Source organism: Nocardia transvalensis NBRC 15921 (assembly GCF_000308875.1).
GTDB classification, from domain to species: Bacteria; Actinomycetota; Actinomycetes; order Mycobacteriales; family Mycobacteriaceae; genus Nocardia; species Nocardia transvalensis.
Genome location: NZ_BAGL01000013.1, coordinates 1 through 115,343, shown reverse-complemented (window position 1 = coordinate 115,343; position 115,343 = coordinate 1). Strand labels below are relative to the sequence as shown.

Below are 115,343 nucleotides of genomic sequence, written 5' to 3'. Positions count from 1 at the left end.
AGGAAGGTCTTACCTGTCAGGCCCGGATGCTTCGCGGCGACGGCGTCGATCTTGCCGTGCACGTCGGCGACGACCTTCTCGGCCTCGGGCTCCTTGTGCAGGGCCTTGCCGAGCGCGGTGGTCTGGTCCTCCCAGGGATCGATCTGCGCGCTGGTCAGCGGCCCGATCGTGGGCGCGAGCTTGGACAGCTTGTCGTACATCGCCTTGTCCATCATGTAGCCGGGGGCCACGATGAGATCCGGATTCAGCGCCGCGATCTGCTCGGCGAGGTCGCCGCCCGCCGTCAGCGCTTTCGACTGCTGCGCCAGCGACTGCGGCAGCCACGGCACGGTCTGACCGGGAGCCGCGCCCGGGACCAGGTAGCCGACCGGCGTGACCCCCAGCGCCACAGCGGCATCCAGCCACTGCGGGCCGATCGCGACCACTCGTTGCGGCGTGCCCTCGATGGTGGCCTCGCCCATGGTGTGTTTGATGGTCACCGCGCCGGACGACGCGGAGTCGCCGTCACCGGATCCGCAGGCGGCCGCGCTCAGCACGAGCCCCAGGGCCAGTGCGGCCAGACCCATCCGACGCGTCGTGGCCCGCGCGCGGGTACCGAAGATCCGTCCCGCGAGTGTTCGACCAGGGTTCATTCCGTCAGCTCCTTCTCCACGATCCGCCGACTGCACGGATCCTCGGAATCGTAGCTTAGGCTAAGCTAATATTTCGTCGGAGGTTGGTCGGCCCACCCGGTGCGGTTCGGAATCGCCGAAGACGAGCCAGCCCTCCGGCGTCCATCGGGCCCGCTCGCCGGTCCGGCACAGCGCGCTCCCGATACCTTCCAGCGGGAAGGGGTCCGGGATGAATCGGCTCCAATCGGCCTGTGCCCCATCGGGTTCGATCAGCGCGGCGCCACCGGCGTAGACGGCGCCGATCGTGCCGGGCGGCACGGCCCGCCCGTATTCGTCGAGCACCAGGACGCGGGCGCCGGGAATCGGGCGGACCCGTCCCGTGCCGTCCAGCGGTCCGCGGGCGACGGCGCCGGCGTAGTCCGCCAACCCGTATCCGAAACTCGCGACAGCGCCCGGTGATACGGCACGCAGCCGCTCGGCGAGGCCGGGCGGGCAGGTGGTGCCGATGACGTCCCAGCGATGCACCGTCGGCAGTCCCGTCTCGGGGAGACCCGCCAGCGCGCCGGGCGGCGCGACGACATGAGTGACCGATCGCGTGGCGATCAACTCCGCCAGCGCGTTCGGATCGCCGCGCTCGGCGGGTGTGGGGACGATCAGGGCCGCGCCGTCCGCGAGCGCGGCGAGCAGTTCGACCAGCAGGTACGGGCTGCCCCAGGGAGCGACGACGAGCCGGACGTCGGCCGAGCCGAGTGCGGGATCGACCGGGCCGCAGCGACGTTCGGCCGCGACCGCGCGCCGGTCGGCCACCGCCGCGGCCACCGCGGCAGCGCTCATCCGCCGCCCCGCGCCCAGCCGGACCGGGCCGCCGTCACAGGCGACGAGGGCGGCCAGCAGTCGCACGCAGGAGCCGATGATTCCCGGGCCGGCCGCGGCGCCAGGCGTGTCCACCTTGGTGAACACTTCGCCGTAGTCGATGCTGTCCGTCCCGCAACGGACGGCCGTCCGGACGATCGGGATCCCGCGGCCGCGCCGGGCCAGCCCGGCGATTCCGATCACATCCGACAGTTCGACGCCGGTGGCCCATTCGCCGACCACGCGGTGCCGCGGCGATATCGTTGGCGCGAATTCCGCTCGCACACTGTCGATCTCGGGCATCAGGCTCGTCATCAGCCGACCTCCAGGGGTGTGTTGCGTGCCGCGGCCGCCTCCACGAGCGCGGCCAGGCCGGTCACCGTCGGGGTCTCGAACAGCACCCGGACCCCGATCTCGACGCCGAATTCGGCGCGGACGCGCGCCAGCAGCCGGGCCGCCAGCAGCGAGTGCCCACCGAGGTCGAAGAACGAATCGCCGGCCCCGACCCGGTCCCGGCCGAACAGCTCCCCGAACACCTCGGCGAGCCGGATCTCGGTGGCGGTCACCGGTTCCCGATACAGTTCGACGCTCACGGGTGCGGGCGGCGGCAGTGCGCGGCGGGCGAGTTTGCCGTGCTCGGTGAGCGGGATCTCGTCGATCACCGTGAAGGCCGCGGGCACCATATATTCCGGCAGGGTCATGGCCGCGTGGGCCCTGACCGCGTCGATGTCGACGGCGTCGCCCGCGGGCACGACGTAGGCCGCCAGCACCGTGCCGATCGCCTTGTCCGGCACCGCAGTAGCCACGCACTGCGCGACGGCGGGATGGCTCGCGACGGCCGCCTCCACCTCGCCGAGTTCGATCCGGTAGCCGCGCACCTTCACCTGTTCGTCCGCGCGGCCGAGGAATTCGAGTTCGCCGCGGATATTGCGCCGCGCCAGGTCGCCGGTGCGATACAGCCGCCGTTCCGGGCGGAACGGGTCGGCCACGAAACGCTTCGCGGTGGCGCCCGGCCGCCGGAGGTAGCCGCGCGCCAATTGCTCACCGCCCAGATAGATCTCGCCGACCACCCCGGCCGGGACGAGGTGCAGCCGCTCGTCGAGGAGGTAGACGTACACGTTGCGATTGGGGTGGCCGATCGGCACGATCCGGGTCCCCTGCGGCCCCTCCACGGTCAGGTGGGTGGCGGACACCACCGCCTCGGTGGGCCCGTAGTGGTTGCGCAGCTCGGCGTCGAAGACACCCGCGAATCGGTCCGCCACCTCGCCGTGCAGGGCCTCGCCGCCGACCGGGACGTGGCGCAGCGCCCGCCACTGCTTCACCTCCGGCAGCATCAGGAACGTGCGCAGCAGCGACGGCACCATGTGCAGCACGGTGACTCCGCAGCGGGAGATCAGATCGGCGACGTACGGGATGTCGCGGAAGGCGTCCGGCTTCGGAATCACCAGGCACGCACCGAGAGTCAGCGTGACGAACAGGTCGAGCAGGGAGGCGTCGAAGCTGATCGAGGACGATTGCAGGAGCCGGTCGCGGGCGGTCATCCCCCACTGCGCGCGGAAGCCCTCCACGTGTTCGGCGATGGCCGCGTGCGTGACCGGCACGCCCTTGGGGGTCCCCGTCGATCCCGAGGTGTAGATGACGTAGGCGAGATTGCCGGGCCGCAGCGGGCGGACCCGGTCGGCGTCGGTGGGTGCGTGGTCGGCGAGCGCACCCGCCTCCCGTTCCGCGGCGTCGAAGTCGGCCTCCCCGTCGCCCGCACCGCCGGTGCCCGAGCGGCGCAGCATCAGTACCGGCCGCGCGTCGGCGGCGAGCAGGTCGATGCGTTCGCCGGGGTAGGCCGGATCGATCGGCAGGTACGCGGCGCCGGCTTTCAGCACCGCCAGGACCGCCACCACGAACTCGACGGATGTCTCCAGCCGCAGCCCGACGACATCCTCCGTGCCGATGCCCCGCCGGATGAGCCAGTGCGCCAAGCGGTTCGCGCGCCGATCGAGGTGGTCGTAGTCGTATTCGCGGTCGCCCTCGGCCGCGGCGACGAGCGCCGTGGCGGTGGGCGTGGCCGCGACCCGGCGCTCGACCAACGCCACCAGCGTGGTGGGTTCGGTGGCGACCAGTTCCCCGTGCGATTGCTCCAGGATTCCGGCGCGGTCCTGGCCGCCGAACATGTCCAGGTCGCCGATCAGGCGGCCCGGCTCGGCCAGCGCGCTGTCCAGCAGCCGGACGTAGTTCGACAGCACCTGCTCGACGATCTCGCACTCGACCCGGTCGACCTGGTACTCGGCCTCCAGGCGGGCGACGGGAGAAGGCGGCATTCCCGCACTCGCCGAGGCGGATTCGGCGGAGGCATCCATGACGACCGTGAGTGACAGCGGGATTCGAGTACTAGGGCTGCCGAATTCGAGCAGGGTGGACTCGATGCCGTCGAGCGCGAATCGGGCCGCACCGGAACGTATTCCGAATTCGGTGCGCACCAGTTGTTCCAGCCCGTCCCGGCCGCCGTCCCGTTCCGGGTTGACCTCGCGCACGACGCGATCGATGCCGATGTCCCGATGCGCGAACGCGCCGGTGACGGCGTCGCGGACGGTGTCGGTGAATCCGGCGAAGGTGTCGCCGGGACGTACGGCTGCCCGCAGCAGCACCGAGTTGCCGAAGTATCCGATGCCCTCGGAATCCGTTTCGCGCACCGAGACGGGTACGGAGACAAGGAAATCCGTAGCCGCGGTGTAGCGATGGAGCAACACGTCGTAGGCGGCGAGCAGCACGGTGAACGGTGTCGTGCCCCGGTCGCGGGCGAACTCCTCGACGCGAGCCATCAGATCACCGGGAAGCTCGCGGACACGGCGCGCGGCCTGCGATGCCGACCCGGCGGGTACGGCGACGCGTCCCGGCAGCTCGAGTGGCTGCGGCAGCGGGCGCAGCGTACGACGCCAGTACTCGATCCCGGATTCGGTTGCCCCGCTCGCGTTTTGCGCCGCGGCGGCCGTGGGAAGGTCCGTGCCGTTGTATCGGTGGCTCACCTCGTCACAGAACACCGTCCAAGAACCCTCGTCCCAGCCGATGGCGTGTATAACCAGCGCGAAGATGTATTCCTCGACGTCCGTACGGATCAGCAGGCAGCGCAGGGGCGCTTCCGCCGTCGGATCGAACGGCCGCCCGGCGGCCCGGCGCACCAGCACCTCCAGCCGCCGCGCCCGGCTCGACCCGGTCAGTTCGGAGACGTCCAGTTCCTGCCACGACGGACCGATACCCTCGCGCACGACCCGAAAAGGTTCGCCTTCGTCATCGGAATCGTATGTACTGCGGAGGATTTCGTGCCGTTCCGCCACCCCGTCGACGGCCGCGCGCAACCGCCCGGCATCCACCGGACCGCGCAGCCGGTACACCGCGCAACTGTTGAGCGTGGTGTCCTCGGGATCGCGGGTCTGCAGGAACCAGATGCGGCGCTGCCCCGCCGATAAGGAAGTCATGCGGGTGAATCGGTCAGATACCCGCCGCGGGCGAAGAATTGGGCCCCGTCGTACTCGACGCCGTCGCTGGTACGCACCCGGGTGATCAGCAGGCCGCGGTTGCGCCCGCGATGGGCGTCGGGGCCGCAGACCACCACGCCGCCGCCCTCGACGACGACCACGCGGCCCGGGGTCCCGCCGTACCGGGCCTCCGACAGTGCCGACGCGAGGATTTCGACCTTCTCGCCGCGATAGTAGGAGAACGCCCGCGGATACGGCTCCGACAGCGCCCGCACGAAACGCTCGAGATCGACTGCGTCCCAGTGCCAATCGATCCGGCTGTCGCGCTCGGAACGCTTGTGGAAGTAGGTGCGCTCGGAGTTGCTCTGCGGGCGCCACTCGGCGGTGCCGGATTCGATCGCGCCCAGCGCCTCCTCGAGCACGCCCGGAATCAGCTCCAGCCCGGCCAGGACCAGTTCGGTGCCGGTCGCGTCCGGGCCGATCGGCAGCGAGTGCTGCACCAGGATGTCGCCGGCGTCCAGCCGCTCGTCCATGCGGTGCACGGTGAGCCCGAACTCGGACTCGCCGCTGATCAGGGCCCATAGCACCGGGGAGAAACCGGTGAACTTCGGCAGCAGCGAATCGTGCAGGTTCAGCGTGCCGTGCGGGGGCATGGCGTACAGCTCCCGCGGCATCCAGGTGTACCAGCTGTTCACCACGATGACGTCGGGCTCGGCCCGCTTCACCAGGTCGATGGTCTCGGCATCGGCCCGCTCGGTCAGATGGACCGGGATGCCGTGCTCGCGAGCCAGCTCCTCGACCGAATCGGACCAGATGCCCTTGTAGGCATGCTCGCTCGCGGGGTGGGTGACCGCGAGCACGACCTCGTGCTCCGACTCGATCAGAGCCTGCAGCGTTTTCCGGCCCCAGGTCTGAAAGCCGAACGACACGATACGCATGAACCGAACCTCATTCTCTACCACTAAGGGTAGCCTAGCCTACTCACACCCTCAGTGGGTCCGATCGTGCGCCCCCGAGACCCGTCCGGCGGTCGCCAGGGCCCGCCCCGGCGCACCGCCGAGCACCCGATCCGAAAGTTCGCCCAGGCAGCTGAGATTCGGGAAACCCGGCCCCTGGGCCAGGCCCGCGAGGTTGGGCAGATACAGCTTCGCGTCGAGCCCGTCGACCGCCAGATCGTGGCCGATGGACGCCTCCAGCCGCGCCTGCGTCACGGGACCGCCGACCGCCAGCTCGACCAGATCGGCGGCGTCGGCGTCGAACAGATCCAGGAACCACAGCGGCTGCCCGCCGGTCGCGTCGACCACCAGATCGAATCCGTGCACCTGATCCGGGCGTAACTCGTTGCGCAGCGTCAGCGCCACGCCCTCGCCCTGCTCGGCGACCCGCACCACGCGGCCTTGCAGGTGATGAACCCTGTTGTCGCCCAGTACGTTCTCCTGCACCCGGACGGAGAACACGCCGCGATCGGTGCGCCGGATGACGTCGCGGCGCTCCTGCAGGCTCAGCGCCCGCCACTTGGCCGGATCGCTGAACAGCGCGTTCTCGAAATAGCTTTCGCCGCGGGTGTAAAGGGTGGCCGCGGGCGAGATCACCGAGACGGTCAGCACGTCGTGGTGCACCAGTTCGTCCACCGCCGATCCGGCCGTCTCGCCGCCGCCGATGACCGCCGCCCGCGAGGAGGCGGGCAGCCGGCGCTTACCGGCGAGATCCCAGAAGTCCGCGATACTCAGGACTTTCGGGTGCTCGGCCAACGCCCGGCCGCTCTTACCCGGGCCGGTGATCATCAGCCGGTCGGTATCGATCTCGGTGATCGCGCCGTCGGCGTCGGCCACCGAGACCAGCCAGCCGTCGGCCGCGGCGCGGATCTGCCGCACGGTCCCGGAGACCAGCTCGACCTCGGCCTTGGCCGCGACCCACTGCAGGTATTTCGCCCAGACGTGATGCTGCGGGCTGGGCCGGCCGCGGTCGACCCATTCCGCGTAGGTGCCGTTCTCGACCAGGAACGAGGTCCAGCTGAAGCCGACCATCGCCTGATCGATCGCGCGGTTGTGCCCGCGCGCCCAGGTCGAGTGGTACGGGAACCCGACATCCTTCTCCGGGCCGGTGCCCAGCCGGTGCTGACCGTCGGTCCAGCCGCCGCTGGGCAGCCAATTGCCGCCGACCGTATGCGATTCCACCACCACGACGCGCGGAGCCGGCAGGCCCAGGTCCCGCAGCACCCGCGCCTTGGCCGCGACGGCCATCGCCTTCGGCCCGGCTCCGACCACCAGAAGCGTATCCACCTGGTTCTCCGTTCTGTGATGACAGCCACGCGGGGTTACAACGTTTGCATAGGCTTACCTTATATTGCACTGTGGTGCCAGTCCTTCCCACACGACTGCGACGGACGGCACGGACATCACGTGAACGATTGGATATGCCCCATGATCAACATCAAGTCCCGTGGCTTAGCGGCGTTCTCCCTGGCCGCCGCGGTCTTCGTCGGCGGTGTCGCGACCGCCACCCCGGCGCTGGCCACCCCGGTCGTCGCGCCGGTGCACGCCGCCGCCCCCGGCGTCGGTGAGCTGCAGAGCAAGCTGCAGCTGGTGCTCGATCCGGGCGCCTCGCGGTCGGCGCGGGCCAACGAGCTGGAGGCCGGCGAGGCCGGGCTGCCGCTGGTGGACAATGTCGGTGGCGTGATGGCCTCCGTGCCCGGCTTCCAGTGGCAGGCCGTGGGACCGGTCAACGTCAACGGCGACCAGCTGACCCACAACCTGCAGATCAACGTCCCCGGCTTCGACGCGATGTTCATCGAGCTGTCGTGGAAGGACATCGACGGCAACTGGAAGCTGACCCGCGAGTCCGAGTGCACCATCGCGTACTACGCCAACCAGCCCTGCACGGTCTGATTTCTCCCGACAAGGCCCTGGTTACCTGCGAAGATTGCGGGTAACCGGGGCCTTTCCGGCACCCCCGAAGCCTTCTCCGGCACCCCCGAAGCTTTCTCCGGCACCTTCGAAGCTTTCTCCGGCACCCCCCGATGCTCTTTTCCGGCACGCTTTTGGCCGGAATCAAGCACCTACCGACGGCGTTGACGTGGGTGACTTCCGCGACAATCCCCCGAGGAGATGTGCGATGACCTCCACGAACAACCGGCCGGTGGTAGACCCCGGCACCGAATTCGGCGCTCATGTCGCCGAGCGCCTGCGCGGCGAGACGATCGGCTGGCTGACGACGGTCGGCCCGAGCGGCACGCCGCAGCCCAACCCGGTGTGGTTCCTCTGGCGCGGCGGGGAGTTCCTCGTCTTCAGCCAGGCGAATCAGGCCAAGCTGCGCAATATCGCGCGCAATCCGCGAATCGCGCTGCACCTCAACAGCTCCGAGCAGGGTGGCGAGGTGGCCGTGCTGACCGGCACGGCCCGCATCGACGACGGCGGCCCCACCCCGGAGGAGATCGCCGACTACTCCGAGAAGTATGCCCAGGGCTTCGTGAGCATCGGCATGGCGCCGGAGAAGTTCTACGCCACGTATTCGACGCTGATCCGGATCACCCCGGACCGCCTGCGCGGTTTCTGAGCGGCCCCGCGGCGCGTCCCGGCGCGGTCGCTAGGGTCGATACGTGAGACGCAGGCAGAAGCCTCCCCTACCGAAGCGGCACGGACTGGATCCGGCGCGGCTTCGGCTGCCGGAGGAGGGCTCCTGGGCGACCATCCGCGACCATCTCGTGGAGCGGCTGCCGCGGGTGCCGGCCACGCGGATCGACGAACTGCTGGCCGAGGGCGGCATCGTCGACCTCGACGGACCGATCGCACCCGACGCGCCGTACGTGCCGGGCGGCGCGGTCTGGTTCCACCGGGATCTCCCACAGGAGACCGAGGTGCCCTTCGAGATCACGATCGTGCACCGCGACGACACCCTGCTGGTGGTCGACAAACCGCACTTCCTGTCCACGATCCCGCGCGGGCAGCACATCCTGCAGACCGCGCTGGTACGGCTACGGCGCGAACTGGACCTACCGGATCTGATCCCCGCGCACCGCCTGGACCGGGCGACCGCGGGCCTGGTGCTGTTCGTGGTCGACCCCGCCCGCCGCGGCGCCTACCAGACCCTCTTCCACAAGCGGCAGGTGCGCAAGCGGTACGAGGCGATCGCCCCGTACCGCCCGGAGCTGACCCTGCCCCGCACCGTGCGCAGCCGGATCATCAAGGAGCGCACCATACTTCGTGCTTTCGAGATGGAGGGCGAGCCCAATGCGGAGACCTTCGTGGAACTGCTGGAGCACCGCGACGGCCTGGGCCGCTACCGCCTGAGCCCGCACACCGGCCGCACCCATCAGCTGCGCCTGCACATGAACGGGCTCGGCGTCCCGATCCTCGGTGACGACTTCTATCCCGACCTCACCGATCGCCCCATCGACGATTTCACACGGCCGCTCCAATTACTCGCCACCACACTGGAATTCACCGATCCCCTCACTCACGAGCCGCGCCGGTTCGACACCACGCGGTCGCTGCTGGCGTGGTCCGATCTGGAGGGCTGGTCGGGCCGCGCGTAGTCGGCGCCGTGTCCGGGCCACCATGCTCGATGACCGATCAGCGCGGTGAGCGCCGGGGTGAAGAACATCGCCATCACGAATGCCGCGATCGCGATGCCGACCGAGATCGCGAAGCCCATCTCCGACAGAACGGTGTTGCCCGCCAACATCATCGAGGCGAAGGTGCCCGCCAGGATCACTCCGGCGGCGGCGACCGTCGGGCCCGTGTGCCGCACCGCCAGTGCGGCCGCCTGCCGCGGATCGTTGCCCTCCCGGGCCTCCTCGCGGAGCCGGGCCACCATCAGGATGTTGTAGTCGGTGCCGAGGGCGACCACGAACAAATACATGATCACCGGCAGTGTGAATATCAGCCCCGGCTCTCCCTGGATGTGCTGGAACACGAGCACCGAAGCGCCCAGTGTCGCAGCGAATCCCAGGAATACCGACGCCATCAGGTACCACGGCGCGACCAGGCTCCGCAGCAACAGCCCCAGCACGATCATGATCAGGATCGCCGCCACCGGGAACACGACGGTGTAGTCGTGGTTCATCGCATCCTTGAAATCGACGAACACCGCGGTCATCCCGCCCACGGCCGCGGTCGTCCCCGGCGGCGCGGCCGCGTGGGCGGTGTCGCGCAACGGTCCCCCGACGGTATCGGCGGCCGCGTCGGATTCGGGCGCGGAGGCGAGCGTGACCCGGAAGTCGGTCACTGTACCGTCCTGCGACACAACAGGTTCCGACACCTGACCGACGCCCGGCACGCCCGCCAGTGCGGTGCGGTACGACGCCAGCTGTTCGTCGCTCAGACCGCCCGGCGACCGCAGCAGGACATCCGAGGGCTGAGTCACGCCCGCGGGCATGCCCTTGAGCAACTCCTTGCTGTAGACGACGGATTCGGAGGCGTTCGAGGTCGATCCCGAGGTGAGGTCGAAGGTCGGATGGAATCCGATCGCGAAGACGCCCAGCACCACCAGCGCACCGCCCGACGCCACCGCGACCAGTCCCGGCCGCTGCCCGAGCCCGCGCCCGACCGCCGCGAACCGCGCACCCGTCGGCTCGGACCGCCACGCCTTCGACGGCCAGAACACCTTGGTGCCCAGCAGCGAGACGATCGCGGGCACGAGGGTCAGCCCGGCCAGCAGCGCCATGCCCACCGCGATCGCCAGCGCCGGTCCGAGCGACCGGAACATGCCCAGCGTCGACAGCGTGAGCGCCATGAAGGCGATGATCACCGCGGCGGCGGCCGAGGTGATCGCCTCGCCCACCCGGGTGACCGCGCTGACCATGGCGGTCTTCGGATCCTCACCCGCGCGCAGGCGTTCCCGATAGCGGAACATCAGGAACAGGATGTAGTCGGTGCCGACGCCGTAGAGCACGACGACCAGGATCGACGTCACCGAACTGTCGACCTTCAGGTCGAAACCCTTGCTCACCCAGGCGATCAGGCCGGTGACGACACCGGTGATCGCGCCGATGACCACGATCGGCAGCAGCGCGATGACCGGGCTGCGGAAGATGAGCAGCAGCAACAGCAGGATCAGCAGGACGGTGGCCACGCCGATGATGGTCAGGCCCTTCGTCGACGACTCCGTCGCGTCCAGGGCCTGCGCGGCCTGACCCGTGATGCCGCCCTTCAGGTCGGTGCCGTCGATCTTGGCCCGCAAGGCTTCTCGCAGATCCTTCACCGCGTCGTTCTGCCGCGTGTCGCTCGCGCCGGTGGGCTTGGTCATCTGCACCGCGGCGATCTGGACGAGCCGATTGTCCGACGGTGGCGCCGCCTGAATCCCGGTGACGTTCTCGATATTCGCCTCGCGCAGCTGCGTCGCGATCTTCTCGACCGCGGCCGAATCCGCCGGTGACAGCGCCGCCCCGTCGGAGCGCTCGAAGACGAGGATCGCGGCGGGCGCGGAGGCTTGGGGAAATGCCTTCTCCTGCAACTGCATCGCCTGGATGGATTCGTAATGCGAAGGCAGGAAGTCGGATTGGTCGGTCGTCGAGGCCAGTTTCGGCGCGGTGGCGACGACCGCGATCACGATCAGCACCCAGAGGCCGATCGTCTTCCACGGATGATGGACGACGAGCGCGCCCAGCCGTGCGAACATGTCAGGGGTCCTTTCCGGGAACGGGCCCGTCAGATGTCGAGGTCTTCGGCCCGCGGCTGCTCCACCGCGGCGACGACACGGCGGTACAGCTTGGGCGCGACCGCGGGCCGCAGGTCGTCGAGCGAATCGACGATCTCCACGGTGAAATCGCCCCAGTTCCGGTCGCCCGCGCCGCCGAGCAGGCCGCGCCAGTTCTTCCACTCGTTCTTCCAGTCGGCGGCGAGGGTGGCCATGGTCGAGAGATCGGACCAGTCCGACTGCTGACGCTGGATCACGAACTTGCCCTTGCGGCTGCGGTAGACCCTGGTCACCTCGAATCCGGTCTTCGCGACCTCGCGGGCCTCGGCCAGATAGCGGCCGGCGAAGCGCTTCACGCGCAGGCCACCGGGGCCGTCCTTCAGGCTGATCTCCTCCAGGCCGTCGTATTCGGCCACCGCTGCGCGGGTGTCCTCGTCGCTGTGCGGGTCGGTGGTCATGACGTCTCCGTTCATATGTGACTGCGCATGTGCGCATCAGTTGATCTTTGAGGCATTCGGGATCCATGCCCTCGGCGCACCGATCCGGCGTTGCCGACCGGGGAATCTCCGTCACCCCGAGTGAGACTATACGTAGACGTATACATACAGCACAAGACCCGATGTGCGGAACGTGTCCGGCGGAACAAGGCACGTCCGAACGGATGAACGTAGACTGGCGGAGATGTCTCGAAACGATAACGACGCCGCAGTGTTGCCCGCGCCCTCCGGTTCCGGCCGCCGGTTGCACGCCTATCTGGACGTCGCCGTCGTTGTCGTGGTGCTCGCCTGCACCAATCTCGTCGCCCACTTCACCTCGGCGTGGGCCAATATCGTCACCGTGCCGATAGCCGCGGTGGTGCTCGTCGTCATGATGCGGCGGCGCGGCCTCGGCTGGGCCGAACTCGGGCTGTCGCCGCGGCACTGGCGGCGGGGCACGCTCTACGCGGTCGGCGCGGTGGGAATCGTGTTGAGCGCGGTCGCCATCGGCGCACTGTTGCCCGTGACGCGGCCCTTCTTTCTCGCCGACCGCTACGCCACCATTTCCGGCGCGCTGATCGCCTCCATGATCGTGATCCCGCTGCAGACCGCCATTCCCGAGGAACTGGCATTCCGCGGCGTCCTGCACGGGGCGTTGGATCGCGCCTACGGCGTCCGCGGCGTATTCGCCGCCGGGTCACTGCTTTTCGGGCTGTGGCATATCGCCTCGTCGCTCGGGTTGACCAGTGGCAACCGGGGTTTGAGCGGCATCCTCGGCGGCGGGGCCGCGGGGCAGATCGCCGGTATCGCCCTCGCGGTACTGGCCACGGCCGCCGCGGGCGCGGTCTTCACCTGGCTGCGGCGGCGCAGCGGCAGCCTGCTCGCGCCGATCGCGCTGCACTGGTCGCTGAACGGGGCCGGCGCACTGACCGCCGCCATTCTCTGGCACACCGCCCTGCGCTGAGCGCGGCGCGCCGACCGGACACGCGAGCGAATTCCGTTCGAAAGGTGCGGGTAGACGCGCATATTCGCGAACTCGTACGAACAGATGTTCGGTGTTGCCATTGACCGCGAGTAGGTCACGGATTACTCTCACTGCGGTCACACATATGTTCGAGTAATCGGCTGTTGCGGATATTCGGCACCATACCTGCTTCATGGAAGGCTCGCGATGCGCGACGACCAGTCGGCCGGGAATGCAGAGATTTCAGCGGACACCAACCCCGAGATCGCCGCACTGGCGCAGCGCGTGGCGACGGCGCGCGGCAAGCTCCCGCTCCAGACGGATCCGGCCCTGTTCGACGAACTGTCCGAATCGGAGATCGCCGCCGAACGCGATCTCTCGGAATGGATTCGGGCGCAGCGTCGCGACCAGCGCCGCCGGGCGGTCGCCGCCGAACTGGCCGCCGAGAAGCGCGACCGGCGGGTCGCGCTGGCCCTCCGCCGCTCCGACGACGCCGACGCCCGCTGGCACCGCAAGGCCCTCGCCGCCCGCCGCCGGGTCTCGAATCCCGATGCGCGCCTTGCCCAGCTGTACCGCCGCGCCGAGTGGTCGTCGCGGGCGCTCATCGGCGTGGTCGTCCTCGGCATGGTGTGGGCCGGGGTGAACGTCCAGCACAACCTGGTGCCCAGCGGCGATATGTCCGACCCGCTGTACTGGCTCAGCTACGGCTTCGAGGCGATGATCTCCATCCCGATCATCACCATCATGGTCGTGGCGACCACCGCGGCCCGCTGGGGACGCGAGATCGCCCGCGGCAAGGTCGTTTTCCTGGAGGCGGCGCTGCTCGGCGTCACCATCGCGCTCAATGCCGGGCCGCACCTGGCCTCGGGCGCACCGGCCCGCGCCGCCGAAGCCGCCGTGGCGCCGGTCATGGTCGGCGTCGTGATCTGGCTGCACGCCTGGGTTTCCGCCCGCTACGCCCAGCTCATCGATGCCATCCCCGACCAGTCCTCCGGTTCGCACCGCACCGTCTCCCACCGCATCGTCGACGCCTTCGCGACGCCGGTGACGCCCCGGGCGGACGATGCGTCGCGCCTGCTGTCGGCGAGGTACGAATACAGCCACGCCTCGGATGAGGCTTACAGCAACGGCTATCCCACGCAGCAAGCACAGGACGAGATCCAGCCAGAGCCGCCTCGGCAAACTGTCAACGGCCAGTCCCACGAACGGAACGGAAGCCGTCCCGAGGCCACCCAGCAGACGGTCAACGGCCACTCCCACGAAGGAGGCGGCAACCGTCTCGAGCCGACCCAGCAAGCGATGAACAGCCACTCCCACCAACAGAATGGGAGCCACCTCGAGCCGACCCAGCAGACGGTGAACGGCCATTCCCACGAAGGGAACAGGGACGGCCTCGAGGCAACCCGGCGTGTGGTGAACGGGCACTCACACGGCAGGAACGGGAGTCGTCAGCCCGAGCCGCCGATGCACCCGGTGAACGGGCGCCTGCACCAAGAGGGCGGGGGTCCGGCCGAGCCGACAGTGAACGGGCACTCCCATGAGGTGCGCGGCGAATCCGGTTCAACGGCTAGGGATTCCACCGAAAGCAATGGTCATGCGCATACGCCTGGCTCCGCGTCCAGTATTGCGGGCCAGACCTACCCGCTGCCCGCAACCGGCCCGGCCGACAACGGTTTTCCGGCGCACCGCAATGGTCACGACGTGACGCGTCCGGCGGCGGGCGAGCACAACGGTGCCCGGGACGGCCGGATCAACGGCCACAGCCACCCACACGCGGGTCCACGACCCACGCACAACGGTGCTGATTCCGCGCATACCTCCTCCGGCACCGAGGTTCCCGCACAGCCGCCGCGGCCCGCCGACGACGGCACCGCGGCAGGTCCCGCCGAACCGCCCGCTACGGAGCCCGACAGTCCGGCCGAGCTGGCCCACAACGAAGAGACCACCCTTCGGCCCGAGGATCACGCCCCGGAGCCTCAGCGGCGCAACAAGACTCGACCTGAGCCGAAGGCGACGGCCGAGCACCCGTACACCCGCCGGCCCGCTTCTCCTCCGGCCGAGCCGGAGGTCTCCGAGCCCGAGCCGAAGCCCCGCGCACGGAAAGAAGAGCAGAGCGGCACTCAACTGGCCTTGGACGAACCGACCCCGGTCGACGTCTCCAAGTACCGGCGACCTTACGCGGTAACCACCCCGGAACCCGTTGTGGAGGAGCCCGATTCGTCCCCGTCCAAGACGACCCACTCCGACCTGGTCGCCGAGATCGACAATGTCGGCGTGTGGGCGGTGGCCCGCGAGATCTCCGAGCGCCGCCTGTCCAAGCTCCCCGTCGAGCAGCTCGCCGAAATCCTCACCCTGGCAGACGAATCCTGGACCCCCGCCGCCATCGGTGCCACCATCGGCCTCCCCGGCTCCCGCATCCTCGGCATCCTCGACGCCGCCCGCCGCATCCGCCGCCCCTACGTAGTCAGCGGGTAACACCGCCGCAGCCCGGGTTGAGGCTGAGGATGCCGACCCGGCTACAGCTTCCGTAGGCCGCGTTCCAGAACCGCTGAGGCGCCGACCGTTTCCATCTTTCGCGGCGAGGCGGTGGTCGGTTCGTCGTCATCCGGGGTGACTGTGGGGGTCGTGGATGTGGCGGCAGGCTTGTCCGACTCGCCCGTCGGCGGTTCCACGGTGCCGCTCTCCGCCTCCGCCACTTGGGCATTCGTCTCTTCGGTGGAGGCGAGGGGTGCGTCCGTTTCCGTGGCGGGAGTTTCAGCCTCTGCGGTCGTGGCGGCCAGCTCTTCCAGCGCCGCCAGGCGTAGGCGTTCGGTGACCTCGTTGAAAATGTAGAAGTTCGGGATGGATTCGACGGTGTCGAGGGAAACCCATTGCCCGTCGACCTTGATGCACACCAGGCCGTGCTGGGCCTCGATCCGTTGAATTCGCTCCCACGGATATGCCTTTCCGGCAAAGGTGAGGTGGTTCAGGTCGACGGAGATATCACCGAACGACACCGTCTCCTCGGTATCGATCGCGGCGACGACTCCCGGCAGTTGCGTTGCCGTCACGGCGGATTGGATGCCGGGCCCCCATTCCCGGGCGCCCTGGAACACCTTTTCGTCGAAGGTGGCGCTGCTGCCAGGACCGGTGAGGGTGAAGGAGTAGTCGGTCGACGCGGCGGCGGCATTGTGGAACGGGATGACCTCCTGCCGCACCTCCATGGTGTCCCAGCGGAAGGCGACGACATTCTCGCTGCTGCGGTACACGGTCATACCGTTGTCGAACAGATCGAGGCGGGCCCGGCGGCTGCCACGGTTACGGCGGCTCCGCACGAATGCGGCCGCGGCCGGCACCAAGGCCAGCCCGCCGAGGGCCCCACAGCCGATCATCGAGCCGACGGCCGCGCAGAGCCCGCCCACGGCGACGAGACCACCGGCGACCAGAACACAGCCACGCACCACGGCGTCACCGCTCAGCGGCGCCGGCAGGAATGTCTGCCGGTGGGTGCCCAGCTTGTCGTGCTCGGCGATCAGATAGATCAGCTGTGACAGGGGTACCGTTCGCCGGCCTCCGGTTCCCCCGCTCTCGCGCTCCAGCGTGCTCGGGGTGGTCACTGGTTCCTCCATCGGACGGGTTGTTCCGCGCGGATCGTATTCCACTCGACAGCATCCCGCTACCGCTCCACGCGGTTCGTCGAGCAAACAATGCGATGTCGTTCAGCGGGGCTGGAATGAACTTGGCACCCTGCCGGTCTGCTTGCGGAACATCGTCTTGAAAGCGGCAGCAGTATCGTACTCCAGCGCCGCGGCGACTCGTGTCACGGATTCCCCGGCCGAAAGTTCCCGCAGCGCAAACAGGACACAGGCGCGTTGTCGCCACCGCCGGAAACTGAGGCCCGTCTGTTCCAGAAAAGCCTGTTGAACCTGCGTGCGCCGACCCACACCGCATCGGCCCATTCTCGCGCAGCCGAGCCCATTGTCGGTGCGGATCGGAACTCTTTCGCACAAACTCCGTAGATCGGCCCGCGCGGGCGGCGGGAGGTCGAACGGCAATGGCGTCAGCGAGCGAATCTCGAAGAGTATGAGCCGGATCAGGCATCCGTCGCGGCCGTGGCCGTCGTATTCGGGCGGCAATTCCACTGCGGCGAGCAGGAGTTCACGCAGGAGCGGCGAGACGTCCACGACCCGGCAACGCTCCGGAAACCACGGGACGGCGGCGGGCTCGAGGTACAGGCTGCGGGTACTGACCTCGTCCATCCGCACCTCGTGGTCGGTCTCGGGCGGGATCAGGACGGCGCGGCGGTGCGGACGGTCCAGGTGCCGTCGGCCGTCTCGACGCGCATGAGGCCGGTCGCGCCGTAGCGGAATTGGGCGCGGCGGTGCCGGTGCGCGGGCAGGAGATGGTGGGCGGATAGTCGGTACCGATCGCGAGGACCTCGCGGTCGATCGCGTCGATGTCGTCCACCGGTATGTTGCGCACCGCCTCGCTCCGATCGGTCGTTGTCGCAAACTCGATAGTTTGTGGCGCACCGTCGATTGTGCGCCACCGGTTGGCAAATCTGCCGTGAATCGAGTGCTCATCGCTGTTTTCATCGCGATCGGTGCCGTGGCCGGCGCGATCTCGGCAGTCGACGTCCCGGATATCGTGCTGCACATACTGTTCGCGGTGTACCTAGCGGTCACGATCGCCGACACCGCCATGCGCAGCGGATTCTTCACCGGCCCGGACCACGACGCCGACCTGGAAAAACCACTGGGCCGCTTCACCTCTACGGTTGGAGGACTCGGAATCGGCGCTGTAGCAAGCTTCCTCGGCGGCGGCAGCAGCGTCATAACGGTCCCCCTCCTCCTCCGCCGCCACGGCCGCCCATGGCCGCCGCCACCGCCCTGGCAAACCCCCTCAGCATCCCGATAGCCATTGCGGCAACAACGATCTACGCCCTAGCCGCCCCACAACCACCATCCCCGGCCACATCGGCTACGTAGACCTCCCCGCCGCAGCCGCCCTACTCTGTGCCCGCCATCGCCCTGACCAAACGCCTGATAGTCCACGTCCCCGACCACCCACGCCATCACATATCTCAGCTTCCTGGCGGTCGTCCTGGTCGCGATGGTGACCACTGCCCTAACGACGTAATCGACTGTCGGCAGCGTCACCTAACAGCCATCCCCGGAGCTGCACGTCATCGCTGAGGCCGATGAGCTGAACGATTCCCCAGTTCTCTCGATGATTGGGCGCAACGCGTAGGCGGCTCTGCCAATCCTCGGCGTATTCGCGAAGTTCGTCGGCCATCTCGTCGACCGCCTCGTCGAAAGTGGCACCGGACGCGCCGGCCGGAAGACCGGGGAGGGCCACCGACCACCCGCCGTTCTCGCTCACCGCCTCGGCATTCGACGGGAACAGCCGGCTCAGCGCACAGCGCAGTCGGTCGGCATCCACAATCGCCAAGCGCTCGCCGTCACGACGAACCGTCGCAACCACGCCGTCCGTCGCCGCGTCCAAGAGATCTTTCAGATGGGACTGGGCCTCGGCGTAACCCTCGTATTGCACTGCAGACATCGGCAACCTTCCGTTCGCCCTCCACCGATCCAGCGAGTGCATCAAGTACCTCACATACCTGAGATGCTCGATTGGTCCCTCATATCCGTTCCCGGGACCAACCGGCTCGTGAAACCCGCTGCAACGAGTCTTGTGCATGCGTTCCAGACCTGAACGGGCACGTCTTGAACGATGGCCCATCCCTTGTGGCCGTATAGCCGAATCCGTTGCGTGTCACCGACCAGCATATCGATCACACGCCGTACGTCTCCGATGCTGTCGAGGTAGGCGTCCAGGGGCAGCGGCAGGGATCCGCAAACGAGGTCGACCTCGGGCCACCACTTCCGGCAGGTGGCATAGCTGCGACGCTGTTGGTACGGACGGGATATCAGCATCACCGACTTGATCGAGCCGAGACGGTCACACCTGTCGAGCAAGTCCCGGCTGAACTCGATGTTCTCCCGCGTATTGGTCGCCTCGGACTCGACCAGAATCGCCCTGTCCGGAACCCCCAGCCCAACCGCATGGTCCCGATAGTGCTGCGCTTCGCCGTTCGGAAACCGGTCCACAGTCGTCGGCGCATTGGCCCCGCTGAACACGATCAGCGGAGAGATGCCCTGGTGATAAAGCTCCGCGGCGTAGGTCGCCACGCCGAGGTCATGACTCCCCAACCCGATCACCACATCAACCCGCCGGACCGCATGATGCATCTGGTTGAACTCCCACAGCACCTCGACATCAGCACGAAGCCCATCCGGCAACGCCGTCGGCGGCATCAGAATCTCCTTTCGAACCTGCATGCGTAATCGACCGGCAAACCCACCCTGCCACGCATCATTGGACTTACGCTGATATCCATGGCGACTGCCGCCCGCGACCCACAACTCGGGCCAGTGATCAAGGCATACATGCAGGCCCGTGGCCTCACCACTCACGAACAGGTTGCGCGCGTCCTCGGCGTTGAACGCAGTCTGGTATCGAAGTATCTCAGCGGGGCTCGGACATGTCGGGATGTCGGGCAGCTGCGCCGTTTTGCCGAGGCCATGGGATTGCCGCCGGAATCGTTCGGGTTGCGCTCCGCGACAGACGTATTGGATCCGGTTGACGAGTTCGCCGAGTGGCGGCTGGTACGGCAGGCGTTGAATCAGAATCGGCATGCCCTGACGGCTGCGGCGGCCCGTCTGTACTGGGACCCCATTCGGATCGAGGGGACATCCTGTATCAGTCGGCCGGGTTGGCTCGCGTCGGCGCCGGTTGATCTCGACGCCGTTCGGCTCGAATTCACACCCGATGCGGAGCAACCAAACCTCACTGGTGGCGAGCCCGAATCCGAGTCGTGGCGGCCCAGACGATCGGATGGGTCGCGATTCGAAAGGTACAGCCAAGCAGTGCGGTCGATCGCGCGGCCGACACTGTTCGAGAACCGAACGTCCTACAGATTGCTCGACGTAGCCTTCGCGGGGTCGGCTGGGCGGATGGAGTTCGGGCTAACAACGTATTTCGACATGGTCGACGTGTGTGAAGTCTTGGCGCACGAGGCTGCCGCCGCTTGGCTTGCCCGTGATCCTGCCGTCGGGCTCGACCTCGGTCGGCTTCCGTTCAGAAACCGTGTCGGCGACCTTTTCGATACGTCTCGTAGGCCAGTTCTACCGAGTATCAACACGTTGACGATCCGTCGCGCTCGGGACGGCGACACATTCTTCCTCCACCGTCGAGGCGCACAGTCGGTCACGCTCGCGGCCGGGTTGACCCATGTGATCCCGGCTGGCGTATTCCAGCCCGCAGCGATCGGGCCATGGAATGTCGCTGCCGACTTCAGTCTGTGGCGCAACATGATTCGCGAGTTCTTCGAGGAGTTTCTCGATGCACCGGAGCACGACGGAAGCCGTGGGACGTCTATCGATTACAGCGCGGAACCGTACCGAGCCCTCACGGAGGCCCGCTGTTCCGGCAAGGTGCAGGCATGGTGCTTCGGGATGGGTCTGGACCCGCTGGCGCCGGCCGGTGAAATACTCACGACGGTCGTCATCGATGCAGACGTATTCGATCGGCTGTTCGCAGGACTGGTGACACGGAACTCCGAGGGAGAGGTGTACCCCTCCGACATCGGCGCTGTAGGGATCCGCTGGACCGCAGAGAACGTTCGCCGGGTACTCAATCGTGAGCCGATCGCCGCGGCGGCTGCGGCCTGCATAGCACTGACCTGGAAGTATCGCGAGACGTTGCTGCCCTGATGTAACAATTGCGGCGTGCGCGTACTGGTTACGGGGGCAAATGGATATCTCGGCCGGGCGACCGTCGCGGCGCTCGTGGCGGCCGGGCACGAGCCGATCGCGCTGATGCGTGCCATGTTTCCGACACGTGGAGTTGCCGTGCGGGTCGCCGATCTGCTCGATGAACCCGCCCTCCAGCAGGCATTGACCGGGGTGGATGCGGTATGTCATCTCGCAGGCCTCACCCATGCACGGGAGTCGTTCGCCGATCCCCTCGCATACTTCCGCGTGAATGCCGGAGGCACCTTCAATCTGTTGGGCGCAATGACAACTTGCGGCGTTCCCCGACTCGCTTTCGCCTCAACTGCGTCGATCTATGGAACTCCCGACCGGCAGCCCATGACGGAACTGACTCTCGACGCCCCACCGCATCCGTACGCAGCGAGCAAGCTGGCCGCGGAGTACGCGATCCGGGCACAGGCCAACGCCGCTGGTATGTCCGCGATCATCCTCCGCCTGCTCAATATCGCCGGCGGAGATGATCCGGACCCGACGCGGCTCGTTCCCCGGACGCTGGCTGCGGCAGCGGACAATTCGTCCTTGGAAGTCAACGGCGATGGCAGCGCGGTGCGGGACTATGTCCACGTCACCGACGTCGCGGCAGCATTTGTCGCGGCTTTCGAGAGGATGCCGGAAGCGAACTCGACCTCCTCGTACATCATCGGCAGTGGGAACGGAACCAGCGTCCTCGATGTCGTTGCCTCCGTCGAGCGGGTCACCGGTCGCACCATCCCTCTCGTGCACCGTCCACCGGCATCGGAACCTGCCGCGTTGATCGGGGATTCGACCAAAGCACGCACCGAATTGTCTTGGCGGCCACAGTATTCCGATATCGACACCATCGTCCGGGACTCATGGCGGGTGTGACAACTTGTCACAGCCACGCCCCGTTCGCGCTGCAACGCTTGATTCATGGACCCCGCGCTTCCCCCGATGGATCACCGCGTGCCTTCCGGCGATATGACCGTGGACATCGCCCACCAGATCATGCAGCTCCACATGGACTGCCCGATCACCGTGTGCCCGATCAAGTCTCACGCAAGAACCGTGCTTATTCAGAACGGGCGTCTAAGGCCCGCCGATCGTCCGAAGTTCGGATTCTGACCATGGTCGACAGGGATGATCCGGAGGAAATCGAGATCCGAGTAATCCAGGATGTCATCGACACGATCGAACAACGCCTACGCCGGCACGAACGGCTCGGCGGACAAGTCCTGACATCACGCTCTCGGATATATGCGGTCGTCGTGCAGGCGGTAGTTTCGAGTGCGCGGGAGAGATCGTTCGGTGCCACGCTCGACAGCGCCGCTGTGCTGGACTATCTGCTCGACGGAGCGGATTACGAAGGCCCGCAGGATCCGGTCGACGCTGTCATAGGGCGCTACCTGGCCGGATCGAACTGAGTCGAAGTTTGAGGAAGCATACTTACACTAACTGTACTTCCTCAAAAATCATGCCGCTGAGCAGCGAGAATGTCCGAACCAACGCCGAAGGCCCGCTTCCCATCGGGAAGCGGGCCTTCGGTTTCGACTCAGCCGAGGTGGAGGGGCTTACTTGGCCCGCTCCAGGACCTCCACCAGCCGCCAGCGCTTGGTGGCGGACAGGGGGCGGGTTTCCATCAGCGTTACGCGGTCGCCGACGCCGGCTACCTCGTTCTCGTCGTGCGCCTTCACCTTGGAGGTGGTGCGGATGATCTTGCCGTAGAGCGGGTGCCGGTGACGGTCTTCCAGCTCGACGACGATCGTCTTGTTCATCTTGTCGGAGACGACGTAGCCGACGCGAACCTTGCGGCTGCCACGCTCCTCCTCTTTGGCCGGCGTCTTGGCCGGGCCCTTCGCGTCACTCATGCCGCGTCTCCCTCGCCTTCGGGGCCGGAGGCCAGGCCGAGCTCGCGCTCGCGCATGACCGTGTAGATACGCGCGATCTCGTGGCGGACCACACGCAGACGCCGGTTGTTCTGCAACTGACCGGTCGCCATCTGGAAGCGCAGGTTGAACAGCTCTTCCTTGGACTCACGCAGTTTCGCGACGAGGGCCTCGTTGTCGAGCTCACGGAGCTCTGCGGCCGGATTGGCGGTAGCCATCAGAACTGCTCCTCCCGGGTCACGATCCTGCACTTCATCGGGAGCTTGTGCATCGCGCGGCGCAGGGCCTCGCGAGCGGTCTCCTCGTTCGGGTACGACATCTCGAACATGACCCGGCCCGGCTTCACGTTCGCGACCCACCACTCCGGCGAACCCTTACCGGAACCCATGCGGGTCTCGGCGGGCTTCTTGGTCAGCGGGCGGTCCGGGTAGATGTTGATCCAGACCTTGCCGCCACGCTTGATGTGGCGGTTCATCGCGATACGAGCGGACTCGATCTGCCGGTTGGTGACGTAGGCGGGCTCGAGGGCCTGGATGCCGTAGTCGCCGAACGACACCGAGGTGCCGCCCTTGGCCATGCCGGAACGCTTGGGGTGATGCTGCTTGCGGTGCTTGACCTTGCGAGGCATCAGCATTGGTCAGCCCTCCTTGGACTCTGCCGGAGCGTCGGCCACCGCTGTCGCGGCACCCGCACGCCCGGCCTCAGTGCTGGTCGCGGTGGTACCGGACGAACCGGACCGCCGCGGACGGCTCGGCCGCTCACGACGCGGACGCTCGTTGCGGCCCGGCTCGGTCGCGGTGACCTCGCGCTTGCCACCGACGATGTCGCCCTTGTAGATCCAGACCTTCACGCCGATGCGGCCGAAGGTGGTCTTGGCTTCGTACAGGCCGTAATCGATGTCGGCGCGCAGCGTGTGCAGCGGCACCCGACCCTCACGGTAGAACTCCGAGCGCGACATCTCGGCGCCACCGAGGCGGCCCGAGCACTGCACGCGGATGCCCTTGACGTTCGGCGAACGCATGGCCGACTGGATGGCCTTGCGCATCGCGCGACGGAACGCCACACGGTTCGACAGCTGCTCGGCCACACCCTGGGCGACGAGCTGCGCATCCGATTCGGGGTTCTTGACCTCGAGGATGTTCAGCTGCACCTGCTTCTTGGTGAGCTTCTCCAGCTCGGCGCGGATGCGGTCGGCCTCGGCGCCACGACGGCCGATGACGATGCCCGGGCGCGCGGTGTGGATGTCCACCCGCACACGGTCACGGGTGCGCTCGATCTCGACCTTGGAGATGCCGGCCCGCTCCATGCCCGTGGACAGGAGCTTGCGGATCGCGACGTCTTCCTTGACGTAGTCCTTGTACTGCTTGTCGGCGTACCAGCGGGACTTCCAATCGGTGGTGATACCGAGGCGGAAGCCATGGGGATTGATCTTCTGTCCCATTTACTTAGCCCCTCCCTTCCGGCGGCTGCGAGCCGGGGCGGCGCTGGCGACGCTCTCGACCTCGATGGTGATGTGGCTGGTGCGCTTGCGGATCCGGAACGCGCGGCCCTGGGCCCGCGGCTGGAAACGCTTCATGGTCGCGCCCTCGTCGACATACGCCGTCGAGATGACCAGGGTGTCCGGATTCAGGCCGAGGTTGTTCTCCGCGTTCGCCGCGGCGCTGGCCACAACCTTCGCGACCGGCTCGCTGGCGGCCTGCGGCGCGAACCGCAGGATGTTCAGCGCATCCTCGACCCGCTTGCCGCGGACCAGGTCCACGACCCGGCGGGCCTTCATCGGCGTCACGCGGACGAACTTGGCGGTCGCGCGCGCGGTCGGGTTCTGAGTTTCAGTGCTCATCGCCGCTTGCTCTTCCGATCTTCCTTGACGTGGCTCTTGAAGGTCCTGGTCGGCGCGAACTCACCGAGCTTGTGCCCGACCATGTTCTCCGACACGAACACCGGCACGTGCTTGCGGCCGTCGTGGACGGCGAAGGTGTGGCCGATGAAATCGGGGATGATGGTCGAACGACGCGACCAGGTCTTGATGACCTGCTTGGTGTTCTTCTCGTTCTGGACGTCCACCTTCTTGAGGAGGTGTTCGTCGACGAACGGGCCCTTCTTCAGGCTGCGTGGCATGTCTTAACCTCCTCTTTAGCGCTTCTTGCCGCGACGGCGGACGATGAGCTTGTCGCTCGGACGGTTGGGTTTACGAGTGCGGCCCTCGGGCTGACCCCACGGGCTGACCGGGTGGCGACCACCGGAGGTCTTGCCCTCGCCACCACCGTGCGGGTGGTCGACGGGGTTCATCACGACACCACGGACGGTGGGGCGACGGCCCTTCCAGCGCATGCGGCCGGCCTTGCCCCAGTTGATGTTCGACTGCTCGGCGTTGCCGACCTCGCCGACGGTGGCGCGGCAGCGCACGTCGACGCGGCGGATCTCGCCGGAGGGCATACGCAGGACGGCGTAGGCGCCTTCCTTACCCAGCAGCTGGATGCTCATGCCGGCGGCACGGGCCATCTTGGCGCCACCGCCCGGACGCAGCTCCACGGCGTGGATGGTGGTACCGGTCGGGATCGAGCGCAGCGGCAGGTTGTTGCCCGCCTTGATATCGGCGCCGGCGCCGGACTCGATCCGCGTGCCCTGGGTGACGTTCTTGGGCGCGAGGATGTAGCGCTTCTCGCCGTCGGCGTAGTGCAGCAACGCGATGTTCGCGGTCCGGTTGGGGTCGTACTCGATGTGCGCGACCTTGGCCGGGATGCCGTCCTTGTCCAGGCGACGGAAGTCGATGATCCGGTAGGCGCGCTTGTGACCGCCACCGCGGTGGCGAGTCGTGATGCGGCCGTGCGCGTTACGACCGCCGGACTTGCTCAGCGGGCGCAGCAGCGACTTCTCGGGGGTCGAGCGCGTGATCTCGGCGAAGTCCGAGACCGACGAGCCGCGGCGACCCGGGGTCGTCGGCTTGTACTTACGGATAGCCATGAGTTCTTCTCTGCTTTCTGGATTCCCCGCCGCTTACGCGACCGGGCCTCCGAAGATCTCGATGGGCTTGCTGTCGGCCGAGAGGGTCACGAGCGCGCGCTTGGTGCTCTTGCGCTGTCCGTAACCGGCGCGGGTCCGCTTGCGCTTGCCCTGACGGTTGGCGGTGTTGACGCTGGTCACCTTCACGCCGAAGACCTTCTCCACGGCGATCTTGATCTGCGTCTTGTTCGCGTCGGGGTGCACCACGAAGGTGTACGTGCCCTCCTCGATCAGCCCGTAGGACTTCTCGGAGATGACCGGCGCGAGCAGGATGTCGCGGGGATCGGCGATGGTGGTCACTTGCTGTCCTCCTGTGCAGCCTCAGCGGGCCCGTGCACGAAGGCGTTCAGGGCCTCCACGCTGAACACGACATCGTCGCTGTTCAGCACGTCGCGTGTGTTGAGCTGGTCCGGCGCGATCGGGTGCACGTTCTGCAGGTTCGCGACGCTCTTCCACGCGGTGAGATCCTCGCGGCCCACCACGACCAGCAGCTTCTTGCGGTCGGACAGTTCGGCCAGGAAGCTCTTGGCGTTCTTGGTCGACGGCGTCTGTCCCGCAACAAGTTCGGTGATCACGTGGATGCGCTCGTTGCGCGCGCGGTCCGACAGGGCGCCACGCAGGGCGGCGGCCTTCATCTTCTTGGGCAGGCGCTGCGAGTAGTCGCGCGGCTGCGGGCCGTGCACGGTGCCACCGCCGGTGAACTGCGGCGCGCGGGTCGAGCCCTGGCGGGCGCGGCCGGTGCCCTTCTGGCGGTAGGGCTTCTTGCCACCGCCGCGGACCTCGCCGCGGGTCTTGGTGGAGTGCGTGCCCTGGCGCGCGGCGGCCTCCTGGGCCACGACGGCCTGGTGCATCAGCGCGATGTTGGCGGTCACGTCGAAGATCTCCGCGGGGAGATCGACGGTGCCGTTGGTCTTGCCGCCCGGCTCTTTCACCGGCAGCGTGAGGTTGGTCTTGGTTTCGGTGCTCATGCCCGGGCACCACCCTTCACTGCACTCTTGACGATCACGATGCCGCCCTTGCGGCCCGGGATCGCACCCTTGATCAGCAGCAGTCCGTTCTCGGCGTCCACCTTGTGGACCGAGAGGTTCTGCGTGGTGACGCGGTCGTTACCCATCCGGCCGGCCATCCGCATGCCCTTGAACACGCGGCCGGGGGTGGCGCAACCACCGATGGAACCCGGGCGGCGGTGCACGGCCTGCGCGCCGTGCGAGGCGCCCTGGCCGCTGAAGCCGTGACGCTTCATGGTGCCGGCGAAGCCCTTGCCCTTGCTGGTTCCGGTCACGTCGACGAACGCGCCCTCTTCGAACGCGTCGGCGGAGATCTCCTGGCCGACCTCGAAGGACGAGGCGTCGGCGACGCGGATCTCCACGACGTGGCGACGCGGGGTGACGCCGGCCTTGGCGAACTGCCCGGACACGGGCTTGGTCACCTTGCGCGGGTCGATGGCGCCGAAGGCGACCTGAACGGCCGAGTAGCCGTCCTTGTCCTCGGTGCGAATCTGGGTCACGACGTTCGGCCCGGCCTTGACGACGGTCACGGGAACGACGCGGTTCTTCTCGTCGAAGACCTGGGTCATACCGAGCTTGGTGCCCAGGATGCCGGTAGCCGGCCGGTTCTTGTTGTCAGTCATATCTACAGTCCCCGTCACTGAATGTTGACGTCGACGCTGGCCGGCAGATCGATACGCATGAGCGCGTCGACCGTCTTCGGCGTCGGGTCGAGGATGTCGATCAGCCGCTTGTGCGTGCGCATCTCGAAGTGCTCGCGCGAGTCCTTGTACTTGTGCGGCGAACGGATGACGCAGTACACGTTCTTCTCGGTCGGCAACGGCACCGGCCCGACGACACGGGCACCGGTGCGGGTCACCGTCTCGACGATCTTGCGAGCAGACGCATCGATCGCCTCATGGTCGTAGGCCTTGAGCCTGATGCGGATCTTTTGTCCCGCCACGCTGAGTGTCCTTTTCTCCGCTTAGCTTTCGCTTTTCGGTGTAGAGGGCGCCGCGGGAGTTTCCTCCCGACGCACCCTCATCTGCATGCCCGAACCTGAGAAGTCACAGCTGACGCATCCGTCTTGACCACGACCGGGTCGACCCGATCCTTCGCCGCTGTTCATCTGTCATGGTTCTTCCGGTCCACGCGGTCGGGCGTGTCGCCAATCCGCTCATTCCTCGGCCCGGGCGAATAACTTCCCTGTGGGCCTCGGAACGTCCGTCCCGGACGTATCCGCACCGAATCCGGCGGGATACAGAGTGGGTACTGCTCGCCCGCTCCGACGGCTGATACATCCACAGGACATACCGCACCTCGGTGCAGGCAACCCGAATAGTATGCATGAGGCGTCCACGCCCCTCCAAATCGGGGTCGGTGTGATGCCCGCGACCCCGCCACCAGCGCACATGAGCGGCCGGTGAGCGGTAACTTACTCTAGAGTAAGGTAGGCGGCATGACCAACGAGACCGCCACCTATCGCGGCTGGAAGAAGCTTCCCGACAATCGGCTCGGGCACGCGCTGTTCTCCCTGGGCATGGTGGCCCGGGTGCCGTATTTCGGGACCGTGGTCCCCACCGTGGTGCGGCTGGAGCCGGGATTGTGCGAGGTGACCGCGCCCAAATGGTTCGGCATCCACAACCACCTGGGCACCTTCCACGCCATCGCCGCCTGCAACCTCGCCGAGGTGGCGATGGGCATGCTCAGCGAGGCCACCGTGCCGACCACCCACCGCTGGATCCCCAAGGCCATGAACGTCCAGTACCTGACCAAGGCGGAGTCGGGGTTGCGGGCGGTCGCCCAGCTCGCCGAGGTCCCCGACTTCGGTGCGATCACCGAGGGTCGGGATCTGGTCGTGCCCGTGTCGATCTACGACAAGCGGGGGATCGAGGTGGTGCATGCCGACATCACCACTTGGGTGACCCCCAAGTAGGGGTGCGACCGTCACTCCATGCCTGCCTCACCGTTTTCCGGCACGCTCTTGGCCGGAATCTCTCGTCAGCGGGTGGGGTCCCGGCCAAAAGCGTGCCGGGAAACGAGGGGCGCACGCCGGCGACGTCATCTTTGTTGAGGGCGCGCGCTGGCGACGCCATCTTTTTCCGGCACGCTTTTGGCCGGAATCAAGGACGGCAGGTGGCCAGGCTGCTGATTGAATGAGGCACATGAGTACTCAGCCTGTCCGGGATGCGGATGTGTGCGTGGTGGGGCTGGGCCCGACCGGGCGGGCGCTGGCGCACCGGGCGATGCGGGCCGGGCTGGATGTGGTGGCGGTGGATCCGCGGCCGGAGCGGTTGTGGCCGCCGACGTTCTCGTGCTGGGTGGACGAGTTGCCGGGGTGGCTACCGGAGAGCGCGATCGCGCAGCGGATCGAGGCGCCGGTGGTGTGGACGACCGCCGCGCGGCGGATCGAGCGGCCGTACTGCGTGCTGTCGAAACAGGGGTTGTACGACGCGCTTTCGCTGGAGGACGCGACGGTGCTGGCGGGGCGGGCCGCGACGGTGGGCGCTCATCGGGTCGAGCTGAACGACGGCACGGTGATCACGGCGGGGGCGGTCTTCGATACCCGCGGGCTCCCCTCCCCCGGCGCGCGGCGGACCGCCAGCGCGCACGGCATCTTCGTCGATGCCGAACGTGCCGCGCCGATGGTCGGTGACGGCGAAGGGCTGCTGCTGGACTGGCGCGACGAGAACGGGGCGGGGCCGGACGAACCGCCGTCGTTCCTGTACGCGGTGCCGCTCGGCGACGGCACGGTGATCTTCGAGGAGACCAGTCTCGGATTGCGCGGCGGGATGCCGCAGCACGAGCTGCGTCGCCGCACGCTCAATCGTCTTGCCGCGCACGGCATTCGGCTGCGCGGCGACGAGCCGACCGAGGCCGCGCACTATCCGCTCGACCAGCCGCCGCCGAAACACGGTGCGCGCGAGGCGATTCCGTTCGGCTCCCGCGGCGGGATGATGCATCCGTGCACGGGATACAGCGTGGCCGATTCGCTGGCGCTGGTGGATACCGCGATCGAGGCGCTGCGCGCGGGCGAGGATCCGGTCGCGGCGCTGTGGCCGTGGCAGGCCCGGCTCGTGTACTGGATGCGGATGCGCGGGGTCTACGGCCTGGGCCGGTTGACCACCGAACAGTCGATCGCCATGTTCGACGCGTTCTTCACCGCCTCCCCGCGCCGGCAGCGCGCGCTGCTGTCCCGGCACGACGACTACGCGCCGCTGGGAGCCGTGCTGTTCATGACGGTCGCGCGGACCTGGCCGTTCCGGTGGCGCTACGACCTGGTCGGCTGGACCAACCGGAACCGGTGGGTGGGGTACGACTACGCGGCCCCCGACTCCGGGCTCAGACCCAGTTCTCGCTCCAGTACTTCCAGATGACCGGGGCGTAGGCCGCCAGCGGCGGGACGCGGATATCGGTGCCCGCCAGCGCGGCCTCGGTGTTGCGGTTGTCGAACCAGCAGCCGAATTCGCTGTGCTCCAGGATGTCTCGCGGCACGCCCACGCGCGGCAGCGCCCAGCCGACGCCGGGGAGCCGCAGCATCATGTCGAGGGTCTGCTTCGGCATGACCTCCACCAGATGCGGCGCGCCCGCTTGGTCGGCGAACAGGTTCAGCACGTCGGCGGCGCTCTGGCGGCGCGGGTCGACGAGATGGAAGGTCGTGCCCGGCTCCGGGGCGGCGTGCGCGATGTGGCCGAGGGCGCGGGTCACGAAATCGACCGGCACCATATTGGTTTCGCCGAGCTTGGGTATCAGCAGCGGCAGGATCCGGGGCAGCTGCGCGGCCATGCGGAGCAGCCGGAAGAAGGAGTACGGCCCGGTGATGCGGTCGATCTCGCCGGTGCGGGAATGGCCGATCACGATCGAGGGCCGGTAGATGTGCCAGGGCACCCGGGATTGCCCGCGCACCGCCAGTTCGGCCTCGAAGGCGGCGCGTTGCGGCCGCGTCGGCAGCGCCTGCCCGATATCGACCATATCCTCGGTGAACAGGCCCTCCGCGGCGCCGGCCACCTCGACGGTCGACATGTGGTGGAGCGCACCGGCTTCCACCCGCTCGGCGGCGTCCACCACATTGCCGGTGCCACCCGGGACGGCGGCACCGTAGCCGGAGGCCAGGTGGAAGACGTGGTCGATCGAACCGCGATGGGCCGCATACCACTCCGGATCGATGCCGAGGCCGGCGGCGCTCAGGTCGCCGCGCACGGGCCGCACCCGGTCGCCGCCGCCCCACTCCCGCGCGCATCGATCGAAGCGATACGCCGAATCGGCGCCGGGCCGCACCAGCACGTGGACCTCGCCGTTACGCTTCAGCAATTCCGGAACGAGATATCGTCCGATGCACCCGGTTGCGCCGGTAACCAGGTAAGCCATGCCATCAAGAGTAGCCCGCAGGTGCCCACAAGATCGGTAAGCGAGTTGCGCGCCGTTCGCTTAACCGGCGTCCGGTCCCGGCAGCAGGGCGCCCAAGGCCTGGAGGTCGTGGTTCGGGTCATCCTCGGGACGATCTGGCGCACCTGTGCCGGATTACCGCGCCGCGCAGCCAGTTTCGCCGCGGCCGCACGCACCTCCCAAAGCAACCCGCACGGTTTTCGGCGGAGCGAAGCGGAGGCTAATTGAACACAGCCTTTCGCTTCTGGAGCATGGCCGTCGCGCCCTCCATGAAGTCCGGGGACTGGAGGAGTTCGATCTGGCCTGCCTTCTCGGCGGCGAGGGCGGCGTCGAGGGAGGTCAGGGCGGCCTGGTTGAGGGCCCGCTTGGTGAGTTCGAGGGCGCGGCGGGGGCCGTGGGCGAGTTTGTCGGCGGCGGCCTCCACCGTGGCGTCGAGATCGGCTGCCGGGAGGACCCGCGTGATCAGGCCGTACTTGTGCGCTTCGGTCGCGGGCAGGCGATCGCCGAGCAGGGCCATCTCGGCGGCCAGCGGGCGGCCGGCCGCGGCGGCGACCATGGCCGCGGCGCCGCCGTCGGGCATCAGGCCGATATTGATGAAGGCCAGCAGCAGGTAGGAGTCGTCGGCCGCGTAGGTGAGGTCGGCGGCCAGCGCGAGCGCCACCCCGATACCGGCGGCAGCACCCTTGACGCGGGCGACCACCGGGACCGGCGCGTCGACGATCGACCGCACCAACCGGCCCGCGGAATCCATGGTCATCTCGGGCGTGATGCCCCGCTGCGCCTCCGACGCGGTCGCGGACAGGTCGGCGCCGGTGCAGAAGTCGCCGCCCTCGCCGGTCAGGACGATCGCGCGCACCGAGCGATCCTCGGCCGCGGCGAGGAAGGTGTCACCGAGACCGACCATGGTGTCGTAGTCGATGGCGTTCTTGCGCTTGGGGTTGGTGATCGTCACCCGCAGCACCGGACCGTCGTGGACGGCACTGAATCGGCTCGGGGTGGTCGTGTCGTCGGTAGTGCTCATGGCTACTCCAGAGGAAGGCCCGCCGGCGCCGGCGTTGCGAGAATGACGGTTAACATTGCGAATTGTGGTTAACTTAGGTTGACTTGTCCGGCGCTGTCAACAAGGGCGGCACGGCAGAAGGAGAGACGTATGGTCGCGGATCGCAGCGAGGCTCGACTCGCTTCCGCGCGACCGGACAGCACGCCGGCCGGTCGCGGCGAGCGCCGCAACCCGGTGCAGCGGCGGCCGAAGAACCGAAAGGCGCAGATCGTGCGGGTAGCGGCCCGCGCGTTCAGCGAGCGTGGCTACCACCCGGTCGGGGTCGACGAGATCGCGGCCGAGGTCGGCATCTCCGGGCCGGCCCTCTATCGCCACTTCACCAATAAATACGCGCTGCTGGTGGCGGCCGCGGAGGCCGGCGCGCAGCAGTTGCTCGATACCGCCCGCGGCGCCGACGATCCGTCGCTGGACCCGGAATCGCGACTCACCACGCTGATCCGCGCCCTGGCCGAACACACCATCGAGGTACGTCGCGAGGGCGGCCTGTACCGGTGGGAGCGCCGGTATCTGGAGCGCGAGGACCGCGCGCGGATCCGGGTGATCTACGCCGGGCTGCACGAGACCGTGGAGAACGCGATCGAGCCGCTGCGCCCGGACGCCTCCCCCCTCGACATCCAGATCCTGGCCACCGGCATGCTCGGCGCGATCGGCAGCATCACCGCGCATCGCACGGCACTGTCCACGACCCGGCTCACCGACCTGTTGCAGACCATCTGCCGCGCGATCCTGCACACCGAGCTGCCCCCGCCGCCGGATCAGGAGGCCGCCGGGGCCGCGGTGCGCGGCCTGCCGCTGAGCAGTAAGCGCGAACAGCTGCTCACCGAGGCCATCCGGATCTTCGGCCGGCAGGGGTATCACGAGGCCAGCATCGAGGAGATCGGCGCGGCCGTGGGGATCAACGCCTCCAGCGTCTACCGCTACTTCTCGAGTAAATCGGATCTGCTGGCCGCGGCCTTCCACCGCACGGGCGAGCGGGTCGCGATCGCCAACTCCGAGGCGCTGGCCGAGGCGACCGGCCGGGCCGACGCGGCGCTGCGCATCGCGGCCCGCTTCGCGCGGCTGACCTTCGCCATGCCGGAGATCCTGCCGGTCTACTTCGCCGAATTCTCCAATCTGCCCGCCGCCGAACAGCAGAAGCTGCGGTCCATCCAGCGCCAGAACGTGCTGGAGTGGGCCCACCTGCTCGACGACGACCCGGCCGAGGCCCGCTTCCGCGTGCACGCCGCCATCGCCCAGGTGGTGGACGTGGGGCGGCGCATGCGCTTCGACATCCGCCCCGAAAGCCTGGCCCGCATGCAGGCATTGATGCAGGCGGCGCTGATCGGGGCCGAGGTCGTGGAGGACGAGTCCTGAATCAGGCGGTCTCGGCAGCCCTCCGATAACCCCGGATCGCCGGGTACGCGAAGACCACGATCACCCCGATGATCCAGGCGACCGTCTTCAGCAGGGGTTCGGCGACTGGGCCGTCCCAGGCCAGGCCGCGCATGGCGTCGATGGCGGTGCTCATGGGCTGGTTCTCCACGGTGGCCTGGAGCCACTGGGGGTAGGCGAAGACCGGGACGAAGCCGGAGTTGAAGAACATCAGCAGCGTGCTCACGATGCCGATGACGCTCACCAGGACCGCGCCCTCCGACACCGTGGCCAGCGCCGTCACCAGCACCGCGAACGCGATGCCGTACAGCACCGGAATGGCGAACATCGCCAGCGTCGCCAGCGGCCCGTTCCAGAACCGGAAGCCGATACACACCCCGACCGCGACCACGAACAGCGTCGTGACCAGCACGCGGATACTCTCGGCCAGCAGCCGCCCGGTGAGCCCGGCGGCCCGGTGCACCGGCATGGTCCAGAACCGGCTCAGCAGCCCGGTCTGCTTCTCCGTCTTGAAACCCAGCGCGCTGATCATCGCGCCCGACATCGCCGCCACCAGCGTGATCATCGGAACCGTGCCGTAATAGCTGGGCATGCCGGTGGCGCGGGTGATCGAATCGCCCAGCACCACACGGAACATCAGCAGCGTCAGGACCGGATAGACCAGCGCCTGGATGGTGGTCGCGGGATCGCGCGACCACGCCGTCAGCAGGCGGCGGCACTGGATCAGGCTGTGCCGCGCCCAGGTCGACAGCGCGCGCTCGGACTGCGGCGGCGCCACCGGCAGCGTGAGGTCCCGCCCGGTCTCGGCACGCTGCTCGATATCACCGGCCACCTGTACTCCCGCCGAACTCACGATCGCCTCACACTCGCCCAGACCGCCAGCGGCACGAACGCGACCGCGAGCGCGCCCAGCCACACCAGCGGCACCCACAACACATGCCAGCTCACCCCGCTCTCGGCCATATCCCGCATGGCGAAGGAGAACTGCGAGATCGGCTGATTGCGCGCGAACGGCCGGATCCACGCGGGGAAGCCGGTCTCCGGGACGAATCCGCACGAGAGCATGCCGAAGATCAGCGTCGGCAGCGTCAGCGCCTGGCTCAGCGATTCCGGGCTGCGGGTGAGGCTGCCCAGCGCGTCCGCGCCGATCGCCAGCACGGTGCCCACGGCCAGGGAGAACACCAGGAACAGCACGGCCTGGTCGAATCCGGCCACGAACCGGAACCCGATCACATAGCCGAAGACGATGGCCGCGGCCAGCGACGTCACCGACCGCATCAGCCCTGCCGACAGGCGCGAGAGCAGCGGCACCAGGCTGCCCACCGGCATCGTCTGCAATCGGGTGTTGAAGCCCGTCACCGATTCGTAGGCGGCGATCTGCGCATTCGACATCATCGTGAAGGACATGGTCTGCAGCACGATGATCGGCATCACGAACTGCGCGTAGTCGATGCCCTGGACCTGCATCACGAAGCGCAGCGGCAGATAGAACCCGACGGTGAACACCAGCGGGGTGATCAGGGCGACGACCAGCTCACCCTTGGTCACCATCGTCCGCACGATGCGCCCGGTCAGGGCGCGCCACTGCGCGAACGCCGAGGGCCGCGCGGGCGGCATGGCGGCGAACAGCCGGTGCTCCGCGGCGAGGGTGGATCCGGTCACGGCTGACCGCCCGCGTGACCGGTGATGGATAGGAAGACGTCGTCCAGCGACGGCCGCCGCAGCGCGATATCGGCCAGCTCGATCCCGGCCGCGTCCAGGCGGCGCAGCGCCTCGGTGAGTGTCGTCGCACCGTCCGGGGCCGGGATGGACAGCCGGTCGGCGCCGGCCGGCAGATCCTCGAGGATCGCGCCGGACACCAGGTCGCCGAGGACGTCGGCCGCGCGGAGCAGGAGCTTCGGATCCAGCGGCACCACCTCGCAGTAGCTGCCGCCGGTCTTCTGCTTCAGCTCGTCGGCGGTTCCCTCGGCGATCACCGCACCCTTGTCGATGACGATGATGTTGTCGCTGAGTACGTCGGCCTCTTCCAGATACTGCGTGGTCAGCAGCACCGTGATGCCCTGTTGCTTCAGCGCGGTCACCAGATCCCAGACGCCCTGGCGGCTGCGCGGATCCAATCCGGTGGTGGGCTCGTCCAGGAAGACGACCTCCGGCCGGACCACCAAACCACAGGCGATGTCGACGCGGCGGCGCATACCGCCGGAATAATGGCGCACCGCGCGCCGCCCGGCGCCGACCAGATCGAATTCCTCGAGCAGGGTGTCGGCGCGGGTGCGGGCGGCCTTCTTACTCAGGCCCATCAGCCGCGCGAACAGCTCCAGGTTCTCCCGGCCCGAGAGGTTTTCGTCCAGGGCCGCGTACTGCCCGGTCATCATGATCGAGCGGCGCACCCCGGCCGGATCGCGCACGACGTCGTGACCGGCCACCACGGCGGATCCGGAATCCGGGCGCAGCAGCGTGGAGAGGATCTTGACCGCGGTGGTCTTGCCGGCGCCGTTCGGGCCGAGGATGCCGAGGACCGTGGCGCGCTCGGCGGTGAAGCTGACCCCCCGCAGGGCGTGCACGTCGCCGAAGGACTTGTGCACCTCCGAGACCACGACCGCGGGTTCGGCGACGTCCACGGCTGCGTCTGCCGCCTTCACCTCCGGTTCCACCGGGGTGTCCGACTCCGCGTTGTCCAAGCTCGGCATCAACTCTCCACTATCGACCGGGCAATTACCGGTATGTCCGGAACGCCGTTTGCGCGCTTCCGTAGGTCATCCCATCCACCAGCCGCGATGTTACTGGGTCCGATTGCGCCGCCTCCGGCGTCGCGGGTTTGCGGCGCCCGTGTGGCTCGGTCTCGAGGGGCCGCTGCTTGCTCCTTGGTCGCTTGCGCAGCGGCCCCTCGAGACCGAGCCGCGCCGCAAACCGTTGTAGGGGTTGCGTATTTCGGATTCTTCTCTGTGATCACGAAAGTGTGTGTCGTTACTCACATTTCGTGATGTGCGGCTTGTATCGACTGGGGTCGGCGCTGGTCCGGTACACCGACTGAACGGTCTGTCCGGAGGAATCGTTTCTTGTCCGTGACCGGGGCCGCCCATAGTCTGGCTGGCAGGGGGAAGCAGACAGACTCACCTGTCCGCGGCAATCGTGATCCGGTCGGGGAGGACCGGTTGCCGGGGCATTCGTCAGCGAGAGGGTGACCAATGGCCGAGCCGGCGCGCCGCACGGTACCGCAATCCGGAGGGGCGAGCCGTCCTAGAGTGCTGACATCCTATGATCCGCGGACCGGCGAGTCGGTGGGCGACTACGCGATGATGGGCACCGGCGAGGTGACCCGCACCGTCCGCGCCGCGCGCTCGGCCGAGAAATGGTGGGCCGCACTCGGATTCGCGGGCCGTCGGCGCTGGCTGCTGGACTGGAAGCGGACCATCTCACGCAGCGCCCGGGATCTGGTCGAGATCGTGTCCGCCGAGACGGGCAAGCCGGAGGCCGACGCCGCCATCGAGGTCATGCTCGCGGTGGAGAATCTGGACTGGGCGGCGCGCAATGCCGAACAGGCGCTGGGCCGGCGGCGGCTGGGGTCCAACTGGCTCAATCGCAATCAGCGCGCGTCGGTCGGGTATCTGCCGCTGGGCGTGGTGGGCGTGCTCGGCCACTGGAACAATCCGGTGTTCACGCCGATGGGGTCCATCGCCTACGCCATGGCCGCCGGGAACGCGGTGGTGTTCAAACCGAGTGAGCTGACGCCGGGCGTGGGTGTCTGGCTGGCCGAGAGCTGGAGCCGGTTGGCGCCGAATCAGCCGGTGCTGCAGGTGGTCACGGGCGACACCACGACCTCCGCGGCGCTGTGCCGCGCCCGGGTCGACAAGATCGCCTATGCCGGGACGGAGTCCGGTGCGCGCGAGGTGATCTCGATGTGCGCGCAGTCCATGACGCCGGTGCTGATCGAGCGGGGCGGTAAGGGCGCGATGGTCGTCCAGGTCGACGCCAAACTGGACGATGCCGCCGAGGCCGCGGTCTTCGGCGCCATGTCCAACGCCGGGCAGAGCGCCGCCGGGATCCAGCGCGCCTACGTCGCGGATTCGGTCTACGAACCGTTCCTGGAGAAGGTCGTGGCGCAGGCGCGCAAACTGCGGCCGGGCGGCGACCGGAAGGCCGCCTACGGACCGATGATCCTGGAGTCGCAGATCGAGATCGTGCGCCGGCAGATCAAGGACGCGATCGCGCGCGGCGGGCGGGCCGTGGTCGGCGGGCTGGAGTCCATCCGGGAGCCGTATATCGAGCCGATCGTGCTGGCCGAGGTGCCCGAGGACAGTTCGGCGATCACCGGGGAGGCAGTGGGCCCGGTGCTGATCGTGAACCGGGTCGCCACCATGGACGAGGCGGTGGACCGCATCAACGCGGCCGACCACGGCCTGGCGGTGGCGGTGTTCACCCGGGACGTGCGGGCGGTGCCGGAGCTGGCCGACCGCATCAGAACCGGTGTGGTGACGGTCAATTCGTCGATGGCCTCGGCGGGTATCCCGTCCATGCCGTTCGGCGGCGTCGGCGAATACGGCCAGGGCCACACGCACGGCGAGGCCGGACTGCGCGAATTCAGCCGCACCCTGGCCATCGCACAGAAGCGCTACCGCACCCCGGTCAACCTCTCCACCTTCGACCGCCACCCCCGCCACCTCCGCTGGGCAAAGGCGGTGTTCCGGCTGCGGCACGGCCGGGGGTGACATCCCCGGCCTTCCAGCGCCTCCCCTCGTTTCCCGGCGCACACCCCTCGTCTCCCGGCGCACACCCCTCGTCTCCCGGCGCACACCCCTCGTTTCCCGGCACGCTTTTGGCCGGGATCAGCGGGCGCAGCTACGCAGCGAATCGATGTACTCCGTCATGGCGTCGCGGTTGCGGGTCAGGAGATCGATGCGGTGGGACAGGCGGTCGCGCTGTTGTTCCAGGGTTTCGAGAATGTGGGGGTCGGCGTCGGCGAAGTGGATGTCACGCGGGTCGTCGAGGCAGGGCAGGATCTGTTTGATGAGGCGGGTGGGCAGGCCGGCCTCCAAGAGGCCGCGGATGTGCAGGACCTGTTCGACCAGGCGCTCGTCGTAGTCGCGGTAGCCGTTGGCGGTGCGGCCGACCTGCATCAGGCCCTGTTCCTCGTAGTAGCGCAGCAGGCGCGGGGAGGTCTCGGTGCGCTCCGCCAGCTCGCCGATTCGCATATGCCCCACCTCACAGGAAGTCCGCTTGACCCTCACATCTATGTGAGGGTTCGAGCATAGCGGCATGAGTAAGGACATCACGCTTTTCGACTACAGCCCGATCACCGAGCGGGCGCCGATCCACTGGCCCGGCGACAAGCGGGTCGCCTTCTACGTCGGCCTCAATATCGAGCACTTCTACGTCGACCTGCCCGGCACCGCCACCTACGAGGGCACCACCACGCTGGTCCCGGACGCGCTCAACTACGGCTGGCGCGACTACGGCCCGCGGGTGGGTTTCTGGCGGCAGCTCGAGCTGCTCGACAAGCACGGCATCCGGGCCAGCGCGCTGCTGAATTCCGATGTGGGCGAGCGGTATCCGCAGATCATCGAGGCCGGGAAGGCGCGGGACTGGGTGTGGCTGGCGCACGGCAGCAGCAACAGCCACCTGCACACCGGACTGCCGCTGGAGGAGGAGCGGGTCGCGCTGCGCGAGATCGTCGACGGGATCGAGAAGTCCACGGGGTACCGGCCGCGCGGCTGGATGGGGCCGGGGCTGACCGAGACCTTCAACACTCCCGAGCTGCTGGCCGAACTCGGCCTGAGCTACATCCTCGACTGGACCAACGACGACCAGCCCTATCGGCTGAATGTGCCGGGGCTGCTCAGCGTTCCGTACTCGGTGGAACTCAACGACATCGGCGTCTTCGTCTCCAAGGGCCTCACCGGGCCCGACTTCGTCCGGATGGTCAAGGACCAGGTCGACCAGCTGTACGCCGAATCCGAAGGCACCGGAAGGGTATTCGGCCTCGCCCTGCACCCGTTCGTCACCGGCCAGGCCTTCCGCCACCGCTACCTCGACGAGGCCCTGGACTACGTGGTCAACCACCCGGGCGTATGGGTCACCACCAGCGACGAGATCGCCGAACACTACGCGGCGACAACGTAATTCGCGTTTCTACAGGCCCCCTCTGCCCCGCCTTCCTTGTTTCCGGCGCGCTTTTGGCCGGAAACTCGCGAGATTCCGGCCAAAAGCATGCCGGAAAAATGGAGGACGGGGTGGGTCAGCTGCCGCCGGTGATGGTCAGGTAGATCAGGAGCAGGTTGAGGGCGCTGATGATCGCGGCTATGAGCCAGGCGGCGGCGGTGGTCCAGCGGTGGTTGGTGTCGGGGCCCATCAGGGTGCGGTCGCTGGTGAAGCGGACCAGCGGGATGAGGGCGAGGGGGATGCCGAAGGAGAGGACCACCTGGGAGATGATCAGCGCCTGGGTGGGATCGATGCCGGCGGCGAGGATGATCAGCGCCGGGACCAGGGTGATCACGCGGCGCAGCAGGAGTGGGATCTGCCGGCGCAGCAGCCCTTCCATGATCATGGCCCCGGCGTAGGCGCCGACCGACGTCGACGCCAGGCCGGAGGCCAGCAGGCCCACGGCCAGCAGCAGTGCCGCCCACGGCCCCAGGGCGTCGCCCACCGCGGCGTGCGCGGACTCCAGCGAGTCGACATCCTCGCGGCCGCTCAGCGTATGCGCGGCCATCAGCAGCATGGACAGGTTCACCGCGCCGGCGATCACCATCGCCAGGCCGACGTCGACGCGGGTGATGCGCAGCAGACGCGCGCGGGCGGGCCCGGCCTCCGGCTGCCCGTGCCGGTCCCGCGACAGCCCCGAATGCAGGTAGATGGCGTGCGGCATCACCGTCGCGCCGATCATCGCCGCCGCCAGCAGCACGCTCCCGGCGCCGTCGAAGCGCGGCGCCAGCCCGCCGAGCGTCCCCGAGGCGGACGGCGGCGAGATCACCACGCTGGCCATGAAGCCGATCGCGATGATCGCCAGCAAACCGATGATGACCCGCTCGAACGGCTTCTGCCCGCGGCGGTTCTGCACCAGCAGCAGGCCCATCGACACCACACCGGTGATCAGGCCGCCGAGTAGCAGCGGCAGGTCGAACAGCAGCTTCAGGGCGATCGCGCCGCCGACCACCTCCGCGAGATCCGTTGCCATCGCGACCAGTTCGGCCTGCGCCCAGTACGCCAGCCGCAGCGGCCGGCCCGCCCGGTCCCGCACCACCTGCGGCAGCGTGCGCCCGGTGACCAGGCCGAGCTTCGCCGACAGGAACTGCACCAGCGCGGCCATCGCATTGGCCATCACGATGACCCACACCAGCAGGTAGCCGTACTCCGCCCCGGCGCTGATATTGGACGCGACATTGCCCGGGTCGACGTAGGCGATGGCCGCCACGAAGGCGGGACCCAGCAGGACCGTCGCCGATCGCGCCCGGCGGAGCGAGGTGCGGGGCGACGCGAGGACGGTGCTCATCACTTAATTTTACGGGTATCCGAACTTTTAATTAAGAGGATCCCAGAAAATGTGACCGCCCCGACCGCACGGGCGGTCGGGGCGGTAGGTGAGGTCGGAGGGTCGGGGCGGTAGGTGAGGTCGGAGGGTCGGGGCGGTAGGTGATACAGGAGGCCGGGGCGGCTACTTCCTGCCTACTCCGATCAGATACCCAGGCCGCGAGACAGGACCGGCCACGAGTCGATGAAATCGTCGTGCCAGTAGCCCCAGGAGTGGGTGCCCGAGTTGCGGAAGTTGTAGGTGGCGGGGATGCCCAGCGAGTCCAGCTTGGTCTGCAGGTTGTGGGTGCAGTAGTTGGTGCCGGCCTCGATGACGCCGCCGACCAGGATCTGGTTGCCCAGGCCGTAGGAGCCGGGCAGCGCGTACGGGCCGTTGAGGGTGTCGTGGACACCGGGCAGGCCGTTGCCGGTGGAGATGTAGAGGCCCAGGCCGCGCAGCTGATCGGCGTGCACGTAGGGATCGTTCTCCACCCAGGCCGGGTCGTTGTCCGGGCCGTACATGTTCGTGACGTCGCCGCCGCCCCAGGTGTTGACGGTGAGCTTGACGAATTCCCGGCCGGTCGGGTCGCTGGTCTGCGCGCAGCCGGAGTAGGCGGCGACGGCCTTGTACAGGCCCGGCTTGTGGATCGGCAGGTTCAGCACGGTCGTGCCCGAGGTGGACAGGCCCGCAACGGCATTCACGCCGTTGGTGCCCAGGGCGCCGTCGATCAGCGGCGGCAGTTCCTCGGTGAAGAAGGTCGTCCACTTGTTGCGGCCCAGCGTCGGGTCGTCCTTGAGCCAGTCGGTGTAGTAGCTCCACTTACCGCCGATGGGCTGGACCACGTTGACGTTCTTGTCGCCCAGGAACCCGTTGACGATATCGGTCTTGCGGACCCAGGAGGCCTCGTCCTCGCCGCCGCCGGCGCCGTTGAGCAGGTACAGCGTCGGGCGCGCCTCCGAGGCGTCGGCCGGGCGCTGCACGTCGACCGGGAAGGTCTTGTCCATGGCGGCCGAGTACACGTACAACCGGATGTTGCGGTCGTCCTTGTAGGTGGCCTTGGAGATGTAGGACCCGTCGGGGGCCTTGGGATCGCCCAGCAACGTCTTGGAGGCGATGATCGGGTCGTCGGCCGACGCGGTGGGGCCCCACTCCGGCGACGACGCCGGCGAGTACTCCTGTTGCCGCGATCGCGGCGGCGGCACGCAGGCCGCTACGCCGGAAGTGTCGACGAATCAATGCTCACACCTTCGCTATCTATCTGTTTTCGTTCGGCGATTCCCATCGGCGCCCTGTGCCGACACCCCGGATCGAGCAGCATCGCGCCCGACCCTACGGTCTTTCTAGTCGTCCGACCAGAGGACAGTGTTACGTAACGACCGCCTCATCATGCCCGATCGGTCTTCCGCACAATGCCGTCGCCCCCGGTAGCCAGCCGTTTTCTGAGCTGGGGGCCGATCTGCGCCATGGCCTCCGGGGCGACCATCTCCTCGTGCACGGCGGCGACCGGGTAATCGACGATCTCGCCGTCGACGTAGTCGCGCCAGTTCCCGGCTCCCGACTCGCGTCCCTGGGCCGAGAAGTAGTCGAGGCGGCCGCGGTACACCCCGGGCCGGTGCTCGACGATCAGCTCGGCGGCGCGGACGGCGCTGCGGTAGATGCGGCGCAGCCGCTCCGGGGTGAGCAGGACCAGTTCCGGCGGCAGCGTGGCGTGCAGGGTGGCCAGCCCGGATTCGCTGAGGTCGTGCACGTCCCCGTCACCGACCAGCATCTCCGCGCCGATCCCGATCTCGGCCAGCACCTCGCGCAGGACGGCGTGGAAGTCGGTGAGGACGATGTCCAGGCGGCTGTCGAGCATGGCCACCAGCTCCACCCGCGCGCCCTGGGCTTGCAGGATGGTGGCGATCTCGTGGGCCAGCACGCCGCCCAGCGACCAGCCGAGCAGGTGGTACGGCCCGTCCGGCCATACCCGCCGGATCTCCTCCGCGTAGCGGATCGCCATCTCCCCCAACGACTCCGGCAGGTCCCCGTCCTCCGACAGCGCGGGCGACTGCAGGCCGACGATCGGCCGGTTGGACACGTAGCGCACCAATCCGGCGTAGCACCAGGACAATCCGTACATCGGATGGAGGCAGAACAGGGGCGCGCCCGCGCCGCCGGCGCGGATGGGCAGCACCACCTCCAGCGCCGCCGCCGAATCCAGATCGAAGTCGAAGTCGTCGGACTGCGAGTTCTCGATGTGGCGGGCCAGCTCCGCGACAGTGGATCCGGTGAAGAACCACTGCACCCGGATCTCGCCGCCGGTCGCCTCGCGCAGCCGCCGCACCGCGCGGGTGGCGATGAGCGAATTGCCGCCCAGGTCGAAGAAGTCGTCGTCCGCGCCGACCCGATCGACGCCCAGGACGGCCGCGAACACGTCGGCCACGGCCTGCTCCAGCGGCGTCGACGGGGCCCGATAAGGACGGGTGGACAGCTGCGGCATCGGCAGGGCGCGACGGTCCAGCTTGCCGCTGGCGTTCAGCGGCAGTTCGTCCAGCACCACGAGGGCGGCCGGAACCATATAGGCGGGCAGCGCCGCTCGCGCGTGAGCCAGCAGGTCCGGCTCGTCGACCGCGGCCCCGGGAGCGGGCACGACATGGGCCACCAGGCGATCGCGGACCAGGGAGACCACCGCGTGCCGCACCGAATCGTGGCCCGCGAGAACGGCTTCGATCTCGCCGAGTTCGATGCGCTGGCCGCGCAGTTTGACCTGGAAGTCGCTGCGGCCCAGGTACTCCAGCGCGCCGTCGCGCCAGCGGACGATATCGCCCGTGCGGTACAGGCGTTCGCCGCCGTCGTGGGCGACGAAGCGCTCGGCCGTGAGCGTCGGGGCACCGAGATAGCCGCGGGCCAGCTGAACACCGGCCACATACAGCTCACCCGGCGCGCCCGGCGGCACCGGCCGCAACTGTCGATCGAGCACGTGCACACGGGTATTCGCCACAGGCGTGCCGATCGGCACCGTCGCTCCCCCAGTCTCGAGTGCCGGCCAGGAGGTGACGACGGTGGCCTCGGCCGGGCCGTACCAGTTGATCAGCTCGGTGCGCTCGAGCAGGGCCGCGAAGGTCGTGGCCGTCTCCCGGGACAGCGCCTCACCCGCCGCGAACACCCGGCGCAGCGAGGGATACCCCTGCGCCACAGTCGGGTTGGCGTCGGCGTCGAGGAAGGCGTCCAGCATCGACGGCACGAAATGCACCGTGCCGACCGAATACTCGTCGATCACCCGGGACAGGTAGGCCGGATCGCGATGGCCGTCGGGTTCGGCGATCACCACCGCCGCGCCGGTCTGCAACGGCCAGAACAGCTCCCAGGTGGAGATGTCGAAGGTGATCGGCGTCTTGTGCAGGACCACGTCCCCGGTGCCGTGCGGGAAGGCCCGCTGCGCCCAGCGGAACTGGTTGGCCATCTGCCGGTGCGTGATCATCACGCCCTTGGGCCGGCCGGTGGAACCCGAGGTGTGGATGACGTAGGCGACGGCGTCGGGACTGGCCGCCGGAAAATCCTCCCCGGCTCGATCCCCCGCGAGGGTGTCGATCGCGACGACCGGTATGCCCGTGCGGGTTTCGAACCCGTCGCGGGTGGTGGTGAGCACGCAGACCGGCAGGGTGTTGATGAGGACGAAGGCGGTGCGGTCGGCCGGATGGTCGGGGTCCACCGGGACGTAGCCGCCACCCGCGCGCAGCACCGCGTAGATCGCCACGACGAAATCGATCGAGCGCCGCATGGCCACGGCCACCAGCGTCTCCGGTCCGACGCCGCGGTCGGCGAGGTCGGCCGCGAGCGCGCGGGAGCGGACGTCCAGCTCGTGGTAGGTCAGCGTGGTGCCGCCGAAATACAGCGCCGGGGCCTGCGGTGTCCTCGCCACCTGGGCGTCGAACAGCGATATCAGCGTCGCGTCGCCGAGCAGGCCGGGCGTCTCGGTGGCATTGGCGGCGGCCAGCGCGTCGCGTTCGGTGTCGAGCAGGGCGTCCACGTCGGCGATCCGCGCCTCCGGCGTCGCGACGAAACGCCCGATGAGCGCCGAGAGTCGTTGTGCCAGTGCGGTGGCGGCCGCTTCGTCGAAGACGTCGCGCAGATATTTCAGCGAGACGTGCAGCCGGTCGTCCAGCGACACCATCACGGTGACCGGGTAGTGGGTGCCGTTGACCGACTCGACCCCGGTGACGTTCATGCCGTCGACGGCGCTCGCCCGGTCCAGGCCCTCGCGATCGATCGGGAACGATTCGAACACCACCAGCGAATCGAACAGCCCGCCCACGCCGGTGGCGTCCTGGATCTCGCTCAGGCCCAGGTAGTGGTGGTCGAACAGGTCCGCCTGCTCGGCTTGCAGCCGCCGCAGCAGTCCGTCCAGGGTCTCGGTGGCGTCCAGGCGCACGCGGACCGGGATGGCGTTGACGAACAGGCCGACCATCGATTCGACGCCGGGCAGCGTCGGCGGCCGGCCGGAGACCGTCGCGCCGAAGATCACGTCGTCGCGGTCGGTGCTGCGGCCGATCAGCAGACCCCACGCCGCCTGCACCACCGTATTGACCGTCACCCCGAGGCGCGCGGCCAGCCCGGTCAGCTCGCCGGTCACCTCGGCATCCAGCTCGAAGCCGACTTCACCGGCGCCGGAAGCGATTTCGCGGCCCGGATCGACCGGAGCCAGCGGGGTCGGCTCGCTGACACCCGCGAGGGCGCGCCGCCAGGCCGCGCGGGCGGCCTCCGGATCCTGGGCCACCAGCCAGGCCAGATAGTCGCGATACGGCTGGACCACGGGGATGTTCACATCGGGGCCGAGCGCGTAGTGGATCAACAGATCCCGCATGAGCAGCGGCGTCGACCAGCCGTCGAGCAGGATGTGATGGCTGGTCGCGAGCAGCCGGTAGGTCTCCCTCGCCGTGCGGATCAGGGTGAAGCGCAGCAGCGGCGCGGTGCGCATATCGAAGCGGTCGGCGTAGTCGGTCGCGGTGATCCGGGCCAGCTCCGCCTCGGCGCCCGCCGCGGTGAAACCGGTGAGGTCGACTGTGCGCCAAGGCACTTCGACGCCATTGAGAACCAGCTGCGCGGGGTTGCCGTCCGCGTCCTCGGCGAAGGCCACGCGCAGGTTCTCGTGCCGGTCCAGCACCGCCTGCGCGGCCTCGCGCAGGCGCGCGGCGTCCACGCTGCCGCTCAGGTCGGCGGTGAACTGCGTGGTGTAAAGGTCGACGGAGGTGTCGGCCAGCAACGCGTGGAAGAGCATGCCGGACTGCAGCGGCGTCACCGGCCAGACGTCGGCGAGGTTCGGGTAGTCGTGCGCCAGCCGGTCGATGTCGTTCTGTGCCAGCCGAACCAGCGGGAAATCGGTCGGGGTGAATCCGCCCACGCCGTCGTGCGCGCCGTGTTCGGCCAGTCCGCCGAGCGCCCGGACCCACTGCCCGGCCAGGTCTTTCACCTGCTCGACGCTCAATACCTCGGCCGCGTAGTCGAATCGGGCCAGCAGGCTGTCGGCGGTGGCGTCGATGGAGATGTCGAGGTACAGATCGGCGGGCGCCGGATCCGCGAAGGCGGTGGCGGGACGCAGATCGCGATAGCGGAAGGCGAAGCGCCCCTGGGTGAGCGCGGCCAGTTCGGCGGCGGTCTCGGGGTTCAGGTAGCGCAGCGGGCCGTAGCCGGCGCCGCGGCCGGGCACGGTGCGGCGGCGCTCCTTCACCTGGACGATGACCTCGCCCGCGGCCGGTCCGCCCAGCAGCGCGTCCTCGGCGTCGATATCGTCGAGGCCCAGCACGAACGGGTAGGCGGCGGTGAAACCGCCCACGGCGCCCGCGAATTCGGGACCGGCCACCGCGCGGCCGTCGGCGCGGAGCTGCACGACCGGGCCGACGACCTCGGCGGCGGGTCCGCGCTGCGACGGTTCCAGCGACAGGGCGAGGGCCGCGAGCAGCACCTCCTCGATCGTGGCGTGATAGGCGGCGGCCACCGCGGCGACCGCCGCCGCGCCCTCCGCGGTGATCACCAGCGAGACGCGGCCGCGCGCCGCCGGATCCAGCTCACCGGCCGGGAGGTCGGCGGGTATGCCGCCCAGTGTCCGCTTCCACCAACTGGTTTCGGTGATGGTGTCGGGGTCGGTGGCGTAGTCGGCCAGGGCGCGCGCCACGCTCGTCGCCGCGCCCGCCGGAACCGGGGTGTGGGTGTCGCTTCCGGACCAGGCGGCCGACAGCTCGTCGACGATGATCCGCCAGGAGACGTCGTCGACGATCAGCTCGGTGGCGACCACGACCAGGGTGGTCGTCAGGTCCTGTGCACCTTCGTATTCCGTGTCGTCCGCCGGGGCGATCAGGCCGAAGCGGATGTTGTGGCCGGACGCCGGGTCCAGTTCGGCGGACAGCGCGCGGACGGCGACCTCGGTGACATTGGCGGCGGGCGCGAACGGCCGCAGCGACGCCTCCGGGCCGGTATCGGGAACGACCAGCACCGCATCGGGTTCCTCGACGTCGTCGCGCCGGACGAAGCGGGCGCCGGCCTCGAACCCCGCGGCCGTGACGACGGGCAGGAATTCGGTCGCGGCCTCGGCGGGCACCGTCGGCAGCAGGGTGGTCGCGGCGTCGAAATCCTGGCCGGGCTGGATGACGGGCAGGAATTCGGTGACGTGGTCGGCCCAGGTCGCCGGGCCGGGCTCGGCGTCCTCGCCGTCGGATTCGCGGTCGGCCCCGTCCGCCACGACCGACGGGATTCGCACCCCCACCGGCGGGCCGAACGGGCTCGCGGCCCCTCCGGCCGGTGCGGGAATGCCCTCGCCGTCGGGCGTTTCGATGCGCGCCGACAGCATCGGGTGCCGGTCGAGCAGCGCCTGCACCGCCGCGAGGACCCGGTCGGCGGTGCAATCGTCGGGGATGTCGAGGGCGACGGCGCGGCGGCCGCGCCCGGTCGGATCGATACGCAGCAGCCGCACGGCCATCGGGGTGAGCGGGACCGGCCCGGCGCTCGGCGGTTCCTCCTCGGCCGACTCCACGGCCGCGGCCCCGGCCAGCGCCTCGACGGTGCGGAGGGCGAAAACGTCTCGGGGCGAGAACATCACGCCCCGTGCGCGGGCCCGCGACACCACCTGGATGGACATGATGCTGTCGCCGCCGAGGGCGAAGAAGTCGTCGTCGAGACCGACGCGGTCCAGCCCGAGCACCTCGCCGATCACCTCGGCGAGGGCCTCCTCGGCCGGGGTCTGCGGAGCGCGGTACTCCCTGGTCTCGGCGACCGGTTCCGGCAGCGCCCGGCGGTCGAGTTTGCCGTTCGCGGTGAGCGGCAGGGCGTCCAGCACGACGAAGGCCGACGGCACCATGTAATTCGGCAGGACCGTACTCAGCGCGGAGCGGACCGCGGCGGTGTCCACCTCACCGTCGGCCGGGACGAGATACGCCACGAGCCGATCGCCGCGCCGATCCTGTCGCGCCAGCACCGCCACCCGCGCGATCTCCGGCAGCGCCAGCAGCGCCGCCTCGATCTCGCCGAGTTCGATCCGGAAACCCCGCACCTTCACCTGGAAGTCGGTGCGGCCCCGGTACTCCAGCTCGCCGTCGGTGTTCCACGCCACCAGATCGCCGGTGCGGTACATGCGCGCGCCGCGCTGGAACGGGTCGGCCACGAAGCGATCCGCGGTGAGATCCGCGCGTCCCGCATAGCCGCGCGCCAGCTGCGCACCCGCCAGATACAGTTCGCCGGACGCGCCGTCGGGCACCGGCCGCAGCCGCGAATCCAGCACGTACACCCGGCTGTTCCACTCCGGGACGCCGATCGGCACCGACACCGCGTCGGCATCGGTCACCCGGTGGGTCGTGATCGAGACCGCGGCCTCGGTCGGGCCGTAGAGATTGAACAGCTCCACCGAGCGGTGCGCCGCGCGGAACCGCTGCGCCAGCGGACCCGGGAGCGCCTCGCCGATCGCCAGCACCCGGCGCAGCCCGTTCGCGATCCCGCCCGAGCGGGACGCCGCGTCGGTCAGCAGCGTGTCCAGCATCGACGGCACCACGTGCAGGGTCGTGACGCCCTCGCGCGCGATCAGATCGTTGAGATATCCCGGATCCCGATGTCCGTCCGCCATCGCGATGACCAGGCGGCCGCCGGAGACCGCGGCCGACCAGAACTCCCACACCGACAGGTCGAAGGTCGCCGCGGTCTTCAGCAGCACCACGTTGTCGGCGTCGAGGCCGAATTCGGCGGTCTTCCACAGCAATTGGTTCACGACCGCCGCGTGCGGCACCGCCACGCCCTTGGGGCGGCCGGTCGAGCCCGACGTGAAGATCACGTAGGCGGTATTCGACGGACGCAGCGGCGCAGGACGATCCACGTCGGTGACGGATTCGCCGGACAGCGCCGACAGGTCCAGACCGTCGAGCGGGACGATCCGCGGCGACGCGGAGTCCGCCGCCGGATCGCCGGGTAGGTCCGGGGCGATCAGCACCGGTCCCGGCGCGTCGTCGTCCGCCGGATCGGTCGATTCGATCTGCGCCGCGAGGAAGGTGGGCATGGAATCGGAGCGGCCGCGCCAGTCGAGCACCGCGGCGTTCCCGATCGGGACAACCGGTTTCGGCACGCCGACCGCGGCGGAGACGGCGGGCGAGCGGCTGTCGCCCGCGGCCACCACGCGCCGGGTCGCGGAGGTGGTCAGCACGCACACCGGGTCCGCGGTCTCGAGGATGTAGTCGACCCGGTCGGCGGGCTGGTCCGGATCGATCGGCACGTACGCGCCGCCGGCCTTGGCGACGGCGTACATCGCCACCACCAGATCTACCGACCGCGGCAGCATGAGCGCCACCCGGGACTCGGGCCCGACTCCGAGCGAGATCAGGTGCCGGGCAAGGCGATTGACCCGGACGTCGAGTTCGGCGTAGGTGACCTCCGCCCGGCCCGTCTCGGCATCCGGCAGATCCGCCACCAGTGCGATCGCCTCGGGCGCGGCCGCGACGGCGCGGTCCAGCAGCGTCGCCAGTGTCGCGGGCGCGCCCGTCGGATGGGCGGTGTCGTTGCGGCCCGCGAGAATGCGGCCGCGTTCGGCCGGGGTGAGGATCTCGATATCCCCCACCGGAACGGCGGCGTCGGCGATCACCGCGGACAGGATGCGGGACAGGCGGTCCGCGAAGCCCTCGACCGTCGCGGCGTCGAAAAGGTCGGTGGCATAGGTGAAGTGACCGGCGATCCCCGCCGCGCGGCCGTGTTCGTCGTATCCGTCGCCGACGATCAGATGTAGGTCGAACTGGGAGACGTCCAGCTCCGCGTCCACGCCGCGCACGGTCAGGTCCGGCAGCTCCACCGAGGTGCGGGCCATGTTCTGGAACGACAGGCCGACCTGGAACAGCGGATGGTGGGCCGTGGATCGCGGCGGATTGAGCACCTCCACCAGGCGCTCGAACGGGATGTCGGCGTGCGCGTAGGCCGACAGGTCCGTCTCCCGCTGTCGCGTCAGCAACTCGGCGAACGATTCGGCGCGATCCACCTGCGTCCGGAACACCACCGTATTGACGAACATGCCGATCAGATCGTCGAGTTCGGCCTCGCCGCGCCCGGCGACCGGGGTGCCCACCGCGACGTCGTCGGTGCCCGACAGGCGGGCCAGCAGCACCGCCAGCGCCGTGTGCACCACCATGAACAGCGTCGCGCCGTGGGCGTGCGCCAGGTCGTTCAGCGCGGCGTGCGTCTCCGCGTCGACGCGGAAGCCGACCCGGCCGCCCCGCAGCGTCGCGACCGCGGGGCGCGGCCGGTCGGCGGGTAGTTCCAGCAGGTCGGGCAGGTCGTCCAGTGCCTGTCGCCAGTACGCGATCTGCTGCGCCGCAATCGAATGGGCATCCGATTCGTCGCCCAGCACGGCGCGCTGCCAGAGCGCGTAGTCCGCGTACTGGACCGCGAGCGGCGACCAGCCGGGCGCGGCGCCGGACGTGCGCGCCGCGTACGCGGTCATCACGTCGCGCACCAGCGGGGCCACCGACGAGCCGTCCGCCGCGATGTGGTGCACCACGACGGCCAGCACGTACTCCGAGCCGGAATCCGTTGCCGGGCCGTCGATCTCGAACAGCCGCACCCGGATGGGCACCTCGGCGGTCACGTCGAACGGGGTTGTCGCCAATTCGTGCACCGCCGTGGCGACCTCGACGGCAGCGACCCGTTCCGGCGTCACACCCAGCGGGGCGTCGGCCGGGAGGATCACCTGCACCGGGCCGTCGGGGGTCTCCGGGTAGACGGTGCGCAGCACCTCGTGCCGCGCGACCACGTCGTCGAGCGCCTCGGACAGCGCCCGCACGTCGAGGCGGCCGGTCAGCCGCAACGCGAACGGCAGGTTGTAGGCCGCCGAACCCGCGGTCACCGCGTCCTGGTCGAAGCGGTTCAGGAACCACATCCGCTGCTGTGCCAGCGACAGCGGCAACCGGTCCGGGCGCTCCACGCTGCCGAGCGGGATCCGGGGCCGCTCGCGGGCCTGCGATTCGACCGAAGCGGCCAATCCGGCCACCGTCGGCGTTTCGAAGAGGGCGCGCACCGGCACCCGGCCGTCGACGGCCGCCCCGAGCCGCGCGACCACCTGGGTGGCCACCAGCGAATTGCCGCCGAGGGCGAAGAAATCGTCGTCCGCGCCGACCCGCTCCACCCCGAGCACCGCGGCGAAGATCTCGGCGACGATCTCCTCCACGGGCGTCGCCGGGGCGCGGAATTCCCGTGCGGCGTAGGCCGGCTCGGGGAGCGCCTTGCGGTCCAGCTTGCCGCTGGCATTGAGCGGGAACTCCGGCAATGTCACAAGTGTTTCCGGGACCATGTATGCCGGAAGGGTTTCCGCCAGCGCCGAGCGCAGCGCGTCCTGATCGATCGAATCACCCGGCGCCGGTACGGCATACGCGACGAGCCGGTCGCCCAGCTCGGACGGGCGCACCAGCGCCACCGCCTGGTTCACCTCGGGCCGCGCCAGCAGCGCCGCCTCGATCTCGCCCAGCTCGATCCGCTGACCGCGGAACTTCACCTGGAAATCGGTGCGGCCCAGATAATCCAGGCGCGCGGGTAGCTCGCCCTCGGCCTCACGCCAGACCACCAGATCGCCGGTCCGGTACATGCGAGCGCCGTTGTCCCCAAAAGGATTGGCTACAAAACGGTCCGCGGTCAGATCGGGCCGCGCGACGTATCCGCGGGCCAGCTGCTCCCCCGCGAGATACAGCTCGCCGGGCACGCCGGGCAGCACCGGCCGCAACCGGGCGTCCAGCACGTAGACCTGGGTGTTCCACTGCGGCAACCCGATCGGCACGCTCGACCGGTCGGAGACCTGGGCCGGCCAGTAGGTGACCGAGACCGCGGCCTCGGTCGGGCCGTACAGGTTGTGCACTCGCGCATCGCAGACGCGGCGCACGGCGTCGACCGTCTCCGGCGGCAGCGCCTCGCCGATCACGAAGAGGTCCTGCAACGTCGAACACGCGCCGGGCGCGGCGTGGGCGGCGAAGACCGACAGCATCGAGGGCACGAAGTCGGTGACGGTGACACCGTGGGCCGCAATGGTTTCGGCGATGTAGGCCGGATCGCGGTGCCCGTCGTGGGTGGCGACGACCAGCTTCGCGCCCGTGCGCAGCGGCATGAAGTAGCCCCACAGCGACACGTCGAACGTGGTCGCGGTCTTCTGCAGGTACACATCGCCCGTGCTCAGCGGGTACGCCGCCAGCATCCAGGTGATCTGATTGTGGATGGCGGCGTGCGAGACGGCCACGCCCTTGGGGCGGCCGGTCGATCCCGAGGTGAAGATGACGTAGGCGGGGTGCTCCGGCCGGAGCGGGCGACGCAGCTCATCGGGCCGCACGGGCGCGGCGTCGAAGCCGCCGAGATCCACGGTGTCCAGCCGCAGCACCGGCGTATCCTCCGGCACGGCAACGGCATCCGCGACGGTGGTGAGGACACAGGCCGGGCGCGCGGTGTCGAGAATGTGCGCGATCCGCTCGGCCGGATGATCGGGATCCAGCGGCACGTACGCCCCGCCCGCCGCGACGACGGCGTACATGGCGACGACCAGTTCCGGCGACCGCCGGATCGCCAGCCCCACCAACGCTTCCGGGCCGACATCACGCGAGATCAGCAGCCGCGCCAGCCGGTTCACGCGGGCGTCGAACTCCGCGTAGGTCAGTTCCTCGCCCTCGTAGGCGACCGCCACCGCGTCCGGGTATCGGGTGACCGCGTCCCGGTAGCCGTCCAGCAGTAACTCGGGCTCGACCGGATAGCGGGTGTCGTTCCAGTCGTGCAGGATTCGCGCCCGCTCGTCGGACCGCAGCAGGTCGATATCGCCGACGGGTTGGGCCGGATCGGTGGTGATCGCGTCGAACAGTGCGACGAGCCGTTCCGCGAAGCCGGCGACGGTGGCCTCGTCGAACAGGTCGGTGGCGTAGGTGAAGGCCGCCGTGAGGCCGCGCGGTTCGCCGTTCTCCTTGCGCGGCACCACGGTCAGCTGCAAATCGAATTTGGCGATGGCGCCGTCGAAATCGACCGCGGCCGCGGTCAGCCCGGGTAGCTCCAGGCGCGGCTTGTCCATGTTCTGGAAGAACAGCGCCACTTGGAACAGCGGGTGGTGCGCCTGCGACCGCACCGGATCCAGCACCTCGACCAGCCGCTCGAACGGCAGGTCCGCGTGCGAGAACGCGCCCAGATCGGAATCGCGCACCTGGGCCAGCAGCTCGTGGAAGGACGCGTCCGGATCGATCACGGTGCGCAACACCAGGGTGTTGACGAACATGCCGATCAGATCGTCGAGTTCGCGCTCGCCGCGACCGGCCACGGGCGAGCCGATCGCGATATCGGTCGTCCCCGACAGGCGCGACAGCAGCACGGCCAGCGCCGCGTGCACGACCATGAACAGCGACGCGCCCGACCGCTGCGCGTGCAGGTCCAGCAGGGTGTGCAGCCGCGCGTCGACGGTGAAGGCGTATTCGGCCCCGAGTCCGGAGGTGGCGGCAGGCCGCGGCCGGTCCGCGGGCAGATCGAGACGTTCCGGCAGCCCGGCGAGAACCGAACGCCAGTAGGCGAGTTGCTCGGCCGCGAGCGAATCCGGGTCGGCCTCGTCGCCCAGCACCTCGCGCTGCCACAGCGCGTAGTCGGCGTATTGCACGGGCAACGCGGGCCAGCCCGGCCGCGAGCGGTTGCGGCGGGCGAGGAAGGCGGCCAGCAGATCGCGCATGAACGGCGCGATGGAGACGCCGTCGGCGGCGATGTGGTGCACCACGACCACGATCACGTAGTCGTCGGTGCCCAGCACCCCCACCGCGATCCGCAGCGGTACCGCGTCGGTGACATCGAAGCCGCTGAGCGCCAGACCGGCCAGCCAGCCCTCGATCTCGTCCTCGGCGATCGGCTTCGGCGCGAGATCCGGCAGGGCCTCCTCGAGCGGCAGGACGACTTGGTGGCCGGTGCCGTCGACGGCCGGGTAGACGGTGCGCAGGGTCTCGTGCCGCTCGATCACATCGATGATCGCGGCCTGTAGCGCTTCCACGTCGAGACGGCCGGTGAGCCGGATGGCGAACGGGATGTTGTTGGCGGGCGAATCGGGGTCGAACCGGTTGAGGAACCACATCCGCTGCTGGGCCAGCGACAGCGGGATGCGTTCCGGCCGCGGCTTCGCGACCAGCGGCGGCCGCCCGCCCTGGCCCTTCATCGGCTCGAGGCGGCGCGCGAGGGCGGCCACGGTGGGCGCCTCGAACAGCAGCCGCGCCGGGACGCGAGTGGACAGGTCGGCGCCCAGCCGGGCGGCGACGCGGGTAGCGATCAGCGAGTTGCCGCCCAGGTCGAAGAAGTCGTCCTCCGCGCCGATCGGATCCGAGGTTCCGAGCAGTTCGGTGAACACACCGGCGATCAGTTCCTCCAGAGCCCCTGCGGGAGCACGGAATTCGCGGGTGGGCAGGACGGGCGCGGGCAGCGCGGCGCGGTCGAGTTTGCCGACCGGGGTCAACGGAATCTCGTCCAGCACCACGATCGCGGTCGGGACCATGTGCGCGGGCAGCCGGCGCGCGGCGGCCTCGGTGAGTTCCTCGGTGACGACGGCCGCACCCGGGGCGGGGTGGACGTAGGACACCAGGATGGTCGAGTCGTTGGGGAGCCGATGCCCCACGGTCACGGCGAAGTCGACCGTCTCGTGGGCGGCCAGGACGGCGTCGATCTCGCCCAGCTCGATGCGGAATCCGCGGATCTTCACCTGGAAGTCGTTGCGGCCCAGGTATTCCAGTTCGCCACCGACGGTGCGGCGGGCCAGGTCGCCGGTGCGGTAGAGGCGAGACCCCTTGGCATCGAACGGATTCGCCACGAATCGCGCGGCGGTCAGCGCGGCACGGTTGTGGTAACCGCGGGCCAGCGACCTACCGCCGATGTACAACTCGCCGACGGCGCCGTCCGGCACCGGGGCGAGCCGCTCGTCCAGCAGGTATTCGGTCACCGTCCGGATGGGCCCGCCGATGGTGACCGGCGCTCCGGCCGTCAGCGGCGGGCTGATATTCGACATGACCGTGGCCTCGGTGGGCCCGTACGCGTCGAAGAATTGGCGGATACCGTCGGCGACCGGAATCGCCCAGCGCCGCACCAGCTCCGGCGGGCACGCGTCACCGGCGACCACCACCACCCGCAGGTCGTCCAGCCCGGCCGGATCCACCGAGGCCAAGGCGGCCGGGGTGACGATCGCGTGGGTCACCCGCTCGCGCCGCAGCAGCGCCGCGAGTTCCTCGCCGCCGTAGACCGTCGGCGCGCACACCACCAGCGTGGCCGCGCTCCCGACCGCCACCAGCATCTCGGCGACCGAGGCGTCGAACGACGGCGACGCGAAAGCCAGTGTCCGCGAATCGTTCCCGACCCGCAGATGGCGGCGCTTCTCCTCGCACAGCGTGGACAGGCCCACCTGGGTGACCACCACGCCCTTCGGCGTGCCCGTCGACCCCGACGTGTAGATCACGTAGGCCGGATGCTCCGCCCGCAGCGGCCGCAGCCGGTCCGCGTAGGTGACCGGATCCGGCGGGTATCCCGACAGCTCACCGGCGGGACCGTCACCATCGATCGCCAGCCACTCCACCCCGCCGGGCAGCCCGGCGCGGACCGCGTCGACCGTGAGCCCCAGGACCGCCCCCGAATCGGTGACCATGTGCGCGACCCGATCGGCCGGATAGTTGGGGTCCACCGGGACGAATCCGGCGCCCGTCTTCGCGACCGCCCACACCGCGACCACCGAGTCGACCGACCGCGGGATGCCTATCGCGACCAGGTCCTCGGGGCCGATACCGCGTGCGATCAGCAGCCGCGCCAGGCGCGTGGAGCGTTCGTCGAGTTCGGCGTAGGTCAGTTCGGCGAGGGTGGCGGTGTCGTCGGCGAAGACGACCGCGAGGCCCGTCGGGTCGGTCTCCACGGCGGTGGCCAGCAGCTGCGGCAGCGTGGTGACGTGCGCGCGGCGCGTCCGTACCGGGCGAACTCGGGCCGGCCGGGTCATGCCGCACCCGTTCCCTGGGCCACTTGCTGCCGCCCGACCACCCGAACCACGTGTACCTCACCCTGCCTGTTTGTTACTCGTGCGCCTGCGCGGCGCCGCCCTTGTTCATCCATCGAGCGCTGCCGGGGCGCGTTACGCGCGTGCGCTGCGCTGCCGGGCCGGTAGGGCGGCCGGACCCGGAGTCAGACCATTGTCCGGTACCGCTGCCCACCGGGCATCCGGTGGGGCGGTGGTACCACATCAGTGCTGGTCGGAGCCCGATAGCACCTCCCCGAGGCCGAGGACGACGCCGGCGGACCCGAATCGGGCGGGCACCGGCCCGCCCTCGACCACGACGGCCCGCAGATCCTCCAGCGGTTCCGGATCGAGGCCCGCGAGCCCGGCCGCGTCGCTGAACAGGTGAGTGACCCATTCGTCGGCGAGGGCCTCGCCGGTGGCCGCCTCCGGCAGCACCACCGACGCGCCCGCGACGCCCGCGGCCAACAGTTCGAGCAGTGCCGCCGGTGTGCCCGCGGGGCCCTGCCGGAAGGTCCGGGATTCGAAGGTCAGCTCGGTGCGGGCGCGCAACCGTTCGACGGCCGCTGCCAGTTGGTCGTAGCTCAGGACGGTTCCGGCGGTGGCGAGCGCGGGGTCCGCGCCGCGCAGGGGCCGCGTCCGGTCGGCGTAGGTCACCGGGCGCGCCGACTGTCCGGCGATCTCGGCGACGACGGCCGGATCGTCCAGCGCCAGCCAGCCGATGCCGCCCGCGGGCGTCGAGCCGGTGGTCAGCCCGGCGACGATCTCCGGTGCGGCAGGCAATTCGGTGGCATCCCCGGCGGGCACCACCGCGGCGCCCACTTTCAGCACGGCCCAGGCGGCCACCGTCGCCTCGACGCCGCGCTCGAGGCGGACGGCGACGCCGGTGCCGGGTCCGCAGCCGCGCGCGATCAGCGCCCGCGCCAGCCGCGACGACCGGTCGCCGAGTTCCTGGTACGACACCGCGTCCTCACCGAAAACCAGTGCGGGACCGTCGGGATCGTCCTCCACCGCGGCCGTCAGCGCCTGCGCCAAGGCCGTGCCGTTGGCCGTCGCCGGTTCGACCGGCTCCGGCTCCGCGGGCGCCTCGGCGGGAACGGGCTGGGGCTCGTCGCCCAGCGCGATATCGCCGACGAGGATCTGCGAGTCGGCGGCCACCGCGGCCAGGACCCGCTCGAACCGCCAGCCCAGGTCCTCCACTGTCGACTCGTCGAACAGGTCCGCGGCGTAGGTGAGAACGGCGGCGAGTTCGGCGGGCGACCCGTCCGCGTCGTACTGCGGTTCGACGATCACCTGCAGATCGAATTTGGCCGCCACGCGGTCGCTGTCGATCGCGGAGACCGTGAGGCCGGGCAGTTCGAGGGTCGGCTGCTCGGTGTTCTGGAAGACCAGCATCACCTGGAACAGGCTCTGCTCGCCGGAGCGGCCGGGCGACACCACCTCGGCCACCCGCTCGAACGGGAGGTCGGAGTGGGCGAAGGCCGCGAGGTCGGTCTCCCGCGTCTTCTCGACCAGGTCGTCGAACGTGTCGGCGGCGCTCACCCCCGTACGCAGGGCGAGGGTGTTGACGAACATGCCGACGAGATCGTCCAGCGCGCGTTCGCCGCGACCGGCGATCGGCGTGCCGATCGTGATGTCGGCGCTACCGGACTGCCGCGCCAGCAGCGCCGCCAGCGCCGCGTGCACGACCATGAACAGCGACGAGTTGTGTTCGCGCGCAATGCGGATCAGGTTCTGGTGCACGGCGGCGGGGACCTCGAAGCCCAGCACGCCGCCGCGCATCGAGGGCACCGCGGCGCGCGGGTGATCGGTCGGCACCAGCGCGGTGCCGGTGATCCCGGCGAGCTTGCCACGCCAGTAGTCGAGCTGCCGGGCCGCCAGAGATCCGGGCTCCTCGTCGCTGCCGATCACGCCGCGCTGCCACACGGCGTAGTCGGCGTACTGCACTTCCAGTGGCGCCCACCCGGGTTCGCCGCCCTCGACGCGAGCGAGATAGGCGGTCACCAGATCCCGTGCCAGCGGCACCAGCGAAGCGCCGTCGCCCGCGATGTGGTGCAGCACCATCGCCAGCAGGTAGTCGTCGCCGCTCTGGAGCAGCAGCGCCCGCACCGGAACCTGCTGCGTCACATCGAATCCGGTGCCCATCAGCTCCGCGATACTGGCGCCGGGGTCGGAGCCGTCGCGCATCGGCAGACCCTCCGGCAGCACCTCGAGGGCAGGCAGGATCTCCTGGTACGGCACTCCGCCGGGGCCACCGGCCGGGTAGCGGGTGCGCAGGACCTCGTGCCGCTCGAGCACGTCGAGGACGGCCAGGCGCAGCGCCTGCACGTCCAGCTTGCCGGTCAGCCGGATCGCCAACGGGATGTTGTACGAGGGTGATTCGGGATCGAGCTGGTTGATGACCCACATCCGCTGCTGTGCCAGCGAGAGCGGGATCGGTCCGGTCCGCGGGACCGGCGCCGGGGCCGGACGCGCGGAGCCACCGGCCGCACCCGGCACGATGCGCGCCGCCAGCGCGGCCACGGTCGGCGCCTCGAATACCTCGCGCACCACGATATTCGCGTCCAGGGCCTCGTTGATCCGCGCCACCGCGCGGGTCGCGAGCAGCGAGTTCCCGCCGAGTTCGAAGAAGTCGTCGTCCGCGCCGACGACCCGCCGGCCGTCCGCCCCCGCGCCGAGCAGCCCGCCGAACACGTCGGCCACCGCCTGCTCGATCGGGGTGCCGGGAGCCCGGAACGCGGCCGAGCCGAGGATCTCCGGCGCGGGCAGCGCCCGGTGATCGAGTTTGCCGTTCGGGGTGAGGGGCATCGCGTCCAGCACCACGACGGCATCCGGAGTCATGTAACCGGCGAGGAATTCGCCGGACCGCGCCCGCAGCGCGACCGGGTCCAGCTCGCTTCCCTGTTCCGCGACAACGTATCCCACCAGCCGGTCGCCGGTGGTGTCGTCGGTGCGCACGACCGCGGCCGCCTGTCCGACGCCGTCGCAGCGCAGCAGCGCCGCCTCGACCTCGCCGAGTTCGATGCGGAAGCCGCGCAGCTGCACCTGCTGGTCGCCGCGCCCGGCGTATTCGAGGTTGGCCTCGCCGCCGAATCCGGCCCACCGGCCGATATCGCCGGTGCGGTACATGCGAGAACCGGTGACGCCGAACGGATTCGCCACGAATCGCGTCGCGGTGAGGCCGGGGCGGCCCAGGTATCCGCGCGACAGCTGCTCGCCGCCGACGTACAGCTCTCCCGCCACGCCGACCGGTGCCGGGTGCAGCCGGTCGTCGAGCACGAAGGTGTCCAGGCCGGGCAGCGCGCGCCCGATGACGCTGGCCGGGATGTCGGACATCCGCTCGTCCACCGCCAGGTACGACACGTGCACCGTGGTCTCGGTGATGCCGTACATGTTCACCAGCTGCGGCGCGTCCGACGCGTGCCGCCCGTACCAGCGCTGCAACTGCCGCAGGTCCAGGGCCTCGCCGCCGAAGACGACGTAGCGCAGCGCGAACTTGTCCTGCGCGAATCCCGCGCCGTGCGCGGCCCGATCCGCCTCGGCCAGCTGGTGGAAGGCCGACGGCGTCTGGTTCAGCACCGTGACCTGCTCGCGAATCAGCAACTCGCGGAACAGCTCCGGCGACCGCGACGTCAGGTAGTCGACGACCACGACCGCGCCGCCGTTGGCCAGCGCGCACCACAGCTCCCACACCGAGAAGTCGAAGGCGAAGGAGTGGAACAGCGTCCACACGTCGGTCTCGTCGAAGTCGAACCGCAACTGCGTATTCGCGAACAACTCCAGCACGTTGCGATGCGAGACGGCGACGCCCTTCGGCACGCCGGTGGAGCCGGAGGTGTAGATGACGTAGGCCACGTTCCGCGGCCGCAGCGGCGCGATGCGGTCGTCGTCGGTCACCGGATCGCCGGAGTGACCGTCGGCGTCGTCGAGCAGGACGACAGGAACGGGACTCGCGGGCAGGGCGGCCCGCTCCGCCGCGGTGGTCAGGATGCACGCCGGTGCGGCGTCGGAGAGCATGAACTCCAGCCGCTGCTCCGGGTAGGTGGTATCGACCGGCAGGTATCCGGCCCCGGCGACCAGGACGCCCAGCAGCGCCACGGGTAGTTCCTCGGTGCGCGGAACCGCCACCGCCACCAGCGATTCCGGGCCCACGCCGCGCGCGATCAGGGCCCGCGCCACGCGATTGGCCCGCCGATGCAGCTCGCCGAACGACAGCGTGTGGTCGCCGTAGCGGACCGCGGGAGCGTCCGACCGCCGATGCGCCTGTGAGGCGATCAGATCCACCAGCGTCACCGGCGGCACCTGCACACCGGCCGAATTCCATTCGTGCAGCACGAGTCCGCGCTCGCCCGGCGCCAGCACATCGATATCGCCCACGACCGCATCGGCATTCGCGGCCACGGCGTCCAGGATGCGGCGGAAGCGGTCGGCGAAATCCTCCACGGTGGCGTCGTCGAACAGGTCCGTGGCGTACGCGAACGAGGCCGAGATACCTTGGGGCACGCCGCGTTCGTCGGTGCGTTCGTGCAGGGTCAGTTGCAGGTCGAACTTGGCCACCGGCACCGCGAGATCGACCCCCGAGACCGCCAGGCCCGGCAGTTCCAGATGCGGCGCCGCCAGGTTCTGGAAGGTCAGTACGACCTGGAACAGCGGATGCCGCGCCGGGGAGCGGACCGGATCCAGCAGTTCCACCAGCCGCTCGAACGGCACGTCCGCGTGCCCGAAGGCCGCGACGTCGGTCTCGCGGACCACGCTCAGCAGTTCGCCGAAACTCAGCCCCGGATCGATCTCGGTGCGCAACACCAGGGTGTTGACGAACATGCCGATCAGATCGTCGAGTTCGGCCTCGCCGCGCCCGGCGATGGGCGTCCCGATCGCGATGTCGCGCGTGCTCGACAACCGGGCCAGCAGCACCGCGAGCGCCGCGTGCACGACCATGAACAGCGTCGAATGACGTTCATGCGCCAGCCGGTTCAGCGCGGCGTGCACCTCGCCGCCGATCTCGAAATCGACGGTCGCGCCGTGATAGGTGGAGACCGCAGGGCGCGGCCGGTCGGCGGGCAGGTCCAGTTGCTCGGGCAGGCCGGCCAGTTGCCGCCGCCAGTAGGCGATCTGCTGCGCCAGCACCGAATCCGGGTCGTCCTCGGCGCCCAGCACCTCGCGCTGCCACAGCGCGAAGTCGGCGTACTGCACCGGCAGCGGCAGCCATTCGGGCGGCTCGCCGTGCGCGCGCCCCAGATACGCGGTCATCAGGTCGCGCGTCAGCGGCGCGATCGAGAAGCCGTCGCCGGCGATGTGGTGGACCACGCACACCAGCACGTGATCGTCGGGCGCCAGCCGCAGCACGCGTAGTCGCAGCGGCGGCGCGGCGGTCACGTCGAATCCGGCCGTCACCGTCTCGGCGACGAGCGCGGGAACGCGGTCGTCGGTCGCGTCGACGACCGGAAGTTCCGGCACCGCAGCGGGATCCGACGCGGGCGCGATCAGCTGATAGCCCTCGCCGTCGAGATCCGGGTACCGGGTGCGCAGCACCTCGTGGCGCTCCACGAGATCGCCCACCGAGGCCCGCAGCGCCGCGAGGTCCAAGGCACCCCGCAACCGCACCACTACCGGGATGTGGTCGACGGCGCTGGCCGGATCGAAACGGTTGAGGAACCACATCCGCTGCTGCGCGTACGACAGCGGGATGCGCTCCGGCCGCGGCATCGGCCGCAGCTCCTGCCCGGCGGCCGATCCGGCATGGCTCTCCACGCGTTCGGCCAGGGCGGCCACCGTGGAGGCGTCGAACAGCAGCTGCACCGGAACCCGCAGGCGCAGTGCCGATCCGATGCGCGCGGCGGCCTGCGCGGCCAGCAGCGAATTTCCGCCCAGTTCGAAGAAGTCGTCGTCGGCGCCCACGCGCCCCGGCTCGCCGTCGGTTCCCGGCACCAGCAGCGCCGCGAACACCTCGGCGACGATCTCCTCCACCGGCGTCGACGGCGCCCGGAATTCCCGTGCGACGAAGACCGGCTCGGGTAGTCGGGCGCGGTCCAGCTTGCCGATGGGCGTCAGCGGGATCTCGTCCAGCACCATGATCAGGGCGGGAATCATGTACGCGGGCAGCGACTTCCCCAGATACCTCGCGAGATCGTCGGTGTCCACGGCGGCGCCCGCGCGCGGCAGCACGTAGGACACCAGCGTCGTGGCGCCCGACGGGAGCGGGCGGCCGATCGTGGCCGCGAAGTCGATATCGGGATGATCGGTCAGCGCGTTGTCGATCTCGCCGAGTTCGATGCGGAATCCCCGCACCTTCACCTGGAAGTCCGACCGGCCGAGGAATTCGATGCCGCCGTCGAAGTCGTTGCGGCGCACCAGGTCACCGGTGCGGTACAGCCGGGCCCCGGGGCTGCCGGATTCGGCGCCGAACGGGCTGGCCACGAACCGGCCCGCCGTCAGGCCCGGCCGTCCGAGATACCCCTGCGCCAGCGCCGGGCCCGCAAGATACAGCTCGCCCACGACTCCGGCGGGCACCGGCCGCAGCCACGAATCCAGCACGAACACACCGACTCCCGGGATCGCGGAACCGATGGTGATCGGCTCCCCCGGTTCCAGCGCCACGGACGTCACCAGGATGGTGGCCTCGGTAGGCCCGTAGCCGTTGACGAACCTCCGGTCGCCGCGCGCCCACCGGCCCACCAGTTCGGGGCCGAACCGGTCGCCGATGACCATGACGGTCTCGAGGTCCGTCAATCCCGAGGGGTCCACCGATTCCAGCGCGCCCGGCGTGATCAGCATGTGTGTCGCGCGTTCGCGCTGCAACAGATCCGCCAGCTCGTACCCGCCGAAGATCTCCGGCGGGGCGACCACGAGCGTCGCGCCCGTGGAGAACGTGAGCAGCAGCTCCAGCACGGAGACGTCGAAATTCGGCGAGCACACGTGCATGACGCGCGAATCCTCGCCCACCCCATAGTGTTCGCGCTCCGCGGCCACCAGCGCGCCGAGCCCGACGTGGGTGACCACGACCCCCTTGGGCCGACCCGTCGAGCCGGAGGTGTAGATGACGTAGGCCGGATGCTGCTCGGTCAGCGCACGCACCCGGTCGGTGTAGGAGATGGGATGCGACGGCCGGGCCTCCACCCGCTCGCGGACCACGGGATCGTCCAGCTCCAGCCAGTACACCCCGGTGCCGAGCACCGGCCGGTGCGCCGACAGGGTCAGGCCCAGGACGGCGCCGGAGTCGGAGACCATGTGCGCGATGCGCTCGGGCGGATACGTCGGATCCACCGGCACGTACGCCGCGCCGGTCTTGGCGATCGCCCACACCGACAGCACGGATTCGATCGAGCGGGTGATGCCGACGGCGACCACGTCACCGGCGCCCACCCCGCGCTCGATCAGCTCGCGGGCCAGCCGCGAGGAGGATTCGTCCAGTTCCCGGTAGGTGAGCTCACGAGCATCCTCGGGATGCTCGGCGGGGGCGAACCGGATCGCCACCGTATCGGCTGCCGACTCCACCGCGGCGGTGAGCAGCTGGCCGAACAGCGGGCCGCCCGAACGACGACGGCGGCCCCCACGAGCGGAACGGCGGGCTGTTTCCATTCGAGTGCTTTCACCTCTCGCGTCCGGCGGTCCGCACGGCCGAACGACGTCGACGCCCTCGGTCCGCGCAATCATAACGGGGGTCGCCGGGCGCCGAGGCGCCGTCGCAAACTCCCTTTACTCATCGGTACTAGGGGGTCCGCTTGTTGCGCGAGATTTCAAAAAAGGTGGTAGCCGTCACACCCCGGGTCACAAGGACCCGGGGCGTCACGGCAGTCGACCCGGGGTATCACAACGGCAGTCGACCCGGGGCATCACAGCCCACCGGGGTACCGGGCATCACAGCCAGCCGCGGCGGATCGCCTGCACACCTGCCTGGAATCGGGTGCTCGCGCCCAGGCGCTCGAGCAGGCTGGCCGTGCGCCGCACGACCGTGCGCCGGGACATGCCCAGCCGGCGGGCGATGGTGTCGTCCGTGGCGCCCAGGCCCATCAGGGTGAGGATGGCCCGATCGCGCTCGTCCAGCGGCTCGCCCGGATTCACCGAGATCGGCGCGGCCAGCGACCAGAGCACATCGAAAGTGCGCACCAGCAGGTCCAGCGTCGGGGACGGACCGATGCGCAGGCCCATCGGATCGCCGCGCCGCTCGTCGTTGTGCAGCATCAGGCAGGCCCGCTCGCCGTCGACGATCAGCACCTTCAGCGGCGGATCGGGCAGCGTACGCGCGTGCGCCCCGGCGGAATTGGTGGCCAGCGCGAACCGCAGCCGGTCCGGGTCCTGGTAGATGGTGTCCTGATACAGGGTCTGGTAGCGGATGCCGGCGTCGATGCGGGCCGACTTCAGCTCGAACATCCGCTCGGCCCGGTCGGTGTCCAGGACGTACGGGCCGCGCTCGACCAGCCGCACATTGCCGCGGGCCGCGCGTTGCAGATCCTCGAATTCGGCGACCAGCTCGCGCGCCTCGTACATCGGCACGATGGTCCCGTCGCCGCGCGCGGTGCGGCGCACCGACCGGAACGTCTCACCCAGTCGCGCCGCGGCCGCGTGCATGCGTGCGGTGTCGACCTGGCGGCGCCGGGATTCGGCCTCCGACAACGCTTCCGGGGCATGTGCGTCCCAGACGATCGCGCCGTTGGTATCGATGCGCACCGCCGCCTGCATGTCACACAGCCGCTCGAGCGAGGCCTCGACCGCCTCGAGCGGGCTCTCGAGATATTCGGCCAGCTCGACCAGACTGGATCGCGGGTGTTGTACGAGTGCCGCGTAGGCGCGTCCGTGAAGGGATCTGGCGTCGAACAATTCGTGTAAACCCGTCACACCACCAGCCCCTGCAACCGCCGGTCGCGCCCGTACGCGCCCGTTGACACCCGCGACGATTACTGGGGTCCCCATGACTGCTGCGAGAGGATGACGCCCTTGCTGGCCATATAGGGCGCAGGGTCGATCTTGTTGTCGGCCGGGTCCCAGATCTCCAGGTGCAGATGCGGGCCGGTGGAGTTGCCGCGGTTGCCGACCGTGGCGATGACGTCACCGGCGTTCACCCGCTGACCGACGCTGGTCAGGATGTCGTTCACGTGACCGTAGACGGCCGTGGTGCCGTCGTCGTGCTTGACGCGCACCCACAGGCCGAAGCCCGACGCCGGTCCGGCCTCGATGACCGTGCCGTTCTCCACCGAGTGGATCGGGGTGCCGATCGAGTCGGCGAAGTCGACGCCGTAATGGAATGCGCCCCAGCGCGATCCGAAGTCGGAGCTGACGACGCCGGCGACCGGGCGCACCGCCTGCGCGGGGGCGACCTGGTTCTGCAGGCCCTTGATCACCTGCTCGGCCTGGGCCAGCGGACCCGCGACCTCGGGCGGCAGGTTCTGCAGTCCGAAGGGGGTGGGCTGGATCGGCGCGGCGGCCACCGGCTCGGCCGCCACCGGGGCGGGGGCGGGCTCGGACTTCTCGGCGGCCACCGGGGCGGCGGCCTGCTTGGCCTGCGCGGCCGGCTCCGCCTGGGTGTCCGCGGCGATCTCGTCGGTGTCGCTGCTGTCGTGACCGACCGGGAGTAGCGGAGCGGCGTGCGCGAGCTGAGCGGCGGTGCCGACGAGGGCCCCGGCCGCGACGGCGGCGCTGGCCGCCAGCTTCATCCGGTCCGCGGTGCGCGGTTCGGCGCGATGCCGGTTCGGACGACCGGTAACACCATCTCCGAGCAAGTCCCTGACAGATACGGAAGTGGAGGTCTCACGGTGCTGCGGCAAGTTTCGTCCTAGCGTCGATCAACTCGGTGACGCTGCCGTTTCGAAACCTCTTTTTCGGTAACGATTCGGCATACGCCGTGACGGAAACTGTACTCCGTCGTGACCTTTTCGCAACCTTCTTGGACAAAAGCCCAGGTGAGTGCGACGGCACGGTTCTGGACGGGCGTTACATAGGCCAGACTGGTGATGTGATCCTCGACGACTTGCGGACTCCCATAGTGCTGGCGCCGATGGCCGGCGGACCCTCCACACCCGAACTCGCCGTCGCGGTCTCGGCCGCCGGCGGGCTCGGCTTCCTCGCCGCCGGATACCTCGGCGCCGGCGATACCGCCGACCGGATCGTGCGCACCCGGGCACTGCTCCCGAAGCCCGCTCCCTTCGGCGTCAACCTGTTCGTTCCCGGCGCGCCCACGCCGCCCGAGCACTTCGCCGTATACCTGGACCGCCTCGGGCGCGAGTTCACGCTCGGCGAGGCGCGCTTCGACACCGACGACTGGGACGCCAAGCTGGACGTCCTGGTGACCGATCCTGTCTCGGTGGTGTCGTTCACCTTCGGCTGCCCCTCCGCGGCCGAGGTCGCCCGGCTGCACGCGGTCGGCTCCGAGGTGTGGGTGACGGTCACCTCGGTGGCCGAGGCGCGCATCGCGATCGAGACCGGGGCCGACGTCCTGATCGCTCAGGGCGCCGAGGCGGGCGGGCACCGCGGCACCTTCGTGGACCGGGCCGCTGACGACGCCGCCGACCCGCTGTCGACCCTGGCGCTGCTGCAACTACTCACCACTGCCGTCGAGGCGCCGGTCGTGGCGGCGGGCGGGATCGCGACCGGTGCGGGCATCGCCGCGGCGCTGGCCGCCGGCGCGGCCGCCGCGCAACTCGGCACGGCATTCCTGAACTGCCCCGAGGCCGGGACCGCGCAACTGCACCGCGACGCCCTGGCGATCGACGCCCCGACCATGCTGACCCGGGCCTTCAGCGGCCGCCGGGCGCGCGGGCTGCGCAACCGGTTCATCCTCGACCATCCGGACGCCCCCGCCGCATATCCCGAAATCCATTACGCCACCGGACCGTTGCGCAAGGAGGCCCGCGCGGCGGGAAATGCCGACGCCGTAAACCTCTGGGCAGGTCAGACGCACGGGCTGACCCGCGACCTGCCCGCCGCCGAGCTGGTGCGCGCGCTGTCGGCCGAGACGAGAAACGCCCTGAAACTGGCACTCTCGCACACGATTCAGGATTGTTGACAACGTTTTTCGTTTAGACTCGGGTGACATCATCCGCCATCCCATGAGGAGAGCGCTATGTCATTGGACGTCCCAGCCGCATTGCTCGAACAGGCCGAACGCGGTGAGATCTCGGACGGCGATTTCGTCGAGTGCGTCCGCACCTCGCTGCCCTACGCCTACGAGGTGGTCAGCCGAGTCGCAGCCGATCTGCGTTCGGGCACAGCCGAATTCGCCGACAACCAGACACCCCCGCCGGACGAGGTGGCCCGCGGCCAGCTGCTGCGCGCCATGGCGTCCGACTCCATCCGGGGCGGCCTGGAGCGGCACTTCGGCGTGAAGCTCGCGTTCCAGAACTGCCACCGGGTAGCGGCCTTCCCGCTGTCGGAGGTCGGTGGCGAGACGTACACGAGGTTCATCTCCACCCGCGCCCAACTGCTCAACCAGAGCCCGGAACTGCGCAACTGCTGACCGACTACGCAACCGGCGCGGGCGATCCCCGCGCCGGTTGCGTATGTCCTCCCCGGCGTATCGACCCTCTTGTCCCCGGCACGTCCCTGTTGTCCCCGGCACGTCCCTCTTGTCCCGGCACGTCCCTCTTGTCCCGGCACGCCCCCTCTTGTCCCGGCACGCCCCCTCTTGTCCCGGCACGCCTACCCTCTTGTTCCCGGCACGCTTTTGGCCGGGAACTACCCCCGCGGCAACAACCGCATCGTCGTGGCCCGCGCCTTGCTGCTCGTCACCTCCGCGATGATGCTGGCCGCGTACCGCTGGTACTTCTCCGCGTACTCGGCATCGATCTCGTCGTCCAGGGCGTGGTCGGCGTCGGTGAAGGTCACGTTCTGGTCGATGCTGCCGGCCCGGATGCGGCCGTGGCGGCTGTCGTGCGCCGTCCGGAACCAGGCCGCCTCGGGCCCGTTCACCGAGCGCACGTAGAGATCGCGGCCGTGCCGGACCACCCAGATCGTCACCGGCATGCGCAGCGTTCCGTCGTGCCCCGCCGCCGCCAGTTGCAGTTCGTCCGTCGCGGCGATCCTGGCGAGCTCGTCGGCAGTCCACTTCGCCATCGGCGTCTCCTTCCGGGTCCGGTGGTGAACTGGGAAGCATCTTTCCCTGTCGTCACCCCAGGTCCCGGCTGCGACACCGCCTCGATTACAGCTCGCGCAGCACGCGCTTGAGCACCTTGCCCGTCGGATTGCGCGGCAGCTCGCCGAGGAAGACCACCTCGCGCGGCACCTTGTAGCGCGCCAGGTTGGCCTTGACGTAGGACCGGATCTCGTCGGCGGACAGACCCTCGACATCGCGGACCACGAAGGCCGCGAGCCGGGCGCCGAACTCGTCGTCGGGCACCCCGATCACGGCGGCCTCGCGAATGCCCTTGTGCGCGTTGAGCAATTCCTCGATCTCGCCGGGGAAGACATTCTCTCCGCCGGAGACGATCATATCGTCGTCGCGCCCGTCTATGAAAAGCCTTCCGGCGGAATCGAAGTGGCCGATATCGCCGGAGGACATCAGGCCGCGGACCAGCTCCTTGCCGCCACCGCCGGTATACCCCTCGAACTGGATGGCGTTGCCGACGAAGATGCGCCCGGTCGCTCCGGTCCGGACCTCGTCGCCGTTGTCGTCGAGGATCTTCACGACCGCGCCGAGCACCGGCTTACCCACGCACCCAGGTTCGGCCGCGAGATCGCGCGGGGTGGCGATGGTGGCGTAGGCGACCTCGGTGGAGCCGTACAGGTTGTAGACCACCGGCCCGAACAGATCCGTCACCCGGCGGCACAGATCGGCGCCGAGTTGCGCGCCCGCCACGAAGACGATGCGCAGCGCCGACAGATCGCGCCCGGTCAGCGCCTGCGGGCCGAGATCGGCGATCCGGGCCAGCATCACCGGCACCGCGATCAGCGCCGTCGCGCGATTGCGGGCCATGCTGTCGACGACCTGCTGCGGATCGAAGCGCCGCCGGATCACCAGCGTCGACCCGAAGCCGATGGCCAGCAGCGACATCGCGAAGCCGAGCGTATGGAACAGCGGCGCCGGGCATTCGGTCACCTCGCGGGTGCGGAAGGGCACCTTGCTCAGGATCGCGCCCAGCGGTTCCAGCGAGCGCGGTTCCGAGCGCGGGGCGCCCTTCGGCGTACCGGTGGTGCCGCTGGTCAGCAGGATGATCCGGGACCCCGGCCCGGTGGCGGGCGGCGAGTCCGGCGACCCCGCGGCGATGAGGGATTCCAGGCTGCTGGAGTGGCTGGTGTCCGTCCACGCCCGGTAGGCGCCGCGCCGCGGGCTCAGGTCGCCGAGGATCGGTTCGTACTCCTCGTCGTAGACCAGCAGATCCGCGCCCTCGCGCGCGGCCACGTCGCGGAGCTGCGGGCCCGCGAAATCGGTGTTCAGCAGGATGATTCGGGCACCGCACTTGGCCGCGGCGAATATCGCGTCGATGAGGCCGCGGTGATTGCGGGCGAGGATGGCCACTCCCTCGCCCGAGCGCAGGCCCCGCCGCCGCCACTCGTTGGCCAGCCGGTTGGAGCGGTCGTCGAGGGCGCGGTAGCTCAGCGCGCCCAGTTCGTCGATCAGCGCGGTGCGGTCGCCGTAGCGCCCGGCCGAAAGCCGCAGCAGCGCAGGCAATCCGCCGTGCCGCAGCATCGCCGTGCCCGCGGCGAGCAGCGGCAGCGGCGACTCGATGCCGACCAGGCCGCTGCCCACACACAGCCGCAGATATTCCAGTTCGGTCCACACCCGGGTTCCGAGCGACCGGATCAGATCCACTGTCATGCGCCTACCCCCTTGCCGCACCGCACATCTCGCGCCACACACACGCGGCCATCCCCCATGCCGGACCTCCTCGTCCACCACCTATGGCATGTGCCCCAGGTTAACGCGGGGTACCCAGACGGCTACCCCGCTATGCTGCCCGCGCGGCTACTTCCCGTGCGTCCGCAGCTGATACAGGCCCTTGGTCTCGGCGACCACCACGCCGTCGGCATCGGTGACCGTCGCGTTCAGGGCGAAATCGGCCTTGCCGTTGGCGTCGGCGTCGGCGACGATGCGGGCGATCTCCTCCTCCGGCAGCGCGGCCTCGGCCCGCACATCGGTCTTGGCCGGCTTGCGGAAGAAGATCTGCAAGTCCTTGACCAGCGGGTAGTACTTCGCGGTGTCGAAGGTCGCGATCGGGATCGCGCCGCCGAGGATTTCGGCGACGGTGAACAGCACACCCGCGTACATGACGCCGAAGTGGTTGCCGTTGCCCTCGATCGGGACGGTGGTCGCGGCGAATCCGGGCCGCACCTCGAGCGCCTTCACACCCATCTTGTGCGCGATCGGAATCGTGAACTCCAGCGCACCGTTCACCACATCCGCGAAGGCCGGGGCGTCGCTGTTCGTCTCGGTCATGAGGCATCCTTCCTGCGCACCACTGCGTGCACCGGCCGACGACCGGTCCGCCCAGGGTACGGCATGCTGTTGACGCCTTGCCAACAGCATGCCCTCACCGTTTCCCGGCACGGCACCCCCACCGTTTCCCGGCACGCTTTTGGCCGGGAACTACAGCGTCACAACCTCCAACTCCCCCTCAGAAAACCGCGCCCGCAACCGCTTCTTGTCGAACTTCCCCACGCTGGTCTTGGGCACCTCGTCGATGACCGTCCAGTATTCGGGCAGCTGCCACTTGGCGAACTTGTCGGCGAGGAAGTCCCGCAGCTCGGCGGGCTCGGCGCTCGCGCCCTCCTTGAAGACGACGGCCACCAGCGGCCGCTCGTCCCACTTCTCGTCGGGAATGCCGATCACCGAGGCCTCGGCGACGGCCGGATGCCCCATGATCGCGTTCTCCAGATCGACCGAGGAGATCCACTCGCCGCCGGACTTGATCACATCCTTCGACCGGTCGACCAGCGTCAGATAGCCGTTCGGGCTGATCTTGCCGACGTCCCCGGTCCGCAGCCAGCCGTCGTGGAACTTGTCCGGATCCACCTGCGCGCCCTCGGGCGAGTAATAGGAGGCGGTGATCCACGGCCCGCGCACCTCGACCTCGCCCAGCGCCTCGCCGTCGTTGGGCTGCACCGTGCCGTCGTCGCCGACCAGCCGCGCCTGCACCGACGCCGGGAACTGGCCCTGGGTGTAGCGGTAGTCCCAGGCGGTCTCGCCGGTCGACCCCGCGGGCGAATGCGCGACGCTGCCCAGCGGCGAGGTCTCGGTCATGCCCCACGCGTGCAGCAGCCGCACGCCGTGCTTCTCCTCGAAGGCGCGCATCATCGCGGGCGGCACCGCCGAGCCGCCGACCACACAGGTGCGCAGGTGCGAGATGTCCTGCGGCTGCGCGTCCAGGCCGGCCAGCACGCCACCCCAGATGGTCGGCACCGCGGCGGCGAAGCTCGGCTTGACCGCGGCCATCATCTGCAACAGCGGCCCGGGCTGCAGGAAACGGTCGGGCATCAGCAGGCTGGCCCCCGACATCATGGCCGCGTACGGGATGCCCCAGGAGTTGGCGTGGAACAGCGGCACGATCGTCAGCACCGTGTCGTGGGCGGTGAAGCCCATGCTGTTGGGGGAGATCACCTGCATGGCGTGCAGCCAGTTGGAGCGGTGCGAGTAGACGACGCCCTTCGGGTCGCCCGTGGTGCCGGAGGTGTAGCACATCCCGGCGGCCGAGCGCTCGTCCAGCACGGGATAGTCGAAGGTATCCGGTTGCGCGGCAAGCAGTTCCGCGTACGAGTGCACCTGCACGCCCTCCGGCGCGTCCAGGCTCGCGACGTCACCGTTGACGACGATCACGTGCCGCACCGTCCGCAGCTTGGGCAGGTACTGCGCGAACATCGGCACCAGCGACCCGTCGACCAGCACCACCTGATCCTCGGCGTGATTGGCCACGTAGACCAGCTGCTCCGGGAACAGGCGGATGTTGAGCGCGTGCAGGACGGCCCCCATCGCCGGCACCGCCGCGTACGCGACCATGTGCTCGGTGTTGTTCCACATGAACGTGCCGACCCGGTCGCCCTCGCCGATCCCCAGCCCTCGTAGCGCGTTGGCCAGCCGCGCGCAGTCGACGCCGATCTCGCGGAAGGTCGTGGTCCGCACCCCGTCACCGGTCCACGTGGAGACCGTCGCGTCGCCGTGGAACGTCGTCGCGTAGCGCAGCAAGGTCGCCAGCGACAACTGCTCGTCCTGCATCGTGCTCAACATCTGAACCGCCACTCCTTCACCAGTGAACGAGGTCACATCTGCCGCGAGGATAACCGAAAACGAACTCACCGGTAACCGAGCCGCCCGAACCTGCTAGCAGCACAAACATGGGACGACATGAAAAGGCGGCTGCACGTAGCGAACCCCACCTCGCCACATGCAGCCGCCACCGCCGACCGGACTACACCCGACGCACAGCGACCGGTCGGCGCCGCCCAGCGCGGCAGGCAGGCTTCCGACGACACCCCCTGCGGCACCGCCGATCCACCAAACCCGCACCAGGACAGGCTATTTGGAGCAAATCTCTAGTAAGAAATACTAAGGAACCTATCAGGGACCTGTCCAGTCGAGCCGGATACTCGCCGCCGCCGCGGCCTCCTCGGCCCGCATTCGTCCTGATCACCGGGACTGCGACTCCCCCAGCGACCCCCCGGCGACGATTCTCGGGGAGCGCGGCGACAGTGTCGCGCCATCCCGTCGGAGAGGGACAACCGTGCAGGGCAGTGCCGAACAGGATATCCGCGACGTGGTCATCGTCGGGGCCGGATTCGCCGGTCTCTACGGGGTGCATCGGGCCGTGCGGTCCGGGCTGGACGTGATCGGCCTCGAAGCGGGGGCGGGCGTCGGCGGCACCTGGTACTGGAATCGCTATCCGGGCGCCCGCTGCGATGTGGAGAGCGTCGACTACTCGTACTCCTTCGACGAGGACCTCCAGCACAGCTGGCGCTGGAGCGAGCGGTTCGCCGCACAGCCGGAGATCCTGGCGTACCTCGAACACGTGGCGGACCGCTTCGATCTGTTGCGGCACTACCGTTTCGGCCGCACCGTGATCAGCGCGCGGTTCGACGACGCCACGGCGCTCTGGACGCTGCGCACCGACGACGGCGTTGCGTATCGGACCCGGTTCGTCGTCTTCGCCACCGGCTGCCTGTCCGCGCCGATCCGCCCGGACCTCCCGGGCGCGCGGACCTTCGCCGGGGAGGAACTGTTCACCTCGCGCTGGCCCGAGCGGGGAGTCTCGTTCGCGGGCAAGCGGATCGGGGTGATCGGCACGGGTTCGTCCGGTATCCAGATCACGCCGATCATCGCCCGCGAGTGCGCGGAGCTGACGGTCTTCCAGCGCACCGCCAATTACAGTGTGCCGTGCCCGAATCGGCCGCTCACCGACGACGACCAGCGGCGCATCCGCACGGAATATCCTGCGCGACGGGCCAAGTCGGCCTACGCGCCCGCCGCCACTCCGCACGAGAGTCACCCGCGCGCTGCCCTCGAATGCTCCGGCGACGAGCGCCGCGCCGCCATGGAGGAGCGGTGGAACGGCGGCGGCGTGCTGTTCAACAAGGTCTTCCCGGATCAGAACAGCGATCTCGCGGCCAACGACATCGTGCGCGAATTCGCCGAGGCCAAGATCCGTGCCCGCGTCGAGGATCCACGGGTGGCCGCGGATCTGATTCCGGGCGACCACCCGATCGGCGCCAAACGCATCTGCACCGACAGCGGGTACTTCGAGACGTTCAACCGGCCGAATGTGCGGCTGGTCAACCTGCGGCGCGAGCCGATCGAGGAGATCACGCCCTCGGGGGTCCGCACGTCCGGCGGCTTCGTCGAACTCGACACGCTGGTCTACGCCACAGGATTCGACGCGATGACCGGAGCGCTGCTGCGGATCGATATCGAGGGCTCAGGCGGTGCGCACATCCGCGACGCGCTGGGCGACGGCCCCGTCACCTACCTCGGCTTCGGGCTGCCCGGCTTCCCGAACATGTTCAGTATCAACAGCATCGGCACCCCGTCGGTGCTGGCCAATATGGTGCTGCACTCGGAACAGCAGATCGACTGGGTCTTCGATCTGATCGAGCACACACGCCGCGCCGGCATCGCCCGGGTGGAGGCGCGTGCCGAGGCGGCGGCGGAGTGGACCACCCATCTGGGCGAGGTGGCGGAGCGGACGCTGTTCGTGCGCGCCGACTCCTGGTATCTCGGTGCCAATGTGGGCGGGAAGAAGCGGGTGTTCATGCCGTATCTCGGCGGCTTCGGCGCGTACCGGCGGCGGTGCGATGCCGAGCGCGAGGACGGGTACCCCGGCTTCTCACTTCTTTGACAGGCCGTCGACCTGCGGGAAGACCTTTCGAATGTGGCCGAAAATATGGATCCGATGACCGCGGATCTCTTCGTGCCGCCGCCGACGACACTTAATCTCATGGTATGACTCGCACGCCGTCCATCCTCATCATCGGTGCCGGATTCGCCGGGCTCGGCCTGGCACTGGAGTTGCAGCGCGCCGGTATCGACACCTTCACCGTGCTGGAGAAGGCCCAGGACCTCGGCGGCGTCTGGCGGGAGAACACCTACCCGGGCGCGGCCTGCGACGTGCCGTCCCCACTGTACTCGTGGTCGTTCGAGCCGAAATCGGACTGGCCGCGGCGCTTCTCGGAGCAGGCCGACATCCACGAGTACATGCGGACCGTGGCCCACAAGCACAACCTGCCCGCGAAGATCCGCTTCGGCACCGAGGTGACCGACGCGGAATTCGACGAGAAGCGGGCCGTCTGGCAGGTGCGCACGGCCGACGGCTCCGTGCTGACCGCCGACATCCTGATTCCCGCGGTCGGCCAGCTGTCGCGCCCGGCCCTGCCGAACATCCCCGGCCTCGACACCTTCGCCGGCCCGGCCTTCCACTCCGCCGAGTGGGACCACGACGTCGACCTCACCGGCAAGCGCGTGGCGTGCATCGGCACGGGAGCCAGTGCCATCCAATACATCCCGCGCATCCAGCCGGCCGTCGAGCACCTGACCCTGTTCCAGCGCTCCGCCGCCTGGATCCTGCCGAAGTTCGACACCGAATACACCCCCTTCCACCACGCGCTGTTCCGCTACTTCCCACCCAGCCGCTTCGCGGAGCGTTTCGCGATCTGGAGCTTCTTCGAGGTCCTGGCCCTGGCCCTCACCGACATCCCCGCCATGAAGGGCCCGGTCATCAAGATCGCGGACCGCCACCGCGCCAAGCAGGTCCCCGACCCCGTCCTCCGCGAGAAGCTCACCCCCGACTACGCCGCCGGCTGCAAACGCGGCCTGTTCTCCAACGAATACTTCCCCGCCCTCGCCCAGCCCAACGTCACCGTTGAGACCACCGGCATCGAGTCCGTCACCCCCACCGGCCTCCGCACCACCGACGGCGTCGATCACGAGGCCGACGTCATCATCTACGGCACCGGCTTCAAAGGCACAGAATTCCTGGCCCCCATGAACATCTACGGCCTGGGCGGCCGCAAACTCTCCGACGAATGGTCCCCCGAAGGCGCCCGCGCCTACCTCGGCATGTCCGTCCCGGGCTTCCCCAACCTCTTCATGATGTACGGCCCCAACACCAACGTAGGCTCCGGCTCCATCGTCTACATGCTCGAATCCCAGGCCCGCTACATCCGCCAGGCCGTCCGTTATCTATCCACCCGCCCCGGCCACTACCTCTCCCCCCGAGCTTCGGCCGAACAGTCTTGGGACGATTGGCTCCAAAACCGCCTCAAGGACACCCCCTGGAACTTCTGCTCCAGCTGGTACCGCAACGCCTCCGGCCGCATCACCAACAACTGGCCCGGCGCGACGGTCCTCTTCCGCTGGAAAACCCGCCGCTTCGACCCCACCGCCTACGACGAGACCGCCCTCTGACCTGCCCTCCCCTCTCGGATACCGTCGATCCCACCCCAACCCGGTAGACTCCGCCCAAGTCGGTCCGCTGGCCGACCAGCCCTCGTAGCTCAGGGGATAGAGCACCGCTCTCCTAAAGCGGGTGTCGCAGGTTCGAATCCTGCCGAGGGCACTTATCTGCGACACGCCTTCACAGGTAAACGCGGTTCGACATGCTGCAGTCCCGAATAGCTTCGGCATTTCCCAGCTCACACGTCGCAGGTTCGAGCCCTCCCGCGCACCACACACTGCCAGACTCGATTCCCACACCGGAACCAGATCTGGAGAACTCTCGGCAACGCGCGATGCAGACATGACCGAGAAGACCGTCATACATGCCATAACGGGTTGTGCTACAACCAGATCCGGCTTCGCTCACTGCTTGGCGACTGGATACTGAACGAGGTAGAGTCCCAATGGCTCAAACGGAACATCGCAGTCTGAGAAGCCAATTACTCACTCACTGTACGAATACTTTCCGGTCCCTCGGCCGCGAGCTCCAACCAAGTCCGGCCAGAAAGGTGACCACAGTGAGTAGGCATGCTCGACCGACCCCGTTGACGGCACGGCGGCCGAGCCGTTCCAGCTCACGACCGGCGCTCAAGCGCGAATCCGACGACCCGTACCAGACTTTCGTCCGCTTCGACTCCGACAAAACGTCGATGGACTTCATCGTCCACGAGTTCGCCGAGTGGGTGCGTGGCAAAGGGTGGCGACAGACCGTCACCGAATCCGGCATACGGGAACAGAATGAGTACCGGCTCAGCGTAGCTCGACAGGCCCTGCCCACAACTGAAATCATCCGGTTCCGCTGGTCAGAGACCCGACCAGACAACACATGGCGGACCGAGCTCGCCGCTTACACCAGCAAATCGGGTGATGGATGGTTTCTGCTGCAGGTCCGCAACCAACGCGGCTGGTTCGTCGACGCCCCACGGATTGCCCGGGAACTCGTTGAAGGCTTGACCATCAAGCCCAGCGAGTCGCTTCAACTAGCCCGCACTGCACAACAGGTCCCGTACTCAGGCGTCGCCGACCTTGTCGCGCGCGTGCAGGCGCCCGAACGTCATGGCCTGATATTCGTCGCCGGAACCAACCATCAACTGCCCTTCGACATTTTCCTGGAGAAGGCTAGGAAATGGTCGAAGGAGCTCACCGCGCAAGCCGAATTTGCGGTACTCGATCCAGTAGCCACTGCGGAGTTCCACCGCCTTGCTGGTGAGCAGCATGCGGTGGCACCAGGCACCATTAGAAACTTTTTGCCCGGTACCGACTTCGACGACCCGGACGATGCCCTGCGGCATCGCTACTTGGCCACCGCCACACTCACGAAACTTCCCGACAGGGCATTACAGCAGTTGCTCGGGCGGATCGCCCGTCGGCACGCAGCTACCCATAAACTGCCCAAAGACCTGATTGCTGCTCTGCGCACACTGGACCGCGTCGAGAACAAGCACGTTCTCCAGGGCAGCAACATCGCCACGGCCTACGACGCTCCCACAGAGCCGGGTCTCGCGAATCCGGCTGTCGAGCCCGACCCGACCACTGAGCCGACAATTGGTGTCCATGCACCGACCGACAGCGACGCGGCAACAACGCTGGCTGAACCAACCACGGACTCGGCGTCTGCCGCCACGTCGACGACAACGCTGATCGATCCTGATCTGGCGCTGGTTCGAGAGATCCTCGGACTCACCACCATCACCCGGGACGCGCTGCAGGCGATAAAGATTCGTGCCGACGCTGACCACAACGCGGCTACCCTATCGCGCGCCGACCAGCTGGTCGAGGAGAAACAAGAAGAGATCAATCATCTCGAGGACCTGGTCAGCGAACGCAACGACAGCATCGAGCAGTTGGAATACCAGCTGGGCTTGGAGACAGAAGAACGTCAGAGACTCACCGACACTACCCACTCACAACAGCTGGAAATCGGCTCTCTGCGAAGGCAACTGGCCGATGCCGGTGCCTACAACATCGTCGTTCCGCCATCCGAACGCACCGAGTACCCTGGCTCCTACCTGCAATTACTAGACCAACTGGGGCAACTCGAACCGGATGGTATCGAATTCACGGGTGACCAGGACATCTGTGGCGATTTAGACCGTCACGACGCGCACGGCACGACAGCAAACGTCGCCTGGGAAGTTCTCTTGACACTTCGCGACTATCTTCGAGCCCGCACCGACAATCCGACCTGCAGCAGAAACGTTCATGCGTATCTCAGCGACCCGCCTCCCGGCTACCGCACTGTCTCATTGGGAAAGTTCGCCGCCAGCGAATCCCCGAAGACGATGCAACAGTGGGGCGACGAACGTATCTTTCCCGTGCCCACCAGCGTCGCACCGTCTGGCCGAATCATCATGCAGGCCCATTTCCGTCTCGGACGCAGCAGCCAGATCAGCCCACGTCTCTACTACCTGGACAACTGGTCCAACGACCGCAAGATCTACATCGGCTACATCGGCCCCCACCTCACCAATACCAAGACCAGCTGACGGCCTCCCGCCTCGCGGCCGATGCCGCCACGGCGATCGGAACGTAACAAGTCACGCCACGACTCGCGCCCAGGCATCTCGAACCGCGGCCAGTGCGGACTCGGCCGTAATCACCAACCGGGTCTGCCCAGCCAATTGCGTGTGCCAATCGTCTTCGCCCGGCGCATGATCGAATAATTGCGAGCCAGGGAGCCGGCCTGTCGGACCATTTTTCCGGTACAACGCTCCCGCAGCATTATCGATCGCGCCGATGCCGCTCAGTGCCCAAAGATCCCAGAGATCGCGTGATGCACGCCGGTCGTGCCATGTCGCCGTCTTCCCTGCAACAAAGGCAGGCAGCGTAGGCACCAACAGCTCGGCCGACGGCACGTCGCTGTATCGCTGCTGGAGACGGCGGAGTTCGGTCGGCCATGCCATTCGGCCGCGTGCCGACAGCAACTGGATCGTGACGGATACACCGGACGCGGAGCGAAGGTTGGCAGCCCCCGCATCCGAGACGTTGCTCAGCGACGGTGCCCATTCCAGCCGACCATAACTCCGCGCGACGGATCGCGGCAGAGCCGCGTCGAGTTCGGCTGCCAGTACCGATCTGTTGTCCAACGCCACCAGATCGACGTCTTCGCTGAGCCTGCCGCTCACCAGATGTGTACGGGCAAGGGCGGTTCCGCCGATGAAGTGCAGCCGGTCACCGAACCCTCGGCTGATTGCCGCCAGCAGGTGGGAGATCAGATGATCACGCTCGACCTGCTCCGGCGAAACACCGAATTGCATTGCGACACTGTCGCGTTCGTCGATGCTCATGCTCCGACCCAATTTTCTGCACGTCGAAGCGCCACACCCAGACGCTGCTCAGTAGCGAGCTGTGTGAGTCTTGCCGAATCACTCCGGTGGTAGAGCGTCGCGATCGCCGTGCGAACCTCGGCCTCGGCATTGCCCAGTTCCGGACGCCGGGCAAGATCGAGTACCGTCTGTTCCGGAGTAGTGACCAGCGCCGGGCCCAGTGAAGTCCTGATCTGCTCGGCATCGAGAGCGTCGGTATCTCGGCGGACAAACCGAACCTGGGCCGAACGATCGGTCAATGCGATCGGCCGGTGCTGACTCGGAACCGCCACAACCGCAGTCGCCAACGCACGAGGTATGGCCCCCAGCAGGCGAGCCGCGCTGATACCCATGACGACAACCCGATCCGCCCCGTAAATCGTTGCAGCGATACCCGCGGCAGCCGCCTCGAGACCAGGCAGCCAGGTCCGGCCAACATAGTCCGGTGGGACGATGACGTAGTAGCCGTGAGCGAGGCGGTGCAGCAGTCCTCGATCGACGAGCCGGGCGACCTCGGGCCGAGGTTGGGCATAGATGTCGACCAAATCCTGGGGCCGCACGGTCCGAAGCGGCGCACGCCAGAACTCATTGGGCAGCGGTGTACTGCGATGCTCGGCCACGAACACTACCTCCCAGAACTACGCACATAGTTGGCTATAACCCAACGAAATGCACAATACCGGAGAAGGCTGCCTCGCTCACGGTTCGGCCGCCGCCAACAGCTGATCTCGCAAACCACCGACCTCTTCGGTGAACGGATCGCCCGGCCCACGCAGTACGCACAGGTCCGCATAAAGTGGCTCGAGGATTCCAGACCTGCCCGGTAGTCGCCGGTACCGCCGAGCAGTTCAGCGAGATCGCGACGAGATCCAGAGCGAGCTCGCTGGAGTCGCCGTCGGCGGAGACGACTTCGGCCAGTACGGCGCGCAGCGCGGTGAGGCCGCCGTCGATATCTCCCAGTTCCATTTGGCAGCGGGCGGAGATGGCGCGGCGCACACGTCGGGAGTCCGGCGCAACATCGGTTACGGCGGACCCACCCGTTCGCCCAAATCGAGCTGCGCAACCGTCACCGGTCCGGACAGTCGCCGATCCGATCCACGCAGACATGCAAGCGCACCCCCCGGCAGACCTTCTCCCCACCGGTAGCCATGCGGAAACTGATGTAGCACATCACTTTCCCGGCGAGACACTGCACTCTCCGTCAGAATACGCACCGGCGCATCGATGGCCGCACCACCTCCACGCCGGGCCGACACCTAGATCGGCATCCATACGACCGAGTAGAGGATCGATATGTCCGAACCCACTGAGCCCGCACCGCCCGCCGAGCCGCTCATCGACTTGGTCCGCCGCAAGGTTCGCGCGGACGAATCCCTGAATCCCACTGTCGCCGATGCGATTCTGCGTGCGTTCGGCGATTCGTCCGCGCCCGGTTCGCCCGAGTCGCCCGTGATGTCCGAGATATTCCTGCGGTCGGTCACCGTGCACGGATTCCGCGGGATCGGACCAACCACCCGACTGTCGATTCAGCCGTCGCTGGGGCTCACGCTGATCGTCGGTCGCAACGGCAGCGGTAAATCCAGTTTCGCCGAAGCCGCCGAATTCGCGCTCACCGGCAACAACCAGCGCTGGGCGAACAGATCCAAAATATGGCAGACCGGCTGGCGCAACCTGCACGACGGAGCAGCGCCGCAGATCGACATCGAACTGCAGACGCAGGGAGCGGACAACCCGGTCACCCTCACCGGCCGATGGGACGAGGGAGCGGAGCTGTCCGCCGGACGGTGGACGACCCGGCGCGGTGAAGGCGCGCCGGAACCGCTGGATCGGACCCCTCTCACGCGGCCGCTGGAGCTGTTCCGCCCGTTCCTGTCCTACAGCGAGCTCGGCGCACTCATCGACGGCTCGCCGAGCGGGATGTACGACGCACTGCACAGCCTGCTCGGCCTCGACGACCTCACCGACGCGGTGACGACACTGTCGCGCCGGCGGCTCGATCTCGACAATGCCCGCAAGGCGGTCAAACGGGATAGGGAGGTGCTGCTCACCGAATTGTCGGATATCGACGATGAGCGAGCCCGACGAGTCGGGGCGCTGCTGGACGCTCCGACCACCGACTTCGAGGCGGTATCCGGCATCGTCCTGGGGCGAACCGAGACGTCGGGGTCCGGGGCGGTGCTGTCGGCGGTGGCGGCGGTACAGCTACCGCCCGAACAGGTTGCGCGACAGGCACATCGCCGGCTGTTCGATGCGACACACAAGCTCGCCGAATTGGCCACTACCGAAGCCGAATCCGGAGCCCGACTGGTCCAACTGCTGGATTCGGCGGCGGTGTATGCGGGCGACGACGACTGCGAATGCCCGGTCTGCGGAGTCGGACGCCTCGATAGGGCATGGCGCGAACGCACCCGCGCCACCGTCACCCGCATCCGCGAACACACCGCCGCGCTGGACACTGCTCGGCGTGAGCACACGGCGGCGCTGACCGAGGTGCGTCAGTTGATCCAGCCGATACCGCCAGCCCTGACCGCAGCGGCGGCGGACGACACCTCCGAGGGCTCCGTATTCGACTCGCGCGACACCGTCACCGCGTGGCAGGCCTGGGCCGATCTCGCCACAGCGGATCCAGCGCATCTCATCGAGCAGCTGCCCAACCGATTCCGGACGGTGAACGCGGCACTGAGCCGGCTACGGGAACACGCCCGCGCCGAACTCGCGAAGCTCGACGACGCCTGGTCACCTCTGGCCCGCCGGATCGCGGCCTGGGTCGATGACGCCTCCGCCGGCGCGGACAACGCCGCCGAGCTGAAGGTTGTGAAGGCGGCCGAGGCCTGGATCAAGGGCGCGGCGGCACAGTTGCGCAACGAGCGCATGCGACCGATCACCGAAATGTCGCAGCAGGTGTGGACGACACTGCGCCAGCAGAGCAACGTCGAACTCGGCGGAGTTTCCCTGCTGGGCAACGCCTCCAGCCGCAAGGTCGAACTCGACGTCACGGTCGACGGGGTCGCGGGCGCGGCACTCGGAGTGATGAGCCAGGGCGAACTGCACGCCCTCGGCCTGTCGCTGTTCCTGCCGCGTGCCACCGCTCCCGAAAGCCCCTTCCGGTTCCTGATGATCGACGACCCGGTCCAGTCGATGGATCCGGCGAAGGTCGACGGACTGGCGCGAGTGCTCGACGAGGTGGCCCGCACCCGTCAGGTGATCGTGTTCACCCACGACCTGCGGCTATCGGAAGCCGTTCGCCGCCTGCGCATTCCGGCCACGGTTCTCGACGTGCTGCGCCGCGAACGGTCCGAAGTCGAGGTCCGGACCTCGGCCGACCCGGTCCGCGCCTATATCGATGACGCCCGCGCACTCAGCCTCACCCGCGGTCTGCCCCGTGAGCACGCCCGGGAAATGATCGCGTTGTGCTGCCGCTCGGCCATCGAATCGGCGTGCACCGCACGGGTCCGGCGGCTGTTCGGCGAGAACGGATTCCCCCAGGACGCCATCGAGGAACAACTCGACGCCACCGAACGCACCGTACCGAAACTCGCGCTCGCCATGCTCCTGGACCGCCACCGCGAAAGCGAAGTCCTGGACATGATGGACCGCGAAATCGCCCCGTGGGCTTCACAAGTCGTCAAAACCTGCAACTCCGGCGCGCACGGCTGCAGCCACGATGACCTCGGCGACCTCATCAACCGCGCGGAAAGGATCACCAAGTGGATCAGTCGCTGATCCCGGTCGCCGACCGGCTCCGCAGCGTCGACACCCTCATCACCAACGCGAACACCGACCTTGCCGGCATGTGGCCCCGCGCCTGCGCATGGTTGCTGCGCATCGCGCTCGAACGCGCCGTCCGCGAACTCTGGTCGACGGTCTCCCCGCCCATGACGCACGTCACCCTGCGCGCCCAATTCTTGGTGGTGCAGAAATACATCGGCCCCGAGGCCGCCGCCGATGCCCGGCTGCTGTGGTCGCAACTGTCGGCCACCTCCCACCATCACGACCACCAGCCAGCCCCATCGGCCGCCGAGCTGCGCCGCTGGCACGACACCGCCGAACACATCATCGAAGCAATCGACGCCGCTATCCGGCGGCATCGAGCCCACGACGCTACCCCACCGGACTGAATATCGAATCCCTTTTGCCGGGTCGGCCACAGTGTTGTTGCTGCGGGGGTAGCACATGGAGTAGCCGGTCTCGTGGCGGTGGTTGCCGAACATCCGCCGCCCGCATCTGGCGGAACACCATGCCGCAGCAGGTGGTGCGGGGGTGGAGCTGTTGCCATCGCGGGAGCCGCGCCGGGCTTGCAGAAGCCTCGACGAACTGTGGCATGATCGAACGGCAAGCCACAGAGGGAGGGGAATTGTTCTCGGAGGCATACGAAATCGGGATTCCAGCGCTAGGTCCATGGCATGGGTTACCTGCTCGCTCGTAACAGGCTGCCCTTCCTCGTCACCTCGGATCGGTCGGATCGAGACTCCTACACCGCAGCTTTTCCGGACGATCTGGATCGCCCGCCTGCGGCATTTCCTCACCTAGCCTTTCTGTTCAGCAAGGTGTCCGGGCGAACGCATCCGATGATGCTCACCCATGTCGGCGTGGTATTCAAGCGCGGACATCGAGTGACGGATCGTGAGCAGAGCCTGATGATCACGAATGTATGTGAGCTGCCAAAACCGATTTCAACATCGACTCTGCAGCGTGCACTGCGCAAACCGCACAGCGACACGGTCGCGGCAGCGATCGGCGAGCGCGACGGGGTCCTTACACAAGCAGCTGACGATGCGATCGTGGACGCGATCGCGAGGTTACTGCCGGAGTTCGAAAGCACCCTCCTTCGTCTGCGTAGGCTACGGCGAGAACCGGTTAGATCTGCTGGTGCCGATCGCTGGGAGCTCGGACTCGACGCGATCCGTATTGCGCTCCGCCTGGGAGACTTCGACACCAGGCAACTGCGGAGCTGGCAGGTACCAGACGATCCAACGGCCTCGGTGCTGGCCGGCATCAAGAAAACGTCCGAAAAGGATCTCATCGCCCACGATCTCGAGGTGCTGCCCGGCTGGACGCCTCAACGTAGGCAGGACACGCACGTGCGGATATTTAGCGATGGGAAACGCCACATGCATGTCGTGAATGCGGATCTCGAAGAGCCCGAGCGAGTGTTGGGCGCCGACCTCATCTACTACCACGTGGAGGCGAAAAGCGGGGTTCTCGTGCAGTACAAGAAGATGGAAGACCAAAAGGAGGTACGGGTCAATTCTCATTTGGAGAGTCAGCTCGATCGAATGGAGCAGCTGTCCGAATTCGGCAGTGAACCACAGTCCCATGCCGAGTGGCGGCTCGGCAAAGACTTCTGCTACCTGAAGCTGTGCCGCACAAAGACTGCATCGGGTGAGATTGACCCGAACAATGCGGAACTTCTTCCGGGACTGTATCTGCCGCTGTCCTATGTACGTCTGGCACTGCTCGATGAACGCGTGAACGGGCCGAGGGGAGGCCGGTACCTCGGCTACGATCGTGTAGAGCGCTATCTGACGAATACTCTCTTTATCGACCTCGCCAAGGAGGGTTGGATAGGTAGTACGGGCATCACCGCCGAGAAGCTGGTCCAGATCGTGACGGAGGCCCCAAGATCCGGTCATGATCTGATAGCCGCGATCGATCTCAGCCCCGAGACTCCTCGGGAAAGGATGCAACGGCAACGGAAGCGAGTCCCGGCAAGTAAGCGGACGGGTCAGACAAATAATGCCCAGCCAACACTGTTCTGACCGCTCAAAAGTCCAGCCTGGCTCTTCCGGCACGGGCCGTCCACGGACGAACGTCTTGCACGATGACGTCGGTGATGGCCCAAAGTCGAGTCAAGGCCAGGCTGGTGATCACTTGCAGCCGACATCGATCTGCAAGCCGCCGCGGATCGACCGCCATCACCCTCCGGGGCGTTGACCATCATCCAGAGTGCGCATCACCTGGGGCCTGCTCTCCCAGTCGTGTAGCGACTTTGCCGTTCCAGCTCTCGCCACTCTGGCACCATCGCAGACATCATGGCTCGAACCGCTTTCCGTGGGTTGGATACCGGAGGCGCAGCAATTCGTGAACGACGACGTAGTCCTAGAAAGCATCATCAGCTCCGGACAGTTCCTCGGCAAAGTTCGCGACGCCGTCGCTTGAGCAGCACCCCACTTACGTGGCATGTCGACGATTACGACCCGCTCCGGGTTACACGCAGATTCAGCGACCAGTGCATGACGCGCCGCTTCAGTTGCTGATCAGGGTAGTGCTTCGCCATGCGCATCATGCTCCCGTTGCCTCTTCTAGAGCTTCCATAGTCAGTTCCACTGCCTGTGCTCGCTTGTCCACTGGCATTTCGATCAGAGGACGGTACAAAGTCTGGCGCAGACGTCGATACTCGTCGGAGCTTTCAGCCCAGTTCGGGAACTGACCAAGGAAGTTTTCGACCTGCCGAAACGTGAGCTGAACTGCATCGCTACGGGAGTCGGCGCGGTCAGCGCTCTCCTCGATTCGGTGGCGAATCGCCTCCACTGTGTGATCCTTCGGGATGCGCTGTGGCCATAGGATCACGGCTACCAGTACTGCCAGTGGAGGGGCCGATTACGACCAGCCATCCGTCGCTCACTGCTTCAGCTCCCTTCGCAGTTCGGTGTCGCGCACGCTCAGGGGCTCTGCGTCCACCACGGGTGCCGACGTGGGTGGGATGGTGGCTGCTGCATCGGCGAGCAGTTCTGTGTATTCGTCCGGTGTGGCGGGCCAGCCGTCCGGGCCGAGGATTGACCATGAGCCGTCTTTGTGGTGGAGGTATCGCCCTGGTGCTCCCGCTGGGTCTGGCACTGGTCCCCTTCCGGTGGCTGATGGTTGGCGCCCACCACCGAGGGTTCGGCACCCGGCGGTGGGGCTGAATTCGACGCTATGCGTGTGGGATTCAGGGTGGAATGACCTTGGAGTCCACAAGCGTCTACAACTCGGGGCGCAGGCGGATATCGTGGAATGCGTGGGTTCCGGCGGGGAGATCGTCACAGGTGAGCGGCTGCGTGCCGCGCGGGAAGCGGCGGGATTGGGCCTGGCCGCGATGGCGGCGCGTACGCACTACAGCAAACCGTTGCTCGGGATGCTGGAGACTGGGCAGCGGGCGGTCAAGGTGGAGCATGTTCGTGCGTACGCCGAGGCGCTGGGGGTTGGGTCGGCGCTGTTCGTGGAGCCTTCAGATGGAGAGCACGCCGCGGCGGAATGGCTCTGTCGGGTGGCCGCATCAGACCTTGGCGGGGACACGCTGGAGCGGCTGGAGGCGGCCGTGGACGACCTGGCGGCGGCGTACCCGACGACCCCGCCGGCTGAACTCCTGATGAGCGTCCGGCGCCACCTTGGCTATGCCGGTCGTCTCATGGATGGGCGGATGACTCTGGCCCAGCATCGTCGACTCTTGGTCGCGGTTGGGTGGCTCTCTCTGCTGACCTCCACCTGCCATATCGATCTGGGTCAGATCTCCGATGCTGCTGCGCGGGGACACCTGGCGTGGAAGCTCGCGGATGATGCGGAGCATCGGGAGATCGCGGCGTGGTGTCTGGAGACTCGGGCGTGGGAACGGCTGACGAGCGGTGAGTATGCGACCGCGGCCGAGTTGTCCCGTGCTGCGCAATCCCTTGCACCCGAGAGTAGTTCGGCGTTTATCCAGGCTACGGCGCAAGAGGGACGAGCGCTGGCTCGGCTCGGGGATCGTGCGGGTACGTACGGGGCGTTGCGGCGGGTTGCTCGGCTGGTGTTCGGTCTGGATACACCTGAGCGGCCCGAACACCATTTCCGGTACGACCCGGCGAAGTCGGATGCCTACGTGGCTACCACATTGTCCTGGCTTGGGGATCCTGCGGCCGAGTCCTACGCGCGGCACGTGCTGGCGGACCTCAACCGGGGCACGGCCGTCCGGCCGCGCCGGATTGCGATGGCGAGTCTGGACCTTGGGCGGGAGCTGGTAGCGACAGGTAAGCCGGACGAGGCAGCGGACGTGGCGTTGGCTGTCGCCGCCTCTGGAAACCTGGTGCCCTCGCGCTACTGGCGCGTTGCGGAAGTGGTCGAGGGAATTGAGGAGCGGGGAGTGCCGGACGCGGCCGTGGTTCGTCCGTCGCCATCGAATGAACCCGACCCCGCGAGTACAGCCGCAGCCCTGGCCCATGCCGTCATCGACACGCGGAGGAAATACGGGGTCGCTCGGTAGACTCTCGCAGGGGGCGGCAAGCTCCGGTTGGATCGCAGCGGTGGTCTCAGCGCGGACGGGGGCAGGGGAGGAAACAGCATGGCGACGGACGATCGATCGGTGAACGTTGTTCCCGATGCGGTGACGGCGGTCGGTAAGAATGCGCTTGATGTTGCGCAGCAGCTCAAGTCGGGGTCTATGGCGTTGGACCGGGAGGTTCAGGCGTTGTTCGATACCTGGAAGGGGAGCGCCGCGGATGCTTATCGCGAGGGGTGGGATGAGATGCAGGACGGGGCTATGAAGGCTTGGGATGCGCTTGCCGATCTGGCCTCGAAGCTCGGTGTGAGTGTGGCGACGTTGCAGGATCAGGACAAATCCAATGCGGCGCCGATCAGTTCGTTGCAGATGGACTGGCGGCATGACGTCTGAGTTCGAGTTCGACCTAGAGCATATCGACCAGGTGACTGCCCGTGCTCGCGGCTTCAAGGAGTTCTTCGCCGAGCATCTCGATCAGTTGGAAAGCACCGTTCAGGGCCTCATGCAGAGTGGGCAGTGGACGGGTGCTGCGGCGGCGGCCTATGCCGAGGAGCATCGGGTCTGGGTGGCTGCGGCGCGTGAGGTGCTTGAAGGGCTGGCTCGGATGGAAGAGGCCGGCAGGACGGCGCACGAGTCGTATTCGGAGGCGACGGACGTGAACCTGCGTATGACGGGGGGATAACGTGGCTGTTGTTGCGCCGCAGTCTTATTACACAGCCGCGGAGGAATGCTACAAGCTGTCGAGGGAGTACCAATCCGCGTACAACCCATTGCAGTCGGCGCTGTTCGAAACCGGCGGGATGGCCGGTAGTTGCCAGGCTGTGAAGGCTTGGTCCGATGCGTACGATGAGCGCGCCGGCGCCTTCACCACCGCGGCGACCAACTTCGCCAGGGCGTTGCAGCATTTCGGCGACATTCTGATCGCGTCGGGCTACAACTGGGAATGTTCCAACTACGCGGCGAACCGCGATCCCAACAAGGGCACAGGTCCGGCCTGCCCGCGCACTATCCCGTCCGAATTACCCTACGGTGCAGGCATTGTCGTCGGTGTCGCGTCGTCGCACAACAACGGTCCCGGGCTCGAGACCGAGTTTCCGGAGCTGTACGACAAGGTCGTCGCCAAACTCGCGGGTGACAAAGTTCCCGACGGTGACACCGACAAACTAGACCGCGCGGCCCAAGCGTGGAAAACCTTCGCCGACAACAACACGGTCTACGCCGCCGGGCCCCGGCTGCGAATCGTCGCCGACGGGCTCGCCAAGTTCAACGCTCCCGATATCCCGAACCTGACCGAACACCTCAGAACGCTCGGGAAGAACGCGGACGACATCAAGCTGGCCGCCGACGACCTGGCGAAATCGACTACCAGCCACCACGCCGCTGTGGTCGGGGTTCGCGCCGACATCAACACCCAGGTGGCGGCGACCCTCGTCGTTGCTTCGGTGGTCATCGCAGTAACCGCTGTAGCGATCCGCAATCCGAAGGCAGCAGCGGTCGAGGGAACCACCCTGGATACCGCCGCGTCCGCCATCGTCGGCGCTATCGGGAGGTTCGTCACAGCGTTGGCCGGGATAAAGTTCAGTGCCGGAGCATTAGCTGTTGGTGCACTCGCCACCATCAGCGGCCTAACCATCCTGTCCATCGCCGGCGACACGACATTCAACTCGAACTACAAGCCACCGGCCAATGCCTACGACCCCAATGGGCCCAAGGCTCCGGGGCGACCGGGCGATGCGGAAGGATTTGTACCGCCAAAAGGCGGCGACAGGTGGGTACCGAATCCCAACGGTCGTGGCTTCGGCTGGGAGGATGCCGATGGCAATGTGTGGGTACCGACAGGTCAGGGCGGTGGGGCACACGGTGGCCCCCATTGGGATGTGCAGAATCCGAAGGGTGGCTATCGGAATGTCAGGCCAAAAGGAGGAGGCTGATGGGCGACAAGTCGACGGTGGCACTGGAGGCGACCGACGTCTGGTACTACTCGCACGGTGACGAAGCCGCGTTCTTCGAGTGGCTGGACAAGATCCCCGCGGTTCGCTCCTACGGGGGCCGGGTCAACATCTTGGAAATAGTCGTCGAGACGCCGGTGGACGAGGACTCCCTCAGAGAACTTCTGGCCCTCTGCTACCGGTACCGCATCAACATGGCCCAACTTCGCCAGCTCGACAACAGTCGAATCGGACCCTGGTTCCGCGACCCTCAAAAATACTGGTACGAAGACATTTTCGGCGCCTCTCCCCCGAGTGGGTGACAACGAACGGCACTCATGAGATGGATTTGGCCGCAGCAGGGTGATTCGCCGGCCAACGAACTATAAGCTGATCAAGCCGAGGCGAGGACGAGGTTGGCCAGGACCCGGGTGCCAACGGCCAAGGCGCGTTCGTCGATGTCGAAAGTTGGCTGGTGCAAGTCGAATTGGGGGCCGGATCCCGACCAGACGCCGAGGCGTCCCATCGCACCGGGCACCTCCTCGAGGTACCAGGCGAAGTCCTCGCCGCCGCCGGATTGCTCCGTATCGACCTGCATATCCGGCCCGAGCACCCGCAACGCCTCGGCGAAGATCCGCACCGATTCCGCGTCGTTGACCACCGGCGGCACGGCACGGCGATAGTCCAACTGGTACCGCACGCCGGTAGGCGCGAGCAGGGATTGAATGATTTCGCGCACCAAGGGTTCCAGCAACAGCCACGTGGCGTGATCGCCGGTCCGGAGAGTGCCTGTGACCTTTCCCCCGCCGGAAGCCGATCCACGCGCATTGCCGGCTTCGATCGCCCCCCACGCCATCGTTGTGCCACTGCGCGGATCCACTCGCCTGCTGAGCATGCCCGGTAAGCCGACGATCGCCGTCCCCAGCGAATATATCGGGTCGGCAGGCTGGTACGGGTGGCCGATGGTCTCATCGGGCGCGTCGACCCGCAAGTCGATGTAGTCGGCGGCCGATGTGAGCGGGCCCGCACACAAACCGACTCGGCCGACCGGCAAACGCGGATCGCAGTGCAATGCGAACAAGCGGGTCACGCCACTCATCGCCCCGGTGGCGATGACGTCGAGCGCTCCATGCACCGTTTCCTCGGCGGGTTGAAAGATCAGGCGAACTCCGGCGGGTAAAGACGGAGCCCCATGCAGTGCCAGTGCGGCACCGAGCAGCATTACGGTGTGCGCATCGTGCCCACACGCGTGTGCTACACCGTCCACCTTCGAGCTGTACTCGGCACCGGTGAACTCCTGGATCGGCAGTGCGTCGAGGTCCGCCCTCAGGGCGATGCGAATTCCGTTGTCCGGCCCGAAATCACACACCAAACCCGCCCCGGTGGTCATTACCTTGGGCTGCAGCCCCGCGTCGGCGAGTGTCGACGCGACGAATTCCGTGGTGGCGAATTCCTGATGAGACAGCTCCGGCCGGGCGTGAATACTCCGCCGCCACTGGATCAGATCGCCGACGTGGGCCGTCACCCATTCATCGACGAAGCCCTGTGATTCGCGTTTGTCGTTCCGAGTCACGCTGCGGGTACCCCCTCTGTGCGATCGCCGCCGTTCACCCCTGCTCGACCGCCGTCGGTCACCCGCCCAGATTGTGGGCTGCTCCACTGCCGATGTCAACGTGGAAAATGTTATGCCGCAGTGAATTTGATGGTCACCGTGGATGTTCCTGCCGCATCTTCGTCGAGGGGGCTGGATTTCGTTCGCGATGGGCTCGGTACTTCTCGTACGCTTACAGTGTCGGGCTGGATCAGCCCAGTCGGGGGACGAATTAGTCGGCTATGTAAGCGGGGGCCATGAGCAGACTCCACCTTCGGCCTCTGGCTTTGGCGACCTCGGCAGCGCTCGTCGTTGCGGTGCCGGCTGTTCTGACGACCGCAAAGGTTCAGGCGCCCATTGTGCTCGCCGGATCGGCTGCCGCAGCGGCGATCTGTGCGATATTTGCCGGATATTGGCGTGACGATCTCGTCGAGATGTTAAAACGGGACCGCACCGAGGATCTGGCCATCCGCAACGGCTGCCTAAGGACCGGAAAGGGAATCCCGCTGGTTCGGCACGTAACCGATCCGACACTACTCGGTGTGCACCGCGCGCGGCGCATGGTCACGTCCGAAGGCCGTCCTGATAATCAGCCACCCTATGTCCCCCGTGATATCGACACGCACTTGCGCGAGTTGTTGACGCGCCCCGCGTTCATCCTGATCGTCGGGGACTCGACTGCGGGCAAGACGCGCACCGCGTTCGAGGCGGTGGCCGCAGCGCTTCCGGATCACCTTCTATTCGCTGTACAAGACCGTAAGGTCCTGGAGCACACCGTGTCTCGGATGGCCGACCGGAGCCGATCCGTGCTCTTCCTCGACGATCTGGAGAAGTTTCTGGGCGACGGCGGGCTCACCTACAGCATGATCGGCCGACTCCTCAACGATGCCCGCAAAGGCCGATTCATCGTCGCGACCATTCGGTCGGTGGAGCTGGCGAATTACGAGGACACCGATCCGGGTGCCCGCGCGGCCGGCCGCGATGTGCTGGCCACGATCGCGTCCGCCACCCGCGTTCCGCTCGCGCGTATCTTCTCCGATGCCGAACGGAGCCGGGCACGCGCGCGTGCCCAGACGGACGTGCGTCTCGCCGACGCGGTGCAGCACGCCGATTCGTTCGGGATCGCCGAATACCTCGCCGCCGGTCCGGAACTCATGGAGAAGTGGCAGAGCGCGCGGGAGGGCGGAGAACACATCCGCGGTGCCGCGCTCGTCACCGCGGCGATCGAATGCCGGCGAGCCGGTCTGGTCCAGCCGCTCCCGAGATCCTTGCTGGAGGAGCTTTCGCAGACGTTGATGCCGACCCGCGGCGGTATCCGAGTCGCTGGCGAATCCCTCGAGAACGCGTGGAAATGGACAACGACGACACATGCGACAACCGCGCTGCTGCGGTCGACCAATTCGTCCGAGGACGCGACGGTCAACGTCTTCGACTACGTGGTCGACGAAATGGCTCGCACAGCCGACAAACCCGTCTCCGATGCCGTATTGACGGCGTGCCTCGTGGATGCCGACAGCGCCGAAATCATGCGAGTCGGCGCCACCGCGCGGCTTCAGGCGCGGTATGGAATCGCTTTGGAAGCCTTCTACGCGGCCCGGCAGGCGTCCGCCGCCGAGTTCGGGGCCGATAGTGAGCCGGCGCTGGCCGCTTGGGGCCATCATGCGGCGATGTTGCGTGCCGTCGGCAGGTTCGCCGAAGCGGAGACCGAACACCGAGCCGTACTCGCCGCACGGCTGCGCACTCTCGGCCCGGACAGTTCGGCCACGCTCGCCAGCCGCAACAACCTGGCGCTGCTGCTCCACGACCTCGGCCGGCTCGAAGAAGCCGAGGCGGAGCACCGCACCGTGCACGAGGTGCGGGCGCGCATGCTCGGAGCCGACCATCCAGCGACACTGACCAACCGCAACAACTTGGCACTGGTGCTCCACGATCTCGGTCGCTACACCGAAGCCGAGGCCGAGCATTGCTCGGTACTGCGCGCATACGACCGGGTGCTGCGTGCCGCCGCTGCGGACCGTGCCGACGAAACAACCAATGTCGCAGCGGTGCTCGCGTCCCTCGGGCGGCTCGAGGACGCCGAGACAGAGCATCGGGCGGTGCTGGATACCAGCACGCGGGTGTTCGGCCCGGATCATCCCGACGCACTGACCAGCAATGGCAGCCCGACGCTCGTTCTCCATGCACCGGAACGGCTCGGTGAGGCACTCGAGCTGCACCAATCCGTGTTCGACGGCTACCGGGATGTGCTGGGTGCGGATCATCCCACCACGGTGACCGCACTGTCGAACCTGGCCGTGGTCCTTCATGCCATCGGGAAGGTGCTGCAGGCCGAGGCGGCACATCGCGCCACGGTCGAGACGTTCGGCAGGGTGCTGGGCAGCGATCATCCGTCCACCCTCACGTGCCTGTCGAATCACGCGGTGGTCCTCCAGGCGCTCGGCCGGATTCGCGAGGCCGAACAGGAGCACCGGCAGGTGCTGACCGGTTTCGAGCGCACCTTCGGCCCGGATCATCCGTCCACGCTGACCAGCCGCAACTACCTCGCCTCCATGCTGTTCTCCCTGAGCCGTTACGAGGAGGCCGAGTCGGAGCAGGAGCAGGTACTCACCGGCTTCACCAACACCTTCGGCGCCGACCATCCCTCCACCCTGACGACACGCGGCAATCTGGGCGTCATTCGCAGCGCGCTCGACCGCCACGATGAGGCGCTCGCCGAACATCAGGTCGTGGTCGCGGGATTCACGCGCCTGCGAGGTGCGGAGCATCCGGCGACGCTGACCGCGCGTTCCAATGCGGCGGTCGCGCTGCACATGGTTGGCCGAGCCGAGGACGCCGCGGCCGAGAGCCGGGCTGTTCTCGAAGGTTTCGAGCGGCTGCTCGGGCAGGAGCATCCCACCACTGTTCGAGCGCGGAAGATCGTCGAAACGCTGGAGGCGCAAGCATGACCGATCGCAGTGCCGTGGTGAGCGGCGCCGTTCCCGGTGCCGCACTAGGCCTATATCCCGTGACACCGCTCGTTCGACAGCCGGGCGGGATATTCCTCAAGTGTGAGTTCCTGCATCCCGGCCGCAGCCACAAGGCACGGGTTGCGGCTCATCTCATCGACGACGCGGAACATCACGGATGGATCGATCCAACGAACGATGTCAGCCTGCTGGAACGTACCGGCGGCAACCTGGGAATCGGATTGGCGATCGAAGCACGGGCCCGCGGCTACCGACTGACCCTGATCGTCGACCGTGGATATTCCCGTGCCAAACGAGAATTGGCCCGCAAGCTCGGCGCGGTTGTCCTGGAGCGCGAGGAGGAGTTTCCGACGTGCGCGGATAACGGTGCGGCGATCGCGGCACTTCTCGCGACCGATGGAGACCACTACCATTATCTGAATCAGTTCGCCAACCCCGCGAACCCCCAGACCCATGAACTGGATACCGGACCCGAGATCGCGTCCCAACTTCGCGCGGCGGGTGTCACGCCGGACCAGCGCATCACGTTGATCTGTGGGACGGGGACCGGCGCGACGATGCGCGGTGTCAGCAGGGCCCTGCGGAACGGGTTCGTCGAAGTGGTGACGGTGGGCGTACAACCTCCGGGGTGCGAATTATCTGCCGGGACCTACGGACCGCATCCGTTCCAGGGAATCGCCGTCGGGGAACCGGCACCGTTCTATCCACCCGGCGAGTTCGACGACATAATCCGCGTTTCCGAACGTGATGCCGAACTCGCTCGGACCGAGCTGATGTCGAGCCTCCGCTTCGACGTGGGACCGAGCAGCCTGGCGAACTACGCTGCGGCGCTGCGTTATCGGGCCCGCTATGGCTCTGCGCACAACCCCGGCGTGTTCGTAACCGTCTTGTTCGATCGGGGTGAAGACTATGTCTGACTCCGGCGCGATCGGCAGCTCGATCCGTTCCGACATAAACGATCTCGTACTGAGCGTGTCCGGTCTGGTCGAGCGAGCGAATGTCGCCGTACCCATTGCACTCTCGCGGGCGCAACGAGAAGCCGGGGCAATCATCGAGGATCTCGCCGCAATGGCCGCGAGAGACCCGGCCGCCCACGACGATCAGTGGTATTGCTATCGCAGCAGCCTCAGTTTCAGGGCGCTCCTCACGTATCGGGTCGCCCACGCCGTTCATCTGCTGCACGGCCGGTCGAACCGATCGGGCCACGAAGAACGCCTTCTCGACACTGCGGCACGCCTCCTTTCCGAAAATGCCAAGGTCCGTACCGGTGTCGAGATTCATCCGTCGGCCGTCATAGGCCGGCGGATGGTCATCGATCACGGCTGGGGCACCGTCATAGGTGAGGACGCCCGCATAGGCGACGACTGCTACTTCTTGCAGAATGTAGTGCTGGGGGGCAGAGCAATCGGGATCGTGCCGAACACCAGGGAACGAAGGCATCCGAGCATCGGGGATCGGGTTGTCATCGCCGGTGGGGTGTACGTCTTCGGCGCCGTCACTGTCGGCGACGACTGTCGCATCGACGCAGGAGCTCGCATCACGACCGATATTCCCGCAGGGTCCCGGGTACGGCTGCGGACCGTCCAACAAGTTCTCGAGCCGGGCAAGGCACTCGTCTCCGTGGATCGGGTGTCGTGATGACGGCCACACTGGTTCCGCTCGATGAATCCGAATTACGACGCCGGCGCAGCCTCAAGTGGTGCCGGACGGCGCCCGATACCGTCCCCTTCGATATAGCCGAGGCGGATTTCGCTGTCGCCGAACCTGTTCGAGATACTATCGTCTCATTGTCGAACCGATCGGACCTGGGCTATCCGGATTTCGATTCGCCGAGAGGAGGGCCCGCGCGGCTCGCCGAGCTGTTCTCCGCCCGAACATTCTCCCGATATCGCGTTCCTGTCGACCCCGCCCGGGTGGAGATCTGCGCACAGATTATGCAGGCGCTCTGCTGCGCACTGCTGGCGTTCAGCGCTCCGGGCGATCACGTACTGACCCATACACCTACCTATCCGCCGATTCGCGAGGCTGTACGGAAACTCGGTAGAAGACTGATCGTCATCGACGCATTCGGCAGCGCCGACGAGGAGAGATTCGCCGGCACGAACAGTCTTTCCGATTCGATCAAGATGATCATCCTCTGTCAGCCCCATAACCCGACCGGTCGAATATTTGAGCATGGGGAACTGAAATTCTTGGCCGAAATCGCAGAACGAGACGGTGCGGTCATATTCGCCGACGAAATTCACCAGGACCTCGGCTTCGACAAGCCTCACGAATCGATCGCCTCGATCGACGCGGCACACGCCCGGACCATTCTCTTCACCTCTGCCGCGAAGAGCTTCAACATAGCCGGACTTCGCTGCGCTACAGGATATTTCGGTAGCAGCGAGCTGCACACACGGTTCCGGAGCTTGCCGTGGCACCTGCGAGGCGGCGCGGGCGTTCTCGGCATCGAGGCCACCATCACAGCGTGGTCGGAATGCGACGACTGGCTCGAGGATTTCCGTTCTCGACTCCGCGAAAATCGAGATTTGATCTTCACAGAGCTGGCCAAATGTCCGAAAGGCGCGATAACGGCGATCGAACCGGACGCTACCTACTTCGCATGGCTCGGCATCGAAGACATATCAACCCGTCCGGACAATTCTCCGACAGAGCGCCTTCGACCGGCCTTCCAGCCTGGTAGCTTGTTCGGCGAGGTGTTCTCCGGGCATATCCGCCTCAACTTCGCAACCACACCAGAGCGAGTTCTGCTCGCGCTCGCCGAGTTGCGCGAACTGATCAACGCACCAGACTGTGCACCACTGAGATCTACCAACACCCCGAAGGAGTGATTCGGACGTATGCGAACTATCGGTCTGATCGGTGGAATGAGCTGGGAATCCACGGCAACGTACTACCAGGAACTCAACCGCGGTATTCGTGATCGACTCGGCGGATTGCACTCCGTCGCCTGCCTGCTGTCATCAGTCGACTTCGCCATCGTCGAAGACATGCAGCAACGGGGCGACTGGGAAGCTGCCGGCGAGTTCTTGGCCGATCACGCGAAAGGCCTGCAACGTGGTGGCGCGGATTGCGTGGTGTTGTGTACGAACACCATGCATCGGGTGTTCGACGACATCGCTTCGTCGATTTCCATCCCCGTCCTCCACATTGCGGACGGTACCGCGGCGGCGCTTCTCGATGCCCACATCGGCACCGTCGCACTGCTGGGCACGCGATACACGATGGAGCAAAAGTTCTATCGGTCCAGGCTGGAACAAAAAGGCCTCGATGTGCTGATACCGGATGAGCACGAGCGTGCCATTGTTCACGACATCATCTACAACGAACTCTGCCTCGGAAAGGTGCTGGACCACTCCCGGGCCGTGTACCTCGATATCGTCCGATCTCTGGCCGACCGGGGGGCGGAGGGGGTCATCCTGGGCTGCACCGAGATCGGGCTGCTCCTGAATGAGGACAACTGCCCGCTTCCGGTCTTCGACACCACGCTTCTGCATGTGGAGACGGCACTTGATTGGGCGCTCGAGCCGAACTGAGCAGGACATCTTCTCCACGCTCGACCACCTGGACCGCACACTGGCACGGTCCGCACCGATGCGACTCCGGGTGGTCTGTCCTTCCCAGGAATTCTCGGAGCGGGAAATGGCGCACGGCACCGCGCGCTGGTTGTCCGGTAGCCGTGGAGTGTGGGAGTCACTGCGTCTCGGCGCCGAGCCCGACCTCGCGATCGTACAAATTCAAGCCCCGCCGCTCGGGCAGCACGTGCTCGACTTCCTGTTCCGGTGTCTGCCATCGGATCGCCGCGATGTGCGGGAGCGACATGCCCTCGTGGATGTCGACGACGACCGGGCCATCCACCTCAGCGAGAAGATCCTGGCCCACCGACCACTGACCGATCGAATCCGCGCTACCACCCGCGCAGCCCGCAGGCGAGGACACACGGTCGAGGGCCTGTCCTGCTACGCCTCGAGCGACCTCATGGCACAGATGGCCGATGAGCTGGAGATCCCACTTCTCGACACAGCTCCGGACCTCTTGCGATGGGGAACGAAATCCGGTGCGCGACAGATTTTCCGCACGGTGGACGTACCCTGTCCCCCTGGCACTTATCGCCTCATCCGATCCGCAACCGATCTGGCGGCGACACTGACCGACCTCGCCGAGCGCCTGGGCGCGGCCGCATGGTTCGTGAAAATAGACAGCGGCTTCGGTAGTGGGCACGGCAACGCAGTGGTAGACGGTCGATTCATCGATTCACCCTTTACCGCAACAACTCTCGGCCACGTGCTGCGGCCGTGCAGCGGGAAGATCACCACCGACGAGTTTCTCGCCCTGGTCGAGCGGAACGGGTGTGTCGTCGAACGCCGCATCGAGGCGACCACAGGTACCGAGCTCGCGTGGCCGAGTGCGCTCGCCTACCTATCTCGGACAGAGCACGACCGAGACGTGCACGTCGAGTTTCTCGGCGTCCACGATCAGGTGATCGGCGCACATGGAGAGTACAGTTCGTGCCGGTATCCAGCCGGTGAACACTATCGCCGCGATGTAGTCGGCCTGTCCGGCAGAGTATTCGCCCACCTCGCCCGCCTCGGAGTCACCGGCCACGTCGGAGTCGATTTCGTAGCCCTCACGAAAAGCGTTGCCGGGCAAGACGTCTCACTCTATGCCCTGGAGATCAATCTCCGCCAGACGGGAACCACTCACCCCCACCGCACCGCCCGCGCCTGTCTCCCTGGAACTTGGCGATCGGACGGCACCGCTGTCGGGCCCCTCGGCCGCGAGGTCCATTACAAAGCCACCGACGATATCGCCTCTTCCGAGTACGTGGGATTACCCACTGCGGAACTGATCCGTGCGCTCGACCGCACGCCCGGTGTCGCGTTCGATCCACGGACCGGCACCGGCACGGTCCCCCATCTGTGGACCACGCTCACACCGCACGGCAAGATCGGCGCCACCTTCTTCGGAACCTCCCCCGCCTCTTGTAACGAGTTCGAGGCGAGGTTCATTCGACTACTGCGCACGCTGGCCGCGGAATACCGAGATCAAGGTTGAGCAGTGGCCACGGGGCCGGACGAAGCGTGTTGCTTCGAGCGGAAATCTGGTAGAGAATCTTGCCAAATAACCGTTGAATTACCCTATAGCGCACAGGATTCCCATCGATGACCTCCCCACTGGTGCTCCGCGAGGATAGCTATGGTGTCAGCACGCTGACGCTGAATCGGCCTGACAAGTTGAATGCTCTGCATGTTGGCGTGTTTGCCGAGTTGCGGGCGCATCTGGAGGAGTTGGCTACCGACTCGTCGGTGCACTGCCTCGTGCTTACCGGGGCGGGGCGGTCGTTTTGTGCGGGGCATGATCTGTCGGTGCTAGCGGGAGGCGAGGCTGAGGAGACGAGTCACTTCGAGGCGGAGACTATCGATCTACTCGAGGAGTTTCCGCGGCCGACTATCGCCAAGATCCGGGGGCACTGTCTGACCGGAGGGTTAGAACTCGCCCTGGGGTGTGATCTGTTGATGGCGGCTGAGACGGCTAGTTTTGGGGATACGCATGGGAAGTGGGGGCTGGTGCCGGTGTGGGGGATGTCGGTGCGGTTGCCTGAGCGGGTGGGGATGGCGCGGGCCAAGGAGTTGAGTTTTACCAGTCGGAAGATCGATGCGGGGACGGCGTTGGGGTATGGGCTGATCGATCGCTGTGTGCCCGAGGGGGAGTTGGATACGGCGGTTTCGTTGTTGGCGTTCGAGATTGCCGCTAACTCAGCGGGGACGAATCGGATCTACAAGAAGTTGTATGCGCGGGCGCGGGGATCGGGGCGGCGGGCCGCGCTGGAGTCGGAGCGGGGGTTGCCGTTCGGGCTTCCCGATGACATGGGTGAGCGGCTCAGGGGGTAGGCGGGTTCAGGGGCCTTGTCGGCCGCGCGGTCGCTCCGGCGGGTACGTCGGCCGATACTGGACGTATGGACGGAGAGCCGTCGGTCGGGGCGCACGCCTGGGAGCAGCGTGTCATCGATGCCGAGGTCACCGGGACCCTGCGGTCGATCGAGGAGTTGGTGGTGCCCAAGGGGGCCGCGCATGCCGAACTCGACATTCTCGATCCGTATCGGCTCGCGGTGACCTCGCCGCGCATGCTCCTGTACCAGCTGCTGGACGCCTTTCTGGAGCACTCGGACGCGGACAAGGGCAATGTGCAGCTGTTCGATCCGGACCGTGACGGGCTGGTCATCGCGGCGCAGCGCGGATTCCGGCGTAAATTCCTGGAATTCTTCGATCTCGTCGGCGACCACGGGTCGGCGTGCGCGGACGCGGCGGCCCGTGGCACGCCGGTCGCCGTCGCCGACGTCGAGCACAGCTCCGTGTTCACCCGGGACAGTCGTGACGTCATGCTCGAATCCGCGGCCCGAGCCGTGCTCTCGATACCCATCGCCAGCCCCACCGGCGAGGCCCTGGGCGTCATCTCGTGCCACTACCCGCGGGCGAGGCCGCGTTTCGACTCCGACCGGCCATTACTCGCCCTGCTGGCCGAGGCGGCGGGCCGGGCGATTCCCTGGCACAGCCGAAACGTCGTGCATCCCAAGGGCACAAACCATCTGACGTGGTCCGGCGGGAACGGAATCGCCCCGCGCCGGTGAGTCAGGACGGTTCGGCGCGCAGGGCCGTGGTGGCGATGTCGAGGAAGTCGCGGAGGAGTTTCTCGTGCCGGTCGGCGTGGACGGCCAGGCAAGTTTCGATATCGGGGGCGTCGGTGACGGGGATGCTGACGAGGTCGGGGCGAGAGTAGGAGCGGGCGACGCTCAGGGGAACGAAGCCGATGCCGTGGCCGGAGGCGATGAGTTCGAATTTCTCCTCCAAGGAGGAGGTCCGGCGGATCGGGGCGTCGAGCATGCGCTCGGCCTCGAGGTCGTCGGTGGTGAGTTCGGGGCGGCCCGCCAAGTGATGGGTGACGGGCATGCAGGCGACGCGAGGGTCGTGGCCGATGGGGATGATGCGCAGGCCAGTTTCGTCGAAAGGCTTTCGCAGGTAACCGATCTGGGCGCGGCCGTCGCGCAGCGGCGCGGCCTGTTCCCACCAGCGGACCGGGATGATGTCGGTCTCCACGTCAGGATACTGTGCGGAGAAGGCCCGGATCGCCTCCGAGACGTGCAGTCCGGCCGAGAAGGCGATCACGAGTCGCTGGACGCCCAGGTCGGCGTCGTGCACGCGCCGCACCGCAGCGTCGACGGCCGCGAGGATTCCCTTCGACTCCTCGTAGAGCTGTCGGCCCGCGGGGGTCAGCTCCACACTGCGAGTGGTCCGGACGAACAGGGTGCAGTCCAGCTCCTGCTCGAAGGCCTTGATCTGGCGGCTGAGCACGGGCTGAGCGATGTAGAGGCGTTCCGCCGCCCGGGCGAAGTGCCGGTGCTCGGCCACCGTGGCGAAGTACCGTAGCTTGCGCAGGTCCAGATCCATACCTTCAGGGTATCAATTTCCGGAAAGGGTATTGGACGCCGCGGGCCGCTGTCCCGAGACTCGAAGCATGATCGTGATCACCACTCCCACCGGCCACATCGGCGGCCGGCTACTGGAGATCTTGCTCGACGAAACCGCTACTCACGATGAGGAATTGCGCGTCATCGTGCGCGACCCCGCGAAACTTCCCGGCGAGGTCCGCGACCGTGTGGACGTCGTCACCGGCTCGCACGGCGACGCCGACGTCGTGGACCGCGCCTTCGCCGGCGCGGACGCCGTATTCTGGCTGGTCCCACCGGATTCCGAGGCGACGAGCCTGGACGCCGCGTACTCCGGCTTCACCCGCGCCGCCGCGAAGGCGTTCACAGTGCACGGCGTCCGGCACGTCGTCGGCGTCTCGGCGCTCGGCCGCGGCACTCCCGTCGCCGGTCGTGCCGGGCTGGTGACGGCCTCGCTGGCCATGGACGACCTGATCGCGGGCAGCGGCGTGCACTATCGCGCGCTGGCCAACCCGACGTTCATGGACAATGTTGCGCGGCAGATAGATTCGATCCGCGACGACGGCGTATTCACGTGGACGGTGGATGCCGACCACCGGTCCCCGCTCGTCGCCACCCGCGATATCGCCGCGGCCGCCGCCCGCCTGCTGCTCGACCGGTCGTGGACGGGCACCGGCGAGGTTCCGGTGCTGGGCCCCGCGGACGTGTCGCCGAACGATATGGCGCACATCATCTCCGAGGTGCTCGGCCGCCCGGTTCGCTACCACCGGGAGTCGCTGGAGGACTTCCGTGCCTCCCTCACGGCCGGCGGCGTCGGTGCGGCGTTCCGGGACGGTTTCGTCGACATGATGCGGGCCAAGGACGAGGGCCTCGACGACGCGGTGCCGCGTACCTCGGAGACCGCGAGCCCCACCAGCTTTCGCGAATGGTGCGAAAGCGTGCTCATCCCGGCGGTGCGGGCATGAGCGGCACCGCACTCGTCATAGGGGCCTCCCGCACCTTGGGTCTCGGCATCGCCACCGAATTGTGGCGGCGCGGCTGGGATGTGATCGGGACCGTCCGCGGCACCGAGCGCACCGGCCTGCACGATCTGGCCGACGCATCCGCGGGCCGGGTCACGGTCGAGACGCTGGATATTACTGTGCCGGAACAGATCTCGGCGCTGCGCGAGCGGTTGGACGGGCGCGCTCTCGACCTGCTGTTCGTGAATGCCGGGATCGCCCGGGACAACATTCCGGTCGGCGAGGTGCCGACGGAGATGTTCACCGAGGTCATGGTCACGAACGCGCTCAGCCCGATGCGGGTGGTCGAATCCTTCCGCTCGCTGGTCACGCCAGCGGGAACCATCGGCGTAATGTCTTCGCGCCAAGGAAGTATCGGCTTCAACACCCGCGGCGGGCACGAGGTCTATCGCGCGAGCAAATCCGCCTTGAACCAGCTGATGCGCAGCTATGCCGCGCGCCACGCCGAGGCCGCGCACACGCTGCTACTGATGTGCCCCGGCCACGTCCAGACCGAACTCGGCGGGCCGGGCGCTGCCCTGACCGTCGATCAGTCGGTCCCCGGCGTCGTGGACACGATCGAACGGCACAGCGGCACACCGGGTTTGCAGTTCCGCAACTACCAGGGCGAAACCGTGCCCTGGTAGTTGCGGGGGCCTGCGGTCAGGGGATGACGACCGGGCCGGCCAGCGGCGCCGGCTCGTCGGCCCAGCGGTGGCCCGTCTCGCGCGGGGTGACGCCGTGGTCGGTCCACGCGGCCAGCAGCAGGGCGACCTTGGTGTGCATGATCGTGCGGAGCCGGTCGAAGGAGTTCTCCGGGTTGTCGTCGACCTCGCCGAGCAGCAGCCACCAGGCCCAGGCCACCGCGCCGGCGTTGGCGACGAAGTCCGGCAGCACCGGCACGCCGCGGGCGGCGAGCATGGCCTCCGCCTCGGGGGTGGTGGCGGCGTTGGCGGCCTCGACGATGACGCGGGCGCGGATGTCGAAGGAGTTGTCCGGCGTGATCGCGTAGGAGATCGCCGCGGGGACCAGGATGTCGGCGTCGGCGGACAGGACCGCGTTGCGCGGCAGCTGTTCGACGCCCTCGGGCAGCCGGGTGCGGTCGATCTCGCCGAAGCCGTCGCGCAGGTCGAGCAGCGCGGGGATGTCGAGGCCGTCGGCGCTGTGCAGGGTGCCGGCGGCGTCGGCCACCGTGGTGACCTTCATACCGGCTTCGTGCAGGTAGAACGCGGCCGCGCCGCCCATGGTGCCGACGCCCTGGATCGCGACGGTCGTCTCGGCGGGCGACTGGCCCCACGAGACCGCGGCGGCGAGGCAGGCGTGCGCGACGCCGTAGCCGCCGATCACGTCGCCGAGCATGAATCCACCCTCGACCTCGGCGTTCAGTCCGTTCCGGACACGTTCCAGCGTCGCGGCCGGATCGGCGGCGCGGCGGATGGCGGCGTGGTAGCTCTGGCCGAGGCCGAGCTTCTCGAAGACCTCGTCGATCAGGTGCTGCGGGACGCCCAGATCCTCGGCGGTCACCCAGTGGGCATCGATCCACGGGCGCATGGCCTCGCAGAACCGCTCCAGCACCTCGACGGCGCGGGGGTCCTTGGGGTCGAAGTCGATGCCGCCCTTGGCCCCGCCGATGGGCAGGTCGAAGGTGGCGGTCTTGTTGGCCATGCCGCGGGCGAGGTCCTCGACCTCGGTCACCGTGCAGCCGGCCCGCATCCGGGTGCCGCCGGTGGCCAGGCCCGCGCGCAGGGTGTGGACGACCAGGTAGCCGACCGCTCCGGTGATCGAATCGGTCCACTGTAAGCGCATGTACGGCTCGGGACGACGGAGCGCGGGGACAACGGGTGTCGGCGTGGGAATGGTCGGAACGGTCTGCGCGGTGCTCTCGGCCGGGTTCTGCATCGTCGTCACGGCGTCTACCTCCTCTTCGTCTTCGGTGCCGGTCGCCACCATCCACGGGACCTCGCCGGGTCACACGGACTCCTGCCGGACCTCGTCGTCCCGGCCGATGGCTCGCGCTCGGTGCCACCAGCCTGCGGTTAAACCTCCCTTCGCGTCTATTTACGGTTCGTACACGGCCGTGTTCACCGATGCTGCACAGTTCACCCGCAGTGGAGAGCACTAAGCCTCTTGCCTCCGCATAGGCTCGTCTGCATGGACCTGTCGCTGGCCCGCCTGCGGATGCTGCGCGAGCTGTACCGACGCGGCACGATCACGGCCGCCGCAACCGCCCTGCACTACACCGCGTCGGCGGTTTCCCAGCAGTTGGCGCAGTTGGAGCGCGATGTCGGCACCAGGCTGTTCGAGCGCCGCGGCCGCCGCGTGCAACTGACCGACCAGGGGGTACTGCTCGCCGAACACGCCGGGGAAATCCTCGCCGCGGTCGAGCGCGCGACCCAGGCGCTCGAGGAAGCCGGGGAATCGGTGACGGGCAAGATCACCGCCGGGGTGTGGGCGTCGGTGGCGTCCGGTTTAGTGCCCGACGCGCTGACCGCGCTCGCGCGGACGCATCCGGGCATCTCGGTGCGGACCAAGGAGCTGGCCCCGGAGTCGACGGCTGCGGCGGTGCGGGACGGGTCACTGGATCTGTCGTTCGTTCTCGACTACTCGAATTACCCGATGACCTGGGATCGTGGTCTGGAACGCGCGATCATCGCGGTAGAGCGGCTCTATGCGGCCGTGCCGGTCGGGGCCGTCCCGGCGGCGAGCGTGACGCTGGGCGAACTGACCGAGCACCCGTGGATTCTGGCGCCCGCCCGCTCGCATTTCGGGCACGCGGTCCGGCTGGCCTTCCAGTCCGCCGGACTCGAGCCGCGGATCGATCACGAGGTGGAGGAGCAGGCGACCGCGATGGCGATGGTCGCGGCGGGATTGGGTGTGACGTTGGTCTCGGACCTGGGCTTGGCGCTGCGTCCGCCCGGTGTGGATATCGTCCCACTCGGGGACGTTCTCACCCGGACCGTCTCGCTGGCCTATCGCACCAATACCGCGCGGCGGGCGGCGCTGCTGCTCGTCGTGGACGCGATCCGGACCGCGGCGGCGGAGAAGGGGCTGGCGGCCGACACCCCGTTGCCCACCCCGGAGGAGGTGGCGACGGTGCCGTCGCCCCCGACGCCGTTCGAGGCGAGCAGCCGGGGGCTGGGGCTCGGCTGACTCCGGCGAGTAGCGGAAGACCGCATGACTATGGCGTTGGGGCGCAGGCGATTACGGTGCACTGCGGGTTGGGGGTCAGGTCGCGGCGGAGGATGTCGGGGTCGAGGTTGTCGCGTAGGTCGGGGTTGAGGGCGAGGGGCGGGGCTTCGTAGGGGCCGGGATCGGGGACCTGCTGATCCCGGACGCCGCGCAGGAGGATGCGGAAGAAGTCGTGGAACAGGTCGCTCGCGGCGGCGTGCGAGCCGCCGAACGGGTTGGCGTCACCGCCGAAGCCGGTCCAGGTGACGGTCATGTCCAGGCTGGGGATGACGAAGTTGCTCTGCTGGAAGGCGCCGATCATGGCGTAGAGGTCCGGCGGCGCGGACCGGATCATGCGCTGGTCGATCGTGCGGGGGACGGTCTGGTCGCCCGCGGTGCAGGGCGCGGCGCGGTTGGTCCAGAACAGGAATCCGTAGCAGCCGTTTGCGGCCGTGGGAGCGCCGAGTTCGTGCACGTAGGCGGCGGGAATCAGCTGCCGCCCGCGCCATGCGCCGTCGTTCCCGAGGAGCAGGCCGAGTTTCGCGTAGTGCACGGGCGGCAGGAACAGATGGGCGTAGCCGTAGGTGTTTCCGGCGCGGTCGCGCAGCCAGGTGTAGGACGATCGGGGGATGCCGAGGGGGTCGAACAGCGTGCGCTGCGCGTAGTCCTGGAGGTCCTCCCCGACCGCGCGCTGGACCACGAAGGCCAGCAGATCCGGTGTGCGCTGGCTGTATTGGAAGTACGTGCCCGGTGGATGCACCAGCGGCTGGGCCAGGGCCTCCTGCGCGATATTCGGGTCGATGCCGGTGGTCGCGAATTCGGCCAGGATGGACTCGGCCAGTCCGGAGGTCTGGGTGAGCAGGTTGCGGAGGGTGAGGGCGCGGTGGGCGGCGTCGCCCCACCGGGGACCGGCGGGCAGGTAGGCGTCGATCGGGTCGTCCAGGCCGAGTTTGCCCTCCCCCAAGGCTATTCCGGTGAGGATCGAGATCACGCTCTTGGTGGAACTCCACATCGGCGTGGGCAGGGTTCCGGTGACGGCGTCGAGCGGACCCCGGCCGACCAGGCAGTTGCCGCGGAACACCTGCACCGAGGTCCGCATATGACCGGCGGCGTAGTCGATCGCGGCTCGTACGGCGTCGGGGTCCAGATCCGCCTGTTCGGGTGCGGCGGTGGCGAATTCACCGCCGGGCGATGGTAGCTCGCATCGGGCACGCTGCGGCTCGCCATGTGCGGAGGGTGCGAAAACCGCTGCCGTGACGGCGAATACGACGAACAAGAGGCGCAGATTCATGGTCGTCACTCAGCGCAGATGCCCGCACGGCGGGACGGCATGCCCTCGACACCGTCGAGGTTGTAGCCGACGACGCGATAGCAGCCCGGTGACGCGGTGTCGGGGTCGTGCCAGCCGCCCGACGCGTCGGTCACGCAGTGGTCGCACACGGTCGACCAGCCGCCGCCGTCCTGCCGCTGGATCGAATAGTCCCGCGCCCCGGCCGCGCCCTCGAACAGCACCGTGCCCGCATCGGCAGAGGTGATGGTCGGTGCGGGGACCGGGTCGTGGGGTGGCGGGACCGGGTAGCCCGCCATGGCATAGGAGTGAGTGCGCAGCAATTGGGCGCGGGCGGCCATATCGGCGGCATCGTGCGAGGCGGTGGTGATGCCGGTGTAGTACAGCGCCCACCAGTTGCCGTCCTCGCCCCACTCGCACGTGGGTGAGCAGCCGGTATCGGCCGGAATCGGTTGCCAGCCATGGCCGGTGGCGTGCGCCTGTAGGGCCCAGAAGTTGTCGCCCGCGATATTCGGATCGTTCTCGAGGCCGGTGGCGAAGTCACGCAGGGCGTCGGGGGTGAGGAAATCGGTGCGGTCCCAGCCGAATTCGATCACGGCGAAGGATTTTCCGGCCGCCGCGACCTGACTCGCCTTGTCGTGCAACGACGGGGCGTTGCCGTCGATGCGGTTGCCGCCGGAGACGATCGGCAGCCAGTGCGGGTAGTACTCGGCGGCGTAGATATCGATGCCGGGGATCCGCAGCGCGCCGTCGGTGACGAATCCGTCGCCGCCGCCGAGGCTGATATTCACGAACAGCTGCCGGGGAGCGATCGCGTGGAAGTGGTCGGAGACCGTGCGCAGCCAGTCCTCCATCACCGGCATCGGCACGCCGTCGAGCAGGTCGAGATTGTTGCCGTCGACCCAGCCGGCGAAGGTCGGATCGTCCTTGTAGGCGAGGCCGGTGAGGGGATTGACGTGTTCGAGTACGGCTCGCATGTGGCGCTCGTAGTCGCCGATGAGGTCCGGATCGGTGAAGAAGGCGTGCCCGCAGTCGGGCCGGTTCCGCCAGGTGCAGTACCAGTCGTGGCTGTCGGCGGTCGGCGAGTTCTGGTCCGGGGACGGGGCGCCGTCGGCGTCGCCGGAGAACTCGCCGATCAGTTTCAGGCCGTGGGCGCGGGCCTTGGCGACGACCATGTCCATGTGCGCGAACGCGTCCGGATTGAACTGTCCCAGTGCGGGTTCCAGGCAGGACGGGCAGCCGACGGTATCGCCCAGGGTCTGGGAGCGGATCACCGTCGCGCCCATCTCGCGGGCCGTCGCGAACGCGTCGTCGACCTCGAATTCGGTGGGATAGCGCTCGCTGCCCGCGGGGACCGCCGCCGAGGGGTTGGGGCCGTAGTTCATCAGGCCCAGCCATTCGATATTCGCACCGGAGAACCGGAAGGGCTGCCCTGCCACGGTCAATGCGGACCCCTCGCGCCGCACGAAACCGTCGCGGAACTGCCCGGCAGACACCCCGGCCACCGATGACCGCTGCGCGGGCGCGCCGGGATCCGCCCCGGCGTCAGCGGATTCCGGGCCGGCGGGCGTGACCAGGGCGCCGAGGATCGCGGCGGCCGCGACCAGGATGTATCGAATGCGCACGAAGACTCCCGAATCCGCTCAATGTTACATTCTCGCGAAATGTAACTCTGCGGATCAATCGAGTCAACTGTTTCATGGTGGTGAGCCTGGCTAGGATGTTCCGCATGACGTCCGCAACCGGTGCTCACCCGACGCCGGCCTACCTGGCCGCGACGGGTGAGCGGAAGACGCCGTCCCGCGCGACGCCCGCCGAGGCCTTCGCCGCGGCACGCCACCGCTTCCTGCACGGCGAGCGCTTGGACATGGGCGAACTCGCCACCGAACTCCGTGTCTCGCGCACCACGCTGTACCGCTGGACCGGTGACCGCGATCGGCTTCTCGCCGATGTCGTCTGGTTCGAGTTGCACCGGCTGGTCGAGAACGCGATCGCCGCCGCGCCCGGCAGTGGGCTCCCCCGGCTCCGGCAGGGGATCGAGTGGTTTCTCGACGCCACGGCGCAGGCGGCGCCGCTGCGCGCGCTACTGGCCACCGAGGGCGAGCGCGCGGTCCGCATGCTCACCGCGCCGAACGGGCCGATCCGCCCGCGCCTGGTCGGGTTGCTAACCGACGCGATCGAGCAGGAGGTGACCGAGGGCAACTACCGTCCCCCCGCTCCCCCGGCGACGCTGGCCGACGGCATCGTCGCGCTCGGCGAGCGCTACCTGCACAACGGAGGCGACCCGACCCTCAACCCCGATCCGGCCACGGCGCATACGGTTATCGCCCTCCTGCTTCGCGAGGAGGGAATCAGTGGGTGACACTCACGAGGGAATCAGTGGGTGACGCGAGGAGGGAATCAATAAGTGACGCGTCGCGGGAATAAATGAGTGACGCGTCGCGGGAATCAGTGGGTGACGCGTCGAGGAAATGAGTGGGGGATGCTGCCGCTTACGCTGGGAAGGTGACGGGTAGGGCGGCTAGGGCTCGGTGGAAAGGGCCTGGGCGCCAGTCGGGTTCGCCGGTGGGGAGGGCTAGGCGCATGTCGGGGAGCATGTCCAGGAGTTGGTCGATGGCGTCCTGGGCGATCAGGTAGGCCAGGGGGCGGGCGGGGCAGGCGTGCTGGCCGATGCCGAAGGCCAGGTGTGAGCGGTTGCCCGTGCGGTCGTCGACGCGGATGGCGGGATCGTTGTTGCAGGCGGCCATGCTGACCAGGACCGGCTGGTCGGCGGGGAGCCAGACGTCGTCGATGAGGATCGGCTGCTTGGGGTAGGTCATGCAGAAGTTCGCCAGCGGCGGGTCGTTGAACAGCACCTCGTCCAGGGCGTCGCGGGTGGACAGGGCGCCGCCGAGCACCTCGCCGCCGAACCGGTCGTCGGTGAGGATCAGCAGCAGCGTGTTGACGATCAGGTTGAGCTGCAACTCGATTCCGGCGCCGTAGAAGGTGACCAGCTGGTGCACCAGCTCTTCCTCGTCGAGTCCGGCGGGGTGGCGCAGCAGCTGGGTGGCGACGTCGTTGCCCGGCTCCACCCGCTTCAGGTTCACCAGGTCACGCATGGCGTCGTTGACCATCCGGTTGCCCTCGTCGGCGTCGGAACCCTCGAACATGGCGGCCATGCCGGTGGCGACCTTCTGGCCGATCTCCGGCGGGCAGCCGACCATGGCGCAGCAGACCTGGAAGGTGAGCGGAAACGCGTACTGACTCAACAGGTCCGCCGCACCTTCCGGGCGGAAGGCATCGATCAGCGGCAGGGCGACCTGTTCGACGGTGGTGTGCAGGCCGTAGAGGTCGACCTCGTTGATGCTCTCCAGGGTGGCCTGCCGGTAGCGCTCGAATTCGGTTCCGGCATTGCGGCTTCCGGTCGGACGCCACTCCATGATCGGCAGCACCGGGCAGTCGGCCGGGACGCCGCGCTGCCAGCGGCGCGGGTCGGCCGGGAAGTGCTCGGGATCGTTGAGAATGCGCAGCGCGGCGCGGTAGCCGATGACCAGGGTGGCCGGGACGCCCGGCGCCAGTTCGACCGGCACCAGGGACCCGTACCGCTGCCGCATATCGCCGTACACGCGATGCGGATCGAGCGCGAATTCGTGCGCGTGCAGCGACACCCTGGGCCCATCCGAGTCGAACGGCGAGCCATGTGCCACCGGACAGGTCGCGGTCGGCGAGGACTCGCGTGCGCTCAAGAGAGAATTCCAATCACTCGGGTGCCGTACACCAAATTCGGTGCGCCCGTACCTGTTCGAGCGCGCCGGTACAGCATGCCCCATCCTCCGGAAAATTTCGAGATGAAAGTGATAGCCGGGCAAAGGGAATGGAGCGCCCGCGAGCGACCGCCCGCGAAACGCCTACGGAACGAAGACTTCCGCCGCGGCCGGGATATTCGGCCGGTCGGTCCGCAGCGTGAGCTGGACTCGGCCCGGACCGGTCTCGGCGAGCAGGATCGCCGCCGTCAGGCGCTGGCCCGCCGGCACGAAGCGGCTGACGCTGCCCGCGGCACCGGTGTCGAGGTTGTGCCAGTCCAGAATCGTCGTGACATCGCACGCCAGCAGCTGCGGCCCCCACTCGCCCACGGGCGAGAAACCCTGCGTGATGCGCAGGACCACCGAATGCTCGGCCCCCGGGGCCTCGGAGTACTGGTAGAGCGGCCCGTCGAAGGCGGTCCCGCCGGCGTTCAGGATGCCGGCGCAGACGCCGTTGCCGACCGTGAGGACCGGGCTGAGGGTGAAGTCGGACTTGGCGCACGTCCGCGGACCCACATTCGACCACCCCAGCTGGCAGGGCTCCCCCGCGTCGGCCGTGGCGGGCCCCGCGACGGCCACCCCGGCGCCGATCAGCGCGGCGGCGGCCGCGCCCAGGAACATGCGATGCATACTCGTACTCCCTCGAATCGGATTGCGGTTCACGAAATGTACGGCGACACCGGCGGTGTCGATTGCCCATCGTTCACTCATATCGCGTCGAGCCTCGTCATTATTATCAAACGGTAGGAATTTCCGTCGCGGTACGCGTCGGACGGACATATTCGTCCCGGAGATCCAGCTCACATGTCGTCACGTTCCCGGACGCGACGCACTCCTAGGTGCGAGAGGCCGAGGAGGATTCATGAGCGACGCCGCCACCCGGGAATTCGCCGATCACCGCGAACTGCTGTTCTCGATCGTCTACGACATGCTCGGCACCGTCACCGATACCGAGGACGTCCTGCAGGACACCTGGCTGGCCTGGTCCGGACGCCGCCGTCCCGGCACCGCGCCCGTCGACAACCCCCGCGCATATCTGGTCCGCATCGCCGTCAACACCGCCCTGGCACGGCAGGAGGCGATCGCCCGGCGACGCGAGACCTATATCGGCCCATGGCTGCCGGAGCCGCTGCTCACCGGGGTGTCGGACGCGCGCGCCGACGCCGCCGACGAGACCGTGCGCACCGAATCCGTCTCGCTGGCAATGCTTGTCGTGCTCGAATCGCTGACGCCGCTGGAGCGGGCGGTGTTCGTCCTGCACAACATCTTCGGCTACCCGCACGCCGATATCGGCGAGATCCTGGGCCGCGGCACGGCGGCCGTGCGCCAGCTCGCGCACCGCGCCCGCGAGCACGTGCACGCGCGGCGGCCCCGGCACCGGACCGATCCGCGGTTGCAACGCGCGGTGACCGAGAAGTTCCTGGCGGTGCAGGCCGGCGGCGATCTCGCCGAACTGCTGGCGCTGCTCGCACCCGACGTCACCTTCTGGACCGATACCGGCGGCGCGAAACACGCTGCGCGGCGGCCGATTCAGGGCGCCGACAAGGTGGCCCGCCTGCTCACCAACCCGACGATGCGCCGCAACACCCTCGACCTCGGCATCGCCTACGGGACGGTCAACGGCGACCCCGCCGCGGTGGTGTCCGCCTACGGCGCGCCGTTCGCGGTCCTCGTCCTCGACATCGATCCGGGGACCGAGAAGATCCGCGGCATCTACGCCGTGGCCAATCGCGCGAAACTCGGCACGATCGGAACCTGAACGGCCTAACCGTGATTCGCGACGTAGGCGTCGACCTCGGCCAGGTAGGCCTCCTGCCGGGCGGGGGTGATCCACGCGGCGCGGAAGGAGTTGCGGGCGAGTTCCGCCAGCTGATCGGTGGTCAGCTCGGCGCGCTGTGCCAGCGCCACGTAGTTGTCGGCGGCGTAGGCGCCGAAGTACGCGGGATCGTCGCTGTTGACGGTGACGGTCAGGCCGCGCTCCAGCAGGGTCGTGATCTCCGCGGACTTCATCTCGGCGGTCACGAAGGAGTTGGAGACCGGACAGCAGGTGAAGGCGACGCCCTTGGACGCGGCGAGTTCGACCAGGCGCTCGTCCTCGACGATATTGGTGCCGTGGTCGATGCGGTCGACGGCGATGTCCTCGAGCGCCTGGCGGATGTGCTCGCGGGAGTCCTGCTGATCGATATCGCAGTGCATGGTCAGCTGGAAGCCCTCGCTCCGGGCGCGCTCGAAGACCGCCGCGAATTTGCTCGGCGGATTACCGCGCTCGTCGGAATCGAGTCCGACGCCGATGATCCAGTCCCGGTACGGCAGCGCCTCCATCAGCGTCGCCATCGCGTATTCGGCGGAGAAGTCACGCAGGAAGCACAGGATCAGTTCGGCCGAGATGCCGACCTCGCGGCGCGCCCGCACGATCGCCGACCGGTATCCGCCGATCACCGTGTCGAAGGGGACGCCGCGGCCGGTGTGGGCCTGCGGATCGAAGAACATCTCGACGTGCCGCACGCCCTGCGCGTGCGCCCGCAGCAGGTACTCGTAGGCGAGGTCGTGGAAGTCGCGCGCCTGCTGCAGGACCCGCATAGCCGGGTAGTAGACCTGTAGGAAGGACGTCAGATCGTGGAAGTCGTAGGTCTGCTTGACCTCGTCCACCGTGCGTTCCGGCAGGTCCACGCCGTTGCGCCGGGCCAGCCGGAACTTCAGCTCCGGCTCCAGGGTGCCTTCCAGGTGCAGATGCAGTTCGGCCTTGGGCAGGCCGCGCACGAATTCGGCGAGATCTGTGGGCATCCACCCATGATCGCGCACCGGCTCCCGGACGGTGCGGCTATCCCCGCGTCGATTTCGTGACCCGAGTGATGAGCACGACATGGCCGCTCACCACCGGAATCATCTACTATTTACGTACGTAGATAGTAGATTGCTCAATGGCGAGCAAGAGAGGTCAGGCCATGTTCCGACGTGTTCCTCGCACCCCGTTCACCCTCCTCACGATCGGCGCGGTCGTCACCGCGGGCCTGGCCCTGGGCGCCGGATCCGCCGCGGCCCAGACCCTGACCTCGATGCCCACACCCGCCAGGGCCTGCCTCTGGGACGGCGGCGCCCATGCCCAGGGATCGTCCGTCGTCGCGGGCGGGCGGACCTACGTCTGCGGCGCCGACGGGCACGGCGCACCCTTCTGGGCCGCCGGGGCGTCCACCGGCGCCCAGGACACCGTCGCCAATCCCGGCTCCCGCGCCGATCCGGCGGGCCGGTTCAGCGCCGGCGCGCGGCAGCCCGGCACCGGTTACAACGACTACTGCGTCGGCCATCAGCTGATCGCCGGGACCGAAGATGTCTACCAGGTCGTCCGGGCCGCCGACGGCAGGCTGTTCTGGAAGGCCACCGCACCCGCCGCCTCGTGGCGATTCGACACCGGGACCGCACGCCCGGAGCCGACCTGGCGCACGCCCGCGGTGTGCTTCGACGGCTCGCTGGTCTGAATCGCGCAACCCCCGCGGACAGGGCTCGCGCCCTCCCGCGGGGACGCCGAGAGTTGTTGTCCGCCAGCGTTCCTGCTGCTCGAGGCGGCGGCCGGGCCCGTACCGGACGCGACCGAGTCTGGCACCGCGAAATCCCCGTCCGTAGTTCCCGGTGTGCCCGAGATGCACCGTAATTGGCGCACCGCTAGTTTCGTTGTGGACGTTTCATTAGGACCGGCTTCCGGTCCGCCTAGCGGTATTGCCTGATGGAGGAAAACACGGTGCGCATCCTGCTGGTCGCCAGCGCATTCAACAGTCTCACGCAGCGGGTTCACACCGAACTACGAGAACGCGGGCATCGCGTCGGCGTCGAACTGGCGCTGGGCGACGACCTGCTGCGTGCTCGGGTGGCCCAGTTCGGGCCGGATCTGATCCTGGCGCCGATGCTCACTTCCGCGATCCCCGAAGACATCTGGTCGCGGCACCCCGTGCTGATCGTCCATCCCGGACCGAAGGGCGACCGCGGCCCGTCCTCCCTCGACTGGGCCATCCGTGAGGACGCGCCCGAGTGGGGCGTCACGGTGCTCCAGGCGGTCGCCGAGATGGACGCCGGGCCGATCTGGGCCTCCGAACCCTTCCGGGTGACCCGCTGCGGAAAGAGCGAGCTGTATCGCAACGAGGTCTCCGACGCGGCCGTGCGGGCGGTACTGCTGGCGGTCGACCGCTTCGCCGACAGCTCGTTCATGCCCGAACCGCTCGACTACGACCGGCCCGACGTGCGCGGGCAGCTGCGGCCCTACCACTCGCAGGAGTACCGCCGCATCGACTGGTCCACCGACGACACCGCCACGGTGCTGCGCCGGCTGCGGGCCGCCGACTCCCAG

The 115,343-nt window shown here is 68.0% G+C and carries 89 protein-coding genes, 1 tRNA gene and 2 pseudogenes (1 of these 92 running past the window's edge); 43 read left to right on the top strand and 49 right to left on the bottom strand.

What is annotated here, in order from left to right:
* The 5 genes and pseudogenes from ON41_RS05595 to ON41_RS05575 all read right to left on the bottom strand — a co-directional run.
* On the bottom strand, positions 1–632 hold the 5' portion of the coding sequence (locus tag ON41_RS05595) for an ABC transporter substrate-binding protein (protein ID WP_051161007.1). Its footprint begins 376 nt before the window's first position; the window shows 632 of its 1,008 coding nt (coding positions 1–632); it begins with the start codon at positions 630–632; the stop codon falls past the left edge of the window.
* A 60-nt stretch (positions 633–692) separates the two neighbouring features.
* Entirely contained in the window at positions 693–1,778 is a 1,086-nt protein-coding gene (locus ON41_RS05590) for an AMP-binding protein (protein ID WP_040745689.1), read from the bottom strand.
* 50 nt (positions 1,779–1,828) lie between these two features.
* Positions 1,829–4,930, bottom strand: a pseudogene (locus ON41_RS05585) (non-ribosomal peptide synthetase); the annotation flags it as partial.
* Positions 4,927–5,868, bottom strand: a complete 942-nt coding sequence (locus tag ON41_RS05580; protein ID WP_040745687.1) for a methionyl-tRNA formyltransferase — start codon at positions 5,866–5,868, stop codon at positions 4,927–4,929. The gene ON41_RS05580 and the pseudogene ON41_RS05585, both read right to left, overlap by 4 nt.
* Positions 5,869–5,919: 51 nt before the next feature.
* On the bottom strand, positions 5,920–7,212 hold the full coding sequence (locus tag ON41_RS05575) for a SidA/IucD/PvdA family monooxygenase (RefSeq protein WP_040745685.1): 1,293 nt from the start codon (positions 7,210–7,212) through the stop codon (positions 5,920–5,922).
* A gap of 141 nt (positions 7,213–7,353) precedes the next feature.
* Between ON41_RS05575 and ON41_RS05570 the strand changes: the two genes are divergently transcribed.
* The 3 genes from ON41_RS05570 to ON41_RS05560 all read left to right on the top strand — a co-directional run bounded on the left by ON41_RS05570 (position 7,354) and on the right by ON41_RS05560 (position 9,464).
* Positions 7,354–7,818 (top strand): MTB12 C-terminal domain-containing protein, encoded by a 465-nt coding sequence (locus ON41_RS05570; protein WP_040745683.1) that lies wholly within the window; start codon positions 7,354–7,356, stop codon positions 7,816–7,818.
* A gap of 226 nt (positions 7,819–8,044) precedes the next feature.
* Complete coding sequence (locus tag ON41_RS05565; RefSeq protein WP_051161005.1) at positions 8,045–8,485, top strand: TIGR03667 family PPOX class F420-dependent oxidoreductase; 441 nt, start codon at positions 8,045–8,047, stop codon at positions 8,483–8,485.
* 43 nt (positions 8,486–8,528) lie between these two features.
* Positions 8,529–9,464 carry an RluA family pseudouridine synthase gene (locus tag ON41_RS05560; RefSeq protein WP_040745681.1) on the top strand — a complete coding sequence of 312 codons (936 nt, stop codon included), beginning with the start codon at positions 8,529–8,531 and terminating at the stop codon, positions 9,462–9,464.
* Here ON41_RS05560 and ON41_RS05555 read toward each other — a convergent pair.
* Both ON41_RS05555 and ON41_RS05550 read right to left on the bottom strand, forming a co-directional pair.
* On the bottom strand, positions 9,386–11,548 hold the full coding sequence (locus ON41_RS05555) for an MMPL family transporter (RefSeq protein WP_040745679.1): 2,163 nt from the start codon (positions 11,546–11,548) through the stop codon (positions 9,386–9,388). The genes ON41_RS05560 and ON41_RS05555 overlap by 79 nt on opposite strands.
* A gap of 29 nt (positions 11,549–11,577) precedes the next feature.
* On the bottom strand, positions 11,578–12,024 hold the full coding sequence (locus ON41_RS05550; RefSeq protein ID WP_051161004.1) for an EXLDI protein: 447 nt from the start codon (positions 12,022–12,024) through the stop codon (positions 11,578–11,580).
* Positions 12,025–12,247: 223 nt separating this feature from the next.
* On the opposite strand from ON41_RS05550, the gene ON41_RS05545 reads away from it, so the two are divergent.
* Complete coding sequence (locus tag ON41_RS05545) at positions 12,248–13,006, top strand: CPBP family intramembrane glutamic endopeptidase (protein ID WP_040745677.1); 759 nt, start codon at positions 12,248–12,250, stop codon at positions 13,004–13,006.
* 207 nt (positions 13,007–13,213) lie between these two features.
* Positions 13,214–15,481 (top strand): hypothetical protein, encoded by a 2,268-nt coding sequence (locus tag ON41_RS38810; protein WP_051161003.1) that lies wholly within the window; start codon positions 13,214–13,216, stop codon positions 15,479–15,481.
* A 41-nt stretch (positions 15,482–15,522) separates the two neighbouring features.
* Here ON41_RS38810 and ON41_RS05535 read toward each other — a convergent pair whose 3' ends face one another.
* A complete protein-coding gene (locus tag ON41_RS05535) occupies positions 15,523–16,602 on the bottom strand; it encodes a DUF6585 family protein (RefSeq protein ID WP_157185369.1) in 1,080 nt (359 codons plus the stop codon).
* Positions 16,603–16,704: 102 nt separating this feature from the next.
* Positions 16,705–17,244 carry an AraC family transcriptional regulator gene (locus tag ON41_RS40020; RefSeq protein WP_246460908.1) on the bottom strand — a complete coding sequence of 180 codons (540 nt, stop codon included), beginning with the start codon at positions 17,242–17,244 and terminating at the stop codon, positions 16,705–16,707.
* A 316-nt stretch (positions 17,245–17,560) separates the two neighbouring features.
* On the opposite strand from ON41_RS40020, the gene ON41_RS38805 reads away from it, so the two are divergent.
* Positions 17,561–17,902 carry a TSUP family transporter gene (locus ON41_RS38805; RefSeq protein ID WP_051161002.1) on the top strand — a complete coding sequence of 114 codons (342 nt, stop codon included), beginning with the start codon at positions 17,561–17,563 and terminating at the stop codon, positions 17,900–17,902.
* A 210-nt stretch (positions 17,903–18,112) separates the two neighbouring features.
* Here the strand turns inward: ON41_RS38805 and ON41_RS05520 are convergent, their stop codons facing one another.
* Together ON41_RS05520 and ON41_RS05515 are read right to left on the bottom strand one after the other, a co-directional pair.
* Positions 18,113–18,547 (bottom strand): RelB antitoxin-like protein, encoded by a 435-nt coding sequence (locus ON41_RS05520; protein WP_040745819.1) that lies wholly within the window; start codon positions 18,545–18,547, stop codon positions 18,113–18,115.
* Positions 18,548–18,597: 50 nt separating this feature from the next.
* The gene (locus ON41_RS05515) at positions 18,598–19,302 is read right to left on the bottom strand and encodes a YdcF family protein (RefSeq protein WP_085995618.1); all 705 of its coding nucleotides are present in this window, start codon (positions 19,300–19,302) and stop codon (positions 18,598–18,600) included.
* An 81-nt stretch (positions 19,303–19,383) separates the two neighbouring features.
* Here ON41_RS05515 and ON41_RS05510 point away from each other — a divergent pair, with 81 nt between their 5' ends.
* The 3 genes from ON41_RS05510 to ON41_RS05495 all read left to right on the top strand — a co-directional run bounded on the left by ON41_RS05510 (position 19,384) and on the right by ON41_RS05495 (position 22,202).
* Complete coding sequence (locus tag ON41_RS05510) at positions 19,384–20,760, top strand: helix-turn-helix domain-containing protein (protein ID WP_040745673.1); 1,377 nt, start codon at positions 19,384–19,386, stop codon at positions 20,758–20,760.
* Between the two features lie 15 nt (positions 20,761–20,775).
* Positions 20,776–21,666, top strand: a complete 891-nt coding sequence (locus tag ON41_RS05505; protein WP_040745671.1) for an NAD-dependent epimerase/dehydratase family protein — start codon at positions 20,776–20,778, stop codon at positions 21,664–21,666.
* 152 nt (positions 21,667–21,818) lie between these two features.
* The gene (locus ON41_RS05495; protein ID WP_157185368.1) at positions 21,819–22,202 is read left to right on the top strand and encodes a hypothetical protein; all 384 of its coding nucleotides are present in this window, start codon (positions 21,819–21,821) and stop codon (positions 22,200–22,202) included.
* Positions 22,203–22,349: 147 nt separating this feature from the next.
* On the opposite strand, the gene rpsQ is transcribed toward ON41_RS05495, so the two are convergent.
* Genes rpsQ through rpsJ form a run of 11 tightly spaced genes read right to left on the bottom strand, consistent with a single transcriptional unit; the run spans position 22,350 to position 27,617 of the window.
* A complete protein-coding gene (rpsQ, locus tag ON41_RS05490) occupies positions 22,350–22,646 on the bottom strand; it encodes a 30S ribosomal protein S17 (RefSeq protein ID WP_040745664.1) in 297 nt (98 codons plus the stop codon).
* Positions 22,643–22,882, bottom strand: a complete 240-nt coding sequence (rpmC, locus tag ON41_RS05485; protein ID WP_040745663.1) for a 50S ribosomal protein L29 — start codon at positions 22,880–22,882, stop codon at positions 22,643–22,645. The genes rpsQ and rpmC overlap by 4 nt, the downstream gene beginning before the upstream one ends.
* The gene (rplP, locus tag ON41_RS05480; protein WP_040745660.1) at positions 22,882–23,298 is read right to left on the bottom strand and encodes a 50S ribosomal protein L16; all 417 of its coding nucleotides are present in this window, start codon (positions 23,296–23,298) and stop codon (positions 22,882–22,884) included. Before rplP ends, rpmC begins: the two co-directional genes overlap by 1 nt.
* A gap of 3 nt (positions 23,299–23,301) precedes the next feature.
* Positions 23,302–24,105, bottom strand: coding sequence for a 30S ribosomal protein S3 (gene rpsC / locus ON41_RS05475; protein ID WP_040745658.1), 804 nt, complete (start codon positions 24,103–24,105; stop codon positions 23,302–23,304).
* Positions 24,106–24,504, bottom strand: coding sequence for a 50S ribosomal protein L22 (gene rplV / locus ON41_RS05470; protein WP_040745656.1), 399 nt, complete (start codon positions 24,502–24,504; stop codon positions 24,106–24,108).
* Positions 24,501–24,782, bottom strand: a complete 282-nt coding sequence (gene rpsS, locus ON41_RS05465) for a 30S ribosomal protein S19 (protein ID WP_024800475.1) — start codon at positions 24,780–24,782, stop codon at positions 24,501–24,503. Before rpsS ends, rplV begins: the two co-directional genes overlap by 4 nt.
* A gap of 15 nt (positions 24,783–24,797) precedes the next feature.
* Positions 24,798–25,628, bottom strand: a complete 831-nt coding sequence (gene rplB, locus ON41_RS05460; RefSeq protein ID WP_040745655.1) for a 50S ribosomal protein L2 — start codon at positions 25,626–25,628, stop codon at positions 24,798–24,800.
* A gap of 33 nt (positions 25,629–25,661) precedes the next feature.
* Entirely contained in the window at positions 25,662–25,967 is a 306-nt protein-coding gene (rplW, locus tag ON41_RS05455) for a 50S ribosomal protein L23 (protein ID WP_040745654.1), read from the bottom strand.
* Positions 25,964–26,635, bottom strand: coding sequence for a 50S ribosomal protein L4 (gene rplD, locus ON41_RS05450; protein ID WP_040745653.1), 672 nt, complete (start codon positions 26,633–26,635; stop codon positions 25,964–25,966). The genes rplW and rplD overlap by 4 nt, the downstream gene beginning before the upstream one ends.
* Entirely contained in the window at positions 26,632–27,297 is a 666-nt protein-coding gene (gene rplC / locus ON41_RS05445) for a 50S ribosomal protein L3 (protein ID WP_040745652.1), read from the bottom strand. Before rplC ends, rplD begins: the two co-directional genes overlap by 4 nt.
* Positions 27,298–27,311: 14 nt before the next feature.
* Complete coding sequence (rpsJ, locus tag ON41_RS05440; RefSeq protein ID WP_003938093.1) at positions 27,312–27,617, bottom strand: 30S ribosomal protein S10; 306 nt, start codon at positions 27,615–27,617, stop codon at positions 27,312–27,314.
* Positions 27,618–28,112: 495 nt separating this feature from the next.
* On the opposite strand from rpsJ, the gene ON41_RS05435 reads away from it, so the two are divergent.
* Both ON41_RS05435 and ON41_RS05430 read left to right on the top strand, forming a co-directional pair.
* A complete protein-coding gene (locus tag ON41_RS05435) occupies positions 28,113–28,589 on the top strand; it encodes a hotdog fold domain-containing protein (RefSeq protein ID WP_040745651.1) in 477 nt (158 codons plus the stop codon).
* A 229-nt stretch (positions 28,590–28,818) separates the two neighbouring features.
* A complete protein-coding gene (locus ON41_RS05430) occupies positions 28,819–30,030 on the top strand; it encodes a lycopene cyclase family protein (RefSeq protein ID WP_051161000.1) in 1,212 nt (403 codons plus the stop codon).
* Here the strand turns inward: ON41_RS05430 and ON41_RS05425 are convergent.
* Positions 29,996–31,021, bottom strand: a complete 1,026-nt coding sequence (locus ON41_RS05425) for an SDR family oxidoreductase (RefSeq protein WP_040745650.1) — start codon at positions 31,019–31,021, stop codon at positions 29,996–29,998. The genes ON41_RS05430 and ON41_RS05425 overlap by 35 nt on opposite strands.
* 238 nt (positions 31,022–31,259) lie before the next feature.
* Positions 31,260–32,060 (bottom strand): enoyl-CoA hydratase, encoded by an 801-nt coding sequence (locus ON41_RS05420; RefSeq protein WP_040745649.1) that lies wholly within the window; start codon positions 32,058–32,060, stop codon positions 31,260–31,262.
* A gap of 129 nt (positions 32,061–32,189) precedes the next feature.
* Between ON41_RS05420 and ON41_RS05415 the strand changes: the two genes are divergently transcribed.
* Positions 32,190–33,452, top strand: a complete 1,263-nt coding sequence (locus tag ON41_RS05415) for a TetR/AcrR family transcriptional regulator (RefSeq protein WP_040745648.1) — start codon at positions 32,190–32,192, stop codon at positions 33,450–33,452.
* A 1-nt stretch (position 33,453) separates the two neighbouring features.
* Here ON41_RS05415 and ON41_RS05410 read toward each other — a convergent pair whose 3' ends face one another.
* Genes ON41_RS05410 through ON41_RS05400 form a run of 3 tightly spaced genes read right to left on the bottom strand, consistent with a single transcriptional unit; the run spans position 33,454 to position 36,160 of the window.
* Positions 33,454–34,290, bottom strand: coding sequence for an ABC transporter permease (locus ON41_RS05410; protein ID WP_051161017.1), 837 nt, complete (start codon positions 34,288–34,290; stop codon positions 33,454–33,456).
* A gap of 29 nt (positions 34,291–34,319) precedes the next feature.
* On the bottom strand, positions 34,320–35,087 hold the full coding sequence (locus ON41_RS05405; protein ID WP_051161016.1) for an ABC transporter permease: 768 nt from the start codon (positions 35,085–35,087) through the stop codon (positions 34,320–34,322).
* 41 nt (positions 35,088–35,128) lie between these two features.
* Positions 35,129–36,160 (bottom strand): ATP-binding cassette domain-containing protein, encoded by a 1,032-nt coding sequence (locus ON41_RS05400; protein WP_083905149.1) that lies wholly within the window; start codon positions 36,158–36,160, stop codon positions 35,129–35,131.
* Positions 36,161–36,658: 498 nt separating this feature from the next.
* Between ON41_RS05400 and ON41_RS05395 the strand changes: the two genes are divergently transcribed.
* Entirely contained in the window at positions 36,659–38,179 is a 1,521-nt protein-coding gene (locus ON41_RS05395; RefSeq protein ID WP_051160999.1) for an aldehyde dehydrogenase family protein, read from the top strand.
* Positions 38,180–38,296: 117 nt separating this feature from the next.
* Here ON41_RS05395 and ON41_RS05390 read toward each other — a convergent pair whose 3' ends face one another.
* Positions 38,297–38,662, bottom strand: a complete 366-nt coding sequence (locus ON41_RS05390) for a MerR family transcriptional regulator (protein ID WP_040745644.1) — start codon at positions 38,660–38,662, stop codon at positions 38,297–38,299.
* A 64-nt stretch (positions 38,663–38,726) separates the two neighbouring features.
* Between ON41_RS05390 and ON41_RS05385 the strand changes: the two genes are divergently transcribed.
* Positions 38,727–39,590: a polysaccharide deacetylase family protein gene (locus tag ON41_RS05385; protein WP_040745643.1), complete on the top strand. Its 864-nt coding sequence runs from the start codon at positions 38,727–38,729 to the stop codon at positions 39,588–39,590.
* 115 nt (positions 39,591–39,705) lie between these two features.
* On the opposite strand, the gene ON41_RS05380 is transcribed toward ON41_RS05385, so the two are convergent.
* The 6 genes from ON41_RS05380 to ON41_RS05350 all read right to left on the bottom strand — a co-directional run bounded on the left by ON41_RS05380 (position 39,706) and on the right by ON41_RS05350 (position 66,102).
* Positions 39,706–40,956, bottom strand: coding sequence for an Nramp family divalent metal transporter (locus ON41_RS05380; RefSeq protein WP_040745642.1), 1,251 nt, complete (start codon positions 40,954–40,956; stop codon positions 39,706–39,708).
* Between the two features lie 182 nt (positions 40,957–41,138).
* Positions 41,139–42,092 carry an alpha/beta hydrolase gene (locus ON41_RS05375; protein ID WP_051161015.1) on the bottom strand — a complete coding sequence of 318 codons (954 nt, stop codon included), beginning with the start codon at positions 42,090–42,092 and terminating at the stop codon, positions 41,139–41,141.
* A 266-nt stretch (positions 42,093–42,358) separates the two neighbouring features.
* On the bottom strand, positions 42,359–56,437 hold the full coding sequence (locus ON41_RS38800; RefSeq protein ID WP_051160998.1) for a non-ribosomal peptide synthetase: 14,079 nt from the start codon (positions 56,435–56,437) through the stop codon (positions 42,359–42,361).
* Positions 56,438–56,677: 240 nt separating this feature from the next.
* Entirely contained in the window at positions 56,678–64,030 is a 7,353-nt protein-coding gene (locus tag ON41_RS05360) for a non-ribosomal peptide synthetase (RefSeq protein WP_040745641.1), read from the bottom strand.
* Positions 64,031–64,309: 279 nt separating this feature from the next.
* On the bottom strand, positions 64,310–65,287 hold the full coding sequence (locus tag ON41_RS05355) for a helix-turn-helix transcriptional regulator (protein WP_040745640.1): 978 nt from the start codon (positions 65,285–65,287) through the stop codon (positions 64,310–64,312).
* A 59-nt stretch (positions 65,288–65,346) separates the two neighbouring features.
* Entirely contained in the window at positions 65,347–66,102 is a 756-nt protein-coding gene (locus tag ON41_RS05350; protein WP_083905147.1) for a M23 family metallopeptidase, read from the bottom strand.
* 299 nt (positions 66,103–66,401) lie between these two features.
* Here ON41_RS05350 and ON41_RS05345 point away from each other — a divergent pair, with 299 nt between their 5' ends.
* The gene (locus ON41_RS05345) at positions 66,402–67,451 is read left to right on the top strand and encodes a nitronate monooxygenase (RefSeq protein WP_174411297.1); all 1,050 of its coding nucleotides are present in this window, start codon (positions 66,402–66,404) and stop codon (positions 67,449–67,451) included.
* A 57-nt stretch (positions 67,452–67,508) separates the two neighbouring features.
* A complete protein-coding gene (locus ON41_RS05340) occupies positions 67,509–67,901 on the top strand; it encodes an SCO5389 family protein (protein ID WP_040745638.1) in 393 nt (130 codons plus the stop codon).
* 218 nt (positions 67,902–68,119) lie between these two features.
* Here the strand turns inward: ON41_RS05340 and ON41_RS05335 are convergent, their stop codons facing one another.
* The 4 genes from ON41_RS05335 to ON41_RS05320 form a co-directional block, all read right to left on the bottom strand.
* A complete protein-coding gene (locus tag ON41_RS05335; protein WP_040745637.1) occupies positions 68,120–68,497 on the bottom strand; it encodes a DUF2255 family protein in 378 nt (125 codons plus the stop codon).
* 85 nt (positions 68,498–68,582) lie between these two features.
* Positions 68,583–70,199, bottom strand: coding sequence for an acyl-CoA synthetase (locus tag ON41_RS05330; protein WP_051160997.1), 1,617 nt, complete (start codon positions 70,197–70,199; stop codon positions 68,583–68,585).
* A gap of 147 nt (positions 70,200–70,346) precedes the next feature.
* Positions 70,347–70,817 carry a YiiD C-terminal domain-containing protein gene (locus ON41_RS05325; RefSeq protein ID WP_040745636.1) on the bottom strand — a complete coding sequence of 157 codons (471 nt, stop codon included), beginning with the start codon at positions 70,815–70,817 and terminating at the stop codon, positions 70,347–70,349.
* A gap of 150 nt (positions 70,818–70,967) precedes the next feature.
* Positions 70,968–72,602, bottom strand: a complete 1,635-nt coding sequence (locus tag ON41_RS05320) for a long-chain fatty acid--CoA ligase (protein WP_040745801.1) — start codon at positions 72,600–72,602, stop codon at positions 70,968–70,970.
* Positions 72,603–73,095: 493 nt separating this feature from the next.
* Between ON41_RS05320 and ON41_RS05315 the strand changes: the two genes are divergently transcribed.
* From ON41_RS05315 to ON41_RS05300, 4 genes are all read left to right on the top strand, one after another.
* The gene (locus ON41_RS05315; RefSeq protein ID WP_040745635.1) at positions 73,096–74,703 is read left to right on the top strand and encodes a flavin-containing monooxygenase; all 1,608 of its coding nucleotides are present in this window, start codon (positions 73,096–73,098) and stop codon (positions 74,701–74,703) included.
* A 104-nt stretch (positions 74,704–74,807) separates the two neighbouring features.
* Positions 74,808–76,268, top strand: a complete 1,461-nt coding sequence (locus ON41_RS05310; RefSeq protein WP_040745634.1) for a flavin-containing monooxygenase — start codon at positions 74,808–74,810, stop codon at positions 76,266–76,268.
* 78 nt (positions 76,269–76,346) lie between these two features.
* Positions 76,347–76,419 (top strand) — tRNA-Arg (locus ON41_RS05305).
* Between the two features lie 529 nt (positions 76,420–76,948).
* On the top strand, positions 76,949–78,784 hold the full coding sequence (locus ON41_RS05300; RefSeq protein ID WP_040745633.1) for a hypothetical protein: 1,836 nt from the start codon (positions 76,949–76,951) through the stop codon (positions 78,782–78,784).
* A 51-nt stretch (positions 78,785–78,835) separates the two neighbouring features.
* Here ON41_RS05300 and ON41_RS05295 read toward each other — a convergent pair whose 3' ends face one another.
* The gene (locus ON41_RS05295; protein ID WP_040745632.1) at positions 78,836–79,585 is read right to left on the bottom strand and encodes a nucleotidyl transferase AbiEii/AbiGii toxin family protein; all 750 of its coding nucleotides are present in this window, start codon (positions 79,583–79,585) and stop codon (positions 78,836–78,838) included.
* Positions 79,582–80,223 (bottom strand): type IV toxin-antitoxin system AbiEi family antitoxin domain-containing protein, encoded by a 642-nt coding sequence (locus tag ON41_RS40015; protein WP_083905158.1) that lies wholly within the window; start codon positions 80,221–80,223, stop codon positions 79,582–79,584. Before ON41_RS40015 ends, ON41_RS05295 begins: the two co-directional genes overlap by 4 nt.
* A 673-nt stretch (positions 80,224–80,896) precedes the next feature.
* On the opposite strand from ON41_RS40015, the gene ON41_RS05285 reads away from it, so the two are divergent.
* From ON41_RS05285 to ON41_RS41380, 3 genes are all read left to right on the top strand, one after another.
* A complete protein-coding gene (locus ON41_RS05285) occupies positions 80,897–83,326 on the top strand; it encodes an AAA family ATPase (RefSeq protein WP_051160996.1) in 2,430 nt (809 codons plus the stop codon).
* Positions 83,311–83,721, top strand: coding sequence for a hypothetical protein (locus tag ON41_RS05280; protein WP_051160995.1), 411 nt, complete (start codon positions 83,311–83,313; stop codon positions 83,719–83,721). The genes ON41_RS05285 and ON41_RS05280 overlap by 16 nt, the downstream gene beginning before the upstream one ends.
* A 285-nt stretch (positions 83,722–84,006) precedes the next feature.
* Positions 84,007–85,362 (top strand): hypothetical protein, encoded by a 1,356-nt coding sequence (locus ON41_RS41380; protein WP_157185367.1) that lies wholly within the window; start codon positions 84,007–84,009, stop codon positions 85,360–85,362.
* Between the two features lie 523 nt (positions 85,363–85,885).
* Here ON41_RS41380 and ON41_RS41370 read toward each other — a convergent pair.
* Positions 85,886–86,134 (bottom strand): hypothetical protein, encoded by a 249-nt coding sequence (locus ON41_RS41370; protein WP_157185366.1) that lies wholly within the window; start codon positions 86,132–86,134, stop codon positions 85,886–85,888.
* A 466-nt stretch (positions 86,135–86,600) separates the two neighbouring features.
* Between ON41_RS41370 and ON41_RS05270 the strand changes: the two genes are divergently transcribed.
* From ON41_RS05270 to ON41_RS05250, 5 genes are all read left to right on the top strand, one after another.
* Complete coding sequence (locus tag ON41_RS05270; RefSeq protein WP_246829452.1) at positions 86,601–87,818, top strand: NsdA family TPR-like regulatory protein; 1,218 nt, start codon at positions 86,601–86,603, stop codon at positions 87,816–87,818.
* A 78-nt stretch (positions 87,819–87,896) separates the two neighbouring features.
* A complete protein-coding gene (locus ON41_RS05265; RefSeq protein WP_040745629.1) occupies positions 87,897–88,226 on the top strand; it encodes a WXG100 family type VII secretion target in 330 nt (109 codons plus the stop codon).
* Positions 88,216–88,515 carry a WXG100 family type VII secretion target gene (locus ON41_RS05260; RefSeq protein WP_040745628.1) on the top strand — a complete coding sequence of 100 codons (300 nt, stop codon included), beginning with the start codon at positions 88,216–88,218 and terminating at the stop codon, positions 88,513–88,515. Before ON41_RS05265 ends, ON41_RS05260 begins: the two co-directional genes overlap by 11 nt.
* A gap of 1 nt (position 88,516) precedes the next feature.
* Positions 88,517–89,764 carry a polymorphic toxin type 37 domain-containing protein gene (locus ON41_RS05255; protein WP_040745626.1) on the top strand — a complete coding sequence of 416 codons (1,248 nt, stop codon included), beginning with the start codon at positions 88,517–88,519 and terminating at the stop codon, positions 89,762–89,764.
* Positions 89,764–90,084, top strand: a complete 321-nt coding sequence (locus ON41_RS05250) for a hypothetical protein (protein WP_040745625.1) — start codon at positions 89,764–89,766, stop codon at positions 90,082–90,084. Before ON41_RS05255 ends, ON41_RS05250 begins: the two co-directional genes overlap by 1 nt.
* A 71-nt stretch (positions 90,085–90,155) precedes the next feature.
* Here ON41_RS05250 and ON41_RS05245 read toward each other — a convergent pair whose 3' ends face one another.
* Positions 90,156–91,334 (bottom strand): amidohydrolase, encoded by a 1,179-nt coding sequence (locus tag ON41_RS05245; RefSeq protein ID WP_051160994.1) that lies wholly within the window; start codon positions 91,332–91,334, stop codon positions 90,156–90,158.
* 305 nt (positions 91,335–91,639) lie between these two features.
* Here ON41_RS05245 and ON41_RS05240 point away from each other — a divergent pair, with 305 nt between their 5' ends.
* From ON41_RS05240 to ON41_RS05200, 8 genes are all read left to right on the top strand, one after another.
* Positions 91,640–94,297 (top strand): tetratricopeptide repeat protein, encoded by a 2,658-nt coding sequence (locus ON41_RS05240; protein ID WP_169336470.1) that lies wholly within the window; start codon positions 91,640–91,642, stop codon positions 94,295–94,297.
* Complete coding sequence (locus tag ON41_RS38795) at positions 94,294–95,235, top strand: PLP-dependent cysteine synthase family protein (RefSeq protein ID WP_051160992.1); 942 nt, start codon at positions 94,294–94,296, stop codon at positions 95,233–95,235. The genes ON41_RS05240 and ON41_RS38795 overlap by 4 nt, the downstream gene beginning before the upstream one ends.
* Positions 95,228–95,956, top strand: a complete 729-nt coding sequence (locus tag ON41_RS05230) for a serine O-acetyltransferase (RefSeq protein WP_051160991.1) — start codon at positions 95,228–95,230, stop codon at positions 95,954–95,956. Before ON41_RS38795 ends, ON41_RS05230 begins: the two co-directional genes overlap by 8 nt.
* Positions 95,956–97,152, top strand: a complete 1,197-nt coding sequence (locus ON41_RS05225) for an aminotransferase class I/II-fold pyridoxal phosphate-dependent enzyme (RefSeq protein ID WP_051160990.1) — start codon at positions 95,956–95,958, stop codon at positions 97,150–97,152. The genes ON41_RS05230 and ON41_RS05225 overlap by 1 nt, the downstream gene beginning before the upstream one ends.
* A gap of 9 nt (positions 97,153–97,161) precedes the next feature.
* Positions 97,162–97,857 carry an aspartate/glutamate racemase family protein gene (locus tag ON41_RS05220; protein WP_040745624.1) on the top strand — a complete coding sequence of 232 codons (696 nt, stop codon included), beginning with the start codon at positions 97,162–97,164 and terminating at the stop codon, positions 97,855–97,857.
* 106 nt (positions 97,858–97,963) lie between these two features.
* Positions 97,964–99,376, top strand: coding sequence for an ATP-grasp domain-containing protein (locus tag ON41_RS41365; RefSeq protein ID WP_157185365.1), 1,413 nt, complete (start codon positions 97,964–97,966; stop codon positions 99,374–99,376).
* Positions 99,377–99,483: 107 nt separating this feature from the next.
* A complete protein-coding gene (locus tag ON41_RS05205) occupies positions 99,484–100,212 on the top strand; it encodes an enoyl-CoA hydratase/isomerase family protein (RefSeq protein ID WP_083905145.1) in 729 nt (242 codons plus the stop codon).
* Between the two features lie 65 nt (positions 100,213–100,277).
* Complete coding sequence (locus tag ON41_RS05200) at positions 100,278–100,949, top strand: GAF domain-containing protein (protein WP_040745621.1); 672 nt, start codon at positions 100,278–100,280, stop codon at positions 100,947–100,949.
* A gap of 1 nt (position 100,950) precedes the next feature.
* Here ON41_RS05200 and ON41_RS05195 read toward each other — a convergent pair whose 3' ends face one another.
* Positions 100,951–101,766 carry a LysR family transcriptional regulator gene (locus tag ON41_RS05195; protein ID WP_040745620.1) on the bottom strand — a complete coding sequence of 272 codons (816 nt, stop codon included), beginning with the start codon at positions 101,764–101,766 and terminating at the stop codon, positions 100,951–100,953.
* Positions 101,767–101,833: 67 nt separating this feature from the next.
* On the opposite strand from ON41_RS05195, the gene ON41_RS05190 reads away from it, so the two are divergent.
* Together ON41_RS05190 and ON41_RS05185 are read left to right on the top strand one after the other, a co-directional pair.
* Positions 101,834–102,730 (top strand): NAD(P)H-binding protein, encoded by an 897-nt coding sequence (locus tag ON41_RS05190; RefSeq protein ID WP_040745619.1) that lies wholly within the window; start codon positions 101,834–101,836, stop codon positions 102,728–102,730.
* Entirely contained in the window at positions 102,727–103,413 is a 687-nt protein-coding gene (locus ON41_RS05185) for an SDR family NAD(P)-dependent oxidoreductase (protein ID WP_040745618.1), read from the top strand. Before ON41_RS05190 ends, ON41_RS05185 begins: the two co-directional genes overlap by 4 nt.
* A gap of 16 nt (positions 103,414–103,429) precedes the next feature.
* Here ON41_RS05185 and ON41_RS05180 read toward each other — a convergent pair whose 3' ends face one another.
* Positions 103,430–104,665, bottom strand: coding sequence for a Glu/Leu/Phe/Val family dehydrogenase (locus tag ON41_RS05180; protein WP_083905156.1), 1,236 nt, complete (start codon positions 104,663–104,665; stop codon positions 103,430–103,432).
* 252 nt (positions 104,666–104,917) lie between these two features.
* Between ON41_RS05180 and ON41_RS05175 the strand changes: the two genes are divergently transcribed.
* Positions 104,918–105,916 carry a LysR family transcriptional regulator gene (locus ON41_RS05175; RefSeq protein WP_040745617.1) on the top strand — a complete coding sequence of 333 codons (999 nt, stop codon included), beginning with the start codon at positions 104,918–104,920 and terminating at the stop codon, positions 105,914–105,916.
* Between the two features lie 28 nt (positions 105,917–105,944).
* Here ON41_RS05175 and ON41_RS05170 read toward each other — a convergent pair whose 3' ends face one another.
* Both ON41_RS05170 and ON41_RS05165 read right to left on the bottom strand, forming a co-directional pair.
* Positions 105,945–107,225, bottom strand: coding sequence for a serine hydrolase domain-containing protein (locus ON41_RS05170; protein WP_085995617.1), 1,281 nt, complete (start codon positions 107,223–107,225; stop codon positions 105,945–105,947).
* Positions 107,226–107,230: 5 nt separating this feature from the next.
* Positions 107,231–108,847 (bottom strand): glycoside hydrolase 5 family protein, encoded by a 1,617-nt coding sequence (locus tag ON41_RS05165; RefSeq protein ID WP_040745616.1) that lies wholly within the window; start codon positions 108,845–108,847, stop codon positions 107,231–107,233.
* 104 nt (positions 108,848–108,951) lie between these two features.
* Between ON41_RS05165 and ON41_RS38790 the strand changes: the two genes are divergently transcribed.
* A complete protein-coding gene (locus ON41_RS38790; RefSeq protein ID WP_157185364.1) occupies positions 108,952–109,584 on the top strand; it encodes a QsdR family transcriptional regulator in 633 nt (210 codons plus the stop codon).
* Positions 109,585–109,714: 130 nt separating this feature from the next.
* On the opposite strand, the gene ON41_RS05155 is transcribed toward ON41_RS38790, so the two are convergent.
* On the bottom strand, positions 109,715–110,869 hold the full coding sequence (locus tag ON41_RS05155; RefSeq protein ID WP_373281320.1) for a cytochrome P450 family protein: 1,155 nt from the start codon (positions 110,867–110,869) through the stop codon (positions 109,715–109,717).
* A gap of 240 nt (positions 110,870–111,109) precedes the next feature.
* A complete protein-coding gene (locus ON41_RS05150; RefSeq protein ID WP_246460911.1) occupies positions 111,110–111,634 on the bottom strand; it encodes a hypothetical protein in 525 nt (174 codons plus the stop codon).
* Positions 111,635–111,866: 232 nt separating this feature from the next.
* On the opposite strand from ON41_RS05150, the gene ON41_RS05145 reads away from it, so the two are divergent.
* Positions 111,867–112,763 carry a sigma-70 family RNA polymerase sigma factor gene (locus ON41_RS05145; protein WP_040745614.1) on the top strand — a complete coding sequence of 299 codons (897 nt, stop codon included), beginning with the start codon at positions 111,867–111,869 and terminating at the stop codon, positions 112,761–112,763.
* 5 nt (positions 112,764–112,768) lie between these two features.
* Here the strand turns inward: ON41_RS05145 and ON41_RS05140 are convergent, their stop codons facing one another.
* Positions 112,769–113,788 carry an adenosine deaminase gene (locus tag ON41_RS05140; protein ID WP_040745772.1) on the bottom strand — a complete coding sequence of 340 codons (1,020 nt, stop codon included), beginning with the start codon at positions 113,786–113,788 and terminating at the stop codon, positions 112,769–112,771.
* Between the two features lie 161 nt (positions 113,789–113,949).
* On the opposite strand from ON41_RS05140, the gene ON41_RS41020 reads away from it, so the two are divergent.
* Both ON41_RS41020 and ON41_RS05130 read left to right on the top strand, forming a co-directional pair.
* Positions 113,950–114,480, top strand: coding sequence for a hypothetical protein (locus ON41_RS41020; RefSeq protein ID WP_157185363.1), 531 nt, complete (start codon positions 113,950–113,952; stop codon positions 114,478–114,480).
* A gap of 245 nt (positions 114,481–114,725) precedes the next feature.
* Positions 114,726–115,343, top strand: a pseudogene (locus tag ON41_RS05130) (formyltransferase family protein); the annotation flags it as partial.

What these genes read in the sequence shown, in the direction of transcription:
- ON41_RS05285 (WP_051160996.1), top strand. Translation starts at nt 80,897, where the DNA reads ATGTCCGAACCCACTGAGCCCGCACCGCCCGCCGAGCCGCTCATCGAC.
- ON41_RS05230 (WP_051160991.1), top strand. Translation starts at nt 95,228, where the DNA reads ATGTCTGACTCCGGCGCGATCGGCAGCTCGATCCGTTCCGACATAAAC.
- ON41_RS05510 (WP_040745673.1), top strand. Translation starts at nt 19,384, where the DNA reads ATGGCGACTGCCGCCCGCGACCCACAACTCGGGCCAGTGATCAAGGCA.
- ON41_RS05555 (WP_040745679.1), bottom strand. Translation starts at nt 11,548, where the DNA reads ATGTTCGCACGGCTGGGCGCGCTCGTCGTCCATCATCCGTGGAAGACG.
- ON41_RS05515 (WP_085995618.1), bottom strand. Translation starts at nt 19,302, where the DNA reads ATGCCGCCGACGGCGTTGCCGGATGGGCTTCGTGCTGATGTCGAGGTG.
- rplP (WP_040745660.1), bottom strand. Translation starts at nt 23,298, where the DNA reads ATGCTGATGCCTCGCAAGGTCAAGCACCGCAAGCAGCATCACCCCAAG.
- ON41_RS38800 (WP_051160998.1), bottom strand. Translation starts at nt 56,437, where the DNA reads ATGACCCGGCCGGCCCGAGTTCGCCCGGTACGGACGCGCCGCGCGCAC.
- ON41_RS05390 (WP_040745644.1), bottom strand. Translation starts at nt 38,662, where the DNA reads ATGCGAATCGGCGAGCTGGCGGAGCGCACCGAGACCTCCCCGCGCCTG.
- rplV (WP_040745656.1), bottom strand. Translation starts at nt 24,504, where the DNA reads ATGAGCACTGAAACTCAGAACCCGACCGCGCGCGCGACCGCCAAGTTC.
- ON41_RS05320 (WP_040745801.1), bottom strand. Translation starts at nt 72,602, where the DNA reads ATGTTGAGCACGATGCAGGACGAGCAGTTGTCGCTGGCGACCTTGCTG.
- ON41_RS05380 (WP_040745642.1), bottom strand. Translation starts at nt 40,956, where the DNA reads ATGAGCACCGTCCTCGCGTCGCCCCGCACCTCGCTCCGCCGGGCGCGA.
- ON41_RS05565 (WP_051161005.1), top strand. Translation starts at nt 8,045, where the DNA reads ATGACCTCCACGAACAACCGGCCGGTGGTAGACCCCGGCACCGAATTC.
- ON41_RS05340 (WP_040745638.1), top strand. Translation starts at nt 67,509, where the DNA reads ATGTCATTGGACGTCCCAGCCGCATTGCTCGAACAGGCCGAACGCGGT.
- ON41_RS05570 (WP_040745683.1), top strand. Translation starts at nt 7,354, where the DNA reads ATGATCAACATCAAGTCCCGTGGCTTAGCGGCGTTCTCCCTGGCCGCC.
- ON41_RS40020 (WP_246460908.1), bottom strand. Translation starts at nt 17,244, where the DNA reads ATGGACGAGGTCAGTACCCGCAGCCTGTACCTCGAGCCCGCCGCCGTC.
- ON41_RS05175 (WP_040745617.1), top strand. Translation starts at nt 104,918, where the DNA reads ATGGACCTGTCGCTGGCCCGCCTGCGGATGCTGCGCGAGCTGTACCGA.
- ON41_RS05140 (WP_040745772.1), bottom strand. Translation starts at nt 113,788, where the DNA reads ATGCCCACAGATCTCGCCGAATTCGTGCGCGGCCTGCCCAAGGCCGAA.
- ON41_RS05310 (WP_040745634.1), top strand. Translation starts at nt 74,808, where the DNA reads ATGACTCGCACGCCGTCCATCCTCATCATCGGTGCCGGATTCGCCGGG.
- ON41_RS38810 (WP_051161003.1), top strand. Translation starts at nt 13,214, where the DNA reads ATGCGCGACGACCAGTCGGCCGGGAATGCAGAGATTTCAGCGGACACC.
- ON41_RS41020 (WP_157185363.1), top strand. Translation starts at nt 113,950, where the DNA reads ATGTTCCGACGTGTTCCTCGCACCCCGTTCACCCTCCTCACGATCGGC.
- ON41_RS05400 (WP_083905149.1), bottom strand. Translation starts at nt 36,160, where the DNA reads ATGCCGAGCTTGGACAACGCGGAGTCGGACACCCCGGTGGAACCGGAG.
- ON41_RS05550 (WP_051161004.1), bottom strand. Translation starts at nt 12,024, where the DNA reads ATGACCACCGACCCGCACAGCGACGAGGACACCCGCGCAGCGGTGGCC.
- ON41_RS05265 (WP_040745629.1), top strand. Translation starts at nt 87,897, where the DNA reads ATGGCGACGGACGATCGATCGGTGAACGTTGTTCCCGATGCGGTGACG.
- ON41_RS05430 (WP_051161000.1), top strand. Translation starts at nt 28,819, where the DNA reads ATGAGTACTCAGCCTGTCCGGGATGCGGATGTGTGCGTGGTGGGGCTG.
- rpmC (WP_040745663.1), bottom strand. Translation starts at nt 22,882, where the DNA reads ATGGCTACCGCCAATCCGGCCGCAGAGCTCCGTGAGCTCGACAACGAG.
- ON41_RS05150 (WP_246460911.1), bottom strand. Translation starts at nt 111,634, where the DNA reads ATGCATCGCATGTTCCTGGGCGCGGCCGCCGCCGCGCTGATCGGCGCC.
- ON41_RS05520 (WP_040745819.1), bottom strand. Translation starts at nt 18,547, where the DNA reads ATGTCTGCAGTGCAATACGAGGGTTACGCCGAGGCCCAGTCCCATCTG.
- ON41_RS05220 (WP_040745624.1), top strand. Translation starts at nt 97,162, where the DNA reads ATGCGAACTATCGGTCTGATCGGTGGAATGAGCTGGGAATCCACGGCA.
- rplB (WP_040745655.1), bottom strand. Translation starts at nt 25,628, where the DNA reads ATGGCTATCCGTAAGTACAAGCCGACGACCCCGGGTCGCCGCGGCTCG.
- ON41_RS05325 (WP_040745636.1), bottom strand. Translation starts at nt 70,817, where the DNA reads ATGACCGAGACGAACAGCGACGCCCCGGCCTTCGCGGATGTGGTGAAC.
- rplD (WP_040745653.1), bottom strand. Translation starts at nt 26,635, where the DNA reads ATGAGCACCGAAACCAAGACCAACCTCACGCTGCCGGTGAAAGAGCCG.
- ON41_RS05350 (WP_083905147.1), bottom strand. Translation starts at nt 66,102, where the DNA reads ATGAAGCTGGCGGCCAGCGCCGCCGTCGCGGCCGGGGCCCTCGTCGGC.
- rpsS (WP_024800475.1), bottom strand. Translation starts at nt 24,782, where the DNA reads ATGCCACGCAGCCTGAAGAAGGGCCCGTTCGTCGACGAACACCTCCTC.
- rplC (WP_040745652.1), bottom strand. Translation starts at nt 27,297, where the DNA reads ATGACTGACAACAAGAACCGGCCGGCTACCGGCATCCTGGGCACCAAG.
- ON41_RS05195 (WP_040745620.1), bottom strand. Translation starts at nt 101,766, where the DNA reads ATGGATCTGGACCTGCGCAAGCTACGGTACTTCGCCACGGTGGCCGAG.
- ON41_RS05435 (WP_040745651.1), top strand. Translation starts at nt 28,113, where the DNA reads ATGACCAACGAGACCGCCACCTATCGCGGCTGGAAGAAGCTTCCCGAC.
- ON41_RS05415 (WP_040745648.1), top strand. Translation starts at nt 32,190, where the DNA reads ATGGTCGCGGATCGCAGCGAGGCTCGACTCGCTTCCGCGCGACCGGAC.
- ON41_RS05590 (WP_040745689.1), bottom strand. Translation starts at nt 1,778, where the DNA reads ATGACGAGCCTGATGCCCGAGATCGACAGTGTGCGAGCGGAATTCGCG.
- ON41_RS38795 (WP_051160992.1), top strand. Translation starts at nt 94,294, where the DNA reads ATGACCGATCGCAGTGCCGTGGTGAGCGGCGCCGTTCCCGGTGCCGCA.
- ON41_RS05300 (WP_040745633.1), top strand. Translation starts at nt 76,949, where the DNA reads ATGGACTTCATCGTCCACGAGTTCGCCGAGTGGGTGCGTGGCAAAGGG.
- ON41_RS05145 (WP_040745614.1), top strand. Translation starts at nt 111,867, where the DNA reads ATGAGCGACGCCGCCACCCGGGAATTCGCCGATCACCGCGAACTGCTG.
- ON41_RS38790 (WP_157185364.1), top strand. Translation starts at nt 108,952, where the DNA reads ATGACGTCCGCAACCGGTGCTCACCCGACGCCGGCCTACCTGGCCGCG.
- ON41_RS05205 (WP_083905145.1), top strand. Translation starts at nt 99,484, where the DNA reads ATGACCTCCCCACTGGTGCTCCGCGAGGATAGCTATGGTGTCAGCACG.
- ON41_RS05170 (WP_085995617.1), bottom strand. Translation starts at nt 107,225, where the DNA reads ATGAATCTGCGCCTCTTGTTCGTCGTATTCGCCGTCACGGCAGCGGTT.
- ON41_RS05250 (WP_040745625.1), top strand. Translation starts at nt 89,764, where the DNA reads ATGGGCGACAAGTCGACGGTGGCACTGGAGGCGACCGACGTCTGGTAC.
- ON41_RS05190 (WP_040745619.1), top strand. Translation starts at nt 101,834, where the DNA reads ATGATCGTGATCACCACTCCCACCGGCCACATCGGCGGCCGGCTACTG.
- ON41_RS05405 (WP_051161016.1), bottom strand. Translation starts at nt 35,087, where the DNA reads ATGCCGCCCGCGCGGCCCTCGGCGTTCGCGCAGTGGCGCGCCCTGACC.
- ON41_RS05200 (WP_040745621.1), top strand. Translation starts at nt 100,278, where the DNA reads ATGGACGGAGAGCCGTCGGTCGGGGCGCACGCCTGGGAGCAGCGTGTC.
- ON41_RS05420 (WP_040745649.1), bottom strand. Translation starts at nt 32,060, where the DNA reads ATGAGCACTACCGACGACACGACCACCCCGAGCCGATTCAGTGCCGTC.
- ON41_RS05180 (WP_083905156.1), bottom strand. Translation starts at nt 104,665, where the DNA reads ATGCAGAACCCGGCCGAGAGCACCGCGCAGACCGTTCCGACCATTCCC.
- ON41_RS05580 (WP_040745687.1), bottom strand. Translation starts at nt 5,868, where the DNA reads ATGCGTATCGTGTCGTTCGGCTTTCAGACCTGGGGCCGGAAAACGCTG.
- ON41_RS05395 (WP_051160999.1), top strand. Translation starts at nt 36,659, where the DNA reads ATGGCCGAGCCGGCGCGCCGCACGGTACCGCAATCCGGAGGGGCGAGC.
- rpsQ (WP_040745664.1), bottom strand. Translation starts at nt 22,646, where the DNA reads ATGAGTGACGCGAAGGGCCCGGCCAAGACGCCGGCCAAAGAGGAGGAG.
- ON41_RS05385 (WP_040745643.1), top strand. Translation starts at nt 38,727, where the DNA reads ATGAGTAAGGACATCACGCTTTTCGACTACAGCCCGATCACCGAGCGG.
- ON41_RS05360 (WP_040745641.1), bottom strand. Translation starts at nt 64,030, where the DNA reads ATGGAAACAGCCCGCCGTTCCGCTCGTGGGGGCCGCCGTCGTCGTTCG.
- ON41_RS05330 (WP_051160997.1), bottom strand. Translation starts at nt 70,199, where the DNA reads ATGACAGTGGATCTGATCCGGTCGCTCGGAACCCGGGTGTGGACCGAA.
- ON41_RS05335 (WP_040745637.1), bottom strand. Translation starts at nt 68,497, where the DNA reads ATGGCGAAGTGGACTGCCGACGAGCTCGCCAGGATCGCCGCGACGGAC.
- ON41_RS05545 (WP_040745677.1), top strand. Translation starts at nt 12,248, where the DNA reads ATGTCTCGAAACGATAACGACGCCGCAGTGTTGCCCGCGCCCTCCGGT.
- ON41_RS41380 (WP_157185367.1), top strand. Translation starts at nt 84,007, where the DNA reads ATGGGTTACCTGCTCGCTCGTAACAGGCTGCCCTTCCTCGTCACCTCG.
- ON41_RS41365 (WP_157185365.1), top strand. Translation starts at nt 97,964, where the DNA reads ATGGCGCACGGCACCGCGCGCTGGTTGTCCGGTAGCCGTGGAGTGTGG.
- ON41_RS05225 (WP_051160990.1), top strand. Translation starts at nt 95,956, where the DNA reads ATGACGGCCACACTGGTTCCGCTCGATGAATCCGAATTACGACGCCGG.
- rpsC (WP_040745658.1), bottom strand. Translation starts at nt 24,105, where the DNA reads ATGGGACAGAAGATCAATCCCCATGGCTTCCGCCTCGGTATCACCACC.
- ON41_RS05425 (WP_040745650.1), bottom strand. Translation starts at nt 31,021, where the DNA reads ATGGCTTACCTGGTTACCGGCGCAACCGGGTGCATCGGACGATATCTC.
- ON41_RS05260 (WP_040745628.1), top strand. Translation starts at nt 88,216, where the DNA reads ATGACGTCTGAGTTCGAGTTCGACCTAGAGCATATCGACCAGGTGACT.
- ON41_RS05185 (WP_040745618.1), top strand. Translation starts at nt 102,727, where the DNA reads ATGAGCGGCACCGCACTCGTCATAGGGGCCTCCCGCACCTTGGGTCTC.
- ON41_RS05295 (WP_040745632.1), bottom strand. Translation starts at nt 79,585, where the DNA reads ATGAGCATCGACGAACGCGACAGTGTCGCAATGCAATTCGGTGTTTCG.